Here is an 89,480-nt window from a genome sequence, read left to right on the forward strand (position 1 = left end):
TCGTTCAATCGTCGGATGCTAAACATGAGATTGCTGCTTTCAGCTCGGGCGGGGGGCGGGCGCGAGCGGGCGGGGGGCGGGGCGTGAGCGAGGGGGCTCTAACGAGGGTTAGTTCGGTGGGTCGTCTGCTTGGAGTTTGTCGCGGAGGGCTTTGGCGATGCCGTCGGCGGCTCGTTCCATGATGCCGGACTCGGTGAAGCTGCGGAGGCCTTCGAGTTCGCTGCGGGAGATGGTGAGGGCGAATTCGAGGGGGAATTTGTCGCCGAGTTGGGTGAGGGCGCGGGTGGCCATCTCGAGCATGAGCTGGGTGCCCATGCTGGTTTTTTCGCCGGGGGTGAGCTCTAGGTTTTTTAGCTGGAGCTCGATGGCTAGATCGATCTGGGGGTCTGTGGCTTCGATGTAGCGGTTGGTGATCTCGACGTCGGCGTGGCCCTTGGCGCGGATGCCTGCGGCTTGTTCCAAGGGGTCGGCTAGGGCCTCGAGGGGGATGTCTCGTAGCTCGAGGGTGGTCTGGGGGATGCCGGCTTGGGTGACGGCGGTGAGGGTGAAGGCGTGGCCGGCGACGGAGCCGTGGCCGCGGGCGCGGTAGAGCAGATCGAACACGGCGGTGTTGCTGTGGACGGGGCCAAGGTCGAGCTCGCGCAGCTCGAAGCCCAGCTCGCGGGGGTGATCGGTGGCCTGGTCGTGCAAGGTCACCTGCACGTCGGCGAAGTGCAGGCGGTCGACGCTGAACTCGCGGGACAGCTCGATGCCGCGCTGGTCGGGCTTGGGCTTGGGGTCGCTGGCGCGCAGGCGCGCGAAGTTGCCAAGCACGCCCTCGATTGCGATCTCTTCAACTGCAAAATTCGCGGTCAGCAGGGCCTTGGTGTCGACGTCGATCACCAACGAGTCGACCTGGAATTCAAAGCTCGCGGAGGGGTCGTCGCCGCCGCGGACACCGGACATGGTGAGCTGGTGCAGCTCGATCCGACCCAGGATGAAGCTTCCGTCGGCGTGGCTGAAGCTGACATCGAGGTCCTCCCGATCATCGGCCGAGCCGAGCGCCAAGGTGACCAAGGTGTCGAAGAACACCAGATCGGCGAGGAGCAGGCCCGAACTCAGAAAGATCAGGCTCCACAGCAGGCGCCGCCGGACCGAGCGCCAGGTGTGCATCGCCGCCTCCGTGGGCGAGCGGCGGCCCTTGATGATCGCGAGGATCGAGCCGGCCACCCCAACGGTCAGCTCGAGGACGATGAGACCCCAGAGGATCAGCGGAACGATGAGCAGCTCCGCGACGACGACGAACAGGGCGTCCATGACTGTCTATCAGCTCGCGCGGCCAAGAATCCCATGAATGCGGCCCTCCGACCAGCCCAGGCGCTTGGGCCAAGCGTTGGCCAAACGCGACACCCCGATCAGATTTGTGCGGCGCGAGCCGTGCAAGCGACTACGCGAGCCGACCTCGGGTCCAGTCGTTGGCCGTCAACGGGGTTCTGCGGGCATGTGCGGGGCCTTTGGGTCGTGGGTGAGGAGGGGCGCGAACGAGCCATGGCGTTGCGGATCGCAACAGCGATTTACTACATTTCGTTCATGCGCAGCCGTGCTAAGACTGTGTCGTCGAGCCTGGCTCGAACGGTTGGTATCCATGTCACGACGCACGAACTCGACCCCTCGCCTGATCTCCTCCGCCGCCCTCGTCGTCGGCCTGTCCGTCAGCTGGTCGCTGCCCAATGTGGCCCTCGCTGCGCCGCCTGACCTGCCACCCGAGCAACCGGTTCAACCCGCGCCCGCGCCCGCGCCCCAGCCCGAGCCCGTCGCGGTCCAGCCCGCGCCGCAGCCTCAGCCGCAGCCTCAGCCGCAGCCGCAGCCCGGCTGGGAGCAACCGGCGGCGCAACCTCAGCCGCAGCCCTACGCAGATCCCTCCGGTCAGCCGCAGCCGCCGCCGCCGCAGTACCAGCCCATGCCGCAGCCGCAGCCGCTCCCGCCCAAGGGTCCCAACCCCAACCGCGGCCTCGGCCTGACAATCGCGGGCTTCAGCATCTTCGGCGTCACCTACTTGATCTCGGCGGTCTCCGCGACGGCGATGATCGACTCGGGGTCGCCAGAGACCGGCCGACCGCTGTTGATCCCCGTCGTCGGTCCGTTCATCGCGGCGGGCAAGCAGTCCTACGCCACGATCGGCTTCGGGCTCGCGTTCACCGGGGTCATCCAGCTCGCGGGCGTCGGCATGGGTGTCGGCGGCGCGGTGATGTTGGGCAACTCGCGGCGCAAGGCCCGGCTCAGCGCCGATGGTGGCGGGCTGAAGCTAGAGTTCTGATCGATCGGCTACCGCCGCCCCACACAACGAGCCGCCAGGCATTGCCCGGCGGCTCGTTGTCGTTTCGCTGATGTCACCCTTCACGCGCCCAGCCGCACAGGCTTGGACGGTTGAGGCGCCCTACTTGGCCTTCACGTCCAGGAGCGGATCATCGGCCTCGAGCTGCGCGAGCGCGTCTTCGTCACCGAGCAAGTGCAACGCAAAAAACGCCGCGACGCGCCCGGCCGCGAGCGCACGAACCTCGAAGGGATCCGCATAGGTGAACGCCTCGCCGTTGGTCTGGCGCTCCCCTTCGCCGCAGCCCGCCGCGAAGTAGTCGCTGAGCCCGGCGAGATCCGAGAACCCAAAGTGCCCAGTGTCCGCGAACTCCAGCTTCCACGTGGGCGAGTTCGCGTTGGTGAAGTTCTGGCGGATCGCCATGTTGCCAAACTCCGTGATGCTGTTGTCCTCGACTGCCACGAACAGCAACAGCGGCTCGGTGATCCCTGCCATCGTCACGCCCGGCAGCAGCGGGTTCTCGATCGGCGCTGCGATCGCCACGCCAGCGCGCGGGCGCGGATCATCTTGCAACACTTTGCCGGTCGTGACGGAGCCAAAGCTGTGGCCAAACACGCCGAGCCGCTCGGGATCCGCGAGGCCCACGAACGCGTCGGGCAGGGCAGCCGCGGCCGGATCCAGGAGCTCGTCGATCACCCGCATCACGTCGTCACGCCGCAGCTCCAGCGTGGTCACGTCGATCGGCGGCAGCTGATCCTGATCGAACACGGTGCTGCCTGGGTGATCGACCGCCGCGACCAAGAACCCATGGCTGGCAAGGTGCTCGGCGAGCGTGAACGAAGAGAAGCGCGCGCAGCCGTGGCAGTGCGAGAACACCAAGGTCGGCCACGGGCCCGCCAGCTCCGCCAGCTCGGGCGCCGCGGCGCTGTTGGTCTGCTTGCGCACGCAGCTGTCCGGTGCCGGCGCCACGAGCTCAGCGAGGCTCGTGGCGTTGGGCTCGTCGGGCTCGAAGTCGACCAACATCTGGCCTGCGCCCGTCGCGGACCGTGTAGCTGGGTACCAGAGCTCCACATGTAGGTCTCGGTCGCCGCTTGGATCGGCTAGAACGATAGCCACGTTGCCAACTGCAAATGCACCGGGCTCGGCGTAACTGATGGGTTCTGGCTCACCGGTCTCGCTGTCCGTCCCTGTTTCGTTGGTGGTCTCGCTCGTGCCTTCGTCAGTTTCGCTTTGGGTGGTTTCGCCGACCTGTGTGGTTTGCTCTTCGCCCCCGCCGTCGCTGGAGCAGCCGAGCGCGTCGAGCAAGAACCCGGCGTAGATCATCGTGGTCAACACGCGAGCCGGGTGTTTGAGGCTGAGCGGAACTCGCTTGTGCCCCGGAGTTTGGGTAGCTGTCACGCCGCGATTGAAGCAGCGCGCGCACAAAAAGGAAAGTAGCCATGTGCCTGTATGTGGGCGAAGACGCAATTCGCTCGGATCCGCGATAGATATGCGATAGCGCCGCGAATTCGCGCCTTTGTGCATGTCACGTGATAGCGTGAATTCATGGTGAATCGTTGGACTTTGCGCACCACTCTAGGCCTCCTGCTGTCGGTCGTCAGCGGCTGCCCCGAGCCAAGCGACGAGGCCGGCGACGCGTGGGGTGGCAGCGAAGAGAGCGGCGACAGCGACACTGACACCTCCGGCGACGGCGACGGCGACGGCGACGGCGACGGCGACGGCGGCACCACGACTGGCGGCGGCGGCGGCTTCGAGAACGACGGCGACGTGCGCCCACCGCTTGGCACTGGCGACGGCGACGGCGACGACGACCCCGAGCGCTGCTGGGACCGGAGCTGGAACGGCGACACCCTGCCCGCGCTGATCATCGACAACACGATCGGCCGCACCGACGACTTTTTGGGCAGCTGCGGGATCGGGGCGGCGCCGGACTTTCAGCTCGGCTTTATCGCCCCGTGGACCGGAAGCTTCACCTTCGACACCATTGGCAGCAGCTTCGACACGATCATGTACGCCAACGTTGGCGAGTGCGGGACCGCCGAGCTCGCGTGCAACGACGACTTCATCGGGCTCGAGTCGCGGATGACCCTGAAGCTGCAAGCGGGCGAGAGGGTGACCGTGACCGTTGACGGCGCCGGCGCCTTTGAAGAGGGCCCGCTGAAATTGTTGATCACCGAGGCCGCGCCGCCCGTGTGCCTGCCCGAGCTGATCCTCCCAAACTTGCCGGCGCTGCTGCTTGGCGACACCACCAACGAGCCAAACGAGCTGGCCAGCGGATGCGGCGGCGCCCAGGCCCCCGAGCGCGTCTTCCAATTCATCGCGCCGCTCCCCGGCACCTACCGGTTCGACACCAAGGGCAGCAGCTTCGACACCGTCTTGTACTTGCTCGATGAGTGCGCTGGGGCGCCCCTGGCCTGCAACGATGACTTTGGGTTCGAGCTGCACTCGCAGCTCGACGCGCAACTGCTGGCTGGCCAGTCCGTGCTCGTGGCGGTTGACGGTCACGACGCCGACGACCTCGGGCCCTTCGTGCTCAACGTTGCCAAGCTCTAGCGTCCGCGGCGGTCTGGGTTGCACCCGCCCACAATGCCGTTCATGGTGGGGGCTGATGACCGTCGTCGCCTGACCCAGCGCACCCAAGCGCCCACCTCGGCCTCACGAGGGTGTTCGCTTGTGTGCGCATGCATGAGTCCACCGAGCTGCCGCGATCTGCGAGCGGCCCGGTGTCGATTTCTCGTGTGAGCGGCGACCGCCCGAGGCCCGTGACCTGATCGTTGATCCTGGTCCATTGCCGCGCCGCTCACCCGCGAGGGCCTTGGGCGCGGTGACGACATGTTCGACAGGCAAGACGAAACACTCATCTCCAGTCAGGAGCTCGGCACGCTCGAGCGGCTTGGCTTCACCTCTCACTTTCTTCAACAGTTCCAGGGCCACGCGGGCCCCGGCACACTCCCCGGTCGGGTCGCGCGGGTCGACGCGCAGGGCTGCACGCTGCTGACCGCTAGCGGCGAAGCGCGGGCGCGGGTGCCCAAGCGGCTCGCTCGCAAGACCCCGCCGGTGGTCGGTGACTGGGTCAGCGCGCGCGAGGACGGCGGCGAGCTGCGGGTCCGCCGGATCCTCGAGCGGGTGACCAGCTTGACCCGTCGGGCGGCTGGCGGGGACGGTCGGCCGCAGACGCTGGCCGCCAACCTCGACCTCGTGATGATCACCTGTGGCCTCGATCGTGACTTCAACGTCGGGAGGATCGAGCGCTGGCTGACCTTGGTCCACGAAGGTGGCGCGCGCCCGATCGTGTTGTTGACCAAGGCCGGGACCGTGAGCGCCGAGCAGCGCGAGCAGTCTCTCGTCGAGGCCAAGGCGGTCGCGCTCGAGGTCGAGGTGCTGGCGATCGACGTGCTCGCGGGCTTCGGGCTCGACGCCCTCGAGCTCGCGCTCAGCAGGGGCCGGACGCTCGCGTTCGTGGGCTCGTCTGGGGTTGGGAAGTCGACCTTGGTCAACTACCTGAGCGGGGGGCAGACGATGTCGACCCAGTCGATCAGCGCCGCGCATGGCAAGGGCCGACACACGACCAGCCACCGCGAGCTGGTCGCGCTAGCTGGGCGCGAGAACCTCGTGATCGACACCCCCGGGCTGCGCGAGGTCGGGCTGTGGGGTGGCGGTGAGGGGCTCGACGCGACCTTCATGGAGATCACACAGACCGCGCGTGACTGTCGGTTCTCTGATTGTGCGCATGCAGGCGAGCCGGGCTGCGCGGTGCAGGCGGCCGTGGAGCGGGGTGAGCTCGATCCCCGGCGGCTGGAGGCGCGAGCGCGGCTGGCCGAGGAGCAGGAGGCGACGGCGCGACGGGCGAACGAGCACACGCGCCGGGCGTACGAGCGGAGCTTTGCGAAGCACCTACGCCGGACGCTGGAGGCCAAGTCGCGCAAGCGCTGAAATTGGAAAGGCGCCCGTGGCCAAGCCACGGGCGCCCGAATTCACTACTTGGCGCGGTTGATGACTTCCCGTGCGGGATTAGCCCTTGGTGGCGCGCGCCTTGATGATGTCGAACTCAATCCGGCGGTTGTTGCTACGACCGGCCTTCGTGTCGTTGGTGTCGACCGGCTTGTCGGGCCCAACGCCCTCCGTGACCATCCGGCTCTCGTCGATCCCATGGTCGACCAGGTACTTCTTGACCGACTCGGCGCGGCGCTTGGACAGATCCAAGTTGTGGGCCGGGTCGCCCTTGTTGTCGGTGTGGCCGCTGATCTTGATGCGGATCTCGGGGTTCTCGGTCAAGACCTTGACGGCGTTGTCCAGGGTCTTGGTCGACGACTTGCGGATCGTGTCTTGATCGTTGTCGAAGGTGATGCCCTTGATCGCGCCAGTGAAGTCGCGGACCGCCTTGGGCACCTCGTCGGGGCAGCCGTCCTCGTCCTTGTAGCCGTTGTCGGACTCGGGCTCGTCGGGGCAGCTGTCTTGCTCGTCCCAGAGCCCGTCGCCGTCGCGGTCGGACTCGGGGCAGCCGTCCTCGTCCTTGTAGTCGTTGACGGTCTCGGCCTCGTCGGGGCAGCTGTCTTGCTCGTCCCAGAGCCCGTCGCCGTCGCGGTCGGACTCGGGGCAGCCGTCTTCGTCCTGGTACTCGTTGAAGGTCTCGGCCTCGTCGGGGCAGGTGTCTTGGCTGTCGATGAACCCGTCGCCGTCACGATCGCTCGGCGCCTCGGGCTGTGGCTCGGGCTTGGGCTCGCTCTTCTTGCGACCCAGGGTGACCGAGAGCCCCAGCAAGATCTCGGGGCTGTGCGAGATGAACACGTTCTCGACGCCGCTCTTGTACGAGACGATGTCCCGAATATCGAGGCGCAAGGACACGTAGCGGTTGATGTACACCTTCACGCCGCCACCAAAGTGCAGCGCGGGATCGGTGTCGTTGCCAAGCACCTCACGCCCGCTCGAGACCCCGAGCGCGCCCGCGCCAACGAGCACGAAGGGCGTCACGCTCCACAGCCCAAGCTGGCCGACGAGGTGACCGCGAACCGTGTACAGCAGCGCCGAGCCAGAGTCGTCGCGGGTGCTGGACGGCATCACGCCGCCTTCGGCTTCGACGCCGAAGAAGCGCAGCGGGTAGAAGCCGGCCCGGACCCCAAGGTCGGGGGCCACGGCCTTCAGCTGGCGAAAGCCCTGATCCGGCAAGGTCAGGCTGGCCGAGAACAGCTCATGGTTGGGCGTTGGCAGCAACACGCCGCCGTAGATCCCGATCTCTGCCATGTTGCGCTCGGGCGCCCAGCGCTTGATCCACTTTTGGTCGGCGCGATCGCCAGACTTTTTCTTCTCGGGCTTGGGCTCAGCTTCAGCTTCAGTGTCCGCGTCCACGTCCACGTCGGCTTCCGCGTCGGCTTCCGCGTCCGCGTCCGCGCCCTCGCTGTCGAGTGAAGCGCCACCGCCAATGGAGACGCCGCCGCCACCGTCTTTGGGAGGAGCCGCGAACGCGAGGCTGGGCAGGGTGAGCGCGCACAGAATGGAGATTCCGAAGGGTCGAAGGGTCATGATCGTCTCTGAAAAGGTTGGGGGTCGGTACGGCGCAGGCCGGTGAGTTACTCACCAGCCTGCGCAGATGTCGAGGGGGCTAGAAGTTGAGAGAGGTTCGAGGCCTACAGGCAGTTTGACTGCCAGGGGCCGTTGCAGGCTTGCTCTTGCGAGAAGTCGAAGGTGCCAAACTTGCCACTTGGATAGCTGTCGTCCATGACGACGAAGTTCGCGACCTCGGAGTTGTCTGACAGGTCCGTGATCGTGATCTCGGTCTGTGTCAAGTCGTAGAGGATCTCGACGCCGTACTCGCGGTTGTCGATCCAGCCCACGGTCGTTGTGTCGTCGGGCGTCATCAACACGGTCTGGTTGGCCGTGTCCGTGTCGCAGGCGAAGTCCGGGAACTCGTAGATGTCAGTCGCATCAAACTTCTTGATGGTCATGCCAGCCGAGCCCGTGCAGCCGTACCAAGGCTGCGTGGCCTGCTTCCACTGGAACAGGTAGAACTGGCTGGCGCTCTGCCAGCCCCACACGAAGCCGATCATGTCGTCATCGCTGGCCGTGTTCACCACCATCGAGCCGGTGATCCGCGATTGCTGGTGGACCGTGGGGCACACGTAGGCGCTTGGGTCCGAGTTCGAGGTCGTGCACACGGTCGTGCCGCCGTTGGCGAAGCTGTGGACCGGCGGGACGTTGGGCTCGGAGAGGAACTCGACCTCCTCACACTCGGCGCCCGGGCCATCGAGGATCCACGGCTTGTCGGTCAGGTGCACCGTGACCTTGTCGGAGCCCATGTTGAACGAGCCGTCGGTGACGTTGATCGTGTAGGTGGTGATCGAGTTCGGGGTTGCGAGCGGACCGGGAATCGTCGGATCATTCAGGGTCTCGACCGGCGTCCACGCGTAGGTGTAGTTGCCGTCGCCGCCGGTCGCCGTCGCCATCAGCTGGGCCTCGAGACCCTGCGTGGTGTCGACGCACGCCGGGATCGCATCTACGCAGACGACCCGAGCGATGTCGGCGTCATCGCAGTCGTTACCCATGACGACGCCTTCGGGCGGGTCGGAGTCGCCCCAGCCGTCATCGTCGGCGTCGAGCATGCACGCGTCAGCCGGATCGTCGAGCTCGGCCGCGCCTGGGTACGCGTTGGCGTCGGTGTCGAGGCAGTCGGTGTCGTCCTCCACGAAGCCGGCAGGAACCTCACCGCCCGGGGGCACGAAGACGCACCCCTCCGAGCTGCCGAACATGTCCATGTCCATGTCCGGGCACCACTTGTCACACTCTTTGACGGTCGCGTCGTCGTCGATGCAGTCGCTGCCAGGGATCGTTGCGCTGCCGCTGGGGTTGCTGTCACCCCAGCCGTCCTCGTCGTCGTCTTCCATGCACGCGCTGGGATCTTCTTCCTCGGCTGCGCCTGGGAACGCGTGATCGTTGTTGTCGTCGCAGTCCGTGCCGGGCACCGCGTTGGGGTTGCTGGGCATGTCGTCGCCGTAGCCGTCGTCGTCGGCGTCGGTCATGCACGCCATCGGGTCGTCGAGCTCGGCCGCGCCCGGGAAGGTGTTGGCGTCCGCGTCATCGCAGTCGGTGGCCTGCCCTTGCGGCACCGAGCCGGGCGGAGGCGTCTCACCAGCGGGGACCTCTTCGCAATTGTCGGGATCGCCGAACCCGTCGGCGTCCTCGTCGGCGCACCAGGTCTCTTCGCCGTCGCCCTCGGCGGTCTCGGAGTTGCTGGTCTGTGTGTCGGTTTCGGTCCCCGTGTCGGTTCCCGTGTTGGAGTCGGCGTTACCGGGATCGCAGACCGCCCCGGCTTTGCCGCGGCCGTCATCGAGACAGGGATCACCGCAAGCGGTGAGGAGCGTGACTGTCAGCGCTAGACCGTAGAGTCCAAGACTTCGTAAGTTGCTTCGTTGCATGTTCGCTCCGCCGGGGGATACCCGGTGTTTTGCGTAGAGTGCAACTACACTCACCAACCGATCCAAAAAAAGCCAGCCAAAACTCAGGCCGGTCGGAGGCCATCAATTTGCGGCGTCAGCATGTGCGAAATGGCAGGCTCACCTCGACCTCGAAACCACCATTTTCTCGGTTTTGGCCCCAGACTTCCCCCCCAAGTTCGTCCACTAGTGATCGCACCACTGCTAACCCCATCCCTGTACCAGGGATCGCTTGCTGGGCCTCCCGCGGGCCCCGCACGAACGCCTCGAACACGTGGGGCAACACTTCGGTTTCAACCCCCACGCCGCGGTCGCGCAGCGCCACGCGCAATTGATCGTTGTGACACCAACCACAAAGTTGCACGGCCGCGCCTCCGCGCGGCGTGAATTTGAGCGCGTTCTCCACCAAGTTTGTGAGGATCTGGGTCAAGCTGTCACGAGGCAGGATCGCCCCACCAGCCTCCGCACCGAGATCCACGTCAATCGCCAAGCCCCGCGCCGCCGCCTGAGGCTCGAGCAGCTCGACCACGCTCGCAACCACCTCGCTCAGGGGCGCATGCGCAGCTTGCTCGACCGGCTTGGGACCCCCCCCACCGTCGAGCCGCGCCAGCGTCAACACCTGCTCGACGAGCCGACTGAGCCGCTCTGCCTCGCCGCGGATCGTCTTGTGATACCCGCGCTGTCGCGCGGGATCCACGACCATGCCTTGCTCGAGCATCTCCGAGTACATGCGGATGCTCGTCAACGGCGTGCGCAGCTCGTGAGTGACCGCGGCCACAATCCGCTCGCGCTCCTGGGCCCGCGCATGCAATCCGGCCAAGGTCCGCTCCACGGCGATCAGCACGACCAACAGCGCGAGCACCAAGCCAAGGCCCAAGCCCAGGACCACGCGGGCGCTGTTCGAGGCGAGCGTCTGCACCGGACCGAGGGCCGCGGTGACCTGCAGCTCGGAGAACGGCGCCGCGAACTGGTGGGTGCAGCGGCCGGCGTCGGGGTCTGTGCTGCCCTTCGTCCCCCACTCGAGCTGCACGAAGCCGGATAGCTCGGGGCTGCCGAGCACGTCCTGCTCGAGCCAGCGCTCGAGCGCCTGACGATCCACGACCAGACCCTGCAGCCAGCGCTGCCCCCCGATCTCCACAGTTCGAATCAGGCGCAGCGAGTCCCCGCGCGGCTCGGCCACGAAGCTGGTCACGCGGACATCGAGGGCGTCGTCGAGCGCCCGTCGCGGCCTCCTTGTTGGGCAGGCCAACGTTGCCAGCCGCCACGAAATTGGCGAGCTGCTCGAGGTCTGGATCGAAGGCGTTGCCCTCGTTGTTGGCGACCGCGTTCTTGCGTCGCCGGGCGATCGACTGCTCGTCCAGGGCTCGCTGGATCTGGACGTCCTCGGGCACCGCTCGCTGTTGCACCTGCTGCCTGTTGTTCGGCTGAAGTTGCAGTTGCTGCTGCTGTTGCGACTGATCGAGGGCTGCGACAACCGGGGGCTGGCTGTCCTCGAGATCGCGATTGAGCGCGCGCAGCTGCTCCGCGCGAGCGAGCGCGGGCGCCTGCGCTGGGTCGCCCCGCGGCTCGTCGGGTCCAGGCAGCATGGGGCTCGCAAACCGACCGTCGGGCTCGATCTGAAAGTAGCCCAGCACGAACTCGCGATCGGGGACCTCGGCCAGGGGCGAGCGACTCAGGGTTGGCTCGCCGGCACCGTTGACGCGCTTGCCCCCAGAGTTGCCCGGCGCGACCCAGTCGCGACGCCACTGCACGAACGGCCGGTCGGGCGGCGCGAAGCTGCTCACAGATCTCGAAGCCATCGCGGCCGGGCAACATCACGTCGAGGATCACCAGCGCGTAGCGACCGGTGAGCGCCTCGGTCAGCCCGCGGTCCCCGTCGCCGACACCCGTGGGCTGGTGGCCGTGATACGCGAGCAGATCGCAGATCCCATCGCGGATCGGCGCTTCGTCTTCGACGATCAGGATCGCTTGGCCCACGGCCTACAGCATAGTTGGTCATGGCCCCCAGTGGGCCTTCCCACTTGGGCAGTCGGTGGTTTACGTGGGTCTTACGCACACGGTGCAAGCTTCTTACCGGCGGCCTCGCGCGCGCGGGCCAGACTTGCAGCATGACGCCTCGCCACCTGTTGCTGTGCTCCGCGCTCGCGCTCTCGACCCTCGCTGCGTGTTCGCGCACCCCGACCAGCAACGACGCCACGGCGCCCGGGCAAGCCGCCCAGCTCGACCCGATCGACCAGCTCGATCACGCAGCCCTCGTTGCGCTGGCCTTGCAACAGGCGCAGCTCCAGCAGGCTGATCCCGGGCGCCGCGCCGCGATCATCGAGCGCCTGCGGGAGGCCGGCCCCGCAGGGCTCGACGCGCTGATCCGCGAGTACCACAGCGTGCCCGCCCGCCCAGTCGCGCAGGACGCTGCTTGGCGGGTGGTGATCGACGAGGTCGCCGGCCAACGCGACGCTGTGTACGGCGGACTGTTTTGGCAGCGCGACATGCAGGCCGCCCTCGCCCAGGCCAAGGCCAGCGGCAAGCCGGTGCTCTCGCTGCGCCTGCTCGGTGACCTGACCTCGGAGTACTCGTGCGCCAACAGCCGCTTGTTTCGCACGCTGCTCTACGCCGATCCCGAGCTTGCGACCTGGCTCGAGGCCAACTTCGTGCTGCACTGGTCGAGCGAGCGGCCGGTTCCGCGGGTCGAGATCGACTTTGGCGACGGCCGCGTCGTCGAGCGCACGATCACGGGCAACAGCGCCCACTTCGTGCTCGACGCGAGCGAGCGGACGATCGACGTGATCCCGGGGTTGTGGTCGGCGCCCAGCTTTCGCGCCGCGCTGCGGGCTAGCCTGGGCCTGCACGAGCAGCTGGCCGCCGTGCAGGGCCAGCGACGGTGGAACGAGACCCTCGCGGACCACCATGAGGCTCGGCTCGCGACGGCGGCCAAGCAGCTCACCGACGAGCTGTCGCGGGCGCGGGGGGTGCCGCAGGATCTCGTGGCCACGACCGCGTACCTGGCCAGCCCAGCCAGTCCGCGGGTTGAAGGCGAGCCTGTGCCCGCGCTCGCGGCCGTGCCGATGGCGATCGGCAAGTCGCGGATCGAGCGACCGATCCTCGCGGCCGCGCCCGCGATGATCGGCGGCGTCAACTCCCGCTTGGCGCCGTCGCTCCCCGCTTCGGTTGGGCCGCGCGATGATCTCGAGCGCCTGGTGATCGGCGCTCGGGTGGCGGGCCGGTTCGAGCTGCATCCCAACACCTTGGCGATCATCGCGGCCGAGCGCCCGCTCGAGGGGCTGGTGCCCGAGGATCAACGCGCCGAAGTCCAGGCCCAGCTGCTGCAGGCGCTGCGGGTCTCGATCCAGCAGGACACCGCCAAGAACGCGCTGGAGCTGCATCCGCGCGTGCACGCCGAGCTGGCCGCGCGCGCTCGCGGTGGGCGCTCGCTCGGGTTCTCCGATGTCGACGAGTGGGTCTATGCCGAGCTGTTCGAGACGCCCGCTGAAGACCCTTGGCTGGGCCTTGTCGATCCCACTGTCTACACCGGCCTCGTCGACGGCGGGCTGGTGGCGCCTGCGCCAGGTAAGCGGTGATAACGTCGCCACGGTGCGCTGGTTCCTGGACATCTTCACGCGTGACGCCGACCCCGAACCCCAGGCGATCTCGGCCGCGGGCGAGGTCGGTGGCCGCATCGACATCACTGGGATCGTCGAGGCGATCGAAGCCTCGAACGACCTGAAAAGCCCGCTCGACGGCAGCCCTGCGGTTGCCCTGCATTACGTTGCCCACATCCGCGCCGTGGGCCAGCATACCGAGGAGATTGACGGGCTGGTGATCCAGGGGTCGGAAGGTCGCGACTTCATCTTGCGGGACGACTCGGGGGCCGCGTTGATCCAGCTCGAACCCGGCAGCAGCGTCGCGCGGCTGCACGCGCACGTGATCACGACCCACGGGGCCGGGAACGAGATCAACGTCGAGGCGATCGTGCCCGGTGATCGGGTCCGCGTTCGGGGTCGGATTCGTGCTGTGTTGGACGAAGCCGAGGCGCGGTGGTGCTGCGTGGTCCAGGCCAACGAGCTCGAGCACGCGCAGTAGTGCAGTTCGACTCGTGGATCGTCGCCGACAATCGCCGACTCTGTGACGGCGCCCAGGCTGCGCTGCGCACGGCCCATGGACGGAGCGCCCGAGCGCCCGCGGCGTGGCGGCGTCGAGTTGGGATGGGCGCAGGCGCTCAGGCCGGCGGCTTGGTCAGCGCCGCGTACAGCTGGGCGCGCATCTGGGCCTTGAAGAAGCCTCGCATCTCCTCGTTGACGAACAGCTCGTCGAGGAAGGCCCCGTATTTGTCGTAGCGATCCATCATCGTGTGATCCACACGGTCGTCACATTCGAGCCCAAATGTGGCTTCGTCGTTGGCCTGGGCGACCTGGCGCAGCTGCGGATCATCGAGCAGCCGGGTGAACACGCTGTCGACCAGGTCCTGGACATCGAACGCGGTCGTGAAGCGCTGGTTCATGCGCTCGATCAGGTTGGAAAGATCATCCTGCTCGGCCTTGGCCCGCCCGGTCCCGGTCTCGCTCGGCCCACGCAGGCCCGGGCCACCCTCGCCAGCGACCAGGCTCAGGTCGCCCTCGGCGATCTTCTCGAGCCGATAGTAGTGAAGCGCCACGTCCTCACCAAGATCGACCGGCCGCTGGCCCTCGCCCGGCCGCGGCAACTTGCGGATCAGCATCTTGGTGTAGACGTAGAGCTTCTCGAGCTCGTAGTCGGAGAAGGGCACGACCTGGCCCAGGAACGAATACAGGCGACAAAACGCGCGGGCGCGGTCGCGGAACAGCTCGGCCGGCTCCGCATCGAGTGCTTTGAAGCGATCGACCGCCAGGTCGAGCAAGCTATTGAGCGGGCCGTGGTTCTGGGCGACCTGCCGCACCTGCGGGGTGAAGAACAGCTCGGCGAATGCATCGACATCGCCCGCGTGGATCACGTCGACCTGCTCGAGCTGGGTCTGTAGCTCGTAGAGCCGCTGCGGGTCGATGTCCTCGGCCGTCGTCGTGCGCTCGTAGTAGTCCTTGAAGCACGCGAGGATGTGCTCGCGCTCGTTGACGAAGTCGAGCACGAAGGTCTCGTCCTTGCCCCGGTAGGTCCGGTTGAGCCGCGACAGGGTCTGGACCGCCTGGACCCCCGCGAGCCGCTTGTCAACGTACATCGCACACAGCAGCGGCTGGTCGAAGCCAGTCTGGTACTTGTTGGCGACGATCAGCAGCTGATAGCCGTCCTTGCCGAACTCCTTGGGGAGCGCGCTCTCGCTGATCGGCTCGCCGGTCTGATAGTGGGTGTTCATGCCCGGCTCGGTGTAGGGCCGCTGCCCGCTGGCCGGATCACCTGGATCGCTGACCTCGCCCGAGAACGCGACGAGGGCCCGCAGGTCGTAGCCCTTGTCCGCCACGTAGACGTCGAAGGCCAGCTTGAAGCGGACGGCCTGCAGCCGCGTGGACGTGACGATCATGCCCTTGGCGCGGCCGCCCAGCTTGGCCCGGACCTGGCCGTGAAAGTGCTCGACGATCACCCCAAGCTTGGCCTCGACGTCCTTGGGATGGGCGCTGACAAACCGGGCCAGGGCCTTGGTCGCCTGCTTCTTGTCCAGGCGCGGATCCTCGGCGACCGTCTTGATCAGCTTGAAGTAGCGCCGGTAGGTCGTGTACCCGCGCAGCACGTCGAGGATGAACTTCTCGTCGATCGCCTGGCGCATCGAGTACACGTGGAAGGCCTGGTAGCGGCCGTCCTCGCCCTTGCGGCCAAACACCTGCAAGGTCTTGTACTTGGGCGTGGCCGTGAACGCGAAGAACGACAGGTTGCGCAGCGGCCCGCGAGCCAACGCGGCGCGCAGCAGATCCTGGCCCGCGTCCACGTCCTCTTCCTCGCCCAGCGCCGCGACCCGCTCGCTCAGCTCGCTCGAGTCGGCCAGGATCGCCTTGAGGTTGTTGCGCATGTCGCCGGTCTGCGAGCTGTGGGCCTCGTCCACGATGATCGCGTAGCGGCGATCCGGCAGCTTCCCAACCTGCTCGGAGATGAACGCGAACTTGTGCAGCGTGGTGATGATGATCGGTACGCCATCGGCCAGCGCCTTGGCCAGCTGGGCCGAGTTCTCGTCGATCTTCTGGACCACGCCGCGGGTGTGATCCAGCTGGAAGATCGTGTTTTGCAGCTGCTGGTCGAGCACCTTGCGATCGGTGATCACAACCACGCTGTCGTAGACCTTGCGCTGGTCTTTGTCGTGCAGCGCGGCCAGACGGTGGGCCAGCCACGCGATCGAGTTGGACTTGCCGGACCCGGCCGAGTGCTGGATCAGGTAGTTGGTGCCGCTGCCATGATCGCGGGCGTTGTCCTCGAGCTGGCGCACGCAGTCGAGCTGGTGGTAGCGCGGGAAGATCATCCGCTCGCGCTTGCGATCGAGCTCGAGGTGAACGAAGCGGGCCAGGATGTCGAGCAGGCTGTCGCGCTGCCAGACCCGCTCCCACAGGTACGCGGTCCGGTGCTTGCCCTTCACCGCAGGATTGCCGGCTGCCGTACCGATACCCTGGTTGAAAGGCAGAAAATGTGTCCGGTCGCGCTCTAATTGCGCCGTCATGTAGACCTCGTCCGGGTCGACGGCAAAATTGATGATCGCGCGGCGCTTGAACCGGAAGATCTGCGTGTCGGGATCACGGTCTTTTCGGTACTGCTGCTTGGCGTGGCTGACACGCTGGCCCGTCATGTGGTTCTTGAGCTCGGCCGTGACCACCGGGATGCCGTTGACGAACAGGACCAGGTCCAGCGAGTCTTTCGGCTGCTTGGGGTCATGGTGGAGCTGGCGAACCACGAGCAGGCGGTTGGCGGCGTAGCGGGCCTGAACCTCGGGGTTGAGGTTGTTCGGCGGGCGGAAGGTGACGACCTTGACCTGCTTGCCGTGAAACCTGAAGCCGCGGCGCAGCACGTGGATCAGGCTGGTGTCGACGGTGGCCTTGTCGAAGGCCTCGAGCAGCTTGGCGGGCAGGCGATCGCCGTGGAATTGGGTGAGGGCGGCGTAGGTCTTGGGCTGGGTGGTCCGGACATAGTCGATGAGCTCGTTGGGGATCAGGGCGAGGAGCGGGTCGTAGGTGCTCGGGTCGCCGCGGAGGTAGCCGCCGGCCGCGGTGAGGAGGTGCTCTTCGATGGTCTGTTCGAGGGCGGCCTCGGTGGTTGGCTTGGTCATGAGGGGATCTCGAGTTGGCCGGTGACGGCGGCGGTGATGAGGGACTGACGGTATTCTTTGAGCTTGGCGACTTGTGACATGATGCAGGACGATATGTCTGAATAGCTCGCTGTTTCCTGCTCGATGAACGATACGATCGTAACTTGCTCGCGCAACGGTGGTGTAGGGACCAGGCTCATCTTCAGACGATCTGCACGTATCCCCGAGGCAGTGGAGCCCGACGCCCGAGAGGAAACCTCTCCCTTTCCTGACTCCGACAAGAAATGCTGAAGGAGGAAAGGGGAGGCTACGCGGGTGGCATCGACTTTGAACATGATGATTCGCTGCGCGCAGGCGATCCGAACATTCGTGACGATCCCGACCTCGCCCAAAGGCGCCTCTGACGTGAACAAAATATCTCCGAGTTCAGGTTTGCCACGGCCGCTCAGTTGTTTGCACACTTCCTCGGTTACCCACTCAGGCGCGCGGGAGTGGTCGACGATGCCATCTCGAACTGCTCCAGCTGTAATGAGAGGCACCCCCGAACGTGTTTTCTCAGGGGTACGGCCCCTGTAGTCGATAAATTGCCCGACGACCCGACGGAGTCGATGCATCATCCAGTGGGCGGGGATGTCTCCAATCCACGGCACCCCCGAGTCCTTCATCGGCACGTCGGGGTCGAGCCCCTTGGTCACCGCTTGGTGGATGAGCGCGGCGCGCTTCTCGGCGAGCAGCGCGATGAGTCGCTCCTTCTTCTCGATGAGCGCATCGATGGCCGCGGTCTTGCGGTCGAGGAAGTCCGCAATCGCCACTTGGTATTCGTAGTTTGGGCAGGGTAGTGTTACCTCTGCAAACCTTGGGTATCGAAAACGAGGCGCCCGCTCGCGGACGGCGGGACAGATTACACGGATATAGTCACGTCGCGCCATCGTTCGTAGCACATAGGCATAAAAGCGATTATCGGCCCTCCCGACAACTCCGTTGCACACGGTGTACTCAGGGGTGCACTTCCCGTCGGATTCAGAGACTCCAATTGCGCCTGCGAAGCCGTCCATGTTGTGGATCACGAGATCGCCGACCCGCACGCCCTGATAACCGACCTCTTTGATTGCAAGAGTAAAACCATCGAGCCGGCGATTCTCCCGTAGCGTAACCTGGCCGTCTCGAAAGGCGGTTATTACCCCATCATCGTCTTGCACTTCGCGGGATTCGACCCGGAACAAGAACTTCGCCCGCATCGATTCATCCGCTGCCGATGCCTCCCGCAGCCACGGCATCCTCCCGTTCACGACAACACCTCGCCCAGCATCCCGCGAATCTCATCTTCCAGCGCCAGGATCTCCGCCTCGATCACCCCGAGCGCCCGCGGCGGCACGTACTCGTAAAAGTGCCGCGTAAACGGGATCTCATACCCAACCTTCGTCTTCGAGCGGTCCACCCAGGCATCCGGCACGTGCGGCAGCACCTCGCGGGCCATGTAGTCGTCGATGTCGTCGGTCAGCGGCACGTTCTCATAGTCGCGCAGGTTCGAGTCCGCCTCGATCTCCCCCTTCTTGTCCCGGCACAGCTCCGCCGCGTCGTTGTGCTCCGACAGCGCGCTCAGGATCGCCTTCATCAGCGCCGGCGCGATCACCAGGCCGTGTAGCTTCGCCTGCGCCTTCACGGCCGCCACGAACGAGCGCCGGTCCAGGAACAGCTGCTGGCCATCCAGCCCACCTAGGGCCGCCAGGATCTGGGCCTGCACGGCCTTTCCGCTGGCGATCTCGGCCCGGGCTGCGGCCTTGTCCTTCTTCTTCGAGCTGGCGAGGCTGATCCACGTGCGCTCGCCCTCGAGCCGGGCGAGCCGCTCGGGGCTGGCCTGAAAGTCCAGCTGCAGCGGCCGCTCCACCGTGATCCGGTGAAAGCCAAAGTCTTCGTTGGCGAAGATCTTGACGTCGGGCCCGTCCTCGAACGCCTTGAACAAGCCGGTGAGCTGCTCGATGTGCTGGGGCGAGAGCTCCTTGCGCTTGTCGCCCAACGACTTGCGCATCTTTTGAAAGTACTTCACCCCATTGATCAGCTGAACCTTGCCACGCCGCGCGGCCGGCTTGCGGTTCGTGACCACCCAAATATAGGTATTGATACCGGTGTTGAAGAACATCTGATCCGGCAGCGCCACGATCACCTCGAGCAGGTCGTTCTCCAACAGGTAGCGGCGGATCTCGCTCTCGCCCGACTCGGCCGCCCCCGTAAACAGCGGCGAGCCATTGAACACGATCGCCAGCCGCGAGCCGCCCTGCTCCGGGGTCTTCATCTTGCTCAGCATGTGCAGCAAGAACAGCAGCGAGCCGTCGTTCTTGCGTGGCAGCCCCGGGCCAAACCGGCCGCGCGCGCCCAGGGTCTCGTGTTCGGCCTTGACCACGTCGGCGGCCTTGCTCCAATCGACCCCAAACGGGGGATTGGACAGCAGGTAGTCCACACGCAGATCTTTGTGCCCGTCGTCCGAGAAGCTGTTGCCCAGCTTGATGTGCTCGGCGTCGTCGCCCTTGATCAGCATGTCGGCCCGACAGATCGCGTACGACTCGGGGTTGAGCTCCTGCCCGTAGACACGCAGCTGGGCCTCGGGGTTGCGCGCCAGCAGGTGCTCCTCGGCCACGCTCAGCATCCCGCCGGTCCCACACGCGGGGTCGTAGAGCGTGCGGATCAGCTGCGGGGTGCCCAGCTGCTGCTCGTCCTCGATGAACAACAGCTCGACCATGAAGCGGATCACCTCGCGCGGGGTGAAGTGCTCACCAGCCGTCTCGTTCGACTGCTCGGCGAACTTGCGGATCAGCTCCTCGAAGATCGAGCCCATCGCCGCGTTCGAGACCTGGTCCGGGTGCAAGTTCACACCCGCAAACTTTTGCGCGACCAGCAGCAGCAGGTCGTTCTTGTCCAGGCGCTCGAGCTGCTCCGTGAAGCGAAACTGCTCGAGGATCTCGCGGACGTTCTTGGAGAAGCCGTTGACGTAGTTGATGAAGTTGTCGCCGTAGGGGCCGGCGGCGGTCAGGCGATCGAAGTCGAACAGCGAGCGGTTGTAAAAGCCCACATTGCCGCTTGCACGCAGCAGCATGCGCTCGCGGATCGCCTCGGGCTTGTCGGCATATTGCGTGTCGGCCTTCCACACCGCCTCGCGCGTGGGCGCCAGGATCAGGTCCAGGCGGCGCAGGACGGTGAAGGGCAAGATCACCTGGCCGTATTCGTGCGCCTTGAAGTCACCGCGCAGCAGATCCGCCACGCTCCAGATGAAGCCAGCGATCTCGGAGAAGCTCTTGAACTCGCGCGGGGCCTCGGCGACGGCGGCGGGCGGTGGGGTCGGGGTTGGCATGGGGGGCGCTTTGGCGCTCGGGCGCGGGGCAGGGGCAGGGGCGGGCTCGATCTGGGCTGGCACGCTCGCGCTCGGGGGCTCGGCGCCGGCCAGGATCCTCGCGATGATCGGATCCTTCGAGCGGCCGCTGTCGTCGAGGTCGTGGGCGCGGCAGATCTGCTTGAGCTCGTCGCGGCTGAGCTCGTGGAGCAGCTCGGCGAAGGACAGCTTGCGGGCGCGGGCGAGCGCGTCGACCAGCTTGGCGCCAGCGCTGCGTGGTGAGATATCGATGGCGAACTGCTCGACCAGCGCCGCGAGGCGGGGCTTGGCGAGAGTCCGCAGCGCGGAGCGCTTGGTCGGGCGCGGCATGAGTCCGCAGGGTATCCGGTGCGGCCGCGCAGGCGCCAGTACACTTGCGCAGCTTCACGCGGATACCGGGTCCCGAAGCGCTCGCTGTCGGTCAGCGTGGCGGACGAAGCGAGCGCTGCTGCGCACCCTCGGGCTCGGGCGAAGCGAGCGCGCGCGCTTTTGCGATCGGCCAACTCGCCTGCGCGGCCCCCCGCGAACTGCTCGTGCTCTGGGTTGGCAATGGAGTGCGCCCGCGGTGCCTCCGTTGGACCGCGCCAGGTGAGTTCATCGTGAGTGTCGCGCCCGTTGCTTTGCGTGTCGAGCGCCCTCTCCGCCTTCGCATGAAGGCGGCCCCGTTGAAGCGCCCAAGGTGCGATCATCGACCGCATCGAGCCACTCTCTTCGCCTACCTTAAAACCCGTTCAGTTCCTCGGGCCTCGTCGGCTCCACGTGAAGCCGGCCACGTCAAGCGCGCAGCCCCCGTCCCCTCCTCCTCAAGCGCAGCCCGAGCCGCAATGACCACCTGCATCCGACCGCGCCCGAGCCGAGATCGAACCGTATTGTACGGAATCGCAAGCTCCGCGGCGATCTGCCGGTTGTCTCGACCGGTCAGCGACATCCGCACCACGTCCCGATACACCTCGTCAACCTGCGCCACAGCTCTGTCGAGCACCTCGAGATCAGCGAGCATCAACAACACGCCACACGGAGAGCTCCCCTCGGCCTCGGGCTCGTCGTCGTCGAGCAACGACATGGTCTCGAGCTCTCGCGCTCGATACAAGACGTCAACGACAATCTTGCGAGCAACGACAAAAGCGAACCCCCGCAACGAACATCGGCCCGCGTACCAGCGGACGACGCAAAGCCACGTATCCGCGGCGAGGTCGTTGGGATCCCTACGAGCAACACGGCGCCGAAAGTAGCCGACCAGCTCCCGATTGATTCGGGCGAATTCAATTGATGTCACACCCAGCGTCCACGAGTGCCGGCGTGGGGCTGGCGTGACTACGGCTTGTTTCGCTGCTCGGAGGGCCCCCACAACCCCCTCTCCTCACGACTCCATGATCTGTTCGCTACATTCGAGAAAAAGTTCGAGCCGCATCGCCAACACTGCGCGAACATTCACCCCACCCGAGCAACGGCTCGAACTCCCAAATCAGCTGCGCCGAGAGCTCGACGGCGCGGCGGCGGGTGGCGTTCGATACGTGGAGGGCGTTAGACGAGCGTCAGCGATCAGCTGCTTGAGGCGCCTCATACCCTCGTGAAGCCGCCGCCGCGCCGTGCCTTCAGGGATTCCAGCCAACTGAGCAAACGACTTGTTGTCGCCCCCATCGAGGCGATGCTGGATGGGCTCGCGGTAGAGTTTGGGCAAGAGCGGGATGTGCCGGTAGACCAGCTGGATTCGCTGCTCCGCGCCCAATTCCGAGTCCACCAGCCTCGGCGGCGTGTGAACGCGGGCGCGCAGCTTCGCCTCGCGGCCACGTGCGCGCAGGCGCTCCCCCTTGGCTGCCCGGGCCTCCGTACCAGCGAACCCAAGCGCCCAGTCCCGAAACGCATCGGGTGTGTCCGGAGCGTGGGTGGCCAGCTTCGCCATGATGTCCTTCATGGTCTCCTGAATGAGTTCGTCGCGTTGTGTAGACCCATGGCGAGCAGTGAAGAACACGATCAGCTCATGGCACAGCCACAGTCCCAAAGCGTTGCGTGCCTGGATGTCCCCGTCGCGCGCGGCCCTTATCAGACGCTTCCGATCCACGACGCACATGCTACAGGCTCGACGATCTCTGCGACTGTCCAAAGGAACAAGAGCCGCGACAATATCCCCGGAACGAGCCGACAGCTCAGGCAACCATGGGGTAGATTCCCGAGGTTGCCGAAGCGGACCCACCCCTCATCCCACGAAGCGAACTTCGAGTGGGTGCTGAACCAGGTCCGTGGCCACTCGCGTGCCAAGCAGGGCCAGCCGACTCCCGCACCGCACTGGGAGAAGCTCATGTACCAGGTCTCGCTCGCGGCTGGCGTGAGAGTCGCTGATCCAAGCCATCCGCTTCACCGCATCGGCCGTTTCGAGGCGATCAGGACTCGGGGCGTGGGCGGCTTTGGAGTCGTATTCGAGGTTCGAGATCCAGAGCTCGATCGCCACGTCGCCCTGAAGCTATGCCAAACCCGTGGGCCCAAGGCTGCCGACGGGTTGATGAATGAGGCTCGCCTCCTCGCGCGCCTCACTCATCCCAATATTGTCACGGTGTACGAGCCCGGCCGCCACGGCGACGACGTGTTCTTCGTCATGGAGTACGTCAACGGCGTCAACGCGCACCACTTCGCCCAGCAGGACCCAGCGCCCAGCTGGGAGCAGCTAGTCGACGTCTACCGGGGGGCCGGCCGCGGCCTCGCTGCTGCCCACGACGCGGGCATCGTGCACGGCGACTTCAAGCCGTCAAACGTGCTGCTCGACGAGCACCGTTGGCCGCGGGTCGCCGACTTTGGGCTCGCCCAGGTCATGATCGACAATGCCCCCGACGACGAACAGGAGCAGTTGCGTCACCGGGCCGGGACCCTGCCGTATATGGCGCCCGAGGTGCTACGGGGACAAGCTGGCGACACCCGGGCGGACCAGTGGTCGTTCTGCGTGTCGCTGTGGGAGAGCCTCGATGACGCGCTTCCGTTCATCGGCTGGTCAACGGCGGAGCTGCTCGACGACATCGAGCGCGATCAGCCGGTGGCGATGAATCCAGATGTGCCAGAGGCGGTTCGGGCGGTGTTGCGGATCGGGTTGGCGCAGGATCCCGACGACCGCTACCCGAGCATGTACGCGCTCGTCGAGGCGCTGGACAGGCTGCGCCAACCCTCGGGCGTCGACACGCCGAGCTCACCACGACGGGGCGTGTTCCTTGGAGCGATGGTGCTCGCGTGCGGTCTCGGGCTCGGGGGCGGAATTTTGGTGTCGGGGGTACCGAACCAAGTGGTCGAGGCCGGCGGAGCGGTGATCCAAGCCAGCACGGCGTCGGTCGAGCCCATCGGCACATCGCTCGAGTCTAACGAGGTGCTCGAGCGCGATGGTGAAACGCTGGCAGAGATCAGCGACAACAACGACGCGCGCGCGACCGTCGAGCAGGTCATCGCCTACATCGAGTTGGGCAGGATCCGGGAAGCGAGCGCGGCTTGGGAGCAGGAGTTCGACATTCGTGAAGTGAGGGATGAGCCGCGGGCCAACGACGCACATCGGATCGCTGAGGCGTTTCTAGCCAGCGCAATCGCGTTGAAGAACCAAGGCAACATCAACTGGCGGTTCGCGGCTTGGGAGTCGACACGATGGGCGGCGAGGATCGGTACCTTGCTGCGACAAGAACAGGGCACCAAAGGCCGTGATCCCGAAGACCACGCCCTTTGGCGCGCCGACGCGGATCGCATCAACGAGGCCGCCCAGGCTCTCCTCACCAGCGAGGACTAGTCCCAGCAGTCCATGGTCCCGTCCTCGTACTCGACGCCGTCCGAGCACGAGACGAACTTGCCCCCATTCTCGAGACACGCCTTCAAGGTCTCCAAGGTCACTGGTTGACACGCCCCGCCTGCCCCACAGCACGCCGTTCCCAGGGCTTGAGCCACGGGCGGAACGTCGGGCGCCTCGATACAAAATCCCTCGTCACACATGCTCGGGAACGGCTGATAGCAGACCACGCCGCCGCCGACTTTCGCCCCGTACTCGCAGTATGTGCGATCGCCCACGGCACAGCGCCCGTTCGAGTCCGGGACGACACACGCCGCCCCGTCATCGTCGATCGTGCAACAGACATCAGCGTCCCACACCGGAGCATCCGGCCCCGCCCACACGCAGTAGATCGACAACATCTGTCCGATCGAGTCCATGTACGGCGACCCCGCCGCGTCCAAGTACACATCGTCGCAAAGATTGGGGGTAGTTGTCGCGAAGTTTGAAAGGATGGTGGTGAGAATGATTGAGAGACTCATTCTGCGACGCTAGCACGCGGCATGAGCGCCAAGACGACCTCTCCCACGCCCCGCGCCAGTGCGATACAGTCCAGCGTGCCCTGGTACCTCTGGATCCCGTTCATCGTCGCCGGCCTCGCGTCCATGTTCGCGCTGTCGGTGCTCACCGCCAAGATCCAAGCCCCCCCGTCAGCCGCCGAGCCCATCCCCCCGGACGGCAAGGCCCGCAAGCTCGAGGGTGAGCGCTACCTCGAGTACCGCGTTGGCGTCACGATCAACGCCCCGCCCGAGGCCGTCTGGGCGCTGCTCACCAACGCCGCCAACTTTCCACTGTGGAATTCCACGGTCACCAGCATCGAAGGCACAATCGCAGAAGGCCAACGCATCAAGCTCAAGGCCAAGGTCGCCCCCGACCGCGTGTTCCCCCTGCTGGTCAGCACCTTCGAGCCCCACCGCCGCATGGTTTGGGAAGACGGCAACAAGATCTTCAAGGGCGTGCGCACCTTCACCCTCGAGTCCAACGGCACCACCACCACGGTCACCATGGCCGAGGTCTTGACCGGCGCGTTCCTGCCCAAGATCGCGCCCAAGCTGCCAGACTTTGCCCCCTCGTTCGAGGCGTTCGCGTCCGATCTGAAGCAGGCTGCCCAAGCCTGAGACGGTCATGAGCGCTTCGTCTGCCCCGCCCAAGCCACGCCTGCGCGGCGTGTCGCACCAAATCGCGTTCTTTGTGTTCGTCGCCGCCAGCGCCTGGCTGCTCAGCGCGGTCGAAGGCCACGCGGCCCGGCGCGCGGTGGTCGTGTATGGGTTGAGCCTCGCGCTGCTGTATGGCGTCAGCGCGACCTACCATCGTCGCAACTGGACACCCGCGGGTCTGCGCCGGATGCAGCGGCTGGATCACTCGGTGATCTTCGTGTTGATCGCGGGCAGCTACACCCCGCTGTTCCTGCTGTTCGACCGCCAGGCGTTCATGCTGGATCCGCTGCTGCTGGTGTGGGCGCTCGCTGCAATGGGTATCGGCAAGTCACTCGTGTGGGCTCACGGTCCCACGTGGGTCACCGCTGCGTTGGCGATTGCAATTGGCTGGTCCGGCCTGAGCTACGCGGCCGCGCTGATCCCCGCGACGGGCTCGGCCGCGTTTGTGCTGTTCCTGGCGACGGGCGTCGCCTACAGCACTGGTGGGGTCATCTACGCGCGTCGGCGGCCAGACCCGATCCCGACGGTGTTCGGCTACCACGAGGTGTTTCACGTGTTCGTGATCCTGGGCAGCAGCGTCCACTTCACGCACACGCTGGTGCTGCTGCGCCGCGCTGGGGCGCTGGGCTAAGCACCCTCGAGCCAGCTCCTAAACCGTGCGGCGTTGGGCTGGCTCACGACCACATCCTCGCTCGCGGCCGGCTTCAGCTCGACCAGCAGCCGGCCCTTGAAGTAGCTCCTAAACCCGGAGACCGCGTCGGCGTGCGCGAGGTACTGGCGGTTGATCCGAAAGAACCCAGCGCTGACCAGCTCGGCTTCGATGTCCGCCAAGGTCCGATCCAGCTCGAGCCGTCGCGCGTCGCGTCGGACCAGCTCCGTGACGCCATCGCGCACACCAAAGTACGCGATCTCGTCGATCGGCACGGCCACGAAGGTGTCGCCGTCGCGGGCCAGCAGCCGCCGGGCGGACGCGCGCGGCTGTCCAAGCGCGCGGGCCAGCGCAGCCAAGCGCGTGGAAAAATGGGCCTCGAGCCGTCGATACTTGCGCAATACGTCGCCCAGCTCCGTGGTGGTGTAGGGCTTGAGCAGGTACGCGATCCCGTTTTGGGCGAGCGCCTCGACCATGTATTCGTCATAGGCGGTACAAAACACGATCGGCGCGGCCGGCTGAACCTGGGCAAAGATCTCGAGCGAGAGCCCGTCGGACAGCTGCACGTCGGCGAACACGAGATCCGGCGCGCCCTGGTGGTGGTGGTCCTCGAACCAGCGCACCGCCTGCGCAACAGAGCCAAGCTCGGCGACGATCTCGAGCTGCGGATCCAGCTCGCGCAAGCTCGCGACCAAGCGTGCGCGCGCGGGCGGCTCGTCCTCGATGATCACCACGCGGGTCACGACGCACACTCCTGTGCAGCCATTGCCAAGGGCACGCACACGCGAAATTCTTCGCCACGCTGATCGATCTGGATCCCGCGCCCAACCGCGAGCTTGCTGCGCTCGTCGAGGTTGCGCAGGCCGGTCCCGGCGGACTCGCGCACGCTCCGACGCGGACGGCGACGATTGGCCACGAACATGCACGGCGCACCCTCGAGCTCGGCGTAGCCAACCTCGATCTCCAGCGGCGCGCCGGCCCCCACTTCGTTGTGCTTGATCGCGTTCTCGATCAGCAGCTGCAGAGCCGTTGGCGGCAACCGGGCGCCCGCTTGCATGGGCTTGGGCAGCTCGCAGCGCAGCGCCTCGCCGTAGCGGATCTGCATGAGCTCGAGGTAGGCCCGAGCAAAGCGCAGCTCCTCGGCCAGGGTGACCAAGCTCCGCCCGCGCTGACGCAGCAAGTATCGATAGATCCCCGCCAAGTCCTGGTTGAACGCGACCGCCCGGCGCGAGTCGGTCTTTATCAGGTGCCCGAGCGTGTTGAGCGAATTGAACAAGAAGTGCGGATCAACCTGAGCCAGAAAGCCCGAGAGCTCGGCCTCGGCCCGGGCGCGATCCAGGCGAGCGACCCGCAGCAGATCACCCTCGCGCTCTTTGATCAAGAACACGGTCTCGTAGGCGTGGGTCACGAACACCACGCAGATCACGTTGATCAGCGCGACCGTGCGGATCGCATCGGCATCGGCCACCGCGCCAATCCACCCATACCAAGCCAGCAGCGCGACCACGGTGATCGGCGCCGTGTACAGCACGATCGCCGCCAGCAGCAGCGAGAGCTTGCGCAGCGGGTGATTGAACCAGCCGTAGTGGCGCCGCTGCTCGAACAACAACCAGCGGTTTCCGTGCCAGATCGCCGCGGCCAGACCCAAGAACCACAGCGTGCCCAGCCAGTACGCGAGCTGGCCGGGGCCCACGCCGTCGAGCAGCGGCGTGACGCGGGGGATCATCAGGCCAAACCCCGCAATCCCCAGGCGCCGCACCCAGCGATCATCGATGTCGTGAGCCGGACTGTGCTCGGGGCTGGCCAGCTCACCAGAGCGAGCGCCCAGTTCACCCCCGTCTGGTCCCCGTTCGTCGGAATTGAGTTTCGCCTGCGCGGCGTCGAGTGTTAGCGAACTCGCCATGGATCCCTCACAGATCAACTACCTCGCCGTTGGCGCCGCGGCGCTCTCGAGCTTTCTGATCGGCGGCCTGTGGTACAGCCCCATCCTATTCGCCAAAGCGTGGATGCGCGAGGCCGGTCTGAGCGAGGACGAGCTGAGCAAGGGCGTGGGCCGGACCTTTGGCGTCTCGTTCTTGATCTCGGTGGTGATCGCCTTGAACCTGGCGTTCTTCTTGGGTCCCGACGTCACCCTGGTCACGGGCATGACTTACGGCGCGCTCGCGTCCGTGTGGGTCGGGGGCTCGATGGCGATCACCTTCTCGTTCGAGCGGCGCAGCCTGGTGCTCACCCTGATCGACGCGGGCTACCACGCGGTCGCCTACACGGTCATGGGCGCGATCATTGGAGCCTGGCACTGATCGACGTGGACAGCGGGAGGTTGGGCCTGCCAGAATCCCAGCATGAAGATGCGATCGGTGGTTTTCGCTGGGTTGATGACTGTGTCGCTTGTCGCGTGTGGTGACGACGAGGGCTCCGGTTCAACCGACCCCACCGGCGACGGCGACGGCGATCCCAGCGGGGATGGCGATGGCGACGGGGCCACCAGCAGTGCGACGGGCGACGGCGACGGCGATGCTGACACCAACGGCGACGGCGATGCTGACACCAACGGCGACGGCGACGGCGACGGTGACGGCGACGGTGACGGCGACGGCGACGGCGACGGCGACGGCGATCCCACGGGCGACGGCGACGGCGACACCGGGGGCACCTGCTCGAACGAAGGAGAGAGCTGCGCCAACCAGGAGACATGCTGCGATGGCACGATGTGTTGCGCCGGCATCCCGGTCCCCATGGGCGCCGAGTTCTGCAGCGCGATCTGTCCCATGAGCGATCGCAACCTCAAGCAAGACTTCACCCCCGTCGACCCGCAGTGGGCGCTCGAGCACGTCGCCTCGCTTCCGATCAGCACGTGGAGCTACAAGTCCGACGAACACCACACCCGCCACATCGGCCCCATGGCCCAAGACTTCCGCGCGGCGTTCAATGTTGGCGGGACCGATCGCTTCATCTTCCAAGTTGACGCGGACGGCGTCTCGCTCGCTGCCATCCAGGCCCTGAACGCCCAAGTCCAAGCGCTCGACGCCGAGAACCGTCAGCTGCGTGCGACCCTGAACCAGCTCGAAGCACGCCTCGACAAGCTCGAAAAGTAACCACACCCCGCGAACACCCCCCCAGTTGGGAGCGAGCGAAGCGAGTGACCGCGAAGGGCGAAACCGTCTAGGGGGCCAGTCACTCCCCCAAGCACGCCGCCCCTCGCGGGGGCAGAGCATCGAATGGAGCGCCATCCGGTGGCCGTAATCGCCCAGACAAGAGCCCCCTCCTAGGGGGCCAAACATGCGGATGCGAACAGCCAGCCAATTGGGAGCGAGCGAAGCGAGTGACCGCGAAGTGCGAAACCATCTACGGGGCCAGTCACTCCCCCAAGCACGCCGCCCCTCGCGGGGGCAGAGCATCGAATGGAGCGCCATCCGGTGGCCGTAATCGCCCAGACAAGAGCCCCCTCCTAGGGGGCCAAACATGCGGATGCGAACAGCCAGCCAATTGGGAGCGAGCGAAGCGAGTGACCGCGAAGTGCGAAACCGCCTGTGGGGGTCTATCAAAACGCGAAGGGGACATCGAAGATGATCGGGATCCCAGCCGAGGGCAGGGTCCAGCGGCGCATCTTCTTGGCCGAGCACTTCGCCACGCCGTAGCCGACCTCGTCCTTGCCAATGTCGACCTTGGTCACGACCCCGTCTTGATCCAGCGAGACCGTGAACACCACGTTGCCCGCCAGGTCTGGCTTGCCAACCCGCGCGTCTTCCAAACACGCGAGCAGATCACCCACTCGCTGGGTGACCCCCTGGCGGATCGCCGGGGTCATCTTGGACTTGGTCAGCAGCGACTCTTCCGGCGGCGCTGGCTTGGGCGGCTCAGCGGGCGTGTCCGCGGCGGGTTGAGGAGCGGGGGCCGGGGCTGGAGCTGGCGCGGGGACGACGGCCCCACCGTTGGCGGCCGCCTGGGTCCCGCCGTTCGCCGCCGGCTGCGTCCCACCGTTGGCGGCCGGCTGCGTCCCGCCGTTCGCCGCGGGGGCTGGCTCGGTGCCAGGCGGACCGGGCACGTCCTTGAACCCGCCAAACGCGGTACCGCCACCCGCCCCTGAAGCTGGTGCAGGCGCGCTGCCACCCGAGCCGCGCACGGCCGAGCCGCGCCCGCCACCGCCACGACCTCCTCCACCTCCGCCACTTGCAACCCCAGGTGCGTCGGCGACTGGCGCTGGCACTTGGCCGTAGGGCAAGCCCGTGTTCGGGTCGATCGGCACAGCGGCCGGAGCGGGTGGCGCTGGCGGTGCGGGCTGCTGCTGCTCCTGCTGCGCGGCCAGCTGCGCCGCCGGATCCACGGCAGCCGGATCACCCTGGTCTTTCTTGTCACCAAACGCGATCCACAGCAGCGCGATCACGGCCACCGCCGACACGCCGCCCAAGATCCACGTGTTGCGATCGACCGCGCCGCTCGCCGCCACGGCCACCATCGAGTCGTCACCATCATCTTCGTCGAACTCGTCGTCGTCCCATTCGCGGGCCCGCGCGGCTCGAGCCTTGCGCGCCTCGGCCCGACGCTTCTTCCTGCGCCGCTCGGCCTCGCGTTGCCGCGCTCGCTCGAGCTCGTCATCTTCGGGATCGTCAAAGTCATCGAGATCAGCGTCGTCGTCATCAAGGTCGTAGTCACCGACCACCTGGGCGTCGATCGACCCGCCGTCCGCACCGACGACGGTCGCGTCGGCGAGCTTGCGTTCGCGCTTGCTGCGAGGCCGGGGCTCGTCGTCCTCGTTGGTGCCCCCACCACGCCCGGCCGCTGCCCCGCCGACAAACCCCATCTGCGCGGCAAGGCGCGGATCCAGGCGCGGATCCATCATGGGGCCCCCAGGCCACCCCCACGGCATGCCCATGCCCGCTGGCATCAGCTGCTGCGGCCCCAGGGCGACCAGCGACGAAGCCGAGGCCCGGCCGCTGCGACGCATGGCCACGGCCGAGCAGCGGATCGCCTCGCGGACCTTGGGCGCGTGCTCGAGCTCCCTGCGAAGGCTGTCCAAGTCCGAGGGCAGCGGGATCCCCAGCGCCTCGAACTCGGCGACCTCGGCGGCCCGGGTCTCGGGATCGATGTCGGCGGTCACCGGCCCTGCGTCGCGCCAGCGCTCGAACTCGAACGCGTCCTCGGCCGCCAGCAACAGAATCTCTTTGGCGTTCGCTTGCATCGCTAAAAACCCAACTTTCCGAGCTCGTAGCCGAGCATGGTTCGAAACGCCCGCAGCGCCCCGGCGAACTCGCCGTCGCTCTTGCGGGCCAAGATCGGCGAGGCAGTCTTGAGCATGCGCGCGGTCTCGTGACCGCTGCGAACATCCAGGGCCTGCCCCTCTTCGGCGAGCGCCAGCCAGGTATGGGCGAGCTCGCGGGCGTCGGGGTTGTGACTCTGGGTCAGCTTTTGCAGCGCCACAGCGACCGCGCTGGCGAGTCGATCCGTGTCGGCGAGCTCGAGCCGCCGCAGCCCGGTTGGCGCCGCGCCAGGCTCGAGCTCGTCACGGCGCAGCGCGACGAAGGTCATCACGTAGCCGCGCAGCGAGCCGCGCAGCTCGAAGTCCGGCGCGCTGAGCCGGTTGAGCAGGCGGGCGCGCAGCGGCCCAACGATGTGATCGAGGCGCCCCCGCGCGTCGGAGACCCCGGGGATCTCGAGCTCGCGCACGGCCTCGCGGATCAGCTCGGCGAAGGCGTGCAGCGCCGCCCGATCACCGACGCGGATGCTCGCTAGCAGCTGCTCGTCGCGGACCGAAGGCATGTCCGCCGAGTATATGCGGGGACGTCGCGGCGCGGGTCGCGGGGTGTGTTCAGCTCGGGCGAGGGCTCCTCGCCCGCTCGCGGACGCCCTTCGCGGGCCGATTCACCGCGGCTATCTCCAGATCCCGACGGCGGACCTGGCCCGCACGCATGACGATCGGATAGCGTGCATGCGGTGTCCGAACCTGCTCAGCGCCGTGTCGGCAGCTATCGGATCGTCCGAAGGTTGGCCGTTGGCGGCATGGCCGAGATCTTCTTGGCCCGGCTCGAGGCGGCCCACGGGTTCACCAAGCAGGTCGTGCTCAAGCGCCTGCTGCCCCACCTTTGCGAGGATCCCAGCTTCATCGAGATGTTCTTGTACGAGGCGCGCCTCGCCGCTCGCCTCAGCCACCCCAACATCGCGCAGGTCTTCGACATTGGTGAGAGTGACGAGCGGGTCTACTACGCGATGGAGTACGTCCACGGGGCGGACCTGCGCGACGTGGCCAAGCGCATCGACGCGACCTGGAACGCGCCGCCGCTCGAGCTGGTGATCGGCGTGTGCATCGGCGTCGCGGCCGGGCTCCACTACGCCCACACGGCCCGCGACGAGACCGGCCGCCCGCTGGCGATCGTCCACCGCGACGTCAGCCCCGCGAACGTGGTCGTGACCTACGGTGGCGTGGCCAAGCTGCTCGACTTTGGGGTCGCCAAGGCCAAGCTCGACGGCAAAGAGAGCACCGCCGTCGGCGTGCTCAAGGGCAAGCTCCCGTACATGTCGCCCGAGCAGATCGACTGCTCGGTGGCCCTGGACAGCCGCAGCGACGTGTTCTCGCTCGGCGTGATGTTGTGGGAGTTGACGACCCTGCAGCGGCTGTATCGCTGCGACAGCCAGATGGAGACGATCCGTCGCATCACCCGCGAAGACGCCCCGCCGCCGTCGGGCGTGCGCAAAGACTACCCGCCAGCGCTCGAGAAGATCGTGCTGCGCGCCCTCGCCCGTGACCGCGACCAACGCTACGCCAGCGCCTTCGAGCTGCAGCGAGCGCTCGAGGCGTTCGCGCTGGATCAGCAGCTGGTGGTGTCGCCCTCGAGGATCGCCGAGCTCATGGCCGAGCTGTTCGCCGAAGAGCTCGAGGGCGAGCGCGCGCAGCTCGAGGATGAGCCGCGCGAGGTGACGGACTCCGAGGTGTTCACGACCCACTGGTCGGCCGAAGCCAACGCCGCGCCCAGCGGCGGCGCGGACCAGCACGAGGCTCCGACCCGGCTGTCCGTCGTGGCACCCAGCCCCGGACCGGCGGTCCCCGGACCAACGAGCCCAGATGACCCGAGCACGCGCCGCCGTCAGCCGTGGCCGTGGATCGGCGGCGCGGTTGGTGGGGCGCTGCTGGTCGCGCTGACCTGGAAGCTCGCGGGGAACGCTGGGTCGGACGAACAACCGCGCGCGCGCCCAGAGGTGGTCGACAGCCAGCCACCCGAGCAGCCGCCCGAGCCCAGCCCAGCCCCCGCTGTCGTCACCCCGCCGGCCCAGCCAGCCCCGGTCGCCCAGCCGGCGAGCGCCAAGCCAGCCCCACCGAGCAGCGAACGACCGCCGGACAAGCCCAAGCAACGCGAGCCAAAGCGCCAGACCAAGAAGACCTCGAAGCCAGACACCAACTGGAACAAGAACTCTCTGGCGCTCCCCAACTGAGCTTCACATGCCGCGTCGCTCCCTCGCTCTCTTCATCTCGATCGCCTGCATCTGGGCGCCCACGCGGGCGGCCGAGGCATCCCCCGCCACGCGAGCGGACGCCGACGCGCACTACGAAGCGGCGGCCGAGCTCTACGCCCGCGAAGACTACGCCGGGGCTGCCAGCGAGTTCGCGGTTGCCTACGCCCTGGCCCCGCGGGTCGACACGCTGTTCGCTTGGGCCCAGGCCGAGCGGCTCGCGGGACACTACGAAGAAGCGCTCGAGCTGTACGAACGCCTGCTCGCTGGCAACCTGTCCAAGGCCCAGCGCGAGGCGATCGAGACCTTGCGCTTCCAAGTCCGGGGCGAGCTCGTCATCGCGCCCCCCAAGCCAGCGACCGAGCCCGAACCGCCAGAGCCAGCGCCCGGACTGAGCGAGCCAGCAGCCGAGCACGACGACGACGCTCCGTCAGCCCGCCGCGGCGTCGGGGCGATCAGCGTCGGCGCTGGGCTGACGGCGCTCGCGGGCGGGCTGCTGGTCGGTGGCGCGGTGGTCGACAGCCGCGTCATCTCGGCCAACACCTACACGGACTTCGAGGCCGCGTTCAATCGAAACACGGGCCGGGGCCGCGGCGCGATCGGGCTGTACGCCAGCGGTGGGGTCCTGGCCGCGGCGGGCCTCGTCACGTTGATCGTTGGCGCGGTCCGCCTCCATCGATCCAAGCACCCACCGCGCACACAAATCGGCGTCGCGCCGGCGCTAGGCCGCGACCACGTCGGTGTCGTGCTGACGATCGGGAGCTGGCGATGACCGCGCGCGCGCGCCACCTCGTGCAGCAGCTTGCCTGGGGGATCACCGGTGCGCTCGCCGGCCTCGCTACACCAGCTTGCACGCTGCCCACTTCGTTCGCGTGCCTCAACAGCAGCCAGTGTGGTGGCGGCGGTCAGTGTGTCGCGGGCGGCTGCGCATTCCCAGACGGCGACTGCCCCAGCGGGTATCGCTACGGCGTGCTCTCGCCCGAGGGCCTCGCTGGGCTGTGTGTGCCGGTCGGGTTCGAGTCGAGCGTCTCCGACGACAGCGGCTCGGGCGAGGACATGCTCGACACCAGCGAGTCGGCCAGCTCCGCGAGCTCGGACACCACCGACACCAACGCAACCAGTGAGAGCGAGAGCGAGAGCGAGTCGGACACCAGTGACACCGACCCAACCGACACCGAGACCACCGACACCAACCCAACCGACACCGGGACCACCGGCGAGATCCCCGACACCGCGATCGCCCACTACAGCTTCGACGACATCGCGCTGCCAACCATCTTTGACAGCTCCGGCAACGACTTCCACGCCGAGATGTCCAGCTTGCAGCCAACAACCCCGGCGATCGTGGGTGAAGGCCTGAGCTTCACCAGCACCGACCACGTGATCGTGCCGCTGGGCGTGCTCGCTGGCCGCACGGCGTTCACGATCGAGTACTACGTCCGGGTCACGCAGCCCACGCAGCCGCGTCAGTTCATCCTGTACTACGGCCACGAGGTCGACACCGCGGCCAAGCCAAACTTGACCGTTTACGTGGAGCACACCGTCCCGCCGCTGCGTACCGCCAGGGTGCTGTGGGCTGCTGGCAACCAAAATTATGGGCTGGTCGGCACCACGCCCCTCGACCAGAACGAGTGGCACCACGTCGCGTTGACCTTCGACAACAGCGGCATGCGAATGTACGTCGACCACTTCCTCAACGCCGAAGATCCATTCGTGCCCTCGCTGCTCAGCCCCAACCTCGCGTATATCCAGATCGGCGGGCTCCCAACCGGGTTCGGCGGCTTCGTTGGGACAATCGACGAGCTGCGGTTTAGCGAGGGCGCCCTCACCCCGGGCGAGCTGCAGCCGGTTCCCTGAGGACCTAACGCCCGCCCACCGCGATCTCGCCCGCCCGAAACACCACCGCCGACGCCGTTGATACCGATCCGATCGAGTAGCCCAGCACCAAGTCGCCCGGCGCGACGCGACCCTCGCTCACGGCCGTGTGCAGGTTGTTGGCCCACAACGCCGGCCCGCAGTTGGCGAAGCGAGGATAGTTGTCGACGATCTGCGACATCTCGAAGCCCAGCACCTTGGCGCAGAACTGTGCGTACCAAGCCGTTGGCGTGTTGACGACGAGGAATTTGATGTCGTCGAGACGGACGCCGGCCTCGCTCAGCGCCCCGTCCACGCAGGTCCGCAGGTAGGCCTCGGAGTTGTCGCGGATCGCCTTGCCAGCGCGCCGACTCGCGCGGATCATCAGACGCGGCGCGCCATCGACCAGCGCCAGCTCGTGATAAAAGATCCCGCAAGTCTCGAGCGTGGGGATCGTGTGCGCGCCGAGTAAGCCATGCTCGGGATCGGGCGCCGCTTCGACGACGACCGCCGCCGCGCCGTCACCCAAGAACCACGAGAACGAATTGTCAGGGTCGACGTCGCGTGTATACGTAGAACAGGCGATCACCATGATCCGTCGATACCGGCCCGCGCGGATCAAGTCCGAGGCCAGGTGAAAGCCAACCACCGCCGAAGAGCAGGCGCTCTCGAAGTTGATCGCCGGGGTGCGCATGCCTAGCTTTTGCATCAAGTAGGCGCCATCGCCGATCACGTGGGAGTCGGTTCGCAGCGCGTTGACCAGGACCAGATCGATGTCCGCGCCCGCAAAGCCCCCCGCGTCCATGGCAGCCTTGGCCGCGGCCAGCTCCATGCTCTGCGCGCTGTCGTCTGGGCCCATCCAGCGCCGCTCGACCGTGCCGCGGAATGGATCCTCGAGGTACGGCGCAATGCACTGATCGTAGGTCGAGGCGCCCGTGGGTGGCCAAGTGTGGTCGGCCCAGACCTTGGCGAGCAACGCCTCGCGGTGCTGCGCGACCAGCTGTGGGTGGTGGTGCTCCCACCAATCGTTGGTCCGCACGTCCTCGGGAAACGCGACGCCGACCGACGCGATGGTTCCAGGGTTATTGATGCTTCGTGCGCTCATGCCGTTCACGCTCCGCTGGCTTGGGTGTAGATGCTGGCGATCCGGTCCGCGACTGGGGCCAGCTCGTTGGGATCGATGATCACGTCAATCACGAACGGCCCGCGCTCGCGCAGCGCCCACTCGAGCGCGTCGACGACCTGCTGCTCGCGCCAGACCCGGACCCCGTCCGCGCCCATCGAGCGCGCCAAGGCCAGAAAGTCAACCTCGGGAAACTGCAGCTGCTTGGCGTCGTCGTAGCCGAGGCAGCGCATGCCCTGATCACACATGCCGTAGCGCGCGTCGTTGAGCACGATCCAGATCACGTCCGCGCGGGTTGCCGCCGCGGTGCTGATCTCGTTTTGCATGAGGAACGACCCGTCGCCGACCACCGCCACCGCCTTGCGACCGGTCGCCGCGGTGCCCAAGATCCCCGCGCTGAGGTGGCCCATGGGGCAGAACATCCCCGACATCCGGTAGCGGTGCGGGCTGGGGAAGCGCAGGTAGCGGTTGGTCCACGCCAGCGAATTGCCGGTCTCGCTGAGGACGACCGCGTCGCTCCCCTCGACCACGCGCGCTTGCAGGCACTGCATCAGATAGCGCGGCCGCACACGATCTTCCTCGCGGGGCTCGAGCTGCACCGCGGGGACCCGCGGGGTCACGGTCAGCGCCCGTGGGCCGCCAAGCTCGTCGCTGCGCTCGAGCAGCGCGGTCAGGAATTGGCCAAGCTCGGCTTGCACCGCGAGGGTCTCGACCTCGGGGTAGGCCGTGCCGGGCACCTTGGGATCCAGATCAACGTGGATCATGCCGCCGCGGGGGATCAACCCAGCGTCGTACGAGCTGCTGATCTCGCCAAGCCGCGTACCAAGCACCAACACCCGATCCACCCGCGCTTCGGTCAGGCGCGCGACCAGATCCTCGTGACCACCGAGGCCGCTGACGCCAAGAAAATGCGGGCTGTCCTCGGGGAAGATGCCCTTGCCGCGCGGCGTGGAGATCACCGGCGCCTTGAGCCGCTCGACCAGCTCGGCGACCTGCGCCGCGCAGTGGCGGGCGCCGTGGCCAACCCAGACCGCGAACCGACCATGCAGCCGCGCGACCACCTCGTCCATCGTTGCCACGCTCGGAGCCACCTCCACGCGCGGCACCGTAATCGCCACGCGCGGCGCCGGGCTGGCCTGAACCGGCAGCGGCAGCGCGAGGTGAGCGACGAAGCCCCGCGGGTTCGCAAACCCCAGCGCCAGCGTGCGAATGATCCGCGGCAGCTCGGCCGGATCGTGCATTGCGACCGCATAGTCGAACAGCCCGCCCGGCTCGTAGATGCCCGGGCCAAGGCTCTCGCTGCTGCTCTCTTGGATCGGGTAGCGCCCGCGCTTGGACAGCGGGGTGACGGCCGAGATCAACAGCAGCTTGGCGCCCTCGTAGCGGGCCGTGATCGCGCCGGTCAGCGCGTTGGTCAGACCTGGGCCGGTCGTCGTGAACGCCAGCGCCGGCACGTTGTCGGCCAGCGAGGCCTCGATCGCCGCATACACAGCCCCGTTCTCGTGCCGAAAGTGGACCAGGTTGAGGGGCGAGCGGGACAGAGCGTCATAAAAGGGCACGATCGCCCCGCCGATCATGCCGAATGCCTGCTGCATGCCCATTGCATGCAATGTATCGATGAGCACAGTCGAGACTGTTTGACGGCCAGCCAGCAACTCGGCCGCCATCCCACCTGTTGGGAGTTCGGTCTCCGGCTTTGTGGATAGAAACTGATGGGCTTGGGGATGAACTTTCGACATTCGTGCACCGAAACAGGTCATGCGGGATGATCCCCGGGGATATCGACCTGTACCTTTGGCCAATTTGGTATCACGGAGTCTCAGGGGCGCACGTACTTTTTTCTGGTCACAGCCTTGGCTAAACCAGTCACTTTGGCTGGGATTACCGCATTGGTTAAATGGTCATAATTGGATACTGTGGCGATAGGCAACAGTCACGGGTCAACGTTCAACCGGCCCATAGACCGGCGAAATCGGGCAAGCTCGGACATTCGAGCCGCCAGGCGCGGATTACTATCATGATTCTAACATTGGGCTGGGATCGCACGAATCTTCGGCCGGCTGGCCGGCCGATCCTGCGCTTCGGCCTCAGGTGTAATTCCAACGTCATTCCAGCCGCTGGGCCGCGATTCAACTCACTCAATTTTCTTGCTAACTATGACCAATCGGCCAAGCGGCCGGGGACCTTCGGCGTCGCGGCCAGGGGGCCGGGTGTTTCGGACAGTGACGACAATGTGTATCGTTGCCGCACATGAGCCCACGATTCTCCGAGCGAGTCAAACAAGAGGCGCGAGAACAGCGAGCGCTGCGAGCGGCCGGCAAGCCGATCCCCGCGAGCTTGCGGATCTACGCCCGTCGCAGCGGGCTGGCGGTCACGCTGGTGTGTGGGCAACGCCGCAATTAGAACGGGCGCCCCCAGCCAACCGTGGCTGGGAGCGCCCGCGCTCTCGTGCTCACCGGCTCAGTTCAGGACGCAGGTGTCCGCCCCCTCGGCGGTGCAGTTGCCGTCCTGCTCGCAGTAGCACTCGCCGCTCTCGACGTTGCAGATCCCGTAGCCCCCACAGTCAGCGTCGCCTTCGCACGCGGGCGCCGGTTCCGGGGCGCAGTACTTCACGTCGTCGTCGGCGACCCCGGAACACGTGGTCCCTGGCTGCAGCGCACAGTCGGCATCGTTGGCGCAGGGCTCGAAGCAGGTCGGCAGATCGCCGATCGGGTGGCACTCCTGGCTCTGGAGTAGGCCCCCGCAGTCGTCGTCGTTGGCGCAGCCGCCAAATTCGCACACGCCCTGGGCGCTGCACGACCAGTTGTTGGGGTAGTTGTCGCTGGGACAGTCGAGCGAGCCCATCGGGCAGCAGTCGCTGTCCTCCTCACAACCCATCGCGCAGTAGCCTGCGTCTCCGTCTCCGTCTCCCGTGGTGTCGCCGTCGCCGTCGCCGGAGTCACCATCACCATCGCCATCGCCATCGCCGGAGTCGCCGTCGCCATCGCCGGGGTCGCCATCGCCATCACCCGAGTCGCCGTCACCGTCGCCGTCGCCGTCGCCAGAGTCGCTCGTGGTGTCGCTGCCGCTGACGTCCTCGCCGGCAACGTCGTCGCCCGTGCAGCCGAACAGGATGAAGGGGAGGCAGAGGGTCAGGGGGAGGATGAAGGTTTTTTTATGCATGTTGAAGTTGCCTTTCGTTCGCGCCCGTTGTCGCGGGTGGTCTCAAAAGACTAGCGATTGCGCTTCGCCGCACGAACGTGGGGATCCCGCGTGGAACCCAAGATCTTCACCAGCATGCGAATTCGCCATCTCAGGCCGGATCTGGCTGCGGCGGAGATCTTGGCTCGGATCGCACCTACATCGATATGGGGGAGCCTCTGGATCGCGTATCCCCCGAAATGGGGGAACGGGTCACCCGTCGAATTTTGGCCGCGCAGACCTGCCAAAGCTACCGGTGTTGGGTCCGCATCCGAAACGAACGCACGCACCCGCGCTTGCGCTGCGGGCAATCCGCTCGCGCGCTGCTTGTACTTGTAGTTGCTTGCTGCGCGAGCCTGTGGCCGGCCTCGCTCGAGCGTCCTGCGACACGCGGCCCTCACTGCCCGGCGGATCCCCACAGCGCCGGCGCTGCGAACACCAGCGGCGGGTTGTCCGATGACCTCGCTGACAACATTGCGGCTGGGCGGTCCTCCGTGCCACGTACAGTCGCATCGAGGTGGCCTTGGCGATTGGCGACGCCAACAACGCCGGCGCTCACCAAGCTCGCGCGAGCGCCTGCCTCGATCGCGGCGACGACCCAGAGCTCGTCGCCGACCTACGCAAACACGCGATCGGCCCGACCCCACCCGAGATCCACGCGCTCTTCGATCGCCTCTGACCGACGCCGTTCGCGCCCAGGCCCGTATTCTAACCTCGCGCTCAGTGCCTAGCCGGTTCAACAACCGACGCCGTGACGACCTTTCGGGAGTCCGCAATCCCACGAGCAGGGCGTTGTCATCCAAGTGGAGAAGCACCGAGAGTTCGAGCCGCCCCGGTGCGTGCTGAACGCCTCACCGGATCAGGCGCTCCGCCACCCCGACGACAAACCCCACGCCGCCAGCAGCCACCGGTTCTCAGACTGGCGCCAGTCTCGACGTAGCGGGCCATGTTCGTCTGACGCGCTCATGCTATCCTGTGGCCATGGCGCGACGCGAACCTCTCGCCGATCTCATCGTGCTGGCCCGTGATCTCCCAGAACTACGGCTCATCGTCGAGATCAAGCGCGGCGGTCACTTTGATCGACCAGCAGCGATCCAGCAGCTCGCGTCCTACATGGCTCGGAGCAATTGCCCGCTCGGTCTCATGGTCACGCCCCGTCAGACTTGGATGCTCCGCGACACCTATGAAGGCGAGGATTCGATCCGCGAGGTCGCTGTCTACGACACGGCGGTCTTGCTCGGCGTCGCCGAGATCCCGGACAACGAAAACGACCTCGAGATGTTGGTCGGCAGCTGGCTCGATGGGTTGACGTCGGGCTCGGCGGCCAGTGTCGCCAAGGAGGTTCGCCCCGATGTCGCACGTTATCTGCTTCCCGCAGTAGCCGAGGGCCGGGTGGAGTCCGGGAGGTTCGGATGATCCATGTATTCGTCGAATCAAACTGGGTAGTCGATGTTTGCGTACCCTCGTTCCGTCGGTCACGGGACGCCCTCACCCTGCTCGATCGCGCGGCCCGAGGCGAGGTGATGATTCATGTACCACACATTGCCCTTCGTGAGGCGCAGTCAGCTATCTTGCGCAAGTATCAGCCCAAAGAGCACAGGGTCCTCCAGCAGTTCCGAAAGTGGGCCAAGGACCAGCGGGAAATCGACGAGCAGACGTCGCTCGCGGCCAATCAGTTCTTGGCCAAGTTCTCCGATTTGGTGACCACTGAGCTTGCACGGCTGGATCAACGTATCAGCGAAGTCCAAAACTCGAGCGGACTGGAAGTGTTTGCGTTGAACGATGCAATGCTCGATCGTTCGATATCGATGCGCACCGAGGTTCCCGACCCGCAGTTGAAGCCGTTTGATGAGACCATTCTGGCAGCCGTGCTCGTGCGCGCGTGCGAGCTACCCTCCGACCGTCGCCGGCTATTCTGCACCCTCGATTTCGACCTCTCGCCTGTGGTGCGCAACAACAACAGGAAACACTTGAAGACCGTCTATGACCAGGCCAAAGTGGAGGTTCGGACTAGCTTCGATCTGAGCGATCTCCTGCCCGAAAACTAGTCTGGTCCAGGCCTAAGTCGGACGTCTGGCCCAAAAACGAAGCGCGCCGCCAGTGTCCCCACCAGCGGCGCCCCCACCACCAACCAAGAGCGACCTCAGTCCCCCTTCATCTCCCCGCGCGCGAAGATACTCGCAACGTAAGTCAGCACATCCGAAGCCGAGGACTCATCATACCCATAGTCCCGGATCAGCCGCTGCTTGACCACGTCGATCTTCTCTTGCGACTCCTTGTCCACCACGCTGCTCACCAGCGAGGTCAGCTTGATGCTGTCCTTCTGGTCCTCGAACAGCTTCAGCTCCAGCGCCTTGTACAGCCGCTCGTTCGTGCGGAAGTCAAACTGCTTGCCTTCAACGGCGAGCGCGCCAATGTAGTGCATGATCTCGCGCCTGAAGTCGTCCTTGCGGCTCTCGGCGATGTCGATCTTGGTCTCGATTGACCGCATCAGGCGCTCATCGGGCTCTTCGTCCTGGCCGGTGTACTGATTCTTGACCTTCTCGCGCTGGGTGTACGCCTTGACGTTGTCGATGTAGTTCGCGCACAGCCGCGAGATTGCTTCTTCGTCGGCGCTGATCGCCCGCTGGACCTCGTTCTTGACGATGTCCTCGTACTCTTGCTTGGTCACGGCCAGCAGCTCGCGGTAGCGCTTTCGCTGATCCTCGCTGGTGATCAACGAGTGGTTGCGCAGCCCCGACTCGAGCTCGTTCATCAGCAAGAACGGGTTGATGTTGGCCTGGCCGCGATCGCTGACCAAGCAGTTGGCGATCTTGTCCTGCACGTAGCGCGGCGAGACGCCGTCCATGCCCTCGCGCTTGGCCTCTTTGCGCAGCTCTTTGACGGAGTCCTGGGTGAACCCAGGCATGGTCTTGCCGTCGTAGAGCTTGAGCTTTTGCAGGACCGAGAGGTTTTGCTTCTTGGGATCCTCGAGCCGGCTGAGGATCGCCCACATCGCGGCGACCTCGAGGGTGTGCGGGGCGATGAAGCGGCCGCGCACGCGCTCGGGGTTGTAGTCCTTGACGTAGATCTTGATCTCTTCTTGCAGCTTGGTGATGTACGGGATGTCGATCTTGACCGTACGATCGCGCAGCGCCTCCATGAACTTGTTCTCGAGCAGGCGCTCGTACTCGGCCTCGTTGGTGTGGCCGATGATGACCTCGTCGATGTCGGTCTGGGCGAACTTCTTGGGCTTGATCTTGCGCTCCTGGGTGGCCCCTAGCAGGTCGTACAAGAAGGCCACGTCGAGCTTGAGGATCTCGACGAACTCGATCAGGCCGCGGTTGGCGACGTTGAACTCGCCGTCAAAGTTGAACGCGCGCGGGTCCGTGTCGCTGCCGTACTCGGCGATGCGCCGGTAGTTGATGTCACCGGTCAGCTCGGTCGCGTCTTGGTTCTTCTCGTCCTTGGGCTGGAAGGTGCCGATGCCGACCCGGTCTTCCTCGCTGATCAGCATGCGCCGCACGCGGACGTGCTGGATGACCTTGGCCCAGTCGCCCCGGTAGATCGCCAGCAGCTCCTTGAAGATGAAGCGGCACGCGGGGTTGAGCTGGCCTGGCACGTAGGGGCGGAACGGCTTGCGCCCGGTCTCTGCGTCACCGGGATCGAACAGGCCAAATTCTTCGATCGCCTTTTGGCGCCACTCCGGCGGGATCAGCTTGAGCGGCTCCTCGTTCATGGGCGACCGGAAGGTCTCTTCGCCCGCGGTCAGGTAGCGCAATTCCTCGGGCAGCGCCCACTCGTAGGTGTACAGAGCGCCCTCTGCGGTGCGGCTGTACTCCTCGAGGCCCTGCTTGAGCAGGCGGACGATCGTGGACTTGGACGACCCAACCGGACCGTGGAGCAAGATGATGCGCTTCTCAGTGCCGTAGCGCATGGCGGCGGCCTTGAGCACGTTGACCAGCCGCATCAGCGCGATGTCCAGACCGTAGATGGCGTCGCGGCCACCGTGGGTCTCGTCCGAGAAGAACCGGTAGCGCGTGATCTTCTTTTTGTTGTCAACGTAGGTCTTGGTACCCGCACCCAGGACCATGTCGTAGAGGCGCTCATGCGAGGTCCGGGCGATGCGCGGGTTGTGCCGGACCATGCCGAGGTACTCCTCGAAGCTTCCGGACCAGTGCAGGTCCTCGTAGCGTTGGTAGTCCTGCAGCGCGGCGATTTGAGTGACGAGGCTTTGCGTGCTCATGGCTCCGGTCTTGTGGCTGTCCCAGTTCGCGCGCGGCGACGCGCGGTGGTGTGCGGCTGAGCATACGACCGATGGGGACCCAGCGGCCACCAACCGCGCGCAACATTCTCGCGTGGGGACTGGAGGCCATGGTGGGTCCTGGGCCGTCACCGCGGCGGGGATCACGACAGCCGAGTCGTGCCGAGCATCCTGCAGTTGGTCAGCGAGACTCGCCGGGGCGGTGCTACACTCCCGTCGCGTCCGCCCGGCCAAACCGCGCGCGCTCACCCAAGTCACCGGCATGATTTCGAGAATCGAGAAGGATCACCGGCGCTTTCGAGAGATCGTCCGCGGTCGGATCCGCGAAAATCTCCGGCGCTATGTCTCGCGCGGCGACATGATCGCGCAGAAGGGGAAAGAGACCGTCTCGATCCCGATGCCGCAGATCGACATCCCACGCTTCATCCATGGCGACAACAAGGGCCAAGGGGTGGGCCAGGGCGAGGGTGATCCAGGCGATCCGGTGGGCGAGGAAGAGGGCGAGGGCGGGGCCGGCAAGGCCGGCGAGGGCGAGGGCGACAAGACCGTCGAGGTCGAGGTCACCCTCGACGAGCTCGCGCAAATCCTGGGCGAGGAGCTCGGCCTGCCCAACATCGAGCCGCGCGGCTCGCAGACCCTGGAAACAGTCAAAGATCGCTACGTTGGCCTGCGTACGACCGGCCCCGAGAGCCTTCGCCACTTCAAGGCCACGTTCAAGCGCGCGCTGCGGCGGCAGATCTCGATGGGCACCTACGACCCGCGGCACCCGATCATCGTGCCGGTCCGCGAAGATCGCCGCTACCGCTCATGGAAGGCCGAGCCCAAGCCGCAGACCAACGCGGTGATCATCTACATGATGGATGTGTCCGGCTCGATGGGCGACGAGCAAAAAGAGATCGTTCGCATCGAGTCGTTCTGGATCGATACCTGGCTGCGCAGCCAGTACAAGGGCATCGAGTCGCGCTACATCATCCACGACGCGACCGCGCGCGAGGTCGAGCGCGACGTGTTCTTCTCAACCCGCGAGTCGGGCGGCACGATGATCAGCTCGGCCTACCGCAAGTGCGCAGAGCTGATCGAGCGCGAGTTTGACCCCAGCAACTGGAACATCTACGCGTTCCACTTCAGCGACGGCGACAACTGGTCGGTCGACGACACCGCCGCGTGCATCCGGCTGCTGCGCGAGCAGCTGATCCCCGCGTCCAATCAGTTTGGCTACGGCCAGGTCGAGAGCCCCTACGGCTCGGGCCAGTTCATCAAGGACCTCACCGCGGCGTTTGGCGACGAACAGATGCTGGTCACCAGCGAGATCAAGACCAAGGACGACATCATGGACTCGATCCGCGAGTTCCTGAAGGGAGGCCGCTGAGTGGCCACGCTGACCAAGCACCTCGCGGATCTGCAGGCCGAGATCGAGGGCTACGCGACCGAGTACGGCCTGGACTTTTTCACGACGATCTACGAGCTGGTCGACTACCGGCAGATGTCGGAGATTGCCGCCTACGAGGGGTTCCCGGTCCGCTACCCGCACTGGCGGTTCGGGATGGAGTACGACCGGATGATCAAGAGCCAGACCTACGGTCTGTCGAAGATCTACGAGCTCGTCATCAACACCGACCCTTGCTACGCGTACCTGCTCGAGGGCAACAGCCTCGTCGATCAGAAGCTGGTCATGTCGCACGTCTACGGGCACTGCGACTTCTTCAAGCACAACCGGTTCTTCTCGCACACCGACCGCCGCATGATCGACGGGATGGCCAACCACGCCACGCGCGTGCGTCGGCACATGGACCGTCAGGGCATCGACAAGGTCGAGAGCTTCATCGACGTGTGCCACTCGCTCGACAACCTGATCGACCCGTGGCTGCCGTTTCGCAAGCCGCAGCAGCAGCGCCGCGAGCCCAGCGTAGAGATGCCGATCAACATCGGCCGGCTCAGCGCCAACGCCGACTCCGAGCGCTCGTACCTCGACGACTACATCAACCCACCAGAGTTCATCGAGCAGCAGCGCAAGCGGGCCGAGCAAGAGCGAGAGCAACGCCGCAAGATCCCCCCGCAGCCCGAGCGCGACCTGCTTGGCTTCTTGTTGCTGCACGCGCCGCTCGACCCGTGGGAGGCCGACGTGCTCGGCATCATCCGCGAGGAGGCCTACTACTTCCTGCCGCAGCGGCAGACCAAGATCATGAACGAGGGCTGGGCCACCTACTGGCACTCCAAGCTCATGACCACCCGCGCCCTGCGCGACGACGAGCTCATCGACTACGCCGAGGCCGCCTCGGGCGTCACGGCCATGGGCCCCAACCAGCTCAACCCCTACAAGCTCGGCGTCGAGCTGTACCGCGACATCGAGGACCGCTGGAACAAGGGCAAGTTCGGCAAGCAGTGGGACGAGTGCGACGACCGCCAGGTCCGCGACGACTGGGATCTGCGCCTCAACCTGGGCAAGTCGAAGATCTTCGAGGTCCGGCGCCTGTACAACGACGTCACCTTCATCGACGAGTTCTTCACCCTCGAGTTCTGCCGCCGCAACCGCTTCTTCACGTTCGTGGAGAACCGCCGCTCGGGTCGCCACGAGATCGAGTCGCGCGAGTTCAAGAAGATCAAGGACACGATGCTGCAGCAGCTGACCAACTTCGGGCAGCCCTTCATCTACGTGGTCGACGCCAACCACCTCAACCGCGGCGAGCTGCTGCTCGCGCACCGACACGAGGGCGTGGATCTGCGCCTCAACTACGCCCGCGACACGCTGCGCAACCTGGTCAGGATCTGGCGCCGCCCGGTGTCGATCCTCACAACCGTCGAGGACAAACCCAAGCGGATCCGCTTCGACGGCACAGAGATCCAGATCACCGACGAACCCGCCGCTTGGCGAGTTCCTTAGACCCCCACAGAGACCTGAGACCGCGCCGACTGCAGCCGCTAGCGCGTCTGGTCTTCTTTTGACCCCCCACAGAGACCTGAGACCGCGCCGACTGCAGCCGCTAGCGCGTCTGGTCGCTTCGCTCCTCGGGGCCGTCTGTGCGCAGGGGCATGTGTGGCCCCCTGGAAGGGGGCTCTTCGAGTGACCGCAAGCATCCTGCACTTGCGTCGGGTGAGGATCCCGCACCTCACGCGGACGGACACTGGTCTAAAGTCGAGTAGTAGGTGGTCGGCGGAGACGGAGCCAGAGCCCCCTTGTAGGGGGCCACACATGCGACCGCGCACAAACGGCCCCGAGGAGCGAAGCGACCAGACGCGCCAGCGGCTGCAGTCGGCGAAGTCTAAGGTCTCTGTGGGGGTCAATAAAAGATGATATGGTTCGTGGGATGCGTTTGAGCGCCTGGCCGATCACCGACGTTGGTCGGGTCCGCAGTCACAACGAAGACTCGCACTATCTCAACGACGAGACGGGGCTGTTCTTGGTTGCTGACGGCATGGGGGGTCACGCCGGTGGAGCCCACGCGAGTCGGACCTGCGTCGAGGTCGTCGCGCGGGTGGTCCAGCGTGGGCTGCAGGGCCTGTCCGACATGCCCCGCGAGATCGCCCAGGCTGCGGTCAACGATCTGCTTGGCGCGTCCGCGAGCGAGGCCAGCGCGAGGATCTTCGACCACGCCCAGCACGAGCCCACCTTGCACGGCATGGGCACGACGCTGACGGGGATCTTGTTCCATCAAGATCGCGGTCACATCGTCCATGTCGGCGACAGCCGCTGCTACCTGTTCCGCTCGGGTGTCGCCCGCCAGCTGACCAACGACCACTCGTGGCTCAACGAGCAGGTTCAGGCCGGCCTGCTCACCGAAGAAGAGGCCGCGCTCAGCGATCTCAAGCACATCATCACCCGCTCGGTCGGGTTCGAGCGCGAGGTCCAGGCCGACGTGCTCACCGTCAACGTGAGCCCCGGCGACGCGTTCTTGCTGTGCTCGGACGGGCTGTGCAACTACATCGACCTCGAAGAGATGGCCCACCTCGCGCGCCAGCACTTCTACTCGGACCTGCCCCAAGTCTGCATGGACATCGCCCTCGAGCGCGGCGGCGAAGACAACATCACCGTCGTCGTCATCGCCGCCTCCAACGGCCCCGATCGCCGCGTCGGCCCCCGCCCGCAGCGCAAGACCATCGCCGACACCCTGCCCCCCCTCGAGCGCTGAGCGGCCCCGACCATTCGGCGACCGGACGCGCCAGCCGCTGCTGTCGGGAAGTGGCGGGTGCCTGTGGGGTCAAGAGCAGACCAACGCGCCAGCCGCCCACCACGCGGCTCCTCGATAGCACCCCGAGCCCCCTTCTAGGGGGCCACACATACGCCCGCGAACAAACGGCTCCGAGGAGCGAAGCGACCAGACGCGCCAGCGGCTGCAGTCGGCGAAGGCCGCCAGTGCATGTGGGGGTCTAAAAATGACAAGACGCGAAGCGGCTGCAGTCGGCGAGTCCCCCAGTGTATGTGGGGGTCCAAAAACGCTACTCTCCCGCGCATGCGCGACACCGACCTGCTTCGCCACCGGCTTTGGGTCCAGATCGGCCTCCCACTGGCCACCATTGCGCTGCTGAGCGCATGTGACGACGCGGCCAACGTCAAGCCCGTCAAGGTCGACACGGCCAACACGGCGAAGGCCCCCGACGCGGCCAAGCAGCACAACGCCGACGACGACGACGACGAAGACGACGACGACAACGACACCAAGGCCGCGACCAAGCCCGCACGCACGACCACCGACAGCGCGTCCCCAGGCTACGTCCCGCCGGCCCGCATCGACGACATCCCCGCTGGCGAGTTCGACTACTTCGGCCCAGCCCGCGACCCGTTCACCGAGCACGAAGAAGAAGACGGCTGCCCGGCCGGCGACTGGTGCGGCACGCCGGAGAACGCCCGCAAGTTTGCGATCCAGCACGTGCCCGAGAAGATGGGCTGCCCGTCCAAGATCATCTCGCAGCCGGACGTCGTCAACGCGCTGAACAAGAAAGACAAGCAGTGGGACGGCCTGTCGTTCCACCCGATGATGCAGGGGCGGCTGATGACCTCGGTGACCACCGAGAAGCGGGCGGCCGGCAAGACCGACATCTGCTGCTACCACTGGTTCGAGTACTGCTCGGGTCGGCCGCTGCTCGATGGCGAAGACATGATCGTCGCCGAGCTGCGCGAGGGCTCGAGCTGGTCGTGCGACCCGGCCAAGGTCGCGGCGCCCGAAGATCGCCCCGACTCCGCGATCGATCCCAGCGTGCGGGCCCGGCTTGCGCAGATGTGGGTCGACGACGCGCTGATGGAGCACGCCGCGATCGCGGCGTTCGAGCGCGCGACCCTCGAGCTGATGGCCATGGCCGCGCCGCCCTCGTTGCTGGGTGAGGTCCAGGCCGCGGCCAGCGACGAGGTCGAGCACGCGATGCACTGCTTTGGGCTGGCGGCGCGCTTTTCTGGGCTGGCGCGCGAGCCCGGGCCGCTCGGGTCGCTCGAGCCGCGCGTGCGCGGGCTGGCGGCGCTCGCGGATCACGATCCCGACGGCGCCGAAGTTGGCGCAGACTGGATCCGCCTCGCAATCGACACCTTCGTCGAGGGCTGCGTGGGCGAGACCATCGCCACGCTGATCGCCCGCCGGGCCCAGCGCCACTGCCAAGACCCCGCGATCCTCACCTTGCTCGAGCGGATCGTCGACGACGAAGGCCGCCACGCGGGCCTGGCCTGGCAGACGATCCAGTGGATCACCGAGGCCAGCGGCAAGCACAGCGACGCCGTGCTCGAGGCCCTGAGTCAGCAGGCGCAAGCGATGGCCAACGAGGCCGAGCGGGCCTGCGAGCAGCTGCCCCCCGCGGATCCCGACGCCGCCGCGCTCGGCCGCTATGGTCGCTGTGACCGGCGCACCGAGCTGCTCGCCCGGCGCGACGCGTGGTCGCAGCTGATCCTCCCCACGCTCGCCGCGATCGCCCAGACCGACACCAGCGAGCAGGGTCCCGAGGCATGGACGTAGACGCGGCCGCTCTCAAACCCAAACCCGCCGTGCCTGTGTCGCTCAACCGCCGCGTCAGCGACTGGTTTGGTGCGGACCGCAAGCGCCGTTGGTGGGTGCTGGTGTTGTTCGTCGCGGCGCTGATCGTGCGCCTGAACTGGAACCTCAACGTCCACCCGCACGGCGAGTACATCTACTCGGACATGAAGGGCTACTGGGGCCGGGCAGACTCGCTGCTCGACGACCCGTTCTCGGTCCGCGAGTACGACGCGTTCTTCCCGTTTGGCACCACGTGGCTGGTCGCGGGGATCAAGTGGGTGTTTGGGCGCGACTGCTTTGGCGCGATCGCGGTGATCTACGCGGTGTTCGGGGCCTCGATCGTCGCGGCTTCCTACGCGATCGCGGATCGGATCATGGGCGCCCGGCTGCCCTGGATCGCGCCTGCGGTCGGGCTGTTCCTCGTCGTCTACTACCCGCTGATCGCGATCGGCGGCTACGTGCTCAGCGAGCTGCCGTTCAGCTTCTGCCTGACCCTTGCCGTGCTCATGCTGATCCGCGTGGTCGACGAGGGCCGGGGCCGCGACGCGTGGCTGCTTGGCCTGCTGCTTGGCCTGGGGATGTTGATCCGGCCCCAGGTGATCCTGAGCGTGGCGTTGATCGGCAGCTTCTGGCTGGTGGCGCGGTGGCGGTGGCGCGGCTCCGAAAACCCCTACGCCAAGCTCCGCTGGGCTCACATCGGCTACATCGCGGTCCCGCTGGGGCTGCTGCTCACGATGTCCGCGATCCGCTTCCACGTGCACACGGGGCGGGTCGGCCTGGTCTCGGAGAACAGCAGCATCAACCTGGTGTTTGGGCGCTGTCACAACAAGGGCATCTACTCGCGCCCGGACGGCGAGGGCCACGGGACCATCCGGTTCTCACCACCGCCGCTGATCCAGCTCGAGGCCCACACCGAGCGCAACCCCAACTCGCTGATCCAGGTCAAGTCGGTGTGGGGCGACCACCCCGAGCCGCTCCCGGAGGTGCCCGGGTTTGCGATCGACGAGTTTGGCTGCACCCGCCGCGCGTGCCGTGAACCCGGTAGCGAGATCGAGTACCGCGGCTACATCGGCGACGGCGAGATCCACAAGAAGATCGTCAAGGCCTGCCTGGTCCGCGGCGGGGTCAAGCGTCAGGCCTACTTCACCTTCACCCACTGGGTGATGCTGTGGCGGACCAACCTGATGTGGCCCGACCAGGCCAACCCCCGCCCGCGCTCGACCGACCCCGACGAGGGCTGGCGCCACCGCCAAGAGGTGTGGTCGCGGATCCACCGGGCGCTGCTGATGGTCCCAGCGCTGCTCGGGCTTGGGTTTGTGTTCGCGCCGCGCAGGCGGCCCAAAGAGGCGCTGGTGTCCCTCAACTTCTGGGCGCTGATGGTGGTCACGGGCGTGTGGCTGGGCGGGGCCCGGTTCCGGGTGCCCTATGATCCGATCATCGTGTTGCTGGCCGCGTTCAGCTACGGGGTCGCGTGGGAGCAGGCCCGGAAGCTGTGGGCGAAGCTGAAGGCCAGGCGGTCCGGGGCTGGCAGCGCGCCGGCTGGCGGTGAGCCCGAGTGAGCCTTGGGCTGGAGCTGGAGCACGAGCGGGCGTTCTTGCGGCGGCTCGACTCGGTCGCGATCCGCGAGCTGCCGGGCTTCGTCCGCGGTCGCCAGCGGCTGCCAACGGAGCACGGCCGCGCGGGGGATCTGTTCGTCCAGACCCTCGTCGAGCAAGCGGTTGGCGACGAGGTCCGGGCGGTCTACGACGCGGCCAAGCGGCTGCTGGGGCTGCGGCGGCGCCAGCTCGAGCGGGCGATCGCCATCGATGGCGGCAACGTCGAGGCGCCGCAATTTCACTTCGTGATCGAGATCGGCCTCGACCCCGCCAACATCGCGCGCGCGCTGTGGCAGCGGCAGGTGATCCCGCTCGCTGCCCCCCACTCGCTCCCCTTCGATTTTGACGAGGTGTTTCCGGTCGCCTGCGACGAGCTGGTCGTGCCGATCGCCAACCCGCGCACAGACGGTATGCCGCAAGACTTTGATCTCGTGGTCGAGCGCCTCGAAGACTTCGCGCAGCTGCACGGTGGCGCGGTCGAGGAGGACGAGGACCAGGCCCAGGCCAGCCTCACGACCAGCGACGGCAGCCGGATCGCGCTGGATCTGGGCGCGCACGAGCTGAGCTTGCGGATGCTGGGGGTCTCGGGCTGCCGCGCGCTGCTGCTCGAGGCCGGGCACCGCTTCGCCGAGCTCACCGGGCCGATCGTGTCCCGACTCGAAGCCCGCGCGTAGCCTGGTTTCAGCTCGCCCGCTCAGTCTTCGTCGAGCAGCGCGTCGATCTCCGCTCGCAAGGTTCGCTCGCTCACCTGCCCGAGGTGCATGTGCCGCGCCCTGCCCTGCTTGTCGACCAACACCATGTACGGGATCTGCTCGACCCCAAACGCCCGCGCGAGCTGGCCGTCGTCGTAGATCTGCGCGAACTCGAGGTCCCGATCCGCGAGGAACGCCTGCACGAGTTGGCGACGCTCGTTCATCGGCCCGCTGTCACGGTTGACGCCGTACACGACAAACTCCGACTCCCCCGCGTAGCCGCGATCGATCGCGGCGACGGTTGGCATCTCGAGTTTGCACGCGCCACACCAGGTCGCCCAGAAGGTCAGCAGCGAGACCTGGCCCTCGAGCTGCGCCGGGCCAAACGCGGTGCCGTCGTCCAGCTTGGTCGAGAATTCCGGGACTGGATCGCCGCGGGTCACCGGCGTGTAGCTGTCCCAGTTCTGCAGGCCGATGCCAAGGTCTTGCGCGCCTGCAACAACCACCAGCGCGACGACCAACGCGCCGATCCCCACCTGAAGTTTGTCGAGCGGGCGGCGTGCGTCAGTCATGGGTGACTCCTGGGGCGTCATCGGCGGTCTGGTCCAGCTGCGCGGCGTCATCGATCGCCGCTTCGGTTGGCGCCGGCACCCGAGCGCGGATCCAGACCCCGAGCCCGGCCGCCCACGCGGTCCCCAGCATCTCGGGCAGGTAGCGCGGGCCGGGGATCATCACGCCCTGCTGGCGCAAGAGGTTGGCGAAGGTCGCCACCAGCACCAGCGCAACCAGCGGAAGGTGGCGGTAGCGACTGCGGGCGGCGCCAACGATGCTCTCTACGATCAGCCCGACCAGCAGCGGGGTCAGCAGCGCGATCGCCAGCCCGTTGACCAGCAGCCAGAAGCTACGAAACACCTGGTAGCGCGCGACCGTCTCTGTGAGGTGCTGGATCTGGCTGCCCAGCACGAACAGCGCGGCGAGCAGCCACCAATCGAAGCGACCCTCGCCGGGCTCGAGCGCCGCGAGCGTTGGCCGCGGCCGGATGAGGATGCCCCCCCAGCGAAGCAAGGTCGCGCGTACGGCTGACACTGCGTACATCAACGTCGCGCTTGTATCTTACGTTTCGCGGCCGTGGCCAGCGCCGAGGGGATCGCCTTCGAGCGCGCGACCTTCTGGACGTCGGTGCGGTTGAGAAACGCGAGCAAGCTCATCGAGCGCGCCAACGGCGTCTTCGGGTTCATGACCAGGTGCAATTTGACCGTGTACAGCTTGACCCACTCGCGCCGGTTCGAGATGTACGTGATGACCTCTTGCGGCAGCGATCGGTTGGCCGCGAAGGCCACGGCCTCGTCATCGCGGACCTTGGGCGAGCGGATCGTTGCCATCGCCACGGTCTTGTTCGAGTCGCGCACCAACAGCGAGCGATCGTACTTGTCGCCAAGCAGCGCGGTGCGGATCTTCTCGAGCGGCCGCATCTGTCCGATCTGATGCATGCGGCTCTCTTTGCTGATCGGCTGCTTGTCCTCTTCGCGGTCCTCGGGCTTCGCTTGCTCGGCGCCTGCTTCGGCCCCGTCGCCAGCCTCGTCGCCAGGCAGCGGCCCCTCGTAGATCTCGGCGTCGGGGTCATCGAATTCTGGCAGGTCGAGCTGGTCCTGCACATCGGCGGCGCCGAACATGTCGAGCAGTTGGGCCTCGGCCTCGACCACTTTTTCGGTCGAGTGGATGTCCTTGAACATCTGATCGCGGGTCTCGTCGACCGGGCCGCTGTCGGCCAGCGCGAGCCGGATCTCGTCCATCGCCGGGAGCCCCAGATCCACGTCTTGGCGATCCGCGAGCTCGAGCATCCGGTGGATCACGCTCATCCGGCAGTGGCGATTTTGGTAGAGGCTGGCCACGATCTTCGGACAGGCGAGCCAGCGGGTCTCGTTGTCGGCCAGCACGTCGCAGACGCCCTCGGGGCACACACGCGCGATCCCGATCAGCGACTCGTCATCGACCTTGGGGTGGCGAATGACCTGCTGCAGGACCGCATCGTTGCGCGCGAACTTGCGACCCAGCAGATCCAGCACGCCAGCCGGCAGCCGCTTGTCTGCCAACGCGCCGTCGAGCACCGCAGCGGGCAGGCCCTCGATCGTCTTGCCGGCCGTCTCGGCGTGATCGTCGTTGGAGACCCAGACCTGGTAGAGCGCGACCAACATGTCCCGCGGCGGCAGCGGGGCCAGCCCGCCCGCGACCATCATCCGCATCTTCTCGGGTGCCGCGTCCCCAACGAACTTTGCGGCGATCGGGCCAAGCTCGGCGACCTCGAGTGAGACATGCGCGAAGGCCATGTCCGCGCAGTGTGCCACGGAACGCCCCGAGAGTCTTTTCCTTGACCCCCACAGACACCTTAGACTTCGCCGACAGCAGACGCGAAGCGAACACAGTCGGCGAAGCAGCCGTACACGTCCGCCGAAGCCACCCGAGCCCCCTTCCAGGGGGCCACACATGCGACAGCGAACAAACGGCCCCGAGGAGCGAAGCGACCAGACGCGAAGCGGCTGCAGTCGGCGAAGTCTAAGGTCTCTGTGGGGGTCATTAATAGTCGCAGAATTCCCACTCTGAGTTCTGCTCGACGGCCCACATCTGCACGTCCAGCACCTGCTCGACGGGTCCTTCGGGCGCTTGCATGGTCACGCTCAGCGTGCCGGGCAGCCCGTGGATGACCGAGAGATCGTCGATCTGATCCGGCGGGAACAGCTGGAACCGGGTCTGAAGGTAGTAGCACTCGTAGGAGTACTCGTAGGTCTCCTCGCAGCACGCGACGTAGATGTTGAAGTCGCTCTCGGCGAAGTGGCCGTTGGGGCCAACGTTGTAGCCTTCGACGTCGAGCGTGACGTGGAACTCTACCTCTTCGCTCTCGGGGATGAACCCGCCCAGCTGCGGGTCGGTCTCGAGCATGAAGAAGCCCTGAAAGCCGCACTCGACCCGCAAGTCGCTGCCGCCACCAAGCAGCTCTTGGCCCTGGTAGACCTGAAACCATGGCTCGCTGGGGCCTTCGCTCAGGCCGCACCAGTCCTCGGGCGGATCACCGTCGCCTGTGTTCGAGTCGACTCCCTCCGCGCTCGTGTCCGAGTCGCCTTCGCCGTTGGACGACCCATCATCGCCAACGACGGTTTTCGCACAGGACAGCAGCAGCGGCATCAGTGGGAGCAAGGCACGCGTGTTCACCCAACTAAGTTCTCACGCCCGGGCCCCGCTGCGAAGCGATACCATTCGCGCATGCGATCCGCCTCGAACTGCGCGTGGGTGCTGCTTCTGAGCGCTTGTACCCAGCCACCTGCGGAGGACGACACGGCGGACCCAACGTCCGAGTCGGGGTCCGAGACCGGCGAAGCACAGCGTGAGTGGCAGCCGGTATTCCAGGCTGACGAAGACATCGGCGCGATCATGAGCGTGTGGGGCTCGAGCCCGGACGACGTGTTCGTGGTCGGCGGCCAGCCCGAGCCGGGCGGCGGTCGGGTCTTGCACAGCGTCGACGAAGAGTGGGTCGTCGAGTCGCTGCCGGCCGAGGTCTCGATGCTCAACTGGGTGTACGGCGTCGACCAGCAGGTGTGGAGCGTTGGCCTCGATGGCGTGATCGTGCGGCGCGAGGGCGGGGTCTGGACGCCAGAGGACAGCCCGACCGATCGAGTGCTGTGGGGCGTGTGGGGAGCCAGCGCCGAGGAGCTGTGGGCGGTTGGCGGCGACGCGGTGTCCGACGATCCCGTGCTGCTCCGCCGCGACGGCGCAAGCGGTGAGTGGGCGCTCGTCGAGGTCCCGGAGCTCGGCGTCAACAGCCACGGCTTGTTCAAGATCTGGGGTGCCGCCGCCGACGACGTGTGGGTCGTTGGTGATGCTGGCGCGTCGCTCCACTATGACGGCGCCACGTGGGCGCCCTACCCCGAGTCCGCGGGCTTCGACATCATCAGCGTGTGGGGGTCCGACGCCGAGGGAGTGATCTCCGTTGGCGGACGGGCGAGCGGGCGGATCAACCGGCTGATGGATCTCGATGGGCCGATCTGGGCGGGCGAGACCTTGGCGATCCCCGGGCTCAACGGTGTGTGGGTGGATCCCGAGCAGGGCGCCACGGCGGTCGGCGTGCAAGGCACGATCATCCGCATCAGCGCCAACGGCTTCGATGTTCAAGCAGAGGACTCGGGCACCAACTTGGTGCTGCACTCGGTGTTTGGGTTCGCGGGCGGGCCACGGTTTGCGGTTGGCGGGAGCTTGCTGATGCCGCCGCCCTTCGTGGGTGTGATCCTGCGCGCAGATTGAGTGGGGCCCCGCGCGCAACACTCAAGCCAGGCGAACGCCAAACTCCCTGAGCACGGCCGCGATCGGGGTGACGATGGTCGCGGTGTCGCTGCCCCCAATGAGCAACCCAATGGCCCTGCACTGGGCGTCGACGACGAGCGCGCCGCTGTCCCCCGCCCTCGACATGGACGTGCACACGATCTGATCGCGAAAGCCAACCAGCGCCCCGCCCATGTTGGGGTAGCGCAGGAACACGTTCGCGGTGATCTCGGTGACCCAGCCGCTCGTGCGATGCGTGCGTGCGCCAACCTTGTCAACGCGATCCCCGTCCGCGACTTGGGCAGTGTCCTTCGGTGCGAGACCAAACGCGAGCAGGTCCCGGACCACGCTGTGCGGCTCGGTCAACTCGGCGATCGCCGCGTCCACCGAGTTGGCGTGAGACCTGCCCCGGCTCAGCGCCGTGTGCCCACTGAGCTTGGCGATCGGTGATCGCGGTGGCCGGTACTCGGCGACTGCGGGCTGGTAGATCGGATCGCCCAGGCTGGCCCGCCCATGTGGTGCGATCACGTGGGCGGCCGAGAGCAGATACACAGCTTCGCTAGCACGGCGAGGACGCACCAGGCAGCCCAGCGTGCCGATCCCCCCGGCCGCGTGCCCGATACTCGAGCCGCACAGGGCCGGCCGGGACACGCGGTAGCGGGCTTGCGCAAATAGCTGCCCGACCGGCCGGACGTCGAGCTCCACCTCGCCGTGGCCAGGCAAGACCAGTCGCTGGGGAATGGGATGCGCGAGCCCGCGGGCGGCGACCTTGGTGTCGACGAGGATCGTCACGACGGGCTGATCCGCGAACCGAACCCCCTGACGTACGCGACGACCGACGCCGACGCCTTGGACCTTGCGCGAGCGCAGCCACGGCTGCGCAGCTGCGACCAAGCGGACCAAGCTGCGGTGACTTGGCGTGACCCCCAGCGTGGCTGCGGCTCGCTCCGGCTCACCGCACAGCAGCCCGACCGCGAGCTCACAGGCGCGCTGGGTCTGCATCAACCTTGCACGCTCAGGCTGTGGGCCCCGATCTGGCCGTAGGTGTCGGCACACCACAGCTGCAGCTGGACGCCGGGCGCAGCTGCCATGTCGAACTGCACGTCGATCACGGCCTCCTGTTCGCAGTCGGGTTCGTCGAAGACCGCGTCTTCGATCAGCAGATCGGCGACCCCTGGACCGCTGACCGAGACCATGGCGGGCGCGCTCGAGGACGCCCAACAGCGAGCGAGCCGCCCGTTGGTCCGAGGGCGCACGACCAGCGCCAGCCCAGCGGTCACGGCTCCCGATGCGCCCGTGAAGCTGGGCGCGCTCACGGCCTCGAGGCCCGAGTCGTCGAGCACGAAGTCGGGACCGGCGCTCGCCACCAACGCCAGCGCGCCCGCGGCCTTGGCCCGAAACGAGACTGGCGACGACGCCGCTCGATCTCCGTCGGCGATCAGCCGCACGCCCGCGTCGCCGACCCCCAAGAACTCACCGTCGACGATCGCGTCGAGCTCGACACGAACCCCCGCGGCCGACAGATCCGCCTCGAGCAGCAAGCGCGCCGCGCCCGAGCCATCAATTGGCACATAGCACTCGCCGGGCACGCTGGGCGTCACGGTGAGCTTCAGCCCAGGCGCCGGGCTCTGCGCGGGCGCGTCGACCCGAACCTGGACCTCGTCGCTGGCGTGCTCGACCCCGCAGACGTCGGTAGCGACGACGCTGAGGTGCGCGAACTCGCCGTCCCGGGCGGCCTGCAGCTGGGCTTGGCTGAGCTCGACCGACCAGCTCGCAAAGTTTGGTGTGAGTCCCTTGGCCGCCGCGCTGCCGACGTTCAGCCGCTCGATTCGGACATCCGAGGACAAGCTGCCCGAGATCGTCACCGCGCCTGCGTTCGCGGTCGAGCTGAGGTCCCCAGACTGGACATTGACGACGACCTCACCGTCGTCAGCGTCGAGCCGGAGCGATTCGATCGCGTCGAGATCGCAGCGTTCCCCAGCTGGTTGGTCGCAGGCGCAGATCAGCGGCAAGATGGAGATTGCACAGATGAGCTTGATAGAGGCTGTGGACATGATCATTTCGCCTTCTTGGCCTTGCCAAATGCCTGGGTGAACGCGGGGCTCCAAGTCATCATCAGGCCAAACGAAGGCCGAAATCCGAGCCGCGTGAATTGTTCTTCGTCCGCGACCGCGCGACCGACGAAGTAGCCGTCTTTGAGCACATTCGTCCGGCGTATCGCCATCACGGCCGCGAGCGAAAAGTCGCGACCGACGTCGAGCTCGAGCCCGACGTGAACCGAGGTCAGGGCTGCAAAGCCCGCGTCACCGCCGGTGGCGAGGAGACCCAATCCAAACAGCGCGCCGCCGGTCACCGTGCCCTCGCCCTGATACACGGGCGTGAAGAACACCGAGGCCGCCGTCACGATCTCGGTGTGGAACACCGGCGAGGAGCCGCCTGCATCCAGCGTGATCGCCTTGCCAGGGTTATTGGCGGCGTCGGTCGCCGCGCGTGCCGAGTATTCGCGCTCGAACGGTGAGACCAACGCGGCGTACCCGAACCGGATCGCGGCGCGGTACACCGCGGTCACGTTCATGACCTCGTGGTAGGTGGAGACCGCCGTATTGGAGCCGATCGGCGTCACCGTCACGGCCAACTGCGCGGTCTGGTCGGTCGCCCGGCCGGCGAACGGCTTCGAGGTGATCTTCAGCTCCTCAGGCACCGCTGCTTGGGAAAAGCTCTCGCCAACATGGAGATGGTTGACGGTCCCCTCTTTGCCGGTGAGGTCAATCGTGACGGCGTGCTGGTCGCCGTGGAGCACGTGGACCTCGAGCTGGCGGCCCTCGAACAGATGGGTGCCGTTCTCGACGAACGCCGGATCGGCGCCCGCTACGGTGGTCGAGCGGTCTACCTTCACCAGATTTGGGTTACTCGCGTCAATACAAATGACATAGCGCCAGTCCTCGCGAACTGCTTTGTTGCGAGCCTTGTCAACTTCGCGCTGTTTTTTTGTGGCTACGGGCGTCGGCTCGAACAACCCACTGCACCGCTTCAGTAGTTTCTTGTCCTCAAACGCCTTTTTCTTGTCCGCCTCGTTCGGCTGAAAGGCGCTTGGTCGAGTCCCCCTGAGGCTGGGTGGTTTCCACCCCAGCAGGGTGAGCTCTTCGTCGACCCAGCCGAGCACGCGGAGCGCCGAGCCGTCGAGGATCGCTTGTTGTACAGCGGTCTTGACCGCATCGGGCAACGCCGTCCCACCGTTGTTGCGGTTTTCCCACGAACTCCCACCAGAACTCGCAAGATAGTAGCCGTCGCCCTTCTCGACCGCGTCACAGGGTTGCTGATCCACCACGATCTCCGTACCTTGCTGGGTGTAGCCAATACAGTTTGGCTTGTCCGGCCAGGTAACCGCGATCGTGGTCGTTGAGTTGTCGGCGACCACCGTAATATCGCGGACCCCATCGTTGAACAGCCCAGCGCATTCGCTCGCGGTGAGCGTGCGGGGCTCAGGCCCGGCGTCCACGGTGCAGCTGTCGGTGCCACCCCACGTGACCTTCAGCTGCGCAGCGCTCCCGGTCAGCTTCCACTCGCCGGTCACGAGCAGCGCCCAGCCGTTGATCGATAGTTTCGGCCCCCCCGGCGCCGTCGGAAGCTGTGTGAGTGGAGGGTCGGCCGCGAGCGCAAGATCGGGCATAGCCCAGGCCGCGCCCGCGACGAGAATGGAGATGAGTAGAGATCCGCTGCGCATGGTTCAACCCGCTTCACAGGGTTGGTCCAGTCACGAGGGATCTCGATTCGTTTTTGTTTAGCTAAATTTTTTGCGAGTCATTGACTGGCGCGCCTGCCGAGGCCGCGCGCGTTGTTGTCGAGCTGCGCGTCGCTGCTCTCTGGCGCGCCAGCGAACCGCTCGAGCCGGCGATAGACCTTGGCCAGGTGAAGCCGAGCCCGACGCAGGCGGCTGCGGGCGGTCTGCTCGGGAACGCCGAGCTGCTCGGCCAGCTCGACGCCCGTCAGCTCCTCCCAATAGTAGAGCTCGAGGATCTCCTGGTCGGCCAGGGACACCTGGCGCAGCGCCTCGAGCAAGCGCCGCTCGGCGTGGGTCCTGGCCAGCATCGACGACGGCCCAGCCCCGAGATCGTGAAGCGACACGTCTTCGATCGGGACCGAGGCCCCCCGTGCTCGACGGGCCTCCCAGTGCTGGTAGAGCAGGTTCCGCGCGGTCCCGCGCAGGTAGGCCGATATGCTGCCGCGGCCCTCGAAGCGCTCCTGGCCCGCGACGCATGCTTCAAAGGTGCGCTGGACCAGATCCTCGAGGCTGTCGTCGACTTTGTTCGCGAAGAACCGCCGAATCGCGCCATAGTGTCGCTTGAACAGCTCGCTACCCGCCCGCTGATCGCCAGCACGCCAGGCCAACAGAAGCTCATCATCAGAGGACACGGTGCATTTTATCATCGAGTCGTGAGAAAAATGAACTGACCATCGCGCGAGGCGGACATCTCCCTCGTGCGGCGGTCGAAGGTAGAGCTGACCTTGATCAGTGAGGAGCAAGGGAAAGATGGGCTGCAGTTCAGCCCCCCAAGCGAGTCTCGCGGCGCGCTCGCCATGCAGGCGCGAATCCACCAGCGCATGTTTGGCCTGGATGAGCCGCTCGAGACCGTTGCGCACTACGAGATCCAGCGCCGGATCGGGGCCGGCGCGATGGGGGTGGTCTACGCAGCCCGCGATACGGCGCTGCAGCGCGATGTCGCGCTCAAGCTTCTGCGTCGACGGCCGCTGAGCGACGAGCAACGAACATGTCTGCTCGAGGAGGCCCGGGCGCTCGCCAAGATCTCGCACCCGAACGTGGTCAGCGTCTACGAGGTCGGCGAACACGAGGACGAGATCTTCATTGCGATGGAGCTCGTCGAGGGCGAGACCTTGATGAGCTGGCAAGGACGCGAGCGCCGGAGCCTGAACCAGCTGCTGGCGATGTATCGCCAGGCGGGCGCGGGGCTAGTTGCGGCTCACGACGCGGGCGTGATCCACCGTGACTTCAAGCCAGGCAACGCGATCGTCGGTCGTGACGGGCGGCTGCGCGTCGTCGACTTTGGCCTGGCCTGGGCCGCGCCCTTGGACGCAACAACCTCCGCGGCGGGCCCCCACGGGGCCGTTGGAACACCCGGATACATCGCACCGGAGCTCGGACGCGGCGAGCCAGCGACACCCGCGAGCGATCAGTTCAGTTTTTGCGTCGCGCTCGCCCGCGCGCTCGCGCCGACCGAGCCCTCGGTCACCGCGGCGAGCGACGCGGCCGTCGACGAGCTGCCCATCGTGATGCGGGGGCCGGGCTGGTTGCGTCGCGTGCTTCGTCGCGGGCTCGCGGATCAACCGCAGCTGCGCTGGCCCAGCATGGCCGAGCTCGTCACCCGGCTCGACCGCGGGCGGCTGCGTCGGCGAGCGGGCGCGGTGACGCTGCTTGGTGTGGGGCTCGTGGCGGGAGCGGCCCTGGCCGGACCCGAGCGACTGGCCAGCTGCGAGCAGCGGGCCGCGGACTTCGACGCGGTGTGGACCGAGGCGCGGCAGCGCGAGCTCGTTACCCACATCGAGCGAGTCGGGGCGCCCTACGCCGACGCTGCGGTCGAACAGCTCGAGCGGGCCAGGCAGACCCACCGCGCGGCCTGGTTGAGCGCCCACGCGCGCGTCTGCACGCCGAACCGGGGCGCGAGCCGACAGCTGCCGCTGAGCCGCGAGCTCGGGCTTGCCTGTCTCGAGCGCAAGCTGCTGGCCGTCGACGAATTGCTGCTCAACCTCGCCGTCGCGACCCCACACACGCTCGAGCGGTTGGAACATCAATTGGCCGAGCTCCGCGATCCACACGCGTGCGAGGCGATCGAGTCTCTGACGGCTCGGCCGCTCGGCGGTATCTGGGCCGAACCCACGCTCGCCCGCGAGCTCGATCAGGCTCGCTTTGCGCTCGCGGCTCTGGACTTCGACAGCGCCCGCGAGCGCGCCCACACGGCGATCGGCTTGGCAAACGGGCTGGGCCACGAGCTCGCCCTGGCCGAGGCGTTCGAGCTCTATGGACGGGCGCTCGGCGGCGGCGACAATTTTTTCGAGGCTGAAGAAGCGCTGGTGACCGCGGCGCGGCTCGCTGCCACCGCTGGCGATGTTGGGCGCCAGGTCCAGATCCGCCAGGGCCTCGCCAAGCTCTCGATCGAGCAGCTCGAAGACTCGAGTCGCGCGCAGCGGTCGCTGGATCTCGCGGGCGCGCTGCTCGAGCACCACGACGATCCGGTCCTGCAGGCCGAGCAGCTGGTCGCCCGCGCCAGCCTTGCAACGCACGCGCAGGATCACGAACGAGCCGTCACCTTGCTCGAGCAAGCCGTCACGTCGCTCGCGGCCGTGCTTGGCGGTGCGCATCCGCGGGTCGAGTCTTTCGAGCTGCGCCGCGCCAACGCGCTCGCCGACGCTGGGCAGACGGCACGGGCGATCGAGATCTATCGTCAGCTACTCGAGGTCCGACGCGCGCGCCTGGGTGCTGGCCACCCGGCGTTGGCGGCGGTCGAGTTCGATCTTGGGCTGGCGCTGCTCGGGCCCGAACCCGACGCGGCGCTGGGTCACTTCGAGCGCTCGTTGGAGATCGAGCAGCGAGCGTTTGGACCAGACTCGCTGCGCGTCGCGTCGACGTCGACCTGGCTGGCGGAGCTGTATTGGCGACGCGGCGATCTCGAGGCGGCCGAGCGCGCGGCCGCGCGGGCGTGGCCGATCCAGTTCGAGCGGCTCCCCCCCGACGCCAGCGATCGAGCGAACGCGCTGGAGATCCTCGCGTGGGTGCAGCTCGAGCGCGGGGCCTACGCTGACGCGCTGGCCAGCTTCGAGCGGGTCCCGACCCCGCGCAACCCCGACGAAGCCGCAGCCCTGGACCTGAATCGGGCCTGGCTGCTGTGCCGGCTCGAACGATGCGACGCAGCCCAAGCCCTGCTGACCACGGCCCTGGCGAGCGACGTCACGCAGATCGAGCTGGCTGCGCGCGTGGGGCTGGCCGACGTGCACCTGCAATCCGGCGCGGTCGAGCTGGGGGTGGCGCAGCTCGAAGCGTTGCTGCTCGAGCTCGAGGGGCTGCCCGCGCCCGAGGCCGAAGTCAACGCTGCGTCGGCCGCCGAAGCGAGGTGGTTGCTCGCGCGGGCCCTCGCCGGGCGTGAAGCCGCGGGAGACAGCGCGCGGGTGCGGGAGCTGGCCGCTTCCGCGCTGGAGGTCTATCGGGTCGCGGGTTGGCCCGCGCGCACGATCTTCGAGTTGGAACAATTGATCGCCTGCGGGCACACCGAATGTGAGTCGTAATGTTGAAACAAAGCATGTACATCATTGCGGCGTTGGTCGCCGTCGTTGGCCTTGGCTGTGACTCCAAGGGCTTGGTCCGAGACGCGCATGCGCGGGTGGGCTTGTCAAAGTTGCGGCCCGCTGCCACCGGCCCTAGCCATTGGATCTACGATCACGACGGAGATCTCTACGACGCGGGTCCCAGCAAATCGTCGGCATATCTCACCACAGTGCAACTCGTCAATGTCGCTGGTGACCCCTGCGATGAAAAGCACGACACGTGTCGGTTCAAATACACGACGATGGAAGACATCAGGCGGTATCAGGGACACACTCAAGCATTGTGCTCGAGCGTCTGGGGCAACCAGTTTCGTACGCAGCCGATGCTCGGGGGCCGATCCGGGTCATTGCTCGCCGACGGAACCGTCTTGACTTCAGCACATGGCGGCGCTGACCTGTCCTCCATGTACATCATTATCGCCCGCACGGACGCCTTCGTGGTCGATAAACGAGCGCGCGTCGTCGTGGTCCCCAAGAGCCACGTGCGTCGACCCAGCTGCGTCCTCGAGAGTGTCAACGATCCCAACAATCACGTCGATTGGATGCGCTTGAAGCTCGCTGGCGCGCGAACGGGCCCATGGACCGAAGGGCTAGAGCTCGCCGAGCCCGTCACGAAGAACCAGCGGCTAACGGCCAGCTTTCACCCGTTGGGCCTGCCCGCGAAATTCAGCGAACGGACCCCCGTCGGTGTCAGGGGTTCAGTGTACTCGTTGAAGATCGACAGCGCCGAGGGTTGCTCGGGTGGTGGCCTGATCGACGATAGCGGCCGGCTCGCTGGCGTCGTGAGCGGCCGCGTGCCCCGCCACACATGGTTCGAGACGCTGAAATTCAACGGACCTTTGTGCATTGAAGCTCGTACCGATCGTTCTGAACAATTCACCCCCATCCAATCGATCGTCTTCACCAAACAGGAGTGCACGGACACGCGCACGAAGGAGAATCAAGACCATGCCGATACATCGCACGATCATCTATAGCAACACCACGTTGGACCCGAGTTGCGCCGACTGTTCGGCGAGCCCGACCCTGGCTGTCACCGTCGAAAAATCCGGCAGCGACCTCATCGTCAAGCACGGTGGCGAGCAATTCGAGCAGCTCGACCTGGTGTGGTCGAATGGGGCCACCGGTGCGTTCACGCTCGCGGCCAGCTACGCGGCCGGGGTCGACCCCCGGCTCGAGGAGGTCGCGTTCGAGTACAGCGGCAGCGGGACCCAGGTCCTGCCAACCGGCGGCGGCATGGTCTGGTCTCGAGCCGCGAGCGTCTTCAACCTCGAGTTTCGCCCGCTCGACGCCGAGTCGACCGAGGAGAGCGAGGGGGTTTGGATGTTTGACCCCGCGAAGGAGCCGCCGATCAGGCTAAAGGTCGTCATCAAGCGCAAGACCGACAGCTTCAGCTGCCCAGCGTAGACGGGCCTCCGCTCGGGCGAGGTGTCTCGCCCGAGCTGAACGCAGACCAGCGGGCCATGCGCGACGCTACCCACCCCGCATGACCGCGAAACCTGGCGAGGGCGCTGGCCTCGAGTGGAGCACCTGCGTAAAGTCCCGCCGATGGCCAAGGATCCAGACACCCAGCCGCCCCACGACCCCGTCGCCGCCCTCGAGCTGCGCGAGCGCGTCGCCGAGCTTGGCGGCGGTCCACCCCAGGCCCACGCGGGCGGCGACGTCATCGCCAAGCTCGAGCAAAAGAACGCGGCCGCGCTGGCCAAGCTCGAGCAGGTTGGCCGCCAGAGCGCACACGCGCGGATCGAGCTACTCCTCGATCCCGGCAGCTTCGTCGAGCTCGATCGCTTCGTGACCTCGCAGTGCGCCGACTTTGACATGCAGCGCAAGCAGACCTACGGCGACGGGGTCGTGACCGGCTACGGCACGATCGACGGCCGCCGGGTGTTTGTGTTTGCCCAGCGCCCCGACGTGTTTGGCGGCAGCCTTGGCTGGGCCCACGCAGAGAAGATCTGCAAGGTCATGGACAAGGCGATGGAGGTCGGGGCCCCGGTGATCGGGCTCAACGACAGCGGCGGCGCGCGGATTCAAGAGGGCGTGGCCGCGCTCGGTGGCTACGCCGAGATCTTCAAGCGCAACGTGCTCAGCTCCGGCGTGGTCCCACAGATCTCGGTGATCCTGGGGCCGTGCGCGGGCGGGGCCGTGTACTCGCCCGCGCTCACCGACTTCGTGCTGATGGTCGAGAAGTCGAGCTACATGTTCATTACCGGGCCCGACGTGATCAAGACGGTGACCCATGAAGAGGTCACCAAAGAGGCGCTGGGCGGGGCGATGACCCACAACGAGAAGTCCGGCGTTGGCCACTTCGCGTGCGCCGACGAGGCCGCCGCGCTGGCGATGACCCGCGCGCTGCTTGGCTTCATGCCCAGCAACAACATGGAGCCGCCGCCCGTGCGCGAGACCAGCGATCCGGCTGACCGCGCGTGCGAGCAGCTGACCACGCTGGTGCCAGAGAACGCCAACAAGCCCTACGACATCCGCGAGATCATCAAGGCGGTCGCCGACGACGGGGTGTTCCTCGAGGTCGCGCAGCACCACGCCAAGAACATCGTCGTTGGCTACGTGCGGATCGACGGCCACCCGATCGGCGTCGTCGCCAACCAACCGCTGGTGCTCGCCGGCTGTCTGGACATCAACGCCTCGGTCAAGGCCGCGCGCTTCGTTCGCACCTGCGACGCGTTCAACATCCCGCTGCTGACCCTGGTTGACGTGCCCGGGTTCTTGCCCGGCACGGATCAGGAGTACGGCGGGATCATTCGTCACGGCGCCAAGCTGCTCTACGCGTTCACCGAGGCCACCGTCCCCAAGGTCACCCTCGTCACCCGCAAGGCCTACGGCGGGGCCTATGACGTGATGGCGTCCAAGCACATCCGCGGCGACATCAACCTGGCCTACCCAACCGCCGAGATCGCCGTGATGGGGGCCGAGGGCGCGGTCAACATCATCTTCCGGCGCGAGCTGGCCGCGGCCGCGGACCCCGAAGCCGAGCGCGCCAGGCTGATCGCCGACTACCGCCGGCTGTTCGCCAGCCCGTACAAAGCGGCGGAGTTTGGGTTCTTGGATCGCGTGATCATGCCCGCGGACACGCGCAAGGTGCTCGTCGATAGCTTTGATCTGCTGCGAAACAAGCGGCAAGAGAACCCGCCCAAGAAGCACGGCAACATTCCCCTGTGAGCGAAGCGGAGCCCGAGCCCTCGCTGCGCCGGCGCTTCATCGCGCTGGCGCTGCCGAGCATCGCGGCCTCGTTGATGGTCCCGGTTGCGAGCTTGATCGACACCGCGATCCTCGGCCACCTCGACGAGCTCGAGCCCCTCGCTGGGGTCGCGCTGGGCGGGGTGATCTTCGATCTGCTGTATTGGTCGTTCGGGTTCCTGCGCATGGGCACGACCGGGCTCACGGCGCAGGCGTTTGGGCGCGAACAACTTGGCGAGTCGCGCGCGCTGCTGCTGCGCGCGGGCGTGCTCGCGCTGGTGTTTGCGGCGCTCTTGCTGGGGCTGCAAGGCGCGATCGGCTGGGTCTCGTTCGCGCTGCTCGACGGTGAGGTCGCGGTCGAGCTCGCGGCGCGGGCCTACTTTAACGCGCGGATCTGGGCCGCGCCCGCCGTGCTCCTGAACTTTTGCGTGATGGGCTGGCTGCTGGGCATGCAGCGAACCCGGCCGATCTTGGTCATCGCCGTGGTCGCCAACGGGGTCAATGTCGCGCTGGATTATCTGCTGATCGTCCGGCTTGGCTGGGGGGCGGCCGGCGCGGGATGGGCGACGATGGGCAGCCAATATGCGGCGCTGCTCGCCGCCGTGCCGATGGTGTGGCGCGCGTGGGCGCAGACCCGCGGCGACCAACCAACCGCCCCGGTCCTGAGCTGGCCCCACCTCGCGCCGCTGCTGCACCTGGGCCGACACATCTGGCTGCGCACGCTCGCGCTGATCACCACCTTCGCGCTGTTCACCAATTTCTCGGCCAGCTTCTCGTCAACGCTGCTCGCTGCCAACGCCGTGTTGTTGCGGGTGCTCGGGCTGGCCAGCTACTTCATCGACGGCTTCGCCCACGCAACCGAGAGCCTGACCGGTGTGCTGGTTGGACGCGACGACAAGCACGGGCTGCGCAAGCTGCTGGGCTTGGCGATGCGCTGGGGGCTGGCGACCGCGGGTGGGTTCGCGCTGGCCTTCATCGCGTTTCCGCAGCTGTTCACGCTGCTCACGGATCAACCCGAGCTGCTCGCCGCGGTCGTGGGCGCGCGCGGCTGGCTGGTCCTGGTGTTGCTGCTGGGATCGATCGCATATGTGCTCGACGGCTACTTCATCGGGCTGACCGCCGGGGTCACGCTGGCGCGGGCGATGTTGCTCTCGTTTGGCCTGGGGTTCTTGCCGCTCGCCCTGTGGGCCCGCTACGGCGACGGCGGGCCGCAAGTGCTGTGGTTGGCGTTGCTGAGCTTCATGGCCGCGCGGGCGCTGAGCCTGGGCGTGTGCGTTCCAGCGACGCTGTCCTCAGCAGATGAGAAGCCTGGCACGAGCGGATGACGGTCCGCCCGGGCGACCGGCCTTCACCGCGGCGACACCCACAACGAACTCCTGGCCGAACGCAGCCCGGTGCTCGTTCGCGTGCTCGATGGTGCGGCCGCCGACCACAAGCGCATCGACAACACCTGCGCGATCTTCGACCGCATGCTCGAGCGCTACAAGACCATCGCCTGCATGGCGACAGGGTCATGGCGCATGGAAACATTCTCGCTGCATATGCGGGCGAGGAGATGATCAAAGCGTGCCCCCGCCCAGCGACACCATCGCAAACCGCCGGCTCCAATGTGCGGCGAAGGGCGGCAGCAGAGCCACGCGAACGAGCGCGTTGCGCAGCCGCGGACACGCCGTTCGCCGCCCGATCCGGGTGTTCCACGCGGCCTGCCGCAGCGCGATCTTGGCGGCTTTGCGCCGACGTTGTTCCCAGTCGGTGACCGCCGCGTCGGCGAGCCCACCCACGGTCCAGTGACCAGCAAAGACTTCAGCCAAGGCGAGCGCGTCGAGCCAGCCCAAGTTCATGCCCTGGCCGCCGAATGGGCTCAGCACGTGGGCCGCGTCGCCAAGCAACAACACGCGACCGCAGCGAAATTTTTGGGCGAGCAGCTGCGTGACCCCAAACGCGCTCGGCTGCGAGCCGGCGTCCGGCTCGAGCAGCTGACCGCAGCGAAACTGAACGGCCCTGCACAGCTCGCGCAGGTTGACCTGATCTCGACGGGCCTCGACTTCCACGACCCAGCGACGCCGATCACCCGGCAGCGGAAAGCTCTCGACCAAGCCCTGATCTGCCAGATAGATCCACGCGTCGGTGCCGAGCTCGGGTTTGGCTGGAAACTCCGCCATCCAGAAGTTGCCGCGCAGCGCTTGACGACGCACCCCGACCTTCAGCAGCCGACGGATACTGCTGTGGGCACCGTCGCAACCCAGCAGATAGCGAGCGCTCACGCTTCGTCTCTGTCCTTGGTGATCATACCCAAGCACGACGTGATCACCGCGATGTTCGAGCGCGTTCACGTTCGCGCCACGGACCAGCTCGACGCCGCTGGCGTGGGCGCGAGCTTCGAGCAGCGCCTCGGTCTGTGCCTGCGGAACGGCCAGCGCGAAGCCGAAGCGCGTCGACGCGGCGCGAAACTCGATCGTCCCCAGCCGCCCTCGGCTCCCCAGCGCGACCCCACGCTCGATCTGGATCCCGCGCTCGAGCAACGACGTGAGCACCCCCAAGCCCCGCATGCGCGCGAGCGATGCCGCGTGAATCCCTATCGATCGGCTGTCGCTCCGGGGCGCAGCGCGACGCTCGAGCAGCGTGACCGCTCGACCCTGGAGACGCAGCGCGACAGCACACAGCAACCCAACCGGTCCGCCTCCGACGACCGCGACGTCGAGCATGGTTTCGTCAGCTTAGCAGCGCACGCTTGACCATCCGCGAAGGGCCTCGCGCGACATTTGCAGCGGCAACCTCGCCAGCACCGCCGCCGCCCGGCACGAATTCACGCCATCGTCGAGCGACTCTTGCCCGCGTACTTCGCCATCGCCGCGAAGCAAGGCACCGCGCTCTTGCGTGGCCCGGCGCCCGAGAACTCGCGGTACAGCGTATCGACATTCACGACGATCCGCTCGGACTCCCCCCACTCCACATAATCGGTGAGCGCGATGTCCTTGGCGGCCTCGAACACGCTCATGCCGGCGTCGTAGCGCGCGCGCGCCTGGTCGTGCACGTAGCTCAGGTACTCGCGCACGCGCCGGACCCCGGCCTTGTCGGTGAGCGGCCCATGCCCTGGCACGATCGCGTCGACGTCCATCGCTTCGATCCGCTCGCACGCGGCGATCCAATTCGAGACAGGGCCCTCCCACACGATCGGGTGACCGCCGATGAACAGGATGTCGCCGCAATAGACCACGCGATCATCGGGCACGTGCACGATCACATCACCCTTGGTGTGCGCGGGGCCAACCTCGATCAGCTCGACCCGCTTGTCGCCCACGCTGAGGCTCAATGTATCGTCAAAGGTGCGGGTTGGCAGGACCAGCTCGATACCCTCGAAGTGAAAGTCGCCGAAGATCTCGACCACGAAGGGCGCGGCCTCGACCACCGCCTCGAGCAGCTCGACGCCGAGCTTGCCAGCGACCCAGCCCAGGCCCTTGCCGAGCACGCCCATCCGCATCGACAGCCGCGCGATCTTGTTTAGCTTGACCATGATCGCCGGCGGAAGCTCCGACATCTCCGCGGCGCCCCGGCGCGACGCGATGATCTCGGCGTCGCGGACCAGTTGGTTGCCCCAGCAGTGATCCCCGTTTGCGTGGGTGTTGACGACCGTGCCGATGGACTGGGCCGCGGGCACGGCGTCGCGCATGGTGCTCAGCATCTGCGCGGTCAAGCGGGTGTCGAACAAGGTGTCGACCAGCAAGCTGGCCTCGCCGTCGCAGATCAGGCCGGCGTTGTTCCAGCCCCATGAGCCGTCACCTTGGACGTAGGCGTAGCACCCGTCGGCGACCTCGCTGAGCCCGGTCTTGTAGGCCATGGCCACGCTCATACCATGTGGCGACCACAACGAGCACGACGACGCCGAACGTGGCACGATGACGGCGCTGTCCCATGCCCCGGTCTCGGTCTCACCTACTGTCTGCGTCGTCGCTGGCGCTCGTCACCACCGCCGCGCTCACGTGCTTGTGTGGGTGCTGGACCAACGGCTACACCGCCAACCGCGGGCTGCATTATGTGACCAACGCCGAGGGCAAGCAGGTCCTCGTCAAGTCCACGCCGCCCGCCCCCGCCGCCTACGAGGCGTACCTGCGCGCTCGCTTGGCGCTCGAGCGTGACCCGCCGCGGCTCGACGAAGCGCGCGGCCACATCTTGGATGCCCTGCGCTGGCAGCCAGACGAGCCCCAGCTGTGGACGGTGCGAGGCGAGATCGAGTGGCGCGCCGGGGACTTCGCGGCCGCCGAGGTTGCGCTCGCCAAGGCGCTCGCGCTGCGCCCGGGGTACCCCGAGGCGCAACGCTTGCTGGCCCAGATCCACCCGCCGCGAACCAACGCGACCGCTGCGAAGTGACGTCCAGCACCCCAAGTCGGCCGGCCCAACAACTGTGATAGATCAAGCTCGTGCCCGCGCTCGAGTTCACCTTTCCTGGCCCCAATGGTCCAACCATCAACCGCATGGGCTTTGGCGCCATGCGGGTGTGTGGCCCGCGTGTGTGGGGCATGCCGGCAGATCCCGAGGGCGCGCGCGCGTTGCTGCGTCGCGTGGTCGAGCTTGGTGTGAACTTCATCGACACCGCGGACGCCTATGGGCCTGGGACCAGCGAACAGCTGATCGCCGAGGCGCTGCACCCTTACCCAAAGGGGATGATCATCGCGACCAAGGGCGGGATCCTGCGCCCGCCCGACAAGTCATGGCAGTCCGACGCCCGCCCCGAGTACCTGCAGACCGCCTGCGAGGCCAGCTTGAAGCGCTTGAAGATCGAGTGCATCGATCTTTATCAGCTGCACGCGCCCGACGACTCGGTCCGGTTCGAGGACTCGATCAAGGCGCTGGCGCGGCTGCGCGAGCAGGGCAAGGTCCGCATGGTTGGGCTCAGCAATGTCAGCGTCGCGCAGCTAGAGGTCGCGGAGGCGATCGTGCCAATTGTCTCGGTTCAAAATCGCTTCAATTTGGGGGATCAAAGCCACGCCGAAGTGCTCGCGGCGTGTGACCGCAAGGGCATCGCGTTCTTGCCCTGGTACCCGCTGGGGAGCGGCGTGCTGACGAAGCCGGGCACGGCGGCGGCCCAAATCGCGGATGAGCTTGGGGTCGCGCCTGGGCAGGTGGCGCTCGCGTGGTTGTTGCATCTGTCGCCGGTCGTCGTGCCGATCCCCGGGACCTCCCAGATCGCGCATCTCGAGCAGAACCTCGGGGCGACGAAGATCGAGCTGAGCGCGGCGCACATGGCCCGACTTGGCAATAGTCAGCTGGGATAGGCCGGGCTGCGCTCGGCGTTGAGAAACTCCGCGAGCGGCACAAACAGCTCCGCGGTGAGCCGCTCGCCAATCGCTAGATCACCGTGGCCATAGTCTTGTTCACAGCCGTTGTCGACGCCCAGCACCACGAAGCGCTTCTCGACCTCATCCGTGTCGGCTCCCCACGCGTCATAGGCCGCGCGCACGGCTTCGGGGTGGGCGACCTTGTCGGCCGCGCCCGCGAAGAAGATCGCGGGAACGTGCACCTCAGACAGCCGCGCGAGCACGTCCTCACCCGCAACGCGGACGATCCCATCACCCAGAGCCCACTTGGCGAAGTCGGCCGAGAGCGGCGCAGGCACGTCCTCGATCAGGTTGACGAGCGCGCGAGAGGTCGCGCCGCGGTCGACGTTGAGCGGGTTGTAGATCTGTCGATGCAGCGGCGTGTGGACCCCTTCGATCGCGAACGCGCTCATCCTGGCCAGGGCCCGCAGCCAGACCACGCGAAACACAAAGCGCGGGAGGAACCCGAGCGCCCGCAGGACTCGGATCGGCGGGCTCACCCGCGCCGGGCTGCCGATCGTTGCGACCCGGCGCAGACTCTGCGCCTCGACCGTTCGGCCCAGCGCCGCGTAGAGCAAGATCCCGCCCATCGAAAAGCCCACGTAGTCGATGCTCGGGCTGTCGGTCTGCTTGCGCACGAACTCGATCGCCCGCGGCAGATCGTGCTCGACCATTGATGCGAAGTCGACCCGCGCGCGCTGGCCGATCGTCAAGCTGGGTTGCCCGGATCGCAAGGTCAGCAACCACACGTCGCGACCGAGGTCGCGCAGGTACCGGGCCAACGAGCGCCCCTCTTCGGCGTCAATGTTGCGATGGTTCGAGGCGATCCCGTGGACCATGAGGATCGGCGGGTCGCTGAACTCCGATCGAGTCGAGACCCGGGCAGGCAGGCGCAGGAGCGTGAACGGCACGCCGTCATCGGCTCGCAACTCATGGCGCTCGGCGTAGTCGAGATCCACGCCAAGCCTGCGCACCCAAAACCCATAGTGAGCCCAAGCCATGATCGCCATGATCAGGACCACCGCGAGGCCGACGGCGGCGACGCCGACGATCGAGGGCCAGTCCACGTCTGCGATCAACACTTGGGGTGATCTTGACAGCTGCGCGCGTCGCAGGCCAGCGAGGCACGCGGCGCTGCAGTCGGCAGCCACGTTCGCGGCACTCGAGGTCGGGACGTGTTAGCCGGGGTCCTGGCTCATCAGCTCGATGAGCAGGTCGCGCGTGACGTCTGCTGCGTCCATGCCAACCGAGATCGACTCTTCATAGTTGTCATTGAGGCCAGTGTTCCACTCGTCCGAGGGCACGAAGTAGCCCAGCGCGTCGCCGGACAGACCGAGCACGACCTGGTGTGGGGCGGTCATCGCTTCTTTGATCGGCAGGCCGTTGCGGGTCAGCGACTCGCCGGGGAACGCGACCAGCTGGATCTCGTCGCCAAACCGAAAGTACGCGGTCTGGGTGGCCACCAGCCCGACGCCGTCGCGTATCACGAAGTCGTAGTCCAGGAGCCCAGCTTGGGCCGCCAGCAAGAAGGTCTCGTTGGTGACGTCGAGCTCGAAGTCCGCGTAGTTGCGAAACATGTCGACGCCGACCGGCTCGACGGCGTCGAGGGCCAGCATCGTGCGGGCCGCGACGTGGTCGCCGTAGGCCTGCGCGCGCTCGAAGTCGTCGGCGTACATGCCGTCGGGGACCTGCGGCGAGACGTCGCCTTGGACCCCGTTGAAGAACAGCACGGGCGCCTCGAGCTGGGCCTCGAGGTTGTCGACCGCGTAGCCACAATAGTCGCGGGACATCTGCAGGTTGCTGCTGCCGAGCACGACCGGGTGAGCCGCGAACGCGACCATCGCCCCAAGCAGCGCGCCCCCGTCGACGTTGCGGGCCTGGACCACGAACAGGCCGTCGTCGGTGAAGTCCCAGCCCCGGCGGTTGCGGTTGTCGGCGGTCGTTGACGCGACCTCGAGGTCGGCCGGGACGCGGTCATTCCAGGCCGTCGCCATTGACGTTGCGATCGCCGTGATGATCCGGGCGCGGTAGCCCTCGGGCACGCCCCCCCACAAGCCCTGGAGATCCGGCGCGCCGTGGCTGTGGGTGCTGCCGATGATGATCTGCTCTTCGCTGAGGCCGGTCATCGCGGCGGCCTCGGCCCGGATCGCGCGGGTCCACTGGTTGCCCATTCCGATCGCGTCGGCGACCGCGAAGATGCCGCCGTCCGCGGGGCCGTAGCCGATCGCCATCGTGCGCACGTAGACCTGATCGTGGATGCCCTCGGCTGCGCCGCGCTCGGTGTAGAAGCCGTAGCCGCCCAGGTAGAAGCCCTCGGCGAGCTCGGCTTCCGTGGGGGTGAGATCGGTGACGTCGAAGCCGACCTCGTAGTTGGTGGGGGGCGGATCGCCGTCGCCGTCACCGGGGTCGCCATCGCCGTCGCCCGTCTCGGTCCCTGGGTCCGTGTCGCCGTCGCCCGTCCCGGTCTCGGTCCCGGTCTCGGTGCTGGTCTCGCCGTCCGCGGGGCTGTCGCTGCGGCAGGCGAGTGGGCTGAGGAACAGGCCGGCCGCAAACAGGACGGACAAGGAAGTCGGGGCAGTACAGCGCATTTCAATCACTCCGAACCGCGAGCCTCGCCCATCCGGGGGCTCCGAGACAAGCGGATCGGTGCGGCCGGCCGCGATCGCTCACAAGAAGCGGCTGAGCCACACGGCCAGGCAGTAAAACGGCGTGCCGGCCAGCAACAGGCCCCGGCGCACGCGCGACAGCTCCGGCTTGCCCCCGCCGACGATCAGCGCCGCGATGCAGATCAGCCACGAGACCCCCGCCGTGGCGACCGCGTACGCGAACACCTTGAGCATCAGCGGCTTGAGCACAGGCACGAACATGCCCCCCGCAGCCACCGCCGTCAGGCCGACCGGGATGAAGCTCGACCACAGCGCGGCATGCGACATCCACGTGATCCGCGGCTCGTCCTCCGCCTTGGGCTGGCGCAGGTGAGAGAGCACCCACGCGCCGATGAAGGCCAGGCTGACCATGACCGCCAGGCCGATCCCGCCAAGCACGATCAGCTCGATGATGCGGACGATCCAGCGGCGGATCGTGTCGAGATCCGGCAGCTCGATCGCCACGCTGGCCCACGCGACACACAGGGCCGCCAGCGGGAGCGTGACGCGAGCGGGGAGATTTGCGAAGATCGCGCTGCCTCGGGCTCGGGCGTGGGGGGTCATCTTGGGGGCGAGCGTAGCACGCAGGGGCGCGGGCCGGGTGGGGTTGCAGTGGGGGGTGGGGTCGGCTAAGAATCGCGGCCTCGCGTGCGTAGCTCAGCTGGATAGAGCGTTGGCCTCCGAAGCCAAAGGCCGCAGGTTCGACTCCTGCCGCGCGCACTCCTTAGATTGAGTGCTGATGGTCACTGGGATACCGATTTGGGATCACGGTGATCATCGTGTGCTCCTCATGTGCTCCGCGGTTGTTGCGCGTGCCGTTGCTCGAGGGACTTGATCGCCGCTTGAGCCATGCCGTCACGCAGGTGCATGTAGCGGAGCGTGGTCTTCAGGTCCTTGTGACCTGCGAGTTCCTGGATGACTCGCGGCGCCGTGTTGTTCTCCGCCAAGTCGGTCACGAACGTGTGGCGCATGATGTGGCTGCGGCCGCTCTGCTGAAGGCCGGCGCGGCGCTCTGCTCGGCGAACCCTGGCCCGCACGGCTGACTGACTCATCGGCTGACCCCTGCTGATGAACACATGCGGAAGGTCGCTGCCCCCGCTCGATCGCAGGTGCTCACGCAAGGCCGCGGCCAGGCGCGAGGTCATCGGCACGGTGCGGTTGCGCTTGCCCTTGGGAGGGTGCTCTTCACCCTCACGACTGCGGGTTCGCTGGACCCGAACCGAGGGGTGCTCGCCGAAGCGAAGGTCCCCCCGCTGTAGTGCCCGAACTTCACCCTGGCGCAGACCTGCATCGCCCATGAGTAGGATGATCGCCAGGACTTCATTCCCCGTCGCCGCAGCGCCGGAGACCAGCTGTTCGTAGATCTGTGGTTCGTAGACTTGGGCGTCCTTCTGATCCATGCGGATCAACCCGATCTTGAACCGGGGCGCGTCGAGCTCTTGATGCTCCCACCAAAAGCGGACCAACTTTGACATCACGCCGAGCGTGTTGTTGATCGTCTTGGGGGAGTAGTCTGAGTTCTTGCGGTGCATGTGCCGCTTGACCATGCTGAACTGCCTCGAGCCGATCTGGTCGAGCCGAAGCTCGCCGACGACCGGCACGACATGCTGCTCGAGCACTCGTCGTTGCTCTCGCATGTAGCGAGGGCGAAGCCCTTCGACTTCTGAGTGCTCTCGTATGAAGGTGTCGATGAACTCTGCCAGTGTGGGCGCTTGGGCGGTGCTGCCTCCGCCAAGCGAAATGTGCTTCTCCTTGCCGTGCCCCTGCCCACGTCCACGTCCGCCCGGGAGCAGCTGCTCCCGGAGCTCGCGCTCGTAGGCCTCGGCGGCACGCCGCGTGTTGATCGGTGAGACCTTGCGGATCACCTGGTGTGTGCCGTCTTGGCGCTTGTGTTTGATGTGGACCATCCACTTGGTGTGGGCGCGGCCGTCTTGGCTCGTCCACTTCTTCTTGTAAACGCTCATCCTGAATCCCTCTCGGAGTGGAGGACGGCGCGCGGGTTGGACGGGCAGCCTAGCACCTTCTTGAGCCGATCGCGACCCGAACAAAGGCGCTGCGGCGGCGCAGATGTCGCGAGTTGATCCACTGCCTCCTTGGGCTCGGCGACGGTGAAGGTGAAGGTGAAGACGCTGATGACGACGAAGTCGTTGATCTCGAGCTGGAACACGGTGACCTCCTTGGGGTGAGCAGGCCTCGCCGCACTGGCAACAAGCTGAATGCAGACAGGCAGGCAAGTGGAGGACACACTTGCCGCGTGTCCCTCGAGCAGCCAAAGAAACTGCTTGGCTCAAAGGGCCATGAGCCCAGATCCATGTCGCAAGCCGGAGACGCCACCAGACGTCCAGCGATGCGACGCTCGGATCCTCCAAGCATGGCTTGGAGTCATCAAGTGTTAATACCACGAAGCTAGCAGATTCGGACACTCTTCGCTGCTTGGAGATCTTGGGTTCTTGCCGGGATAAGAAGGACAAGAAGAGGCAAGAGCTACTTTGATGGATTGTAATGGGACAAGGCTCGGCAGGATGGGATGAAACGGACTGGATCAAGTCAGGTGATTATGTCGAGATCAGTATTCTTGTTGTGATGCTCGTGCTTTGCCTCCGCAGGAGGCTTGTTGGTTCCGTGGACGAAGGTCCGCGATCCCTGCAGAACGGGGTGGGGCGCTGGGGCGACAGCCCCGGCTCCAAGCACTGGTGCCACCCCGCGAGCGACGACGATGACCTGAGGAGGAGCCGAGTGGCTGGTGGACCCTGTGCTTGGAGCCGGGGCTGGGCATGAAGCGGAGCGAAAGGCCAGAACCGGCGGCCCGCCCCGTCAATTAGAGAATTCCGCTGTTTGCGGTTCCAGCGCCTGTATCACCGAGGGGTGCAGCGCTGGGACAGGTGCTGACATGGCCTTTGGTACACTCGCTGATGCAGGGTGAGCTTCGCTTGGTGAGGTGATCCTCCCTTTCAACTTCACCTGGATCGATACAGGGTGTGAGTCGGGAGCCGACACCCCTCGAGTCCGCCATGCTCGGCCCAGCGAAGGGCCGAAAGTCTGCCGGATTGCCTGGAAGACGCACGGTTTGGCTGCATTGAACCTTGGAACGGCTTGATCTACACTGGGCTGCGATGGGTACCACCACGGCTTACAAGCTCGGATTCGGAAGGTATAAAGAGAGGACTCTGGAATGGCTGTTCTTCAATGACCCCGGCTACGTCTGGTGGATGATCAAGGATGATGTGCACACTCAGAAATTGAAGGGGCCGACGCTGCCGAGGTTCAACGATCTCGTTCGCCGGGCTCGGCGCCTCCGAATTCCCGGCACGTGCAAATGGTGCAAGATGGGCAAGCCGATCTCGCGGATGTTTCTCACTCAGCACACCAGCGGTGGTCTGGCGAAGGTTGACTTCGACTGCGACACCTGCCGCCCCCTGGGTGGATCCAACACGACCCACTTTCAGCCCGGGTTCTTCACGCCCGACGCCTTCCGGAAATACGACAAGACAGGCGGAAAATTCATGGTCCAGGCAATCAAGCAAGCCTATTTTAAGGATCCGTCCTATCGGATGACGCAGAAGCGGCTTGAGGAGTTTTTTGGTAACCCCAAGAATTTTTTGTGAATTGTAGTTGGGTGCTCAAGACTTCGCCCTCATTTGAGATACAGCGGCCAGCGAGCTCCTGGCCCTCGCCATGATCCTCGAGTTCGAGCAGTCGTTGGTCTCGATTTCACGCTCGGCGATGAGTTGCTGTCGAACTTGAGGTCCCGCTGGTTCCCATCTGGGAACTGATCCAAGGAACACTGAGGGTGGCCCATTTTGGGCCGGGTGGTCTTAGGCGGGCGGTTGGGATCTGGTGGTGGACAGCCTGTCCATTTTTGTCGAGCGTCAGACTGTCGGCTATGGATCCCCGTAGATCTTAAGATCAAGTTGTTCAGTTTCGCTCCCGGCCCGTTGGCCCGTTGCCCGTCATGCCCGTCACACCCGTTGGCGGACGGCGGTGGCGAAGCCCCGCCCCCCGGTCCGCGCCTTACGTCAAAAGGGCCGGGGGGCGGGGGTTACCCCGCCGTTCCGCCTCTGTCAGCCCGTGGCCCGTTTGTGGCTCTGTTGAGCAATCTTGATCCGGTGCGGAAGTCGGTGCGGAGAACTGATCCTCGCAACGAGTCTTGGTGATCTGTACCTCAAATGACAAATGTATGATATACTCAGAGCAAATAGAATCTATCCCAAGCAGATACTCGCCGCTAGATGCGCAGGTAGCTGCTCTGAGAGCAACCTTGCCACAGCTACGACCAGTCGTCCATCTTTGCTCCACTTGAAACCCCCGGATCGCTGGCTATTGATGGTTTATGACCCCTCCCGGTGGTTTGTCACTATCCCTACAGCAATTACTTCTGGACTGGCGACAAGTGTTGCCGTACACGTACACGTACAGGTGCGTCGCGCGCGCCACCTCTAACCCAAACATCATCATGAAGACAATAATAAGGATAATGGCGACTGTGCTGTTTGCTGGCGGGCTACTTGGTGGCTGCTACACCGGAGTCGACCGTACACCTATCCCCCATGTCAGCTTCGATCTCCCCGAAGACTGGAAGATCATACATGAGCAACCCGGCTACATAGTTGTGCTAGGTGACTCAGACCTAGGTGCCCCAGTCAAGCTAGAGATTGGTCCCCACACAATCACCCCTGGGAATGAGAGTGACGCTAGGGCATTGATCGTAGAAATGCATGAATTCGCAGCACCAAAAGTCCCCGTTGAGGGCTGGGCCGCTCATGAATTCACCGAATACACACTGGCCGACGGGAAAACGATTTTTGTCCACATGCAGCCCGACACCTATGCGCGGGCACATGGGACTGCGGCCGAGGATGCATGGGGAAGTCAGGTTGCATACGAAGCTGACGAACACGTCATCAACCTATACTTAAGCGACCGAGCAGATCTCTACTTGGATGAACTCAATATAATTGTGGGCACGAGCGTGTTCTCGCCGAGGTAACTGCCATGAAGAACATCAAAACTCTCTGTCTTTTAGTGGCTGCCACAACAGCCATGGTCTTAGCGTTCGTGCCTTTTGGACGAGCTGACGAGGGCTCCCCCGAAATCATCACTGGCGAAACAATCTTCCGAGCGACAGATATAAACCAGATCCCGCTCGCAGACTTCAATCCTCCCCTCGCCGATCCGAATCCGGCCTGGCGGGTATCACAGGTCTTCAACACAACAGTTAACGATCCTCATTACGCCTTTGGTCACAACGGTCTCGATCTGGGCGGTTCCACTTATGGCGGACTATACGACCCAGAGAACGGCATAGATCAGAGGAAGCCTGGAATTGACAAGATTCATGCGACTATGGCCGGGAAGGTCCTTGTGTCGAACAAGAGTTCAGGATGGGGGAACTCGATCGTTATAGCTGCTCGACTGAACCTGCACTCTGACATAATTATAACAACACATTATCACCACCTACACGAGAGGTATGTCGAGGCGGGCCTTGCGGTCTCCCGTAATTACTTGCTGGGCCTTGAAGGTATGACAGGACGATCTTGGTATCTTCCTCACCTCCACCTGACTGTCCGCCAGTGGGCTAATTTGGCTCATCTTCAAGCGTGGCTGGACGGTGGCCTCGAACACCTATACGGAGGGGACGCATACTTCGAAAACGAGGCCGACTTTCTCGGCAAGCCATCACCAGGCGCCCCCATTGATCCGAACGGTCCATTTGCCCGTTTTGGTTATTTGGATCCAGAGCCTCTGGTAAAGGATTACTTTATTGATATCACAAGTACGGAGTACACGTGGGCCGAGTCATATGCTAAGAAGATGCGCTACTATGGCATCGATCTTGGCCTTTGGAACGGTGAGTTTGGGGCAGGATTGCCCGCGACTCGGCGCGAGGCTGCCCGATGGATCCGAGTAGCGTTGGGCAGCAAAGTCGCCGGAGCATCACCTCTTGCTCAGTTCTCTGATGTCCCAAACACCGACCCTGACTACAACTACATCCACGATCTGACCACTTTCCCCTACATTCCTGTAATAAAGCCTGACCGGGTCTGCACGGGTAATTCAATCTCCTTTTGCCCCGACGACAACCTGAATAGGGCTGAGGCCCTGAAAATGATAACCCTGGCATTCTATCCGAATGATTTCAGCGGATTCTGGGACCTTGGATTTTGGAAAGCCTTCGCTACCCCCGCTAGCGTGGCTAGCATGCTCGGCCCTGGCGTAGAAGAAAACGATCTTTTTACCGACGTAGACATCTACAACGACTGGTATGCGCCATACGTATACTTCGGAGTGTCCCGGGGATTCATCAATCTCCCTCAACCAGACATGAACGGTGAAATTTGGTTCAATCCTGGGAGTGCCGCGACGCGAGCTCATATGGCAAAGTGGGTCGTAATGGGCTATGAACGCATTAATGACAACGCCGCTCAGGATCCCTGTGAGGTTGTTGAGTGTCCCATCTCACAATACTGCGATCCCGCTCTTGCATCATGTGTCGAGCACGCAGAGTGTGTACCCACAGAAGAAGAACCCTGTGAGGTCGGAGGAGGAGCAATAAACTCCTGCCCGTACGGAAACGGCCTCTACTGCGGAGAGTTGGTAGGCCAGACTTCCGGTAGCCTCTACGATTGTGTCAACGGCAACTACACGCTCGCCGAGGTTTGTGAGAACGGATGTCAGGATGCGGGAGATGGGAACAACGACTACTGCATCGATCCGCAATCCTGTCCTAGCGGAAATGGACTTTACTGCGGGGAATCTGTAGGACAAACGACAGGAAGTCTTTTTCAGTGTACTGATGGAAGCTACTCTTTAGTCGATGTGTGTGCAGAGGGCTGCCAGGACGCTGGAGACGGCTTTGATGACTACTGCATCAACAACGACCCTCAGTGCGACTGCAACTCGGGCATCTGTTGTGACGGGTGCAATTTTCGGTCGTCGAACTTCGTCTGCGACCAGGATGCTGACTCGCAGTACAGCTGTTCCGGAAACAGTTGCGGAGATGACCTAAACATTCAGTTCCGAGACCAACTCTGCCCAGGGAACGCTACTTCCTGTACTGGCGGATACGGAGCTTGGGGTCCAACCCAGGTCGCAGAAAACTGTTCGGTGGATCAAACATGCTCCGTCAATAATCAGACCTGTGTCGCGGACCAGATGTGCATGTGCAGCGACACCTACGGCGTGAGTCAGTACCAATGCAATAGCTTCTCCTTCGCGGACAATGGCGGCGGAGGTGGTGGTGAGATCTTTGAGGTCTGTGCCTCAGTCAACTCTCAAACTGGTTTCGTAACGATCAAGGCTCAAAAGGGAGACAACTCGAACTTCGGGAACCGCCCCTATCAGGTGCGGGTCTCAGATCCGGGAGATGACCCCTGTGGGCCTAACACGCACTACTTCGTAATCTCCGATTCAAATCCATCTGGAGTTGGGACATCGCAGTTGACCTTCACTTTCCAATCATCGTGGGGGAACGAGTCTAGCAAGGCATACTGCGTCACAGCGTCGACTCAGCAGGGTGATGGCGGCTACGATCCTAATAGCGACCAACAGACCTCTTGGTGGCACTCGAGGAAATCAATTGTGACCAAGCAGTGTTTGTAACTTGCGTTGCCAGCCGCAACGAGACAGGCTCCCCATGGCAGACTCGCGGAAGCCATCCAACAACTGGACGCTAGCCGAACTCCTAGCGCGCGCAGGAATGCTCGACGAACAAAACGCTCGAGACCTGGGAGTGTCTCGTCGCCGGCAGCGCCCTAAACCGTGCTCTCAAGCCGCGGTTACTTTTGCGGAAGTGCACTTTCACTTCACACATTTGCTTCACGCGTTACGTGAGCTAGACGACAGCGAACCGAAGCCGCAGCCTCCTGGAGGCTTCGGCTTGGACAAGATCCTCTGTCTCTTCATCATTGGCAAGATCGTTTCTATCGACGAAGCGATCATGGTCTTTGCCAAAGAGGCCGGAAAGACCCCTGCTCACCGAACGACTCTACGAGCCACCAAACCCTTGCTGACTCGCGCCCGGCGTAGCCTAGGAGCGATTAAGGTGATGCGTAGCCGCTGGCTGGCGCACGGGTGGAGCAAGCAGCGAGGCAAACGAGACTCCCCACTGCTTGCCCGCCTGGAGAGCGGAGCGCCCGAATCAGTCGAAGAACTTCGATTCATTGCAATTTTGTACTTACAATACGTGTGCACGTTCATCGTGGCTATACCTGGACTTCTCCTTGAGGCCCACGAATACATGAAGCAGACCTCTCGTGAAACAGCACCGTTCGAGGAGAGTATCCCCTCTGACTTTGAAGCTGAGGCCCGCCAACTTGTGCATCAGGTCTGCGCGGAACTGGACATCGAGGACCTTCCGGTGATGATCTACGACCCTGGAGCGCTGTAGCTGGGAGGCATCAAGACGTCCAGGAGTCCCAGCCCATCTGATGATGCCAAGAGTCTGATCAGCCCATCCGCAGCCTCGTCGACGAGCACCTGCAGGCGATCGGTTAGAAGGCCGAGGGCTGGCCCACTCGGTCCACCACCTGCAACATTTCCAACTTTTCCTCCTCCCCCGTCGGCCGCAACGGGCTTGCTCTGGCCCTCGGAGGCGATTGGTCCCGAGTTCGAGTCGGGCTTTTTGGCGTGGGTGAGATTTTGGGCGGCTTCGGCGGTGGGATCGGCTTGCTCAGGGGCCCCAGAGGCGATCGACGCCGGGTTCGAGAGCGCTCGGACGGTTCTGACTGCGGCCTGGGCATCGGCCAGTTTGATGAACGCAGGATGAGGCTCGGCGTAGAGACCCTCAGGGCGCATCTGCCTTTTCGTGAACAGGGATAGAACAATGCGACGACGGTCGAAGGGTCCGAGGCCGCGATAGAGGGTGGGCAGGGCATGCAGACCCTCGAGCAGGGCGGTCACGGAGTCGGAGCCGTTTCCGCTGCCCTTGCTTCCACCGTCGTCGTCGAGCTCCGCGAGTTCGGTCAGGAGCACGGCCTGCTGGGAGCGCAGCTCGTCCTTCTTCGCGGTCCCCTCACCGGGAGAGAAGAAGCCCTCGAGCATAGCCTCGTCGAGCTTGCTCAGGCGGCCCCGGACATGGGCCAGTTGCCGATCGAGCGTAGCCTTCTCCGCCTTGCGTCGCTGCGAGCTGGTCTCGGCCAGACGCAAGGCGGCCTCGTGGGCCAGGCGGATGAATGAGGAGCCGGAGTCGGAGCCAGAACCGGAGTTGGGGGCACTGCCCATGCCCATGCCCAGACGCGCGAGGGCAGTCGCGAAGTGATCCTCGAGCTCGTCCTCCCGGATCGAGGTGAAAGCGCAGCCCTTGTTCTGGCAGACCATGTAGACCATGCCCTTGTGCAGACTGGGGATCAGGTAGCGCTCGCACTCGCAGCGGACCGTTTTGGCGTAGGCGTGGTCATGGTTTTGCTTGTTGGGAGCCAGACGTTGGTCCAGCACCGTCTGGACCTTGTCAAACAAGGCCTTGGAGATGATCGGCTCGTGGTTGCCCGGAAACAAGCGTGGCTCACCGGTCGAAGAGGGCGTCCAGCGCACCAGACCACAGGCGAAGGGGTTTCTGAGCATTCTCTGGAGGGCTGACTTGGTGAGCGGGCTGCCAGCGGAGTTGAGCATGCCCCGCGCCTTCATGTGCTTGGAAGCGGTTCGGATCGACCAGTTGCCGGTGGCCATGAGCTCAAAGACCTCCACGGTCAGCGGCCCCTGGATGGGATGGGCGTACTTCTTCTTGCGGTCGGGGTCGCTGTTGGCTCCGTCACGGTAGCCGATCGGGGCAGGACCAGGGTAGTAACCCCGACGCAGACATTCCCCCAACTTGGCGGTGACTTCCTCAGACAGGTTCTCCGAGTACCAGACGCACATGTTGCACAGATTGCGAAGCGCCAGTCTCCCCGCAGCCCGACGGGTGTCGAAGCGGCCCTCGATGACGATGAACTCCTTGCCCTTGGCCATCATCTTGTCGACCAGGGCGAAGTCCCCCACGTTCCGCGAGAGGCGGTCGAGCTTGTGCAGGATCACCCCGTCGATGTTGGGGCGATCCAAGGATTCAAGCATCTGGCGGAACTGACCCCGTTTCCCCTTGTAGGCGGAATGGGTCTCCTCGTACCACTGAATGATCTGGAGTCCTTCACGCTGGGCGTACTCACTGATCACACGCTTCTGATAGGGGATGGAGTTGTCATTGTCCTCTTGCTTCTTGGAGGAAACACGGACATAGGCCAGGACATTCTTGGACATAGGATGGGGGGTTAGGGAAGTAATGTAGCCCCTATTCTACAGCTCCTATTGGCTTAAGTTAAGCAAATTGTCCCCTTGGGCCCCTCCTTTGGTCATGGCCATCATCCCCCGGACGCCTTCGATCCCCAAACGTAGAGGATGACCAGACCTCGTTTTGGCCGTGACTACTCCCCATTTCACCCCGGAGGATGGTCGACTCGATTCGTCGCCTGTAGCATCGGAGCCAGCGGCGACGAATCTGAGAACCCAAACCAAGCATGAACCACAGCAGCACCCACAACACAGGCGGAGGTCTGGCTCAAGATGTAGCTCGGGCCCAAGATGCAAGCAAAGCTCAAGACGATGCACGTCTTCCCCAAGACCCAGGCCAAACCGAATCACGAGGCCCCTGGACGGCAGACGAAGAAGAGGCGATCTGCATGCTGATGGAGCTGATGCCCTTGCTGGCGCAGGCCAACGAGGCAGCCAAGCGCAGGCGCTACCGGGAGAAGGACCCGCTCTTGGGGGAGCTGTCGTAGAGGGGGATCCGGCGGTCGCAGGACCCGCACGAAAGCGCGCCTCGGTGTAATTTTTCCTTTCACGGGGCTATCAGGGTCCGGCTTGACAGGGCTTGCCTCTCCGGTCACGATTTGCGCATGCGATGCGTGAGCCGCAGATTCTGGGCGCCACTTTTTTGGGCGCCGTTGTTTGTCATGGGCTGCCGGGAACCGGTGGCAGATCAGGATTCTGGCACTGGCAGTGAAAGCGATGGCGGCCTCGAGGGTGGGCATGGTGAGTGTCCACCCCATCAGCACTACACCTGCGATGACGCCACCGAACCCGTCTGCGCCAAGTATGAGTGCGAGTCCGACATCGTCTACGGGGATCAACTCGACAACATCTGGACGCCCAACTGCGTGGATGGTTGCCACGAACCGGGCGGACAATGGGCGGATCTGGACCTGCGTGCCCCGGCGTCTGCCGGGCTCATCAATCAACCCTCTGCGCAGACTGGGCTCATGAACCTGGTCGATGGGGTCACAACTTTGCCCAGCCAGAGCTACCTCTGGCACAAGCTTCGGGGTACGCACACCTGCCCCGATCTGGTCGGCGGGGCCGGTCTGCAAATGCCGGCCCCCGAGGGATGCCAGCTCACAGACACCTTGATCGAGGCCGTCGAGAGGTGGATCTGCTGCGGGGCATGCCCGTCGCCAGAGGAGTGTCAGCCATGAAGCTCCCTACCCTCTTCCCCGCCATCTTCCTCCCCGCCATCCTGGTCACCGCTGCTTGCTCCGACAACGGTCCGGGCGGTGGCACGGATGCAGGAAGCGAAACAGGGGGAGGGCAATCCCTGTGCTCGGATGGCTCGGAGCCCCAGGACATTGGCCGCTGGTCGGAGGTCTTTGATTGGAGCGACATCCAAAGCCACATGGACTGCGCAGGTGAGCCAGACTGCGAGACGGGTTCACGCTCCGTCGTGGCCGTCCACGCGGTTCATTTGCACACCGGCAAGGTCTTGATCTGGCCCGAGTCCGAAGCCTACCTCTACGACTGGAAGACCCGGACCTTTTCCTACGCTCCGACGCGCTTTAACAACGTGCTGGCGTGTACCAACGAGGAGGGGGAGTCGACCAAGATCCAGTGCGAGACGGATGCCGACTGCGAGCCAGGCGAGACCTGCGAGGAGACGGTCTACGATTCGGACATTTTCTGTGCAGGCCACACTCCGCTGCCCGACGGCAGGATCCTGGTGGTCGGAGGCAACAACACCGGCGCGTTCGAAGATTCGGGTCTGGGCGATGTTCTGCTCTTTGATCCGGACACCGAATCCTGGAGCCTGCTCAACTCCCTGGCCAAGCAGCGTTGGTATCCCACCGCCACTGCGCTTGCCGAAGGGGGCGTGTTCATCATGGGAGGAACCAATGCAGGCGAAGTCGAGATCTACGACCTAGATCAGCCCAACGGGCAGACCACCGTGCTGCCTGAACTCTACCCATTCACGAACCCGCTCGTGCAGAACGAAGTGCGCCTGACGGGCATCCTCTACCCCTTCGTCTTCCAGTTGTGGGATGGTCGCCTCTTCGTGGGTGGGGCGGAGGATTCGGCTGGCCCCGACCAATGGAATGGCGTGGTGCTGGATCCGCAAACCGGCGAGTGGTTCGACAACCCAATCACTGAAGTCAAGACGAGCAACATCCCCGGTGGCGCAGCCGTGATGTACGCACCCAACATGATCATGAAGGCCGGTGGTGGCGACCAGCCTGGACCAAGGACCGAAGTCATCGATCTGTCGGCCGAGGACTACCTCGCCCAGGCCCAGTGGGAGGTCCGCGTGCCCATGAATCACGCACGGCACTTCTCCAACTTCGTGATTCTCGCAGACGGGACCGTTGCGGCCATTGGCGGCAACTCTTCCAACAACGGCGATTGGGGTCAGTGCGGTGGGCAGGGAAGCCGATGCTACCCGGTGGGCGACTATTACCAGGACATGACTGGCTGGAGTCCGAACCGGGTCGAGTCTATCGCCTGCGCTGCAAACATCTGCTCTTTCCTCGAGGGCCAAGAGAACGACCAGATCGTCAATTGCCAGGAAGATGGCGACTGTGACTTCCTCGGTCCCCCCTACAGTGGCGAGTGCGACAACCAGCCCGACGAGTGTGTGTTCGTCGACAACGCTGATTTCGCCACGAAAGTCACGGAGATCTGGCACCCCGATCCAGGCCGATGGTGCGAAGCGGCCACTCAGGAAAAAGAGAGGATGTACCACTCGACTGCGCTGCTGCTGCCCGACGGCACCGTGCTCTCGACGGGAAGCGGTGCCCGTCAGGGCCTGATCCAACAGCAGAACGCTGAGATCTACGAGCCTCCATACCTCTTCCGCGGCCCACGCCCCAAGCTGGCGCTCCCCTTGGACGGGCAGGTGGTCCAACACGGCCAGATCCTGTCGGTCACCCTCGATACCTCCGGCGGCGCGCCGACCTCCGATCAGATTCAGGAGGCAGCGCTCATCCGGCTGGGGTCGACCACCCACCAGTTCGACATGGCCCAGCGGCGTATCCCGCTGACCATCACCGATCGCCCCAGCGATGAGCTCGTCGAGCTCGAGGTGGAGCCCAACTCCTTTGATCTTCCTCCGGGATGGTACATGCTGTTCATCCTCAGCGACCAAGGGGTTCCCGCCGTCGCCCCCTATGTTCGTGTGGAGGAGTCCTGAGACATGTTTCGTCCAAGCCTTCCAGTCATCCTCAGCTTCCTTTTTCTCACCCTCGCTGCCTGCGGGCCTGACACCGAGGAGGCCCCCCCTCCCGCTGAGGAGTGGCTCGTGGGCGAGTGGTTCGTGGGTGACTGGGGCGACTCGTTCTGGGATCACCACGCCATCGACTGGACTCGGGTCGACGCCGACGGCACCTGGACCTATGGCAGCCGAGGCTGTAACGGGGAATGGATGATGCTTGGAGGCACCTGGCGAGAGCTCGAGCCTGGCCTTGCCGAGTTCAGCGCTTCGGAAGAAGGCGGGATTCTCCCCTTCAGTGGCTACAGTGGCAGCACCGCCCAGATGCGGTTTGAGGACACCTGCGCGCAGATTCCGGTGCTCTATTTCGCCGACGGTCAACTGTTCGACGATCGTCTGCTCGTCAGTCCCGGCACCGCATGTCTCGACAATTGCGATGGCTCGTCCCAACACACAGCCATCCCCTGTCCCGGCGTCGAGAACCCGTGTGCCGCGCAGTAGACGCATGTGCTCCTCGTGTGCTCCAACGCTTCGGAACGAGGCTCTCCAATAGAGGGCAAGGTGGAACAGGACGGGACAGGAAATCTGAGTGATCACGGGGGCTTGCGGCCCAACTGCGCGCCATCATTGACGTTTCTCGCAAGTCCCCGTACAGGTTCGACTCCTGCCGCGCGCAATGTTCTTTGGATAGGTAGAGGGTGCTAGCTGGCCGATCCGGTGATCGGCCCCTCCTCCCTGCCCCTATCCTGCCCCAAGTCGAACGCCTGGAGAGCCGCGATCGCCTGGCCACCCGCGCCGGGGATCAGGTGCATGTACTTCATGGTGGTGTCGAGCCGCGCGTGTCCGGCGAGATCCATGATCGACCGCGCCGGAACATTGGCCGCCGCGAGCCGCGTCACGAAGGTGTGCCGCAACCTGTGGAGCTTGCCACGCCGCCCCGGCTTGCCAAGCCCGGCCGCTCGCTCGACGTGTCCGACGGCGCAGCCCAGCGAGCTGTGGGTCTCATGGCCCCGTCCGTGTTTGCTGTCGCGCACGATCACCCACGGATCGGAGATCGAGCGAGGCAACGCATGAAGGGCCGCGACGACACGCGCCGTCATCGGCACCGTCCGCGGGCGGCCCCCTTTGGGCGGACCGAAGTGGCCGCGCCAGTGCGAACGCTGGACCACGATCTGAGCCTCCGGCGACCAGCGAAGGTTGTACCGGGTCACGTAGATCGCGAGCGAAGCGGCGAGTTTGTCTCGCACTGGCCGCGAGCATTGGCGAGCGACGTGAGAGCTCTCTC

General features: G+C 65.6%; 76 protein-coding genes and 1 tRNA gene. 40 read left to right on the forward strand and 37 right to left on the reverse strand.

The annotated features are described in order from the left end of the window. Positions 1 to 108 precede the first annotated feature (108 nt). Positions 109 to 1,296, reverse strand: a complete 1,188-nt coding sequence (locus DB30_RS26160) for an AsmA family protein (RefSeq protein ID WP_052553832.1) — start codon at positions 1,294 to 1,296, stop codon at positions 109 to 111. 328 nt (positions 1,297 to 1,624) lie between these two features. Between DB30_RS26160 and DB30_RS41675 the strand changes: the two genes are divergently transcribed. After that, entirely contained in the window at positions 1,625 to 2,296 is a 672-nt protein-coding gene (locus tag DB30_RS41675) for a hypothetical protein (RefSeq protein ID WP_052553835.1), read from the forward strand. 120 nt (positions 2,297 to 2,416) lie between these two features. Here the strand turns inward: DB30_RS41675 and DB30_RS26170 are convergent, their stop codons facing one another. Beyond that, a complete protein-coding gene (locus DB30_RS26170) occupies positions 2,417 to 3,628 on the reverse strand; it encodes an alpha/beta hydrolase family protein (protein WP_165703953.1) in 1,212 nt (403 codons plus the stop codon). A 228-nt stretch (positions 3,629 to 3,856) separates the two neighbouring features. Here DB30_RS26170 and DB30_RS26175 point away from each other — a divergent pair, with 228 nt between their 5' ends. Both DB30_RS26175 and rsgA read left to right on the forward strand, forming a co-directional pair. Beyond that, positions 3,857 to 4,846, forward strand: coding sequence for a hypothetical protein (locus DB30_RS26175; RefSeq protein WP_240480331.1), 990 nt, complete (start codon positions 3,857 to 3,859; stop codon positions 4,844 to 4,846). Between the two features lie 279 nt (positions 4,847 to 5,125). Further along, positions 5,126 to 6,226, forward strand: a complete 1,101-nt coding sequence (gene rsgA / locus DB30_RS26180; protein WP_052553843.1) for a ribosome small subunit-dependent GTPase A — start codon at positions 5,126 to 5,128, stop codon at positions 6,224 to 6,226. A gap of 78 nt (positions 6,227 to 6,304) precedes the next feature. Here the strand turns inward: rsgA and DB30_RS26185 are convergent, their stop codons facing one another. The 4 genes from DB30_RS26185 to DB30_RS26200 all read right to left on the reverse strand — a co-directional run bounded on the left by DB30_RS26185 (position 6,305) and on the right by DB30_RS26200 (position 11,697). Then, on the reverse strand, positions 6,305 to 7,813 hold the full coding sequence (locus tag DB30_RS26185) for an OmpA family protein (protein ID WP_052553845.1): 1,509 nt from the start codon (positions 7,811 to 7,813) through the stop codon (positions 6,305 to 6,307). A gap of 104 nt (positions 7,814 to 7,917) precedes the next feature. Continuing rightward, positions 7,918 to 9,702 carry a hypothetical protein gene (locus DB30_RS26190; protein ID WP_052553848.1) on the reverse strand — a complete coding sequence of 595 codons (1,785 nt, stop codon included), beginning with the start codon at positions 9,700 to 9,702 and terminating at the stop codon, positions 7,918 to 7,920. A 115-nt stretch (positions 9,703 to 9,817) separates the two neighbouring features. Then, complete coding sequence (locus tag DB30_RS26195) at positions 9,818 to 10,912, reverse strand: sensor histidine kinase (protein WP_052553850.1); 1,095 nt, start codon at positions 10,910 to 10,912, stop codon at positions 9,818 to 9,820. Beyond that, positions 10,909 to 11,697, reverse strand: coding sequence for a response regulator (locus tag DB30_RS26200; RefSeq protein WP_146660674.1), 789 nt, complete (start codon positions 11,695 to 11,697; stop codon positions 10,909 to 10,911). The genes DB30_RS26195 and DB30_RS26200 overlap by 4 nt, the downstream gene beginning before the upstream one ends. Before the next feature lie 131 nt (positions 11,698 to 11,828). Here DB30_RS26200 and DB30_RS26205 point away from each other — a divergent pair, with 131 nt between their 5' ends. Then, positions 11,829 to 13,295, forward strand: coding sequence for a thioredoxin domain-containing protein (locus tag DB30_RS26205; protein WP_052553854.1), 1,467 nt, complete (start codon positions 11,829 to 11,831; stop codon positions 13,293 to 13,295). Positions 13,296 to 13,308: 13 nt separating this feature from the next. Further along, complete coding sequence (locus DB30_RS26210) at positions 13,309 to 13,797, forward strand: hypothetical protein (protein WP_052553856.1); 489 nt, start codon at positions 13,309 to 13,311, stop codon at positions 13,795 to 13,797. Positions 13,798 to 13,933: 136 nt separating this feature from the next. On the opposite strand, the gene DB30_RS26215 is transcribed toward DB30_RS26210, so the two are convergent. The 5 genes from DB30_RS26215 to DB30_RS26235 form a co-directional block, all read right to left on the reverse strand. Continuing rightward, on the reverse strand, positions 13,934 to 16,930 hold the full coding sequence (locus DB30_RS26215; protein WP_052553861.1) for a type I restriction endonuclease subunit R: 2,997 nt from the start codon (positions 16,928 to 16,930) through the stop codon (positions 13,934 to 13,936). Continuing rightward, positions 16,927 to 18,198 (reverse strand): restriction endonuclease subunit S, encoded by a 1,272-nt coding sequence (locus tag DB30_RS26220; protein ID WP_052553863.1) that lies wholly within the window; start codon positions 18,196 to 18,198, stop codon positions 16,927 to 16,929. Before DB30_RS26220 ends, DB30_RS26215 begins: the two co-directional genes overlap by 4 nt. Then, positions 18,195 to 20,603 (reverse strand): type I restriction-modification system subunit M, encoded by a 2,409-nt coding sequence (locus tag DB30_RS26225; RefSeq protein WP_205633065.1) that lies wholly within the window; start codon positions 20,601 to 20,603, stop codon positions 18,195 to 18,197. Before DB30_RS26225 ends, DB30_RS26220 begins: the two co-directional genes overlap by 4 nt. Before the next feature lie 385 nt (positions 20,604 to 20,988). Beyond that, on the reverse strand, positions 20,989 to 21,336 hold the full coding sequence (locus DB30_RS26230) for an RNA polymerase sigma factor (RefSeq protein WP_146660676.1): 348 nt from the start codon (positions 21,334 to 21,336) through the stop codon (positions 20,989 to 20,991). 402 nt (positions 21,337 to 21,738) lie between these two features. Further along, complete coding sequence (locus DB30_RS26235; protein ID WP_052553869.1) at positions 21,739 to 22,344, reverse strand: sigma-70 family RNA polymerase sigma factor; 606 nt, start codon at positions 22,342 to 22,344, stop codon at positions 21,739 to 21,741. 228 nt (positions 22,345 to 22,572) lie between these two features. Between DB30_RS26235 and DB30_RS26240 the strand changes: the two genes are divergently transcribed. Further along, positions 22,573 to 24,030, forward strand: coding sequence for a serine/threonine protein kinase (locus tag DB30_RS26240; RefSeq protein WP_240480333.1), 1,458 nt, complete (start codon positions 22,573 to 22,575; stop codon positions 24,028 to 24,030). On the opposite strand, the gene DB30_RS26245 is transcribed toward DB30_RS26240, so the two are convergent. Then, the gene (locus tag DB30_RS26245; RefSeq protein ID WP_276204382.1) at positions 24,027 to 24,470 is read right to left on the reverse strand and encodes a hypothetical protein; all 444 of its coding nucleotides are present in this window, start codon (positions 24,468 to 24,470) and stop codon (positions 24,027 to 24,029) included. The genes DB30_RS26240 and DB30_RS26245 overlap by 4 nt on opposite strands. 153 nt (positions 24,471 to 24,623) lie before the next feature. On the opposite strand from DB30_RS26245, the gene DB30_RS26250 reads away from it, so the two are divergent. Next, positions 24,624 to 25,184 carry an SRPBCC domain-containing protein gene (locus DB30_RS26250; protein WP_165703955.1) on the forward strand — a complete coding sequence of 187 codons (561 nt, stop codon included), beginning with the start codon at positions 24,624 to 24,626 and terminating at the stop codon, positions 25,182 to 25,184. A 7-nt stretch (positions 25,185 to 25,191) separates the two neighbouring features. Continuing rightward, on the forward strand, positions 25,192 to 25,854 hold the full coding sequence (trhA, locus tag DB30_RS26255) for a PAQR family membrane homeostasis protein TrhA (protein WP_052553878.1): 663 nt from the start codon (positions 25,192 to 25,194) through the stop codon (positions 25,852 to 25,854). Here the strand turns inward: trhA and DB30_RS26260 are convergent. Continuing rightward, the gene (locus tag DB30_RS26260; RefSeq protein ID WP_146660682.1) at positions 25,851 to 26,615 is read right to left on the reverse strand and encodes a LytR/AlgR family response regulator transcription factor; all 765 of its coding nucleotides are present in this window, start codon (positions 26,613 to 26,615) and stop codon (positions 25,851 to 25,853) included. The two genes, trhA and DB30_RS26260, sit on opposite strands and share 4 nt — an antisense overlap. Next, positions 26,612 to 27,631: a sensor histidine kinase gene (locus DB30_RS26265; protein WP_205633066.1), complete on the reverse strand. Its 1,020-nt coding sequence runs from the start codon at positions 27,629 to 27,631 to the stop codon at positions 26,612 to 26,614. The genes DB30_RS26260 and DB30_RS26265 overlap by 4 nt, the downstream gene beginning before the upstream one ends. Positions 27,632 to 27,773: 142 nt before the next feature. Here DB30_RS26265 and DB30_RS26270 point away from each other — a divergent pair, with 142 nt between their 5' ends. Both DB30_RS26270 and DB30_RS26275 read left to right on the forward strand, forming a co-directional pair. Beyond that, complete coding sequence (locus DB30_RS26270) at positions 27,774 to 28,172, forward strand: DUF1761 domain-containing protein (RefSeq protein WP_052553884.1); 399 nt, start codon at positions 27,774 to 27,776, stop codon at positions 28,170 to 28,172. A gap of 75 nt (positions 28,173 to 28,247) precedes the next feature. Continuing rightward, positions 28,248 to 28,967 carry a tail fiber domain-containing protein gene (locus tag DB30_RS26275; protein WP_052553886.1) on the forward strand — a complete coding sequence of 240 codons (720 nt, stop codon included), beginning with the start codon at positions 28,248 to 28,250 and terminating at the stop codon, positions 28,965 to 28,967. A 446-nt stretch (positions 28,968 to 29,413) separates the two neighbouring features. Here the strand turns inward: DB30_RS26275 and DB30_RS26280 are convergent, their stop codons facing one another. Then, positions 29,414 to 31,051, reverse strand: coding sequence for a hypothetical protein (locus tag DB30_RS26280; protein WP_052553887.1), 1,638 nt, complete (start codon positions 31,049 to 31,051; stop codon positions 29,414 to 29,416). Between the two features lie 2 nt (positions 31,052 to 31,053). After that, positions 31,054 to 31,629 (reverse strand): hypothetical protein, encoded by a 576-nt coding sequence (locus DB30_RS26285; protein ID WP_052553889.1) that lies wholly within the window; start codon positions 31,627 to 31,629, stop codon positions 31,054 to 31,056. Positions 31,630 to 31,803: 174 nt separating this feature from the next. Here DB30_RS26285 and DB30_RS42845 point away from each other — a divergent pair, with 174 nt between their 5' ends. Genes DB30_RS42845 through DB30_RS26300 form a run of 3 tightly spaced genes read left to right on the forward strand, consistent with a single transcriptional unit; the run spans position 31,804 to position 35,172 of the window. Then, positions 31,804 to 33,297 (forward strand): serine/threonine protein kinase, encoded by a 1,494-nt coding sequence (locus DB30_RS42845; protein WP_146660686.1) that lies wholly within the window; start codon positions 31,804 to 31,806, stop codon positions 33,295 to 33,297. A gap of 7 nt (positions 33,298 to 33,304) precedes the next feature. After that, on the forward strand, positions 33,305 to 34,087 hold the full coding sequence (locus DB30_RS26295; RefSeq protein WP_052553893.1) for a tetratricopeptide repeat protein: 783 nt from the start codon (positions 33,305 to 33,307) through the stop codon (positions 34,085 to 34,087). Beyond that, positions 34,084 to 35,172 (forward strand): LamG domain-containing protein, encoded by a 1,089-nt coding sequence (locus DB30_RS26300; RefSeq protein WP_052553895.1) that lies wholly within the window; start codon positions 34,084 to 34,086, stop codon positions 35,170 to 35,172. Before DB30_RS26295 ends, DB30_RS26300 begins: the two co-directional genes overlap by 4 nt. A gap of 4 nt (positions 35,173 to 35,176) precedes the next feature. Here DB30_RS26300 and DB30_RS26305 read toward each other — a convergent pair whose 3' ends face one another. Further along, positions 35,177 to 36,274, reverse strand: a complete 1,098-nt coding sequence (locus DB30_RS26305) for a 3-oxoacyl-ACP synthase III family protein (RefSeq protein ID WP_146660688.1) — start codon at positions 36,272 to 36,274, stop codon at positions 35,177 to 35,179. Positions 36,275 to 36,279: 5 nt separating this feature from the next. Further along, the gene (locus DB30_RS26310; protein WP_146660690.1) at positions 36,280 to 38,052 is read right to left on the reverse strand and encodes a thiamine pyrophosphate-binding protein; all 1,773 of its coding nucleotides are present in this window, start codon (positions 38,050 to 38,052) and stop codon (positions 36,280 to 36,282) included. Between the two features lie 490 nt (positions 38,053 to 38,542). Here DB30_RS26310 and DB30_RS26315 point away from each other — a divergent pair, with 490 nt between their 5' ends. Continuing rightward, the gene (locus DB30_RS26315; protein WP_153258408.1) at positions 38,543 to 38,695 is read left to right on the forward strand and encodes a hypothetical protein; all 153 of its coding nucleotides are present in this window, start codon (positions 38,543 to 38,545) and stop codon (positions 38,693 to 38,695) included. Between the two features lie 57 nt (positions 38,696 to 38,752). Here the strand turns inward: DB30_RS26315 and DB30_RS26320 are convergent, their stop codons facing one another. Further along, entirely contained in the window at positions 38,753 to 39,454 is a 702-nt protein-coding gene (locus DB30_RS26320) for a hypothetical protein (RefSeq protein ID WP_052553900.1), read from the reverse strand. A 535-nt stretch (positions 39,455 to 39,989) separates the two neighbouring features. Between DB30_RS26320 and DB30_RS26325 the strand changes: the two genes are divergently transcribed. The 3 genes from DB30_RS26325 to DB30_RS26335 all read left to right on the forward strand — a co-directional run bounded on the left by DB30_RS26325 (position 39,990) and on the right by DB30_RS26335 (position 41,520). Then, complete coding sequence (locus DB30_RS26325; protein WP_153258410.1) at positions 39,990 to 40,151, forward strand: hypothetical protein; 162 nt, start codon at positions 39,990 to 39,992, stop codon at positions 40,149 to 40,151. 302 nt (positions 40,152 to 40,453) lie between these two features. After that, a complete protein-coding gene (locus DB30_RS26330) occupies positions 40,454 to 40,888 on the forward strand; it encodes a hypothetical protein (protein ID WP_052553902.1) in 435 nt (144 codons plus the stop codon). Beyond that, a complete protein-coding gene (locus DB30_RS26335; protein WP_146660692.1) occupies positions 40,885 to 41,520 on the forward strand; it encodes a hypothetical protein in 636 nt (211 codons plus the stop codon). Before DB30_RS26330 ends, DB30_RS26335 begins: the two co-directional genes overlap by 4 nt. 95 nt (positions 41,521 to 41,615) lie before the next feature. Here the strand turns inward: DB30_RS26335 and DB30_RS26340 are convergent, their stop codons facing one another. Next, positions 41,616 to 43,697, reverse strand: coding sequence for a PrkA family serine protein kinase (locus DB30_RS26340; RefSeq protein ID WP_052553905.1), 2,082 nt, complete (start codon positions 43,695 to 43,697; stop codon positions 41,616 to 41,618). A gap of 280 nt (positions 43,698 to 43,977) precedes the next feature. On the opposite strand from DB30_RS26340, the gene DB30_RS26345 reads away from it, so the two are divergent. The 6 genes from DB30_RS26345 to DB30_RS26370 all read left to right on the forward strand — a co-directional run bounded on the left by DB30_RS26345 (position 43,978) and on the right by DB30_RS26370 (position 51,938). Continuing rightward, positions 43,978 to 45,084: a DUF444 family protein gene (locus DB30_RS26345; RefSeq protein WP_052553906.1), complete on the forward strand. Its 1,107-nt coding sequence runs from the start codon at positions 43,978 to 43,980 to the stop codon at positions 45,082 to 45,084. Then, positions 45,085 to 46,596, forward strand: coding sequence for a SpoVR family protein (locus tag DB30_RS26350; protein ID WP_052553908.1), 1,512 nt, complete (start codon positions 45,085 to 45,087; stop codon positions 46,594 to 46,596). Between the two features lie 424 nt (positions 46,597 to 47,020). Beyond that, complete coding sequence (locus DB30_RS26355) at positions 47,021 to 47,842, forward strand: PP2C family protein-serine/threonine phosphatase (RefSeq protein ID WP_165703957.1); 822 nt, start codon at positions 47,021 to 47,023, stop codon at positions 47,840 to 47,842. 321 nt (positions 47,843 to 48,163) lie between these two features. Beyond that, positions 48,164 to 49,651 carry a ferritin-like domain-containing protein gene (locus tag DB30_RS26360; RefSeq protein ID WP_052553912.1) on the forward strand — a complete coding sequence of 496 codons (1,488 nt, stop codon included), beginning with the start codon at positions 48,164 to 48,166 and terminating at the stop codon, positions 49,649 to 49,651. Beyond that, positions 49,642 to 51,228 carry an ArnT family glycosyltransferase gene (locus DB30_RS26365; RefSeq protein ID WP_052553914.1) on the forward strand — a complete coding sequence of 529 codons (1,587 nt, stop codon included), beginning with the start codon at positions 49,642 to 49,644 and terminating at the stop codon, positions 51,226 to 51,228. Before DB30_RS26360 ends, DB30_RS26365 begins: the two co-directional genes overlap by 10 nt. Then, positions 51,225 to 51,938: a hypothetical protein gene (locus DB30_RS26370; RefSeq protein ID WP_052553916.1), complete on the forward strand. Its 714-nt coding sequence runs from the start codon at positions 51,225 to 51,227 to the stop codon at positions 51,936 to 51,938. Before DB30_RS26365 ends, DB30_RS26370 begins: the two co-directional genes overlap by 4 nt. Positions 51,939 to 51,958: 20 nt before the next feature. Here the strand turns inward: DB30_RS26370 and DB30_RS26375 are convergent, their stop codons facing one another. The 4 genes from DB30_RS26375 to DB30_RS26390 form a co-directional block, all read right to left on the reverse strand. Further along, the gene (locus DB30_RS26375; RefSeq protein WP_165703959.1) at positions 51,959 to 52,528 is read right to left on the reverse strand and encodes a TlpA family protein disulfide reductase; all 570 of its coding nucleotides are present in this window, start codon (positions 52,526 to 52,528) and stop codon (positions 51,959 to 51,961) included. Further along, positions 52,521 to 53,042 (reverse strand): hypothetical protein, encoded by a 522-nt coding sequence (locus tag DB30_RS26380; protein WP_146660697.1) that lies wholly within the window; start codon positions 53,040 to 53,042, stop codon positions 52,521 to 52,523. The genes DB30_RS26375 and DB30_RS26380 overlap by 8 nt, the downstream gene beginning before the upstream one ends. 8 nt (positions 53,043 to 53,050) lie before the next feature. Further along, positions 53,051 to 54,283, reverse strand: a complete 1,233-nt coding sequence (locus DB30_RS26385) for a hypothetical protein (RefSeq protein ID WP_052553922.1) — start codon at positions 54,281 to 54,283, stop codon at positions 53,051 to 53,053. A 247-nt stretch (positions 54,284 to 54,530) separates the two neighbouring features. Continuing rightward, positions 54,531 to 55,136: a hypothetical protein gene (locus DB30_RS26390; RefSeq protein ID WP_205633068.1), complete on the reverse strand. Its 606-nt coding sequence runs from the start codon at positions 55,134 to 55,136 to the stop codon at positions 54,531 to 54,533. Between the two features lie 78 nt (positions 55,137 to 55,214). Between DB30_RS26390 and DB30_RS26395 the strand changes: the two genes are divergently transcribed. Next, on the forward strand, positions 55,215 to 56,249 hold the full coding sequence (locus tag DB30_RS26395) for a beta propeller repeat protein (protein WP_052553928.1): 1,035 nt from the start codon (positions 55,215 to 55,217) through the stop codon (positions 56,247 to 56,249). 21 nt (positions 56,250 to 56,270) lie between these two features. Here the strand turns inward: DB30_RS26395 and DB30_RS26400 are convergent, their stop codons facing one another. From DB30_RS26400 to DB30_RS26415, 4 genes are all read right to left on the reverse strand, one after another. Continuing rightward, a complete protein-coding gene (locus tag DB30_RS26400; protein WP_052553930.1) occupies positions 56,271 to 57,269 on the reverse strand; it encodes a hypothetical protein in 999 nt (332 codons plus the stop codon). Further along, positions 57,269 to 58,321 carry a hypothetical protein gene (locus DB30_RS26405; protein WP_146660699.1) on the reverse strand — a complete coding sequence of 351 codons (1,053 nt, stop codon included), beginning with the start codon at positions 58,319 to 58,321 and terminating at the stop codon, positions 57,269 to 57,271. The genes DB30_RS26400 and DB30_RS26405 overlap by 1 nt, the downstream gene beginning before the upstream one ends. Before the next feature lie 2 nt (positions 58,322 to 58,323). Then, positions 58,324 to 59,685, reverse strand: a complete 1,362-nt coding sequence (locus DB30_RS26410) for a hypothetical protein (protein WP_146660701.1) — start codon at positions 59,683 to 59,685, stop codon at positions 58,324 to 58,326. Between the two features lie 383 nt (positions 59,686 to 60,068). Further along, positions 60,069 to 60,680, reverse strand: a complete 612-nt coding sequence (locus tag DB30_RS26415) for an RNA polymerase sigma factor (RefSeq protein ID WP_052553936.1) — start codon at positions 60,678 to 60,680, stop codon at positions 60,069 to 60,071. Between the two features lie 66 nt (positions 60,681 to 60,746). On the opposite strand from DB30_RS26415, the gene DB30_RS26420 reads away from it, so the two are divergent. From DB30_RS26420 to DB30_RS26445, 6 genes are all read left to right on the forward strand, one after another. Beyond that, positions 60,747 to 63,563, forward strand: a complete 2,817-nt coding sequence (locus DB30_RS26420) for a serine/threonine-protein kinase (protein WP_052553938.1) — start codon at positions 60,747 to 60,749, stop codon at positions 63,561 to 63,563. Between the two features lie 14 nt (positions 63,564 to 63,577). Then, the gene (locus tag DB30_RS26425; protein ID WP_146660704.1) at positions 63,578 to 64,579 is read left to right on the forward strand and encodes a trypsin-like peptidase domain-containing protein; all 1,002 of its coding nucleotides are present in this window, start codon (positions 63,578 to 63,580) and stop codon (positions 64,577 to 64,579) included. Then, a complete protein-coding gene (locus DB30_RS26430; RefSeq protein WP_146660706.1) occupies positions 64,551 to 65,009 on the forward strand; it encodes a hypothetical protein in 459 nt (152 codons plus the stop codon). The genes DB30_RS26425 and DB30_RS26430 overlap by 29 nt, the downstream gene beginning before the upstream one ends. Before the next feature lie 141 nt (positions 65,010 to 65,150). Next, positions 65,151 to 66,776 carry an acyl-CoA carboxylase subunit beta gene (locus DB30_RS26435; RefSeq protein WP_146660708.1) on the forward strand — a complete coding sequence of 542 codons (1,626 nt, stop codon included), beginning with the start codon at positions 65,151 to 65,153 and terminating at the stop codon, positions 66,774 to 66,776. Then, a complete protein-coding gene (locus tag DB30_RS26440; protein WP_052553944.1) occupies positions 66,773 to 68,119 on the forward strand; it encodes an MATE family efflux transporter in 1,347 nt (448 codons plus the stop codon). The genes DB30_RS26435 and DB30_RS26440 overlap by 4 nt, the downstream gene beginning before the upstream one ends. Positions 68,120 to 68,188: 69 nt before the next feature. After that, complete coding sequence (locus DB30_RS26445; protein WP_153258412.1) at positions 68,189 to 68,353, forward strand: hypothetical protein; 165 nt, start codon at positions 68,189 to 68,191, stop codon at positions 68,351 to 68,353. Here the strand turns inward: DB30_RS26445 and DB30_RS26450 are convergent, their stop codons facing one another. Then, positions 68,354 to 69,499: an FAD-dependent oxidoreductase gene (locus tag DB30_RS26450; protein ID WP_052553947.1), complete on the reverse strand. Its 1,146-nt coding sequence runs from the start codon at positions 69,497 to 69,499 to the stop codon at positions 68,354 to 68,356. It abuts the gene before it with no gap. Positions 69,500 to 69,600: 101 nt separating this feature from the next. Continuing rightward, a complete protein-coding gene (locus tag DB30_RS26455) occupies positions 69,601 to 70,632 on the reverse strand; it encodes an MBL fold metallo-hydrolase (protein ID WP_052553981.1) in 1,032 nt (343 codons plus the stop codon). Between the two features lie 74 nt (positions 70,633 to 70,706). On the opposite strand from DB30_RS26455, the gene DB30_RS26460 reads away from it, so the two are divergent. Both DB30_RS26460 and DB30_RS26465 read left to right on the forward strand, forming a co-directional pair. Then, the gene (locus tag DB30_RS26460; RefSeq protein WP_146660712.1) at positions 70,707 to 71,162 is read left to right on the forward strand and encodes a tetratricopeptide repeat protein; all 456 of its coding nucleotides are present in this window, start codon (positions 70,707 to 70,709) and stop codon (positions 71,160 to 71,162) included. Between the two features lie 50 nt (positions 71,163 to 71,212). Further along, positions 71,213 to 72,067: an aldo/keto reductase gene (locus tag DB30_RS26465; RefSeq protein ID WP_240480332.1), complete on the forward strand. Its 855-nt coding sequence runs from the start codon at positions 71,213 to 71,215 to the stop codon at positions 72,065 to 72,067. Here DB30_RS26465 and DB30_RS26470 read toward each other — a convergent pair. The 3 genes from DB30_RS26470 to DB30_RS26480 all read right to left on the reverse strand — a co-directional run bounded on the left by DB30_RS26470 (position 72,055) and on the right by DB30_RS26480 (position 75,318). Then, on the reverse strand, positions 72,055 to 73,260 hold the full coding sequence (locus tag DB30_RS26470; RefSeq protein WP_146660714.1) for an alpha/beta fold hydrolase: 1,206 nt from the start codon (positions 73,258 to 73,260) through the stop codon (positions 72,055 to 72,057). The genes DB30_RS26465 and DB30_RS26470 overlap by 13 nt on opposite strands. A gap of 27 nt (positions 73,261 to 73,287) precedes the next feature. Next, positions 73,288 to 74,673, reverse strand: coding sequence for a hypothetical protein (locus DB30_RS26475; protein ID WP_052553955.1), 1,386 nt, complete (start codon positions 74,671 to 74,673; stop codon positions 73,288 to 73,290). A 102-nt stretch (positions 74,674 to 74,775) separates the two neighbouring features. Then, positions 74,776 to 75,318, reverse strand: a complete 543-nt coding sequence (locus DB30_RS26480; protein WP_052553956.1) for a hypothetical protein — start codon at positions 75,316 to 75,318, stop codon at positions 74,776 to 74,778. 82 nt (positions 75,319 to 75,400) lie between these two features. Here DB30_RS26480 and DB30_RS26485 point away from each other — a divergent pair. Further along, positions 75,401 to 75,474 (forward strand) — tRNA-Arg (locus DB30_RS26485). A 68-nt stretch (positions 75,475 to 75,542) separates the two neighbouring features. On the opposite strand, the gene DB30_RS26490 is transcribed toward DB30_RS26485, so the two are convergent. Together DB30_RS26490 and DB30_RS26495 are read right to left on the reverse strand one after the other, a co-directional pair. Beyond that, positions 75,543 to 76,718, reverse strand: a complete 1,176-nt coding sequence (locus DB30_RS26490) for a tyrosine-type recombinase/integrase (RefSeq protein WP_052553958.1) — start codon at positions 76,716 to 76,718, stop codon at positions 75,543 to 75,545. Further along, positions 76,715 to 76,921, reverse strand: a complete 207-nt coding sequence (locus DB30_RS26495; RefSeq protein ID WP_146660720.1) for a hypothetical protein — start codon at positions 76,919 to 76,921, stop codon at positions 76,715 to 76,717. The genes DB30_RS26490 and DB30_RS26495 overlap by 4 nt, the downstream gene beginning before the upstream one ends. Before the next feature lie 946 nt (positions 76,922 to 77,867). Here DB30_RS26495 and DB30_RS26500 point away from each other — a divergent pair. The 4 genes from DB30_RS26500 (at position 77,868) to DB30_RS26515 (ending at position 83,143) form a co-directional block, all read left to right on the forward strand. Continuing rightward, positions 77,868 to 78,359 carry a hypothetical protein gene (locus DB30_RS26500; RefSeq protein WP_052553962.1) on the forward strand — a complete coding sequence of 164 codons (492 nt, stop codon included), beginning with the start codon at positions 77,868 to 77,870 and terminating at the stop codon, positions 78,357 to 78,359. 848 nt (positions 78,360 to 79,207) lie between these two features. Next, positions 79,208 to 79,741, forward strand: coding sequence for a hypothetical protein (locus tag DB30_RS26505; RefSeq protein WP_146660722.1), 534 nt, complete (start codon positions 79,208 to 79,210; stop codon positions 79,739 to 79,741). Between the two features lie 5 nt (positions 79,742 to 79,746). After that, positions 79,747 to 82,356: a M23 family metallopeptidase gene (locus DB30_RS26510; protein WP_146660724.1), complete on the forward strand. Its 2,610-nt coding sequence runs from the start codon at positions 79,747 to 79,749 to the stop codon at positions 82,354 to 82,356. A gap of 277 nt (positions 82,357 to 82,633) precedes the next feature. Then, on the forward strand, positions 82,634 to 83,143 hold the full coding sequence (locus DB30_RS26515; RefSeq protein WP_146660726.1) for a hypothetical protein: 510 nt from the start codon (positions 82,634 to 82,636) through the stop codon (positions 83,141 to 83,143). Here the strand turns inward: DB30_RS26515 and DB30_RS26520 are convergent. Beyond that, positions 83,122 to 84,984, reverse strand: coding sequence for a recombinase family protein (locus tag DB30_RS26520; protein WP_052553967.1), 1,863 nt, complete (start codon positions 84,982 to 84,984; stop codon positions 83,122 to 83,124). The two genes, DB30_RS26515 and DB30_RS26520, sit on opposite strands and share 22 nt — an antisense overlap. Positions 84,985 to 85,694: 710 nt before the next feature. On the opposite strand from DB30_RS26520, the gene DB30_RS26525 reads away from it, so the two are divergent. From DB30_RS26525 to DB30_RS26535, 3 genes are all read left to right on the forward strand, one after another. Beyond that, positions 85,695 to 86,195, forward strand: a complete 501-nt coding sequence (locus DB30_RS26525; protein ID WP_052553969.1) for a hypothetical protein — start codon at positions 85,695 to 85,697, stop codon at positions 86,193 to 86,195. After that, entirely contained in the window at positions 86,192 to 88,177 is a 1,986-nt protein-coding gene (locus DB30_RS26530) for a galactose oxidase early set domain-containing protein (RefSeq protein ID WP_165703960.1), read from the forward strand. Before DB30_RS26525 ends, DB30_RS26530 begins: the two co-directional genes overlap by 4 nt. A gap of 108 nt (positions 88,178 to 88,285) precedes the next feature. Then, positions 88,286 to 88,696: a hypothetical protein gene (locus DB30_RS26535; RefSeq protein ID WP_146660730.1), complete on the forward strand. Its 411-nt coding sequence runs from the start codon at positions 88,286 to 88,288 to the stop codon at positions 88,694 to 88,696. Between the two features lie 200 nt (positions 88,697 to 88,896). Here DB30_RS26535 and DB30_RS26540 read toward each other — a convergent pair whose 3' ends face one another. Next, complete coding sequence (locus tag DB30_RS26540) at positions 88,897 to 89,442, reverse strand: tyrosine-type recombinase/integrase (RefSeq protein ID WP_052553975.1); 546 nt, start codon at positions 89,440 to 89,442, stop codon at positions 88,897 to 88,899. Positions 89,443 to 89,480 lie beyond the last annotated feature (38 nt).

Origin of the sequence: Enhygromyxa salina (assembly GCF_000737335.2) — a bacterium.
In the GTDB taxonomy this organism is placed as follows: Bacteria; Myxococcota_A; Polyangia; order Nannocystales; family Nannocystaceae; genus Plesiocystis; species Plesiocystis salina_C.

Coding starts and splice junctions, on each gene's coding strand:
- DB30_RS26160 (WP_052553832.1), bottom strand. CDS start 1,296: ATGGACGCCCTGTTCGTCGTCGTCGCGGAGCTGCTCATCGTTCCGCTG.
- DB30_RS41675 (WP_052553835.1), top strand. CDS start 1,625: ATGTCACGACGCACGAACTCGACCCCTCGCCTGATCTCCTCCGCCGCC.
- rsgA (WP_052553843.1), top strand. CDS start 5,126: ATGTTCGACAGGCAAGACGAAACACTCATCTCCAGTCAGGAGCTCGGC.
- DB30_RS26185 (WP_052553845.1), bottom strand. CDS start 7,813: ATGACCCTTCGACCCTTCGGAATCTCCATTCTGTGCGCGCTCACCCTG.
- DB30_RS26190 (WP_052553848.1), bottom strand. CDS start 9,702: ATGCAACGAAGCAACTTACGAAGTCTTGGACTCTACGGTCTAGCGCTG.
- DB30_RS26205 (WP_052553854.1), top strand. CDS start 11,829: ATGACGCCTCGCCACCTGTTGCTGTGCTCCGCGCTCGCGCTCTCGACC.
- DB30_RS26215 (WP_052553861.1), bottom strand. CDS start 16,930: ATGACCAAGCCAACCACCGAGGCCGCCCTCGAACAGACCATCGAAGAG.
- DB30_RS26225 (WP_205633065.1), bottom strand. CDS start 20,603: ATGCCGCGCCCGACCAAGCGCTCCGCGCTGCGGACTCTCGCCAAGCCC.
- DB30_RS26230 (WP_146660676.1), bottom strand. CDS start 21,336: ATGTCGTTGCTCGACGACGACGAGCCCGAGGCCGAGGGGAGCTCTCCG.
- DB30_RS26235 (WP_052553869.1), bottom strand. CDS start 22,344: ATGTGCGTCGTGGATCGGAAGCGTCTGATAAGGGCCGCGCGCGACGGG.
- DB30_RS26240 (WP_240480333.1), top strand. CDS start 22,573: ATGTACCAGGTCTCGCTCGCGGCTGGCGTGAGAGTCGCTGATCCAAGC.
- trhA (WP_052553878.1), top strand. CDS start 25,192: ATGAGCGCTTCGTCTGCCCCGCCCAAGCCACGCCTGCGCGGCGTGTCG.
- DB30_RS26270 (WP_052553884.1), top strand. CDS start 27,774: ATGGATCCCTCACAGATCAACTACCTCGCCGTTGGCGCCGCGGCGCTC.
- DB30_RS26275 (WP_052553886.1), top strand. CDS start 28,248: ATGACTGTGTCGCTTGTCGCGTGTGGTGACGACGAGGGCTCCGGTTCA.
- DB30_RS26280 (WP_052553887.1), bottom strand. CDS start 31,051: ATGCAAGCGAACGCCAAAGAGATTCTGTTGCTGGCGGCCGAGGACGCG.
- DB30_RS26285 (WP_052553889.1), bottom strand. CDS start 31,629: ATGCCTTCGGTCCGCGACGAGCAGCTGCTAGCGAGCATCCGCGTCGGT.
- DB30_RS26295 (WP_052553893.1), top strand. CDS start 33,305: ATGCCGCGTCGCTCCCTCGCTCTCTTCATCTCGATCGCCTGCATCTGG.
- DB30_RS26300 (WP_052553895.1), top strand. CDS start 34,084: ATGACCGCGCGCGCGCGCCACCTCGTGCAGCAGCTTGCCTGGGGGATC.
- DB30_RS26305 (WP_146660688.1), bottom strand. CDS start 36,274: ATGAGCGCACGAAGCATCAATAACCCTGGAACCATCGCGTCGGTCGGC.
- DB30_RS26310 (WP_146660690.1), bottom strand. CDS start 38,052: ATGACCTGTTTCGGTGCACGAATGTCGAAAGTTCATCCCCAAGCCCAT.
- DB30_RS26315 (WP_153258408.1), top strand. CDS start 38,543: ATGAGCCCACGATTCTCCGAGCGAGTCAAACAAGAGGCGCGAGAACAG.
- DB30_RS26320 (WP_052553900.1), bottom strand. CDS start 39,454: ATGCATAAAAAAACCTTCATCCTCCCCCTGACCCTCTGCCTCCCCTTC.
- DB30_RS26330 (WP_052553902.1), top strand. CDS start 40,454: ATGGCGCGACGCGAACCTCTCGCCGATCTCATCGTGCTGGCCCGTGAT.
- DB30_RS26335 (WP_146660692.1), top strand. CDS start 40,885: ATGATCCATGTATTCGTCGAATCAAACTGGGTAGTCGATGTTTGCGTA.
- DB30_RS26340 (WP_052553905.1), bottom strand. CDS start 43,697: ATGAGCACGCAAAGCCTCGTCACTCAAATCGCCGCGCTGCAGGACTAC.
- DB30_RS26345 (WP_052553906.1), top strand. CDS start 43,978: ATGATTTCGAGAATCGAGAAGGATCACCGGCGCTTTCGAGAGATCGTC.
- DB30_RS26355 (WP_165703957.1), top strand. CDS start 47,021: ATGCGTTTGAGCGCCTGGCCGATCACCGACGTTGGTCGGGTCCGCAGT.
- DB30_RS26360 (WP_052553912.1), top strand. CDS start 48,164: ATGCGCGACACCGACCTGCTTCGCCACCGGCTTTGGGTCCAGATCGGC.
- DB30_RS26365 (WP_052553914.1), top strand. CDS start 49,642: ATGGACGTAGACGCGGCCGCTCTCAAACCCAAACCCGCCGTGCCTGTG.
- DB30_RS26375 (WP_165703959.1), bottom strand. CDS start 52,528: ATGACTGACGCACGCCGCCCGCTCGACAAACTTCAGGTGGGGATCGGC.
- DB30_RS26385 (WP_052553922.1), bottom strand. CDS start 54,283: ATGGCCTTCGCGCATGTCTCACTCGAGGTCGCCGAGCTTGGCCCGATC.
- DB30_RS26390 (WP_205633068.1), bottom strand. CDS start 55,136: ATGCCGCTGCTGCTGTCCTGTGCGAAAACCGTCGTTGGCGATGATGGG.
- DB30_RS26395 (WP_052553928.1), top strand. CDS start 55,215: ATGCGATCCGCCTCGAACTGCGCGTGGGTGCTGCTTCTGAGCGCTTGT.
- DB30_RS26400 (WP_052553930.1), bottom strand. CDS start 57,269: ATGCAGACCCAGCGCGCCTGTGAGCTCGCGGTCGGGCTGCTGTGCGGT.
- DB30_RS26405 (WP_146660699.1), bottom strand. CDS start 58,321: ATGTCCACAGCCTCTATCAAGCTCATCTGTGCAATCTCCATCTTGCCG.
- DB30_RS26425 (WP_146660704.1), top strand. CDS start 63,578: ATGTACATCATTGCGGCGTTGGTCGCCGTCGTTGGCCTTGGCTGTGAC.
- DB30_RS26430 (WP_146660706.1), top strand. CDS start 64,551: ATGCCGATACATCGCACGATCATCTATAGCAACACCACGTTGGACCCG.
- DB30_RS26435 (WP_146660708.1), top strand. CDS start 65,151: ATGGCCAAGGATCCAGACACCCAGCCGCCCCACGACCCCGTCGCCGCC.
- DB30_RS26450 (WP_052553947.1), bottom strand. CDS start 69,499: ATGCTCGACGTCGCGGTCGTCGGAGGCGGACCGGTTGGGTTGCTGTGT.
- DB30_RS26455 (WP_052553981.1), bottom strand. CDS start 70,632: ATGGCCTACAAGACCGGGCTCAGCGAGGTCGCCGACGGGTGCTACGCC.
- DB30_RS26460 (WP_146660712.1), top strand. CDS start 70,707: ATGCCCCGGTCTCGGTCTCACCTACTGTCTGCGTCGTCGCTGGCGCTC.
- DB30_RS26480 (WP_052553956.1), bottom strand. CDS start 75,318: ATGACCCCCCACGCCCGAGCCCGAGGCAGCGCGATCTTCGCAAATCTC.
- DB30_RS26490 (WP_052553958.1), bottom strand. CDS start 76,718: ATGAGCGTTTACAAGAAGAAGTGGACGAGCCAAGACGGCCGCGCCCAC.
- DB30_RS26500 (WP_052553962.1), top strand. CDS start 77,868: ATGGGTACCACCACGGCTTACAAGCTCGGATTCGGAAGGTATAAAGAG.
- DB30_RS26505 (WP_146660722.1), top strand. CDS start 79,208: ATGAAGACAATAATAAGGATAATGGCGACTGTGCTGTTTGCTGGCGGG.
- DB30_RS26510 (WP_146660724.1), top strand. CDS start 79,747: ATGAAGAACATCAAAACTCTCTGTCTTTTAGTGGCTGCCACAACAGCC.
- DB30_RS26520 (WP_052553967.1), bottom strand. CDS start 84,984: ATGTCCAAGAATGTCCTGGCCTATGTCCGTGTTTCCTCCAAGAAGCAA.
- DB30_RS26530 (WP_165703960.1), top strand. CDS start 86,192: ATGAAGCTCCCTACCCTCTTCCCCGCCATCTTCCTCCCCGCCATCCTG.